General features: G+C 42.5%; 113 protein-coding genes, 1 tRNA gene and 17 pseudogenes (2 of these 131 cut by a window edge). 74 read left to right on the forward strand and 57 right to left on the reverse strand.

The features are described 5' to 3' along the window. The 16 genes from WDV74_RS11960 to WDV74_RS12035 form a co-directional block, all read left to right on the forward strand. A protein-coding gene (locus WDV74_RS11960; RefSeq protein ID WP_338883007.1) for an RHS repeat-associated core domain-containing protein crosses the window boundary here: on the forward strand, window positions 1-580 show its 3' portion. The gene continues 350 nt to the left of window position 1, outside the view; 580 of the gene's 930 nt are visible here — the last part of the coding sequence; the start codon falls outside the window, past its left edge; it ends in the stop codon at window positions 578-580. Continuing rightward, complete coding sequence (locus tag WDV74_RS11965) at window positions 577-1,431, forward strand: hypothetical protein (protein ID WP_338883008.1); 855 nt, start codon at window positions 577-579, stop codon at window positions 1,429-1,431. Before WDV74_RS11960 ends, WDV74_RS11965 begins: the two co-directional genes overlap by 4 nt. 385 nt (window positions 1,432-1,816) lie before the next feature. Then, a complete protein-coding gene (locus WDV74_RS11970) occupies window positions 1,817-2,734 on the forward strand; it encodes an RHS repeat-associated core domain-containing protein (RefSeq protein WP_338883009.1) in 918 nt (305 codons plus the stop codon). After that, window positions 2,731-3,141 (forward strand): hypothetical protein, encoded by a 411-nt coding sequence (locus WDV74_RS11975; RefSeq protein ID WP_338883010.1) that lies wholly within the window; start codon window positions 2,731-2,733, stop codon window positions 3,139-3,141. Before WDV74_RS11970 ends, WDV74_RS11975 begins: the two co-directional genes overlap by 4 nt. A 191-nt stretch (window positions 3,142-3,332) precedes the next feature. Further along, window positions 3,333-3,755, forward strand: a complete 423-nt coding sequence (locus WDV74_RS11980) for an RHS repeat-associated core domain-containing protein (protein WP_338883011.1) — start codon at window positions 3,333-3,335, stop codon at window positions 3,753-3,755. A gap of 85 nt (window positions 3,756-3,840) precedes the next feature. Then, window positions 3,841-4,266 carry a hypothetical protein gene (locus tag WDV74_RS11985; RefSeq protein WP_338883012.1) on the forward strand — a complete coding sequence of 142 codons (426 nt, stop codon included), beginning with the start codon at window positions 3,841-3,843 and terminating at the stop codon, window positions 4,264-4,266. 234 nt (window positions 4,267-4,500) lie between these two features. Further along, complete coding sequence (locus WDV74_RS11990; protein ID WP_338883013.1) at window positions 4,501-5,004, forward strand: polymorphic toxin type 37 domain-containing protein; 504 nt, start codon at window positions 4,501-4,503, stop codon at window positions 5,002-5,004. A 6-nt stretch (window positions 5,005-5,010) separates the two neighbouring features. Further along, window positions 5,011-5,436, forward strand: coding sequence for a hypothetical protein (locus WDV74_RS11995; protein ID WP_338883014.1), 426 nt, complete (start codon window positions 5,011-5,013; stop codon window positions 5,434-5,436). 233 nt (window positions 5,437-5,669) lie between these two features. Beyond that, window positions 5,670-6,170, forward strand: coding sequence for an RHS repeat-associated core domain-containing protein (locus WDV74_RS12000; RefSeq protein ID WP_338883015.1), 501 nt, complete (start codon window positions 5,670-5,672; stop codon window positions 6,168-6,170). 32 nt (window positions 6,171-6,202) lie between these two features. Continuing rightward, entirely contained in the window at window positions 6,203-6,613 is a 411-nt protein-coding gene (locus tag WDV74_RS12005; protein WP_047686686.1) for a hypothetical protein, read from the forward strand. A gap of 191 nt (window positions 6,614-6,804) precedes the next feature. After that, window positions 6,805-7,338, forward strand: a complete 534-nt coding sequence (locus WDV74_RS12010; protein WP_338883017.1) for a hypothetical protein — start codon at window positions 6,805-6,807, stop codon at window positions 7,336-7,338. Continuing rightward, the gene (locus WDV74_RS12015; protein WP_338883018.1) at window positions 7,338-7,748 is read left to right on the forward strand and encodes a hypothetical protein; all 411 of its coding nucleotides are present in this window, start codon (window positions 7,338-7,340) and stop codon (window positions 7,746-7,748) included. The genes WDV74_RS12010 and WDV74_RS12015 overlap by 1 nt, the downstream gene beginning before the upstream one ends. Window positions 7,749-8,023: 275 nt before the next feature. Next, a complete protein-coding gene (locus tag WDV74_RS12020) occupies window positions 8,024-8,878 on the forward strand; it encodes a hypothetical protein (RefSeq protein ID WP_338883019.1) in 855 nt (284 codons plus the stop codon). 686 nt (window positions 8,879-9,564) lie between these two features. Next, a complete protein-coding gene (locus WDV74_RS12025; RefSeq protein ID WP_338883020.1) occupies window positions 9,565-9,765 on the forward strand; it encodes a hypothetical protein in 201 nt (66 codons plus the stop codon). Between the two features lie 96 nt (window positions 9,766-9,861). Further along, window positions 9,862-11,256 carry a ShlB/FhaC/HecB family hemolysin secretion/activation protein gene (locus tag WDV74_RS12030; protein ID WP_338885606.1) on the forward strand — a complete coding sequence of 465 codons (1,395 nt, stop codon included), beginning with the start codon at window positions 9,862-9,864 and terminating at the stop codon, window positions 11,254-11,256. 21 nt (window positions 11,257-11,277) lie between these two features. Next, window positions 11,278-12,027 carry a filamentous hemagglutinin N-terminal domain-containing protein gene (locus tag WDV74_RS12035; protein WP_338883022.1) on the forward strand — a complete coding sequence of 250 codons (750 nt, stop codon included), beginning with the start codon at window positions 11,278-11,280 and terminating at the stop codon, window positions 12,025-12,027. On the opposite strand, the gene WDV74_RS12040 is transcribed toward WDV74_RS12035, so the two are convergent. Together WDV74_RS12040 and fadE are read right to left on the reverse strand one after the other, a co-directional pair. Continuing rightward, window positions 12,022-13,062 (reverse strand): IS630 family transposase, encoded by a 1,041-nt coding sequence (locus WDV74_RS12040; RefSeq protein ID WP_338883023.1) that lies wholly within the window; start codon window positions 13,060-13,062, stop codon window positions 12,022-12,024. The two genes, WDV74_RS12035 and WDV74_RS12040, sit on opposite strands and share 6 nt — an antisense overlap. 698 nt (window positions 13,063-13,760) lie before the next feature. Then, window positions 13,761-16,208 carry an acyl-CoA dehydrogenase FadE gene (gene fadE, locus WDV74_RS12045; RefSeq protein WP_338883025.1) on the reverse strand — a complete coding sequence of 816 codons (2,448 nt, stop codon included), beginning with the start codon at window positions 16,206-16,208 and terminating at the stop codon, window positions 13,761-13,763. A 255-nt stretch (window positions 16,209-16,463) separates the two neighbouring features. Here fadE and lpcA point away from each other — a divergent pair, with 255 nt between their 5' ends. Both lpcA and WDV74_RS12055 read left to right on the forward strand, forming a co-directional pair. Next, entirely contained in the window at window positions 16,464-17,045 is a 582-nt protein-coding gene (lpcA, locus tag WDV74_RS12050) for a D-sedoheptulose 7-phosphate isomerase (RefSeq protein WP_074020173.1), read from the forward strand. 36 nt (window positions 17,046-17,081) lie between these two features. Continuing rightward, window positions 17,082-17,849 (forward strand): class II glutamine amidotransferase, encoded by a 768-nt coding sequence (locus WDV74_RS12055; protein ID WP_338883026.1) that lies wholly within the window; start codon window positions 17,082-17,084, stop codon window positions 17,847-17,849. A gap of 155 nt (window positions 17,850-18,004) precedes the next feature. On the opposite strand, the gene WDV74_RS12060 is transcribed toward WDV74_RS12055, so the two are convergent. Beyond that, entirely contained in the window at window positions 18,005-18,232 is a 228-nt protein-coding gene (locus WDV74_RS12060; RefSeq protein ID WP_338883027.1) for a hypothetical protein, read from the reverse strand. 107 nt (window positions 18,233-18,339) lie between these two features. Here WDV74_RS12060 and WDV74_RS12065 point away from each other — a divergent pair, with 107 nt between their 5' ends. The 8 genes from WDV74_RS12065 to nqrM all read left to right on the forward strand — a co-directional run bounded on the left by WDV74_RS12065 (window position 18,340) and on the right by nqrM (window position 25,564). After that, window positions 18,340-19,683 (forward strand): Na(+)-translocating NADH-quinone reductase subunit A, encoded by a 1,344-nt coding sequence (locus tag WDV74_RS12065; protein ID WP_273558913.1) that lies wholly within the window; start codon window positions 18,340-18,342, stop codon window positions 19,681-19,683. A gap of 3 nt (window positions 19,684-19,686) precedes the next feature. Beyond that, window positions 19,687-20,925, forward strand: a complete 1,239-nt coding sequence (locus WDV74_RS12070) for an NADH:ubiquinone reductase (Na(+)-transporting) subunit B (protein WP_273558915.1) — start codon at window positions 19,687-19,689, stop codon at window positions 20,923-20,925. Further along, window positions 20,918-21,712, forward strand: a complete 795-nt coding sequence (locus WDV74_RS12075; protein ID WP_273558917.1) for a Na(+)-translocating NADH-quinone reductase subunit C — start codon at window positions 20,918-20,920, stop codon at window positions 21,710-21,712. Before WDV74_RS12070 ends, WDV74_RS12075 begins: the two co-directional genes overlap by 8 nt. Beyond that, entirely contained in the window at window positions 21,705-22,334 is a 630-nt protein-coding gene (locus WDV74_RS12080; RefSeq protein WP_047769693.1) for an NADH:ubiquinone reductase (Na(+)-transporting) subunit D, read from the forward strand. The genes WDV74_RS12075 and WDV74_RS12080 overlap by 8 nt, the downstream gene beginning before the upstream one ends. Before the next feature lie 8 nt (window positions 22,335-22,342). Further along, entirely contained in the window at window positions 22,343-22,939 is a 597-nt protein-coding gene (gene nqrE, locus WDV74_RS12085) for an NADH:ubiquinone reductase (Na(+)-transporting) subunit E (protein ID WP_189758046.1), read from the forward strand. A gap of 15 nt (window positions 22,940-22,954) precedes the next feature. After that, a complete protein-coding gene (gene nqrF, locus WDV74_RS12090) occupies window positions 22,955-24,181 on the forward strand; it encodes an NADH:ubiquinone reductase (Na(+)-transporting) subunit F (protein WP_273558922.1) in 1,227 nt (408 codons plus the stop codon). Window positions 24,182-24,293: 112 nt separating this feature from the next. Next, the gene (locus WDV74_RS12095) at window positions 24,294-25,322 is read left to right on the forward strand and encodes an FAD:protein FMN transferase (protein WP_338883028.1); all 1,029 of its coding nucleotides are present in this window, start codon (window positions 24,294-24,296) and stop codon (window positions 25,320-25,322) included. 17 nt (window positions 25,323-25,339) lie between these two features. Next, window positions 25,340-25,564, forward strand: a complete 225-nt coding sequence (gene nqrM, locus WDV74_RS12100; RefSeq protein WP_074020165.1) for a (Na+)-NQR maturation NqrM — start codon at window positions 25,340-25,342, stop codon at window positions 25,562-25,564. A gap of 270 nt (window positions 25,565-25,834) precedes the next feature. On the opposite strand, the pseudogene WDV74_RS12105 reads toward nqrM, so the two are convergent. Next, window positions 25,835-26,040: pseudogene (locus WDV74_RS12105) on the reverse strand (DDE-type integrase/transposase/recombinase); the annotation flags it as partial. A 99-nt stretch (window positions 26,041-26,139) separates the two neighbouring features. Here WDV74_RS12105 and WDV74_RS12110 point away from each other — a divergent pair. Further along, window positions 26,140-27,180: an IS630 family transposase gene (locus WDV74_RS12110; RefSeq protein WP_338883023.1), complete on the forward strand. Its 1,041-nt coding sequence runs from the start codon at window positions 26,140-26,142 to the stop codon at window positions 27,178-27,180. Window positions 27,181-27,184: 4 nt separating this feature from the next. On the opposite strand, the gene WDV74_RS12115 is transcribed toward WDV74_RS12110, so the two are convergent. Both WDV74_RS12115 and lysA read right to left on the reverse strand, forming a co-directional pair. Further along, window positions 27,185-28,276 (reverse strand): multidrug effflux MFS transporter, encoded by a 1,092-nt coding sequence (locus tag WDV74_RS12115; protein ID WP_338883029.1) that lies wholly within the window; start codon window positions 28,274-28,276, stop codon window positions 27,185-27,187. A gap of 773 nt (window positions 28,277-29,049) precedes the next feature. After that, window positions 29,050-30,327 carry a diaminopimelate decarboxylase gene (lysA, locus tag WDV74_RS12120; protein ID WP_338883030.1) on the reverse strand — a complete coding sequence of 426 codons (1,278 nt, stop codon included), beginning with the start codon at window positions 30,325-30,327 and terminating at the stop codon, window positions 29,050-29,052. 135 nt (window positions 30,328-30,462) lie between these two features. Between lysA and WDV74_RS12125 the strand changes: the two genes are divergently transcribed. After that, window positions 30,463-31,392, forward strand: coding sequence for a LysR family transcriptional regulator (locus tag WDV74_RS12125; protein ID WP_338883031.1), 930 nt, complete (start codon window positions 30,463-30,465; stop codon window positions 31,390-31,392). On the opposite strand, the gene WDV74_RS12130 is transcribed toward WDV74_RS12125, so the two are convergent. Continuing rightward, complete coding sequence (locus WDV74_RS12130; protein WP_338883032.1) at window positions 31,375-32,289, reverse strand: LysR family transcriptional regulator; 915 nt, start codon at window positions 32,287-32,289, stop codon at window positions 31,375-31,377. The genes WDV74_RS12125 and WDV74_RS12130 overlap by 18 nt on opposite strands. 140 nt (window positions 32,290-32,429) lie before the next feature. Here WDV74_RS12130 and WDV74_RS12135 point away from each other — a divergent pair, with 140 nt between their 5' ends. Beyond that, complete coding sequence (locus WDV74_RS12135) at window positions 32,430-33,314, forward strand: MBL fold metallo-hydrolase (protein ID WP_273558899.1); 885 nt, start codon at window positions 32,430-32,432, stop codon at window positions 33,312-33,314. Between the two features lie 702 nt (window positions 33,315-34,016). Here WDV74_RS12135 and WDV74_RS12140 read toward each other — a convergent pair. Beyond that, the gene (locus WDV74_RS12140; RefSeq protein WP_273558897.1) at window positions 34,017-34,451 is read right to left on the reverse strand and encodes an A24 family peptidase; all 435 of its coding nucleotides are present in this window, start codon (window positions 34,449-34,451) and stop codon (window positions 34,017-34,019) included. Window positions 34,452-34,901: 450 nt separating this feature from the next. Between WDV74_RS12140 and rsmE the strand changes: the two genes are divergently transcribed. From rsmE to ruvX, 4 genes are all read left to right on the forward strand, one after another. Next, window positions 34,902-35,633, forward strand: a complete 732-nt coding sequence (rsmE, locus tag WDV74_RS12145; RefSeq protein ID WP_338883033.1) for a 16S rRNA (uracil(1498)-N(3))-methyltransferase — start codon at window positions 34,902-34,904, stop codon at window positions 35,631-35,633. Window positions 35,634-35,642: 9 nt separating this feature from the next. After that, a complete protein-coding gene (gshB, locus tag WDV74_RS12150) occupies window positions 35,643-36,602 on the forward strand; it encodes a glutathione synthase (protein WP_338883034.1) in 960 nt (319 codons plus the stop codon). A gap of 107 nt (window positions 36,603-36,709) precedes the next feature. Next, entirely contained in the window at window positions 36,710-37,273 is a 564-nt protein-coding gene (locus WDV74_RS12155; protein ID WP_338883036.1) for a YqgE/AlgH family protein, read from the forward strand. After that, a complete protein-coding gene (gene ruvX, locus WDV74_RS12160; RefSeq protein ID WP_189758030.1) occupies window positions 37,273-37,692 on the forward strand; it encodes a Holliday junction resolvase RuvX in 420 nt (139 codons plus the stop codon). The genes WDV74_RS12155 and ruvX overlap by 1 nt, the downstream gene beginning before the upstream one ends. A gap of 60 nt (window positions 37,693-37,752) precedes the next feature. On the opposite strand, the gene WDV74_RS12165 is transcribed toward ruvX, so the two are convergent. Beyond that, window positions 37,753-38,751, reverse strand: coding sequence for a type IV pilus twitching motility protein PilT (locus tag WDV74_RS12165; protein ID WP_338883037.1), 999 nt, complete (start codon window positions 38,749-38,751; stop codon window positions 37,753-37,755). Window positions 38,752-38,773: 22 nt separating this feature from the next. Between WDV74_RS12165 and WDV74_RS12170 the strand changes: the two genes are divergently transcribed. The 5 genes from WDV74_RS12170 to hemW all read left to right on the forward strand — a co-directional run bounded on the left by WDV74_RS12170 (window position 38,774) and on the right by hemW (window position 42,708). Next, window positions 38,774-39,469, forward strand: coding sequence for a YggS family pyridoxal phosphate-dependent enzyme (locus WDV74_RS12170; protein ID WP_338883038.1), 696 nt, complete (start codon window positions 38,774-38,776; stop codon window positions 39,467-39,469). A gap of 39 nt (window positions 39,470-39,508) precedes the next feature. Next, a complete protein-coding gene (gene proC / locus WDV74_RS12175) occupies window positions 39,509-40,330 on the forward strand; it encodes a pyrroline-5-carboxylate reductase (protein ID WP_273558884.1) in 822 nt (273 codons plus the stop codon). A gap of 32 nt (window positions 40,331-40,362) precedes the next feature. Beyond that, a complete protein-coding gene (locus WDV74_RS12180; protein ID WP_273558882.1) occupies window positions 40,363-40,926 on the forward strand; it encodes a YggT family protein in 564 nt (187 codons plus the stop codon). Between the two features lie 65 nt (window positions 40,927-40,991). Then, a complete protein-coding gene (locus WDV74_RS12185; RefSeq protein WP_193851076.1) occupies window positions 40,992-41,585 on the forward strand; it encodes an XTP/dITP diphosphatase in 594 nt (197 codons plus the stop codon). Beyond that, a complete protein-coding gene (gene hemW / locus WDV74_RS12190; RefSeq protein WP_338883039.1) occupies window positions 41,578-42,708 on the forward strand; it encodes a radical SAM family heme chaperone HemW in 1,131 nt (376 codons plus the stop codon). The genes WDV74_RS12185 and hemW overlap by 8 nt, the downstream gene beginning before the upstream one ends. Window positions 42,709-42,751: 43 nt before the next feature. Here the strand turns inward: hemW and WDV74_RS12195 are convergent, their stop codons facing one another. Both WDV74_RS12195 and WDV74_RS12200 read right to left on the reverse strand, forming a co-directional pair. Then, complete coding sequence (locus WDV74_RS12195; protein WP_273558878.1) at window positions 42,752-43,303, reverse strand: 3-isopropylmalate dehydratase; 552 nt, start codon at window positions 43,301-43,303, stop codon at window positions 42,752-42,754. Beyond that, window positions 43,300-44,598, reverse strand: a complete 1,299-nt coding sequence (locus tag WDV74_RS12200; protein WP_338803358.1) for an aconitase/3-isopropylmalate dehydratase large subunit family protein — start codon at window positions 44,596-44,598, stop codon at window positions 43,300-43,302. The genes WDV74_RS12195 and WDV74_RS12200 overlap by 4 nt, the downstream gene beginning before the upstream one ends. A gap of 223 nt (window positions 44,599-44,821) precedes the next feature. On the opposite strand from WDV74_RS12200, the gene WDV74_RS12205 reads away from it, so the two are divergent. After that, a complete protein-coding gene (locus tag WDV74_RS12205; RefSeq protein ID WP_338883041.1) occupies window positions 44,822-45,739 on the forward strand; it encodes a LysR family transcriptional regulator in 918 nt (305 codons plus the stop codon). Between the two features lie 62 nt (window positions 45,740-45,801). On the opposite strand, the gene WDV74_RS12210 is transcribed toward WDV74_RS12205, so the two are convergent. From WDV74_RS12210 to trmB, 7 genes are all read right to left on the reverse strand, one after another. Beyond that, window positions 45,802-46,581, reverse strand: a complete 780-nt coding sequence (locus tag WDV74_RS12210; protein WP_189758021.1) for a Sua5/YciO/YrdC/YwlC family protein — start codon at window positions 46,579-46,581, stop codon at window positions 45,802-45,804. A gap of 40 nt (window positions 46,582-46,621) precedes the next feature. After that, a complete protein-coding gene (locus tag WDV74_RS12215; RefSeq protein ID WP_338883043.1) occupies window positions 46,622-47,110 on the reverse strand; it encodes a YbhB/YbcL family Raf kinase inhibitor-like protein in 489 nt (162 codons plus the stop codon). Between the two features lie 201 nt (window positions 47,111-47,311). Next, entirely contained in the window at window positions 47,312-48,256 is a 945-nt protein-coding gene (locus WDV74_RS12220; RefSeq protein WP_338883044.1) for a siderophore ABC transporter substrate-binding protein, read from the reverse strand. Window positions 48,257-48,383: 127 nt separating this feature from the next. Further along, window positions 48,384-49,121, reverse strand: coding sequence for a DUF2884 family protein (locus tag WDV74_RS12225; RefSeq protein ID WP_338803362.1), 738 nt, complete (start codon window positions 49,119-49,121; stop codon window positions 48,384-48,386). A 37-nt stretch (window positions 49,122-49,158) separates the two neighbouring features. After that, the gene (gene glsB / locus WDV74_RS12230) at window positions 49,159-50,130 is read right to left on the reverse strand and encodes a glutaminase B (RefSeq protein WP_338883045.1); all 972 of its coding nucleotides are present in this window, start codon (window positions 50,128-50,130) and stop codon (window positions 49,159-49,161) included. 47 nt (window positions 50,131-50,177) lie between these two features. Continuing rightward, window positions 50,178-50,504, reverse strand: coding sequence for a YggL family protein (locus WDV74_RS12235; RefSeq protein WP_338803363.1), 327 nt, complete (start codon window positions 50,502-50,504; stop codon window positions 50,178-50,180). Further along, window positions 50,504-51,223, reverse strand: coding sequence for a tRNA (guanosine(46)-N7)-methyltransferase TrmB (gene trmB / locus WDV74_RS12240; protein WP_193851004.1), 720 nt, complete (start codon window positions 51,221-51,223; stop codon window positions 50,504-50,506). Before trmB ends, WDV74_RS12235 begins: the two co-directional genes overlap by 1 nt. 564 nt (window positions 51,224-51,787) lie before the next feature. On the opposite strand from trmB, the gene mutY reads away from it, so the two are divergent. The 16 genes from mutY (at window position 51,788) to WDV74_RS12320 (ending at window position 68,888) form a co-directional block, all read left to right on the forward strand. Next, window positions 51,788-52,828, forward strand: a complete 1,041-nt coding sequence (gene mutY / locus WDV74_RS12245) for an A/G-specific adenine glycosylase (protein WP_338883046.1) — start codon at window positions 51,788-51,790, stop codon at window positions 52,826-52,828. A gap of 26 nt (window positions 52,829-52,854) precedes the next feature. Beyond that, window positions 52,855-53,127, forward strand: a complete 273-nt coding sequence (locus tag WDV74_RS12250; protein WP_338803365.1) for an oxidative damage protection protein — start codon at window positions 52,855-52,857, stop codon at window positions 53,125-53,127. Between the two features lie 111 nt (window positions 53,128-53,238). Beyond that, complete coding sequence (mltC, locus tag WDV74_RS12255; RefSeq protein WP_273558860.1) at window positions 53,239-54,312, forward strand: membrane-bound lytic murein transglycosylase MltC; 1,074 nt, start codon at window positions 53,239-53,241, stop codon at window positions 54,310-54,312. Between the two features lie 165 nt (window positions 54,313-54,477). Further along, window positions 54,478-54,553 (forward strand) — tRNA-Phe (locus tag WDV74_RS12260). A gap of 165 nt (window positions 54,554-54,718) precedes the next feature. Beyond that, on the forward strand, window positions 54,719-55,990 hold the full coding sequence (locus WDV74_RS12265) for an integrase arm-type DNA-binding domain-containing protein (RefSeq protein WP_338883047.1): 1,272 nt from the start codon (window positions 54,719-54,721) through the stop codon (window positions 55,988-55,990). Between the two features lie 140 nt (window positions 55,991-56,130). Then, window positions 56,131-56,337, forward strand: coding sequence for an AlpA family transcriptional regulator (locus tag WDV74_RS12270; protein ID WP_338883048.1), 207 nt, complete (start codon window positions 56,131-56,133; stop codon window positions 56,335-56,337). Between the two features lie 107 nt (window positions 56,338-56,444). Beyond that, window positions 56,445-58,883, forward strand: a complete 2,439-nt coding sequence (locus WDV74_RS12275; RefSeq protein WP_338883049.1) for a phage/plasmid primase, P4 family — start codon at window positions 56,445-56,447, stop codon at window positions 58,881-58,883. Window positions 58,884-59,181: 298 nt separating this feature from the next. Further along, a complete protein-coding gene (locus WDV74_RS12280) occupies window positions 59,182-59,346 on the forward strand; it encodes a hypothetical protein (protein ID WP_338883050.1) in 165 nt (54 codons plus the stop codon). A 312-nt stretch (window positions 59,347-59,658) separates the two neighbouring features. After that, window positions 59,659-60,359, forward strand: a protein-coding gene (locus tag WDV74_RS12285) for an IS5 family transposase (protein ID WP_338883051.1) whose coding sequence is annotated in 2 segments (ribosomal slippage) — window positions 59,659-59,686 and window positions 59,686-60,359 — 702 coding nt in all. Because the reading frame shifts where the segments join, the coding sequence is not laid out codon by codon here. 396 nt (window positions 60,360-60,755) lie between these two features. After that, window positions 60,756-61,124, forward strand: coding sequence for a helix-turn-helix domain-containing protein (locus tag WDV74_RS12290; protein WP_338883053.1), 369 nt, complete (start codon window positions 60,756-60,758; stop codon window positions 61,122-61,124). Then, a complete protein-coding gene (locus WDV74_RS12295) occupies window positions 61,118-61,726 on the forward strand; it encodes an IS630 family transposase (protein ID WP_338883055.1) in 609 nt (202 codons plus the stop codon). The genes WDV74_RS12290 and WDV74_RS12295 overlap by 7 nt, the downstream gene beginning before the upstream one ends. Before the next feature lie 32 nt (window positions 61,727-61,758). Further along, entirely contained in the window at window positions 61,759-63,855 is a 2,097-nt protein-coding gene (locus tag WDV74_RS12300; RefSeq protein WP_338883056.1) for a type I secretion system permease/ATPase, read from the forward strand. A gap of 16 nt (window positions 63,856-63,871) precedes the next feature. Further along, the gene (locus WDV74_RS12305; RefSeq protein ID WP_338883057.1) at window positions 63,872-65,341 is read left to right on the forward strand and encodes an HlyD family type I secretion periplasmic adaptor subunit; all 1,470 of its coding nucleotides are present in this window, start codon (window positions 63,872-63,874) and stop codon (window positions 65,339-65,341) included. 26 nt (window positions 65,342-65,367) lie between these two features. Continuing rightward, window positions 65,368-65,823 carry a tetratricopeptide repeat protein gene (locus WDV74_RS12310; RefSeq protein ID WP_338883058.1) on the forward strand — a complete coding sequence of 152 codons (456 nt, stop codon included), beginning with the start codon at window positions 65,368-65,370 and terminating at the stop codon, window positions 65,821-65,823. A 25-nt stretch (window positions 65,824-65,848) separates the two neighbouring features. Continuing rightward, a complete protein-coding gene (locus WDV74_RS12315) occupies window positions 65,849-67,087 on the forward strand; it encodes a hypothetical protein (RefSeq protein WP_338883059.1) in 1,239 nt (412 codons plus the stop codon). 1,531 nt (window positions 67,088-68,618) lie between these two features. After that, a complete protein-coding gene (locus WDV74_RS12320) occupies window positions 68,619-68,888 on the forward strand; it encodes a helix-turn-helix transcriptional regulator (RefSeq protein ID WP_338803372.1) in 270 nt (89 codons plus the stop codon). A 631-nt stretch (window positions 68,889-69,519) separates the two neighbouring features. Here WDV74_RS12320 and WDV74_RS12325 read toward each other — a convergent pair. The 9 genes from WDV74_RS12325 to WDV74_RS12365 form a co-directional block, all read right to left on the reverse strand. Then, a complete protein-coding gene (locus WDV74_RS12325) occupies window positions 69,520-70,527 on the reverse strand; it encodes a site-specific integrase (RefSeq protein WP_338885607.1) in 1,008 nt (335 codons plus the stop codon). Window positions 70,528-70,681: 154 nt separating this feature from the next. Beyond that, the gene (locus WDV74_RS12330) at window positions 70,682-71,620 is read right to left on the reverse strand and encodes a TraI domain-containing protein (protein ID WP_338883060.1); all 939 of its coding nucleotides are present in this window, start codon (window positions 71,618-71,620) and stop codon (window positions 70,682-70,684) included. A gap of 227 nt (window positions 71,621-71,847) precedes the next feature. Next, window positions 71,848-72,537: an N-6 DNA methylase gene (locus tag WDV74_RS12335; RefSeq protein ID WP_338883062.1), complete on the reverse strand. Its 690-nt coding sequence runs from the start codon at window positions 72,535-72,537 to the stop codon at window positions 71,848-71,850. A 116-nt stretch (window positions 72,538-72,653) separates the two neighbouring features. Continuing rightward, window positions 72,654-73,577 (reverse strand): DUF1281 domain-containing protein, encoded by a 924-nt coding sequence (locus WDV74_RS12340; protein WP_338883064.1) that lies wholly within the window; start codon window positions 73,575-73,577, stop codon window positions 72,654-72,656. Between the two features lie 90 nt (window positions 73,578-73,667). After that, window positions 73,668-73,976 (reverse strand): TA system toxin CbtA family protein, encoded by a 309-nt coding sequence (locus tag WDV74_RS12345; protein ID WP_273570501.1) that lies wholly within the window; start codon window positions 73,974-73,976, stop codon window positions 73,668-73,670. Between the two features lie 9 nt (window positions 73,977-73,985). After that, window positions 73,986-74,534: a hypothetical protein gene (locus tag WDV74_RS12350; protein WP_338883065.1), complete on the reverse strand. Its 549-nt coding sequence runs from the start codon at window positions 74,532-74,534 to the stop codon at window positions 73,986-73,988. A 119-nt stretch (window positions 74,535-74,653) separates the two neighbouring features. After that, a complete protein-coding gene (locus WDV74_RS12355) occupies window positions 74,654-75,112 on the reverse strand; it encodes an antirestriction protein (protein ID WP_338883066.1) in 459 nt (152 codons plus the stop codon). An 11-nt stretch (window positions 75,113-75,123) separates the two neighbouring features. Further along, entirely contained in the window at window positions 75,124-75,267 is a 144-nt protein-coding gene (locus WDV74_RS12360) for a hypothetical protein (protein WP_338883067.1), read from the reverse strand. A gap of 153 nt (window positions 75,268-75,420) precedes the next feature. Then, window positions 75,421-76,338 carry an integrase domain-containing protein gene (locus WDV74_RS12365; RefSeq protein WP_338883068.1) on the reverse strand — a complete coding sequence of 306 codons (918 nt, stop codon included), beginning with the start codon at window positions 76,336-76,338 and terminating at the stop codon, window positions 75,421-75,423. Between the two features lie 644 nt (window positions 76,339-76,982). Here WDV74_RS12365 and WDV74_RS12370 point away from each other — a divergent pair. Continuing rightward, window positions 76,983-77,159: a hypothetical protein gene (locus WDV74_RS12370; RefSeq protein ID WP_338883069.1), complete on the forward strand. Its 177-nt coding sequence runs from the start codon at window positions 76,983-76,985 to the stop codon at window positions 77,157-77,159. A gap of 319 nt (window positions 77,160-77,478) precedes the next feature. Here WDV74_RS12370 and WDV74_RS12375 read toward each other — a convergent pair. Next, window positions 77,479-77,986: pseudogene (locus tag WDV74_RS12375) on the reverse strand (IS110 family transposase); the annotation flags it as partial. Window positions 77,987-78,255: 269 nt separating this feature from the next. Here WDV74_RS12375 and WDV74_RS12380 point away from each other — a divergent pair. After that, window positions 78,256-78,966 (forward strand): annotated as a pseudogene (locus WDV74_RS12380) (IS3 family transposase); the annotation flags it as partial. 377 nt (window positions 78,967-79,343) lie between these two features. Here WDV74_RS12380 and WDV74_RS12385 read toward each other — a convergent pair. The 7 genes and pseudogenes from WDV74_RS12385 to WDV74_RS12415 all read right to left on the reverse strand — a co-directional run. Beyond that, window positions 79,344-80,531 (reverse strand): hypothetical protein, encoded by a 1,188-nt coding sequence (locus WDV74_RS12385; RefSeq protein WP_338883070.1) that lies wholly within the window; start codon window positions 80,529-80,531, stop codon window positions 79,344-79,346. 208 nt (window positions 80,532-80,739) lie between these two features. Further along, window positions 80,740-82,144 (reverse strand): annotated as a pseudogene (locus tag WDV74_RS12390) (conjugal transfer protein TraG N-terminal domain-containing protein). Further along, window positions 82,141-82,437, reverse strand: coding sequence for a hypothetical protein (locus WDV74_RS12395; protein ID WP_338883071.1), 297 nt, complete (start codon window positions 82,435-82,437; stop codon window positions 82,141-82,143). The pseudogene WDV74_RS12390 and the gene WDV74_RS12395 overlap by 4 nt, the downstream one beginning before the upstream one ends. Before the next feature lie 45 nt (window positions 82,438-82,482). Next, window positions 82,483-83,454 (reverse strand): annotated as a pseudogene (locus WDV74_RS12400) (integrating conjugative element protein); the annotation flags it as partial. A gap of 41 nt (window positions 83,455-83,495) precedes the next feature. After that, a pseudogene (locus WDV74_RS12405) lies at window positions 83,496-84,311 on the reverse strand (TraU family protein). Next, window positions 84,308-84,716 (reverse strand): annotated as a pseudogene (locus WDV74_RS12410) (TIGR03757 family integrating conjugative element protein). Before WDV74_RS12410 ends, WDV74_RS12405 begins: the two co-directional pseudogenes overlap by 4 nt. A 196-nt stretch (window positions 84,717-84,912) precedes the next feature. Then, window positions 84,913-86,085, reverse strand: a pseudogene (locus WDV74_RS12415) (PTS transporter subunit EIIC); the annotation flags it as partial. Between the two features lie 492 nt (window positions 86,086-86,577). Between WDV74_RS12415 and WDV74_RS12420 the strand changes: the two are divergent. Then, complete coding sequence (locus WDV74_RS12420; RefSeq protein WP_338883023.1) at window positions 86,578-87,618, forward strand: IS630 family transposase; 1,041 nt, start codon at window positions 86,578-86,580, stop codon at window positions 87,616-87,618. 4 nt (window positions 87,619-87,622) lie between these two features. On the opposite strand, the gene WDV74_RS12425 is transcribed toward WDV74_RS12420, so the two are convergent. From WDV74_RS12425 to WDV74_RS12435, 3 genes are read right to left on the reverse strand one after another with little or no spacing between them, the layout of a single operon-like run. Next, on the reverse strand, window positions 87,623-87,955 hold the full coding sequence (locus tag WDV74_RS12425; RefSeq protein WP_338883072.1) for an HAD hydrolase-like protein: 333 nt from the start codon (window positions 87,953-87,955) through the stop codon (window positions 87,623-87,625). Beyond that, window positions 87,945-88,184: a hypothetical protein gene (locus WDV74_RS12430; RefSeq protein WP_338883073.1), complete on the reverse strand. Its 240-nt coding sequence runs from the start codon at window positions 88,182-88,184 to the stop codon at window positions 87,945-87,947. Before WDV74_RS12430 ends, WDV74_RS12425 begins: the two co-directional genes overlap by 11 nt. Beyond that, the gene (locus WDV74_RS12435; RefSeq protein WP_338883074.1) at window positions 88,177-89,904 is read right to left on the reverse strand and encodes a carbamoyltransferase C-terminal domain-containing protein; all 1,728 of its coding nucleotides are present in this window, start codon (window positions 89,902-89,904) and stop codon (window positions 88,177-88,179) included. Before WDV74_RS12435 ends, WDV74_RS12430 begins: the two co-directional genes overlap by 8 nt. 141 nt (window positions 89,905-90,045) lie before the next feature. On the opposite strand from WDV74_RS12435, the gene WDV74_RS12440 reads away from it, so the two are divergent. Continuing rightward, the gene (locus tag WDV74_RS12440) at window positions 90,046-90,912 is read left to right on the forward strand and encodes a LysR family transcriptional regulator (protein ID WP_338883075.1); all 867 of its coding nucleotides are present in this window, start codon (window positions 90,046-90,048) and stop codon (window positions 90,910-90,912) included. 73 nt (window positions 90,913-90,985) lie between these two features. Here WDV74_RS12440 and WDV74_RS12445 read toward each other — a convergent pair. The 5 genes and pseudogenes from WDV74_RS12445 to WDV74_RS12465 all read right to left on the reverse strand — a co-directional run. Beyond that, window positions 90,986-91,258: pseudogene (locus tag WDV74_RS12445) on the reverse strand (transposase); the annotation flags it as partial. Between the two features lie 8 nt (window positions 91,259-91,266). Next, a pseudogene (locus WDV74_RS12450) lies at window positions 91,267-92,421 on the reverse strand (IS3 family transposase). A gap of 24 nt (window positions 92,422-92,445) precedes the next feature. After that, window positions 92,446-93,192: a site-specific integrase gene (locus tag WDV74_RS12455; RefSeq protein WP_338883077.1), complete on the reverse strand. Its 747-nt coding sequence runs from the start codon at window positions 93,190-93,192 to the stop codon at window positions 92,446-92,448. 109 nt (window positions 93,193-93,301) lie between these two features. Beyond that, the gene (locus tag WDV74_RS12460) at window positions 93,302-93,985 is read right to left on the reverse strand and encodes a TraI domain-containing protein (RefSeq protein WP_338883079.1); all 684 of its coding nucleotides are present in this window, start codon (window positions 93,983-93,985) and stop codon (window positions 93,302-93,304) included. A gap of 47 nt (window positions 93,986-94,032) precedes the next feature. Continuing rightward, window positions 94,033-94,236, reverse strand: a complete 204-nt coding sequence (locus WDV74_RS12465) for a hypothetical protein (protein ID WP_338883081.1) — start codon at window positions 94,234-94,236, stop codon at window positions 94,033-94,035. Between the two features lie 373 nt (window positions 94,237-94,609). On the opposite strand from WDV74_RS12465, the gene WDV74_RS12470 reads away from it, so the two are divergent. Then, on the forward strand, window positions 94,610-95,182 hold the full coding sequence (locus WDV74_RS12470; RefSeq protein ID WP_338883083.1) for an Ail/Lom family outer membrane beta-barrel protein: 573 nt from the start codon (window positions 94,610-94,612) through the stop codon (window positions 95,180-95,182). Between the two features lie 276 nt (window positions 95,183-95,458). Here WDV74_RS12470 and WDV74_RS12475 read toward each other — a convergent pair. Beyond that, a pseudogene (locus WDV74_RS12475) lies at window positions 95,459-95,808 on the reverse strand (DUF1281 domain-containing protein); the annotation flags it as partial. Window positions 95,809-96,038: 230 nt separating this feature from the next. Continuing rightward, window positions 96,039-96,356: pseudogene (locus WDV74_RS12480) on the reverse strand (DDE-type integrase/transposase/recombinase); the annotation flags it as partial. Window positions 96,357-96,562: 206 nt separating this feature from the next. Here WDV74_RS12480 and WDV74_RS12485 point away from each other — a divergent pair. Genes WDV74_RS12485 through WDV74_RS12495 form a run of 3 tightly spaced genes read left to right on the forward strand, consistent with a single transcriptional unit; the run spans window position 96,563 to window position 97,766 of the window. Beyond that, window positions 96,563-96,805 carry an AMP-binding protein gene (locus tag WDV74_RS12485; RefSeq protein WP_338883085.1) on the forward strand — a complete coding sequence of 81 codons (243 nt, stop codon included), beginning with the start codon at window positions 96,563-96,565 and terminating at the stop codon, window positions 96,803-96,805. A 45-nt stretch (window positions 96,806-96,850) separates the two neighbouring features. Then, window positions 96,851-97,138 carry a hypothetical protein gene (locus WDV74_RS12490; RefSeq protein ID WP_338883087.1) on the forward strand — a complete coding sequence of 96 codons (288 nt, stop codon included), beginning with the start codon at window positions 96,851-96,853 and terminating at the stop codon, window positions 97,136-97,138. A gap of 4 nt (window positions 97,139-97,142) precedes the next feature. After that, entirely contained in the window at window positions 97,143-97,766 is a 624-nt protein-coding gene (locus tag WDV74_RS12495) for a hypothetical protein (RefSeq protein ID WP_338883089.1), read from the forward strand. A 23-nt stretch (window positions 97,767-97,789) separates the two neighbouring features. On the opposite strand, the gene WDV74_RS12500 is transcribed toward WDV74_RS12495, so the two are convergent. After that, window positions 97,790-98,182, reverse strand: a complete 393-nt coding sequence (locus WDV74_RS12500; RefSeq protein ID WP_338883091.1) for a hypothetical protein — start codon at window positions 98,180-98,182, stop codon at window positions 97,790-97,792. Between the two features lie 193 nt (window positions 98,183-98,375). After that, window positions 98,376-98,609 (reverse strand): annotated as a pseudogene (locus WDV74_RS12505) (hypothetical protein); the annotation flags it as partial. A gap of 612 nt (window positions 98,610-99,221) precedes the next feature. Here WDV74_RS12505 and WDV74_RS12510 point away from each other — a divergent pair. Both WDV74_RS12510 and WDV74_RS12515 read left to right on the forward strand, forming a co-directional pair. Further along, on the forward strand, window positions 99,222-99,767 hold the full coding sequence (locus WDV74_RS12510) for a hypothetical protein (RefSeq protein WP_338883093.1): 546 nt from the start codon (window positions 99,222-99,224) through the stop codon (window positions 99,765-99,767). A 400-nt stretch (window positions 99,768-100,167) separates the two neighbouring features. After that, a pseudogene (locus WDV74_RS12515) lies at window positions 100,168-100,300 on the forward strand (IS3 family transposase); the annotation flags it as partial. Window positions 100,301-100,433: 133 nt separating this feature from the next. Here WDV74_RS12515 and WDV74_RS12520 read toward each other — a convergent pair. Then, on the reverse strand, window positions 100,434-100,634 hold the full coding sequence (locus WDV74_RS12520) for a hypothetical protein (protein ID WP_338883094.1): 201 nt from the start codon (window positions 100,632-100,634) through the stop codon (window positions 100,434-100,436). A gap of 151 nt (window positions 100,635-100,785) precedes the next feature. Between WDV74_RS12520 and WDV74_RS12525 the strand changes: the two genes are divergently transcribed. Then, window positions 100,786-101,592: an IS630 family transposase gene (locus WDV74_RS12525; protein WP_338883096.1), complete on the forward strand. Its 807-nt coding sequence runs from the start codon at window positions 100,786-100,788 to the stop codon at window positions 101,590-101,592. 272 nt (window positions 101,593-101,864) lie between these two features. After that, complete coding sequence (locus tag WDV74_RS12530; RefSeq protein ID WP_338883097.1) at window positions 101,865-102,200, forward strand: hypothetical protein; 336 nt, start codon at window positions 101,865-101,867, stop codon at window positions 102,198-102,200. A gap of 480 nt (window positions 102,201-102,680) precedes the next feature. On the opposite strand, the pseudogene WDV74_RS12535 reads toward WDV74_RS12530, so the two are convergent. Both WDV74_RS12535 and WDV74_RS12540 read right to left on the reverse strand, forming a co-directional pair. Beyond that, window positions 102,681-103,481, reverse strand: a pseudogene (locus WDV74_RS12535) (IS481 family transposase); the annotation flags it as partial. A 97-nt stretch (window positions 103,482-103,578) separates the two neighbouring features. Then, the gene (locus tag WDV74_RS12540) at window positions 103,579-103,863 is read right to left on the reverse strand and encodes a hypothetical protein (RefSeq protein WP_338883098.1); all 285 of its coding nucleotides are present in this window, start codon (window positions 103,861-103,863) and stop codon (window positions 103,579-103,581) included. 15 nt (window positions 103,864-103,878) lie between these two features. Here WDV74_RS12540 and WDV74_RS12545 point away from each other — a divergent pair, with 15 nt between their 5' ends. After that, on the forward strand, window positions 103,879-104,370 hold the full coding sequence (locus tag WDV74_RS12545) for a tyrosine-type recombinase/integrase (protein ID WP_338883099.1): 492 nt from the start codon (window positions 103,879-103,881) through the stop codon (window positions 104,368-104,370). Here WDV74_RS12545 and WDV74_RS12550 read toward each other — a convergent pair. Beyond that, the gene (locus WDV74_RS12550; protein WP_338883100.1) at window positions 104,367-104,699 is read right to left on the reverse strand and encodes a hypothetical protein; all 333 of its coding nucleotides are present in this window, start codon (window positions 104,697-104,699) and stop codon (window positions 104,367-104,369) included. The genes WDV74_RS12545 and WDV74_RS12550 overlap by 4 nt on opposite strands. 196 nt (window positions 104,700-104,895) lie before the next feature. Here WDV74_RS12550 and WDV74_RS12555 point away from each other — a divergent pair, with 196 nt between their 5' ends. Then, window positions 104,896-105,165 (forward strand): LysR substrate-binding domain-containing protein, encoded by a 270-nt coding sequence (locus WDV74_RS12555; protein WP_338883102.1) that lies wholly within the window; start codon window positions 104,896-104,898, stop codon window positions 105,163-105,165. Window positions 105,166-105,525: 360 nt separating this feature from the next. On the opposite strand, the gene WDV74_RS12560 is transcribed toward WDV74_RS12555, so the two are convergent. From WDV74_RS12560 to WDV74_RS12570, 3 genes are all read right to left on the reverse strand, one after another. Then, window positions 105,526-105,918 carry a hypothetical protein gene (locus WDV74_RS12560; protein ID WP_338883104.1) on the reverse strand — a complete coding sequence of 131 codons (393 nt, stop codon included), beginning with the start codon at window positions 105,916-105,918 and terminating at the stop codon, window positions 105,526-105,528. Window positions 105,919-106,106: 188 nt separating this feature from the next. Continuing rightward, window positions 106,107-107,609, reverse strand: coding sequence for a hypothetical protein (locus WDV74_RS12565; RefSeq protein ID WP_338883105.1), 1,503 nt, complete (start codon window positions 107,607-107,609; stop codon window positions 106,107-106,109). Between the two features lie 20 nt (window positions 107,610-107,629). After that, window positions 107,630-108,061 (reverse strand): hypothetical protein, encoded by a 432-nt coding sequence (locus tag WDV74_RS12570; protein ID WP_338883106.1) that lies wholly within the window; start codon window positions 108,059-108,061, stop codon window positions 107,630-107,632. 560 nt (window positions 108,062-108,621) lie between these two features. Here WDV74_RS12570 and WDV74_RS12575 point away from each other — a divergent pair. After that, window positions 108,622-109,017 carry a hypothetical protein gene (locus tag WDV74_RS12575; RefSeq protein WP_338883107.1) on the forward strand — a complete coding sequence of 132 codons (396 nt, stop codon included), beginning with the start codon at window positions 108,622-108,624 and terminating at the stop codon, window positions 109,015-109,017. Window positions 109,018-109,047: 30 nt separating this feature from the next. Next, window positions 109,048-109,153 (forward strand): annotated as a pseudogene (locus WDV74_RS12580) (nucleoside triphosphatase NudI); the annotation flags it as partial. A 200-nt stretch (window positions 109,154-109,353) separates the two neighbouring features. On the opposite strand, the gene WDV74_RS12585 reads toward WDV74_RS12580, so the two are convergent. Beyond that, window positions 109,354-109,800 (reverse strand): NUDIX domain-containing protein, encoded by a 447-nt coding sequence (locus tag WDV74_RS12585; protein ID WP_338883109.1) that lies wholly within the window; start codon window positions 109,798-109,800, stop codon window positions 109,354-109,356. 149 nt (window positions 109,801-109,949) lie between these two features. Between WDV74_RS12585 and WDV74_RS12590 the strand changes: the two are divergent. Then, window positions 109,950-110,159: pseudogene (locus WDV74_RS12590) on the forward strand (IS1 family transposase); the annotation flags it as partial. Window positions 110,160-110,576: 417 nt separating this feature from the next. Further along, a complete protein-coding gene (locus WDV74_RS12595) occupies window positions 110,577-110,894 on the forward strand; it encodes a hypothetical protein (protein ID WP_338883110.1) in 318 nt (105 codons plus the stop codon). 134 nt (window positions 110,895-111,028) lie between these two features. On the opposite strand, the gene WDV74_RS12600 is transcribed toward WDV74_RS12595, so the two are convergent. Next, entirely contained in the window at window positions 111,029-112,285 is a 1,257-nt protein-coding gene (locus WDV74_RS12600; protein WP_338883111.1) for an MFS transporter, read from the reverse strand. Between the two features lie 1,096 nt (window positions 112,286-113,381). On the opposite strand from WDV74_RS12600, the gene WDV74_RS12605 reads away from it, so the two are divergent. Continuing rightward, window positions 113,382-113,588 (forward strand): isochorismatase family protein, encoded by a 207-nt coding sequence (locus tag WDV74_RS12605; protein WP_338883112.1) that lies wholly within the window; start codon window positions 113,382-113,384, stop codon window positions 113,586-113,588. Window positions 113,589-113,642: 54 nt separating this feature from the next. Here the strand turns inward: WDV74_RS12605 and WDV74_RS12610 are convergent, their stop codons facing one another. Then, window positions 113,643-115,343: the 3' end of a TcdA/TcdB pore-forming domain-containing protein gene (locus WDV74_RS12610; RefSeq protein WP_338883113.1), read on the reverse strand. 4,581 nt of this gene lie beyond the right edge of the window; only the last 1,701 of its 6,282 coding nucleotides appear in the window; its start codon lies off the right edge, out of view; its stop codon occupies window positions 113,643-113,645.

The following is a 115,343-nucleotide window of genomic DNA, read 5'->3' on the forward strand; positions in this document are numbered from 1 at the left end:
CTATTACTCTCCCGCTCTGGGCCGCTTTTTGCAGACTGACCCCGCCGGAACAGAGGATGGCCTGAACCTCTATGCCTATACCGGCAACGACCCCGTTAACCTCGTTGACCCGACAGGACAATGGGGGGAGACTGCAAGTACAGTTCTGGATTACATACCTATTGTTGGTGGAGCTAAAGGGATCTACGAAGCCTACCAAGACCCGACATGGACAAATATTGCGGCGGCAGGTGCTGGAATTTTCGGGCCTCCCGGAAAAGCGCTTGGAAAAGGCGGGAAGGCGATAGTAAGCTCACCAATCGTTGAACGTGGAACGCAGGGTATCTACGAGTTTATTGGTAAATCTGGTAAAAAATATGTCGGCCAGTCATCCAATATTCCAAAACGTCTTGAGCAGCATTTACGTTCCGGTAAGCTACCGGCTGGCACCCCAGTTACAACAACGCCTGTTTCAGGAGGAAAACTGCAAAGGGAGATTGCAGAACAGTCAAGAATAAAGGAGCTTGGTGGTATTAAGAGTGGAAATCTTGAGAATAAGGTCAATCCAATTGGTCCAAAGAGGGAGCATCTTCTTCCATGATAAAATCTGATGTTAAATATGAAGACGGTAACTATGGCACTTTAGCCGTAGTTCGCTCAGAATGGAATAAAACAATAGAAGAGGACATATTAAGAAAAGGCTGCACCGAGATTGAGTTTAATTCTGCAAAAGGATGGCAGGGGAGTGAACTCCCCCCGCTGGATGCATTTCCTGATCTGCTTGGAATAGATATCCTAGGATTTAATATCAAATCGATTGATTCAATCCATGTTTTGAAACGATTAAGGTCTCTAGGTATCGACACCTATTGTAATACACCGATACGGTTTGAAAATTTTCCTGATCTTGAAATATGTGGCCTTGAATGGCGAAAAAAATCAGACTCCCTGTTTGAATGCCGAAAATTAAAAGATCTTTTTATTAATAAATACCCTTATGATAATTTCAAACCGCTACAATTATTAACTAATCTTAAAACATTGAGGATTTATAACTCCAAGCTTAAATCACTGAATGGAATAGATCACCTTAAAAACATGACATACCTAAGTCTAGCAAACTTAAGGGGATTGACTTCTCTTGATGGTATTGAACATTTATCAAAATTGGAAAACCTAGATATCAATACGTGCAGAAAGATTACCCATATCAATCAACTGGAAACGCTTGAAAACCTGAAAGAGGTTTTTATCAATAACTGCAATGAGATTGAATCCCTCAAGCCTTTAAGAAACCTAAAAAAGCTTGAAAAGGTTCTCTTTTATGAATCCACCAATATTGTTGACGGTGACTTATCACCATTGCTGGATCGTAATCCCCCTTTGACTGCGGTCGCATTTATGAAACGCAAGCATTATTCCCATAGTTGGGATGATTTTAAATGTAACTGATTGGGTTACGATTTTGCCCGCTATTAACGCTGAGAGAATCTCATAAGTCAGTGCTAATAGCGGGCTTTTTATATATGTACTAATGAATTAATAATTCCAGCTAAACATCGGTTATCAGTACAACGCTGATCGCCAGAAAACACACGTAAGCCTGTCAGATAAAATCTTTGCCCCCGCGGCATTACCCGACTCAAGTCAAACCTATAAGAGTAACAATCTTAACCAATATACGGCTGTCAATGACTCCGCGCTTGAATATGATAAGCGTGGCAATCTGATCAACGATGGGGTTTGGGGTTATCGATATGACACGGAAAACAGGCTGGTTAGTGCTGAAAAAGCCGATATAAAGATTGGGTTTGGTTATGATGCACTGAGCCGGCGTGTGATTAAAAAGGTCCTCAAAGATAATGTCGTCACCACTTATGTTTATCTCAGTATCGGTGATCAGGAAATGGCGGTGTTCAGTGGTACCGGCACACCCGATTTTAGCGGTGCCTATATCTATGGTGCCGGGCTTGATGAAGTGGTTGCTGATATTACAGCGCGTGGCCATAATTTTTATTTTCAGGATGCGTTAGGCTCGACCATTGCCCTTACCAATGCGCAAGGTGAGGTAATAGAAAAACACGGCTATACTGCTTATGGGTTAGAGAGTGATCCCGGTAATGCGGCTTTCCGCTTTGCCGGTCGGCGTATTGATCCTGAAACCGGCCTGTCTTACAACCGGGCACGCTATTACTCTCCCGCTCTGGGCCGCTTTTTGCAGACTGACCCCGCCGGAACAGAGGATGGCCTGAACCTCTATGCCTATACCGGCAACGACCCCGTTAACCTCGTTGACCCGACAGGACAATGGGGAGAAGTGGTCAATACCGCACTGGATTACACCCCTATCGTTGGTGGAGTTAAAGGGTTCTATGAAGCCTACCAAGACCCGACATGGACAAATATTGCGGCGGCAGGTGCAGGAATTTTCGGGCCTCCCGGAAAAGCGCTTGGAAAAAGCGGGAAGGCGGCTGTAAAAGCCATTCATGGCAACTCAAAACACTCACCAAAACCAGCTTATCTTTATGAATTGACCTCAAAGAGTGATGGTGAGCTTTTAAAATACGGGATTTCACAAAACCCCAGTAAACGATATACAAAGAAATATATGAAAGATAAAAAGATAAACGTTATTCATTCCGGTTCTCGTGCTGATATGCTGAAAAAGGAACGTGAGCTGGTTACCCAAAATCCGGGGCCTCTTAATAAGGAACCCTGGGCCAAAGCCACCAGAAAAGCAAAAGGTGAAGAATGATAACTATAGGAGAGCAATTTGGTGGGCCAAATCTCAATGGTTCGCTAATTGAACAAGCATTAGACATTACATCAATGACTGCGATTGAAGAAAGGGATAAAGATTATGATATCGGAAAAGAGGCTTTTATTAACCCCATATTTATTGTTCCTGGCTCTATATTAGGCGTGGACTTTGAAGGCTATAAATATGGCTATTTCTCCAAAAAAGAAAAAGGGGTGGTAATACAAATTGCCGTACCACAAAGTGTGGCTGATGGCGAAGGTATCCGTGAATTTATTGTGGGGGCATTGCGCGAAGCTGTGCGCATGGCAGCGGAGAAATTTGCCAAACATGCTATTCCTTTTTCATCACTCAAGGCTGAAAAAATTATTCTGGCCATTGAGAAAAAACTGCAAGACTTTTGAACAACCTTAAAAAAACAAATTTGGCTCGCTTATCGGCGAGCCTTTTTTATATGAATTATACTCTTATACGATTAATTCCAATGGGAATACCTTCTAACTGATTCTGATATCGCTTATGAAGAAGAACCGTATGGTACGTCGTAGTCCGGTCTAAGCTGACACGCTATTATTCTCCCATTCTGGGGCGCTTTTTGCAGACTGATCCCGCCGGAACAGAGGATGGCCTCAATCTCTACGCCTATACCGGCAACGACCCCGTTAACCTCGTTGACCCGACAGGACAATGGGGGGAGACTGCAAGTACAGTTCTGGATTACATACCTATTGTTGGTGGAGCTAAAGGGATCTACGAAGCCTACCAAGACCCGACATGGACAAATATTGCGGCGGCAGGTGCTGGAATTTTCGGGTCTCCCGGAAAAGCGCTTGGAAAAGGTGGGAAGGCGGCTGTAAAAGGGTTAGAGAACCCCTTCAAGGACAAGACTGCTAAAGAAATTGATGCTATGTTTAGAAAAAAAGGATTTGAGCCAAAAGGTCGAGATCCCGCAGGAGGTTATGGCAGATATGTAAATCCTAAAAATGATCGTTCATACCATATCATGGGGAAACTATAGAGAACCCAACCATGTTGACGTAAATAGACCTAAGGGTAGTATTCTCCCTAAAAAGAAATATCCGTATAAGGAGGATTAATAGCATATGAATACTCACATATCTTCAGAAGATATTTTTATTACCCTGTCAAGATTTAGAAACTTTTTAAATCGAGCCTGGCCTGCTATAGATGAAATACTCTATGACCACGATTGGGATGATGATCAAGAGTTTATTGACGAATGGCTAAGGGAAAATTGGTCCTTATTGGTAGGTCGGCGGCTCTTTGGCAGAGATAGCGAAATTCAACCCTATTCCTTAGGTACAATTTATATGTTAAAAAATAACTATAACAGAATCATTGTTACAATTGATAACAAAAAATATATTTTCTCTGGATTCGTCACGTCAAAAGATGAGTTAACTACTGAACCACCGTTTGATATGATGAAAATTGTATCATTGGAAGGAAATATCAGAGCAGCCCCGTTTAAAAGGGAACACTTAACTTTAGAATATAGTAATCAGTAGAGTTTATTATTTAATTAGTTTACATTTTTTTTGATAATATTAATAAATCTTAAAAAATAATTATTGGCTCGCTTATCGGCGAGCCTTTTTTATATGAATTATACTCTTATACGATTAATTCCAATGGGAATACCTTCTAACTGATTCTGATATCGCTTATGAAGAAGAACCGTATGGTACGTCGTAGTCCGGCCTAAGCTGACACGCTATTATTCTCCCATTCTGAGGCGCTTTTTGCAGACTGATCCCGCCGGAACAGAGGATGGCCTGAACCTCTATGCCTATACCGGCAACGACCTCGTTGACCCGACAGGACAATGGGGAGAAGTGGCCAATACCGCACTGGATTACACCCCTATCGTTGGTGGAGTTAAAGGGTTCTACGAAGCCTACCAAGACCCGACATGGACAAATATTGCGGCGGCAGGTGCAGGAATTTTCGGGCCTCCCGGAAAAGCGCTTGGAAAAGGTGGGAAGGCGGCTGTAAAAGGGTTAAGGAACCCCTTCAAGGACAAGACTGCTAAAGAAATTGATGCTATGTTTAGAAAAAAAGGGGTTAAACCTCGTGGTGAAGATCCAGCGGGAGGTACAGGAGGATATGTAAATCCCAAAACTAAACGTTCATATCATATCGATCCCAAAGAATGGGGAAACTATAGAGAACCCAATCATGTTGACGTAAATAGACCTAAGGGTAGTTCTCTCCCTAAAAAGAAATATCCGTATAAGGAGGATTAATAGCATATGAATACTCACATATCTTCAGAAGATATTTTTATTACCCTGTCAAGATTTAGAATGTTTTTAAATCATTCCTGGCCTGCTATAGATGAAATACTCTATGACCATGATTGGGATAATGATCAGGAATTTATCGATGAATGGATGAATGCAAACTGGTCTTTATTGGTAGGACGTCGGCTCTTTGGCAAAGATAGCGAAATTCAACCCTATGCCTTAGGAACTATATACATGTTGAAAAATAGCTACAACAGAATCATTGTTACAATTGATAACAAAAAATATATTTTCTCTGAATTTTCCTCGTCGGAGGATGGACTAACCACTGCACCACCTTTTGATATGATGAGAATTGTATCATTGGAAGGAAATATCAGAGCAGTCCCGTTTAAAAGAGAACATTTAACTTTAGAATATAGTAATCAGTAGAGTTTATTATTTAATTAGTTTACATTTTTTTGAAAATATTAATAAATCTTAAAAAATAATTATTGGCTCGCTTATCGGCGAGCCTTTTTTATATGAATTATACTCTTATACGATTAATTCCAATGGGAATACCTTCTAACTGATTCTGATATCGCTTATGAAGAAGAACCGTATGGTACGTCGTAGTCCGGCCTAAACTGACACGCTATTATTCTCCCATTCTGGGGCGCTTTTTGCAGACTGACCCCGCCGGAACAGAAGATGGCCTGAACCTCTATGCCTATACCGGCAACGACCCCGTTAACCTCGTTGACCCGACAGGACAATGGGGGGAGACTGCAAGTACGGTTCTGGATTACATACCTATTGTTGGTGGAGCTAAAGGGTTCTATGAAGCCTACCAAGACCCGACATGGACAAATATTGCAGCGGCAGGTGCAGGAATTTTCGGGCCTCCCGGAAAAGCGCTTGGAAAAGGCGGGAAGGCGGCTGTAAAAGCCATTCATGGCAATTCAAAACACTCACCAAAACCAGCTTATCTTTATGAGCTGTCAACAGATAAAGGCGAATTTCTAAAATATGGAATTTCACAAAATCCCAGTAAACGATATACAAAGAACTATATGAAAAATAAAGACATCAGAGAAATTGATTCTGGCACCCGTGCTGATATGCTGAAAAAGGAACGTGAGCTGGTTACCCAAAATCCGGGGCCTCTTAATAAGGAACCTTGAGCCAAAGCCACCAGAAAAGCAAGAGGTGAATAATGATAACGATTGGAAATCATTACAAAGGACCAGAACTCGATGGTTCCTCAATTCAACTGGCATTACGCATTACATCAGGTGTTGCAACAGAAGAAAGGGATGAGGAATATGATAGCGGCAAAGAGGCTTTTATCAATCCCGTCTTTATCGTACCCGGTTCAATATCAAAACCTGACTTTGAAGGTTTTAAATATGGCTATTTCTCCAAAAAAGAAAAAGGGGTGGTAATACAAATTGCCGTACCACAAAGAGTGGCTGATGGCGAAGGTATCCGTGAGTTTATTGTGGGGGCATTGCGCGAAGCTGTGCGCATGGCAGCGGAGAAATTTGCCAAACATGCTATTCCTTTTTCATCACTCAAGGCTGAAAAAATTATTCTGGCCATTGAGAAAAAACTGCAAGACTTTTGAACAACCTTAAAAAAACAAATTTGGCTCGCTTATCGGCGAGCCTTTTTTATATGAATTATACTCTTATACGATTAATTCCAATGGGAATACCTTCTAACTGATTCTGATATCGCTTATGAAGAAGAACCGTATGGTACGTTGTAGCCCGACCTGAACCGACATACTATTATTCTCCCATTCTGAACCACTTTTTGCAGACTGGCTCCGCTGGAACAGAGGATGGCCTGAACCTCTATGCCTATACCGGCAACGACCCCGTTAACTTAGTTAACCCAACAGGCCAGTGGGGAGAAGTGGCCAATACCGCACTGGATTACACCCCTATCGTTGGTGGAGTTAAAGGGTTCTATGAAGCCTACCAAGACCCGACATGGACAAATATTGCGGCGGCAGGTGCAGGAATTTTCGGGCCTCCCGGAAAAGCGCTTGGAAAAGGCGGGAAGGCGGCTGTAAAAGCCATTCATGGCAACTCAAAACACTCACCAAAACCAGCTTATCTTTATGAGCTGTCAACAGATAAAGGCGAATTTCTAAAATATGGAATTTCACAAAATCCCAGTAAACGATATACAAATAAGTATATGACAGATAAAGAAATAAACGTTATTCATTCCGGTTCTCGAACTGATATGCTAAAGTTAGAAAGAGAACTTGTGACTAAGAATCCTGGACCGCTCAATCGAGAACCTTGGGCTAAAGCTACTAAAAAAGCAAAAGGTGAATAATGATAACAATTGGAAATCAATTTGGTGGGCCAAACCTTGATGGCTCACCAATTAAGTTAGCTTTACGCACTACATCAATTACAGCGGCAAAAGAAAGAGATGAAGGTTATGATAGTGGAAAAGAAGCCTTTATTAACCCCATATTTATTGTTCCTGGGTCTATATTAGGTGTGGACTTTGAAGGTCTTAAATATGGCTACTTTTCCAAAAAACGAAAAGGGGTGGTAATACAAATTGCCGTACCACAAAGTGTGGCTGATGGCGAAGGTATCCGTGAGTTTATTGTGGGGGCATTGCGCGAAGCTGTGCGCATGGCAGCGGAGAAATTTGCCAAACATGCTATTCCTTTTTCATCACTCAAGGCTGAGAAAATTATTCTGGCCATTGAGAAAAAACTGCAAGACTTTTGAACAACCTTAAAAAAACAAATTTGGCTCGCTTATCGGCGAGCCTTTTTTATATGAATTATACTCTTATACGATTAATTCCAATGGGAATACCTTCTAACTGATTCTGATATCGCTTATGAAGAAGAACCGTATGGTACGTTGTAGCCCGACCTGAACCGACATACTATTATTCTCCCATTCTGAACCACTTTTTGCAGACTGGCTCCGCTGGAACAAAGGATGTTAGCCATCTGGGAAATAAGGTTAACCCGATTGGTCCAAACAGAAGGCATCTAATGAATAAGTCAAACGTCATCTATGAAGAAGGGCGATATGGTGTTTTGGCCGTTGTGCGCTCAGAATGGAATAAAACAATAGAAGAGGACATATTAAGAAAAGGCTGCACCGAGATTGAGTTTAATTCTGCAAAAGGATGGCAGGGGAGTGAACTCCCCCCGCTGGATGCATTTCCTGATCTGCTTGGAATAGATATCCTAGGATTTAATATCAAATCGATTGATTCAATCCATGTTTTGAAACGATTAAAGTCTCTAGGTATCGACACCTATTGTAATACACCGATACGGTTTGAAAATTTTCCTGATCTTGAAAGATGTGGCCTTGAATGGCGAAAAAAATCAGACTCCCTGTTTGAATGCCGAAAATTAAAAGATCTTTTTATTAATAAATACCCTTATGATGATTTAAAGCCACTGCAATTATTAACCAAACTTGAAATACTGGGTTTGCTGAACTCAAGGCTGAAATCTTTTGAAGGAATGGAATATCTAAAAAACATCAGGAGATTACGCATTGCCAATTTAAGGGGTTTAACGTCATTGGATGGTATAGAGCACCTATCAAAACTGGAACAGTTGGATATAAACACATGTAGAAAGATTACCCATATCAATCAACTGGAAACGCTTGAAAACCTGAAAGAGGTTTTTATCAATAACTGCAATGAGATTGAATCCCTCAAGCCTTTAAGAAACCTAAAAAAGCTTGAAAAGGTTCTCTTTTATGAATCCACCAATATTGTTGACGGTGACTTATCGCCATTGCTGGATCGTAGTCCCCCTTTGACTGCGGTCGCATTTATGAAACGCAAGCATTATTCCCATAGTTGGGATGATTTTAAATGTAACTGATTGGGTTACGATTTTGCCCGCTATTAACACTGAGAGAATCTCATAAGTCAGTGCTAATAGCGGGCTTTTTATATATGTACTAATGAATTAATAATTCCAGCTAAACATCGGTTATCAGTACAACGCTGATCGCCAGAAAACGCACGTAAGCCTGTCAGATAAAAGCTTTGCCCCCACAGCACTACCCGACTCACGTCAAACTTATAAGAGTATTGTGTTTTAATAAATTCGGACAATTTGATGGACCGTTTTGGCAACTGTTCACTTATTACTGGCAGAAAACTCAGGAATATTGATAATTACCGACAGTCTAAAAAATATTTTTACGGTGATATCATCAGTACATTCTTCTGTAAAAAAAATCTAACATAGTGTAAAAAACAACAGGATATTAACTTATTATTAATTTTTAATTATTTATATAAATATACATAAAATGTGTTACTTTACCATTAAATAATCTATATTGACTTCTATTCTTATTTAAAATATTAATTATTTTCTGACTATCAGTGATAATATTTTCATTAAAAAATATTAAGAGGAATGTAGCAATGAAAATTAATACGAACGTAATTGTATAATTATAATGTTATTTACTATTCGTGACCATACTTTTAATGCCAAGTCACTTATTTTTATGTAATTAATATTTTTAATAAGGATTAGTTTAACACTCTAATAATATGAAAATTAAAACATACGTTAACATTTCCCTCTGTTTGTTTTTGTTAATATCAGGAAAAACCTTATCTTTTCCTGATAACTTACCCAGTATAAGTCCTGCAGATCAAGAAATTATCAAACAAAAACAGAAAGATATTTTAGAAGAATCTCAAAAACAACAAGATTTAGGATTAGATATTAAAGTAGATAAACCAAAATAATTATCTACCTTAGATGATAAATTACTTTGTCAAGTAATTAACACTATCTCCATAGAAAACGCTATACACTATCCAAAATCCAATCAAGAAAAACTAATAAAGGAAAATATTTCTAAATGTATGACAAATAAAGATATTGATTCTTTAATCAATACCATATCTGTTTATTACATGGAAAAAGGTTATATTACTTCTAGAGCTTTTTTGAGACAACAAGATGCACAGAGTATATTTAAAGGTAATCTTATTATTACTGTTATTGAAGGGAAAATTGATAATTTAAATATTGATGGTGGAGACTTATTAGCATTAAAAATGATTTTTCCTAATATGAAAGGAAAAATACTTAACCTAAGAGATATAGAACAAGGATTAGAACAATTAAATAGGTTGCACTCTAACCAAGTTAAAATTGATATTCAACCTTCTGCTAAAGTAGGATACTCTGATGTTATTTTAAAAATAAATCCTTTTAAATTACCTCTAAGCATAAATTTAATTTATGATAATAATGGGCAAAAAAGTAAAGGCGAAAATCAAGTTAATACCTTTTTGCAATTGGATAATGTGTTTCGTTTAGCTGATTCTTGGACAATTTTTGCCAGTAAAGATACCGATTTTAAAAATAGTCACAGAAATTGGTATATTAACTCAGGGGTAAGTATACCTTACGGCTATTGGTTGTTTAGTTACCAATATTCAAAAAATGAATCGTTCCAAAGTATTCCTATTAATTATTTTGGAACGATTCGTTATACAAGCAGAGGTAACTCTCATTCTATATTAGCAAATAGAGTTTTATATAGAGATGGAAAACAAAAGTTAGGTTTAAATGTGAGTTTTACATCTCGTAAAACTGAAAACATCTTAGGGGATTATAAAATATCCAGCAGTTCAAATTTAAGCACAGTAAATTTAGGCCTTAATTATAGCTCCATGTTATTCGGAGGTTATTTTAGATTTAACCCTACAATAACAAAAGGATTAGCTATTTTTGGAGCAACTAAAGATGACAACCTTGAACATTCTCCAAAAAGTAACTTTTACAAAGTTAGTGTTAATTCCAGCTATTTTAAACCTATAACTAATAATATTTATTATTTAACTTCTGCTTATGCTCAAACTAGTCCAAATAGTCTTTACTCTAGCGAAAAATTATCCATAGGGGGGCTTTATTCTGTCAGAGGTTTTAAAGATAAATTTATTACTGGAAATTTAGGAGGTTATTGGAGAAATGAGATTAATTGGAAATTGGTAAACATTCCAAAGTTTGGGGAGCTTTCTTTTAATGGCTCATTAGATACTGGTTGGATTAAAGGAGAACTGGCTAGATCTTCAGATGGAGGTAACTTAACAGGAACGTCACTTGGATTAAACTTAAACAATAAAATAAGTAACATTTCCTTTAGTGTAGGTAAACCTTTAAATTATCCTAATTATTTAAAACCAGATAATCTAGTTATTTATTGGTCTACTTCATTTAACCTTTAATTATAACGGAAGGATTTTTCTATGAAAACAAATATCAAACTTGCTTTATTTTTTGCTGGATTATGTTCTCTAAATTCATCTTTTGCCAATCCAATAATTTCAGATAATTCTGGAACACAAGTTCAAAACATTAATAATATACCTGTTGTTAATATATCTACTCCAGATAATCGTGGTATTTCTTATAATACTTATAAAGATTTCAATGTAGATACTCAAGGTGCGGTTTTAAATAATTCATTAAACCAAATTAGATCTCAATTAGCCGGCCAAATAAATAAAAACCCTAATTTAAACAATCCAGCTAAACTTATCATCAATGAAGTGACTAGTGGAAATCAATCTCAATTAAATGGATTATTAGAAATAGCTGGTAAAAAGGCTGATGTTTTAATATCTAATCCAAATGGTATTACAGCTAACGGTGGAAGTTTTAGTAATGCCGTTAATATAACTATAACTACGGGTAAGCCTGCTTTAGATCCTAATGGACAACTTATGTCTATAGTGGAGACTGGTAAAATTACTATTGGAGAAAAAGGGTTAGATGGATATAATGGCGGAGATAGTGTTGCTATTGTAAGTAAGGCTCTGGAGTTAAATGGCAAAATTCGTGGTAAAGATCTTTTTGTATTACAAGGTAGTAATGATGATATAAATAAACCAGCTCTGGCAATAGACACTAAAGCTCTAGGTGGAATGTATGCTAACAATATTGTTATAGTATCTAGTAAAGCCGGGGTAGGTGTTAACCTAAATAAACTTTCATAATAACGATACACTCATTTTTTTCATTCCCGGTTGTTGCCCGAATGAAAATGCAATCATAAATTCTTCAACGCACGCTAAGAGTTGCCACATATACTGACAGCAATGATTTCGGGTGACGGTTTCATGCAAGGATTGCCACAAGCGTTCAATCTTATTTAGCCATGGCGAATAGACCGGTAAAAATAACAGGTTAAATTGAGGATTTTGTTTTAGCCATTCCCTGACCTTATGGCTTTTGTGAATACCATAATTATCCAAAATCAACGTGATACTTTTGGCTTGACGATACTGACGATTAATTTTCTCTAACATATTGATAAATAAATCAGCGTTTTTCTTTATACCACCGACATAAGTCACTTGACCTGTTCGGACATCAAGGCAGCCTGCAAGGTAGTGCTTTTGGTTTTTCCCCGGTGTCATCACGCGTTTTTGTTGTCCTTTTAGACACCAGTCTGCCCCGATTTTAGGATTCAGATCGATATCGACTTCATCTTCATAAAAAACAAGATGTTGCTCTGATGCGTTGGCTAAGGCTTCGGTGATTTTTGCCATTTTTTCGTCATACTCCGGATCAGGCTTTTTGACAGTAGGCGCCGCTCTTCGCCAGACAATACCCACCTGACAAAAGTAACGATAAAGCGTACTTTTCGACAGTGATACCCCTAATAATTCATTGATTATCTGAGTGATAAGTTCAATACTCCAGCGTGAACGCAAACAGTCAAAATCCTGCGGGGAGTGTGATAATAAGAACGACAACAAGCTAAAAATCGGGGCTAAATTCCATCGAGTAGGCCTTCCTCTCGGTAAGCTTTTTAATCCTTCCAGCCCATATAACGTTAACCAATTTATCCAACGATGGACGGAAGAACGTGAACAATGAAGGGTTCTGGCGATGTAAGAAACGGTCTGACCTTCATGTAACATCAAGAGTGCCATGAGTCGGCGGGCGTAATCTTTATCCCGGGTTTTATGAATAAATTTTTTCATCTGACGTCGTTCATTTCGGGGTATTGGTGCTATGATTCGCATCACTCAGTCCATTTTGGGATTTTTTTGATTTGGCGATTAATCAGATCGCAAAAATTGGACTGAGTTCCCTTCAAGTGATCTACTATTTTGAAAGCTTATTTATATCTCACCATGATCCAATGAAAGTAGCAATTATTATCACTATTATTGTTCTTGTCGGCAGCTCAATTTATTTAATCGGTGATAAAGACACAAAAATTAGAAAGTAAATTAAGAAAGAATAAAATGGTTAACCATATAGAGGTAATATTACGTGATGGTGGATACCTAAATAATTTTAATTTTACAAAATAATACGCGATAAATCATATCACCGTTTTCCTCACTTTTAACGCATATATACAAAAAGGGGATGAACACAAATTCTGAGTACAACGTGATATATTTTTTATTTATTGGTTTTTCACCATATGAAGCAAAACACATAATCTCAGTAGATTCTTCAAAGGCTAACACCTTAAAAGATAATAGTACCAACAAAAAGAGTTTTTTTAACCATTTCAATTTCTTTTTAGATTAATAATTCTTCTGTTTATATAGGAAAGAACATCAGAATAGTATATTCCATATACTTTATTCATAACTAAATACCTACAGAGTAGGTGGTATTTTATGAATAAAAACGGGGCGTTGTTGCCCCGTTGCCCCGTTTTTTATCCCATATTTGTATAAATCAGGTTTTCTGGTCAGCATCAGCATCAGGCGGCTTTATCTTGACGCTGACTTTCAGGCTTTTTTGCTGCATGGGGTACAGCAAATGCATCCGGCTCAAATTCATCGACATTGATTGAACGCAATCGGCTGATTTCGGCACGTTTCAGGATCTCTGCTTCTTCCTGAGTGATTTTGTTTTCAGCCAGAGCCTGTTCAGCTAATTTATCCAGACGGGTGAAGCTCAGTGTCTTACCTGCTTCGCGGCTCAAGCGAACATGGATTGGCTCTGCGGCGATGATATCGTGCAATGCTTCTTCCAGTAACCCGTGAGGGTTATGTTTACTTGGTGTCAGATATTGCCCACGTCCAATCCGGCTACGAGTTGCGGAAGGAGTCTGTAATATCTGAGCCAGTTTGTGATCCAATTTATCGGATGGTGCAGTATGTACACGTCCCAATGGGAAAATAATCAATCGCATCAAACCTGCAACCAAACGATTAGGGAAATTGCGTAGCAAGTCATTCATAGCATGTTCAGCCTGATTCAGGCTATCTTCTACTGCCCATTGCACCAATGGGAAATCTTCTTTCTGGCGTCCTTCGTCTTCATAGCGTTTCAACGTGGCAGAAGCCAGGAAGATTTGACTCAGAATGTCCCCCAAACGTGCTGAAATGCGTTCACGGCGTTTCAGGCTGCCTCCCAATACGCCCATTGAAACATCAGAGAGCAGGGCAAGGTTGGCGCTTAAGCGGTTGATTTGTTGGTAGTAACGGCGAGTTGCATCATTGACTGGTGAACGGCTGGTTCTGCCTTTGGTGATACCAAGCCACAGGCTGCGCAGCGTGTTACTGGCAACATGGCCTAAGTGACCAAACAGCGCTTTGTCAAAGTGTTTCACATTGTTGCTTTCTGCGGCGGCAATTTCAGCCAGTACATAAGGATGGCAACGGATTGCACCCTGACCAAAGATGATCATGCTGCGGGTCAGGATATTCGCACCTTCAACGGTGATAGCAATGGGTGCCCCTTGATAACCGCGAGCAAGGAAGTTAGAGGGTCCAAGACAGATACCTTTGCCGCCAGCGATATCCATCGCATCAATAATGGAACGTTGGCCTCTGTGCGTACAATGGTATTTCACGATAGCAGACAGAACTGAAGGTTTTTCGCCCAACATGATACCACTGGTGATCATGGTTGCAGCCGCATCCATCACGTAAGCATTACCTGCGATACGTGCCAATGGTTCTTCGATACCTTCCATTTTACCGATAGGCAACTTGAATTGACGGCGAATATAGGAATAAGCACCGATTGCCATAGCTGCGCTTTTTAATCCCCCTGTTGCGTTGGATGGCAAGGTAATGCCACGACCAACAGACAGACATTCAACCAGCATACGCCAGCCTTGGCCTGCCATTTTTGGCCCACCAATGATGTAGTCGATAGGAACAAAAATATCTTTACCCCGCGTTGGGCCATTCTGGAATGGGATATTCAGAGGGAAATGGCGGTGACCAATTTCAACGCCCGGTGTATTGGTTGGGATTAAGGCACAGGTAATGCCTAATGATTCGGTATCACCCAACAGATGATCAGGATCATACAGTTTAAATGCTAATCCCAGCACGGTGGCGATAGGAGCAAGGGTGATGTAACGCTTATTCCAGTTCAGGCGCATACCAAGCACTTGCTCGCCTTGCCATTCTCCCATACAGACAACACCCGTATCAGGAATAGCTCCTGCATCTGAACCGGCTTCTGGGCTGGTCAAAGCAAAGCAGGGAATTTCTTCACCACGGGCTAGGCCAGGCAAATAACGTTTTTTCTGTTCGTCTGTGCCATAGTGTTGCAGCAATTCACCCGGCCCCAGAGAGTTAGGTACGCCAACAGTAATTGCCAGAATACCTGATACGCCAGCCAGTTTTTGCAATACCTGAGATTGGGCGTAAGCGGAAAATTCCAGACCACCATATTCTTTCTTGATGATCATGGCAAAGAAACGATGTTCTTTCAGGTAGGCCCAAAGCTCTGGTGGTAAGTCAGCCAGTTCGTGGGTGATTTGGAAATCATTTGCCATGCGGCAGGCTTCTTCTACCGGACCATCAATAAATGCTTGTTCCTCAGCAGTTAACTGTGGCTTTGGATAGTTATGCAGTTTTTGCCAGTCAGGGTTACCACGGAATAGATCGCCTTCCCACCATGTCGTTCCTGCATCAATGGCTTCTTTCTCTGTTTTGGACATGCTTGGCATAACCCTACGGAAGGCTTTTAGGCCAGGTGCAGAGAATAAAGATATACGTACAGGTGTAAAGACAAGAGGGAATAGGACGATGACCAGTGGTAACAACAACCAATAACTCCAAAGGCCAGTTATACTCATAACGAACGTATAGGCAACAAGCAGCAAGCTGCTAAGCGTCATGCTGACTTTGTGGTAACAAAGTCCGCCAATCAAGACTAAAAATAAGATAATGCTGAAAGCGGTCATAGTAAAACTCCTGTAAATCTCAGGTTGAGTTGTCAGAGGTCTGACCTGTTGTGATGTTCTTCTTTTTTAGATGAGGAAAGCGCATTTATCAATATATTTACATCTTAATTACAATCTAGCTCACAAAGTCGTGTTGGTTTTGCAAACGATAATTTTTTCAAGCTGTGATGATATCTTCTTTCAGATAGGGGAATCCGTTACACTTGTTGGCTGACATTATATTAATCCCGAAGACTTTTCAGGAGAATGAGTTCCATGTATCAAGAACTGATCCGCAGTGAATTATCCGAAGCCGCAGATACGTTGGCTAACTTCCTCAATGATGATGCAAATATCGACGCCATTCAAAAAGCGGCGGTTTTGCTAGCTGATTCATTCAAGGCAGGAGGAAAAGTGCTTTCCTGTGGTAATGGTGGCTCACATTGTGATGCTATGCATTTTGCGGAAGAATTGACAGGCCGCTACCGTGAAAATCGTCCGGGATACCCGGCCATTGCCATTTCTGATCCTAGCCACTTATCTTGCGTAAGCAATGACTTTGGTTATGACTATGTATTTTCCCGTTATGTTGAAGCGGTCGGTCAGAAAGGCGATGTCCTGCTGGGTATTTCAACTTCTGGAAACTCTGGCAACATCATTAAAGCCGTTGAAGCCGCCCGTGCCAAAGGTATGAAAGTCATTACACTGACTGGCAAGGATGGCGGAAAAATGGCAGGAACAGCAGATGTTGAAATTCGAGTACCACATTTTGGTTATGCCGATCGTATTCAGGAGATCCACATCAAAGTCATTCATATCTTGATTCAATTGATTGAAAAAGAAATGGTAAAAGCCTGATTGCTTTTCGTTAGGAATCGGCGTTAGGGGTAGGCAATGTGTGAATTACTTGGCATGAGTGCCAACGTGCCAACAGATATCGTATTCAGTTTGAGTGGACTCATTCAGCGTGGCGGACATACCGGTCCACATAAGGATGGTTGGGGAGTTACCTTCTATGAGGGATTGGGATACCGGACGTTTAAAGATCACCAATCCAGTTGTTATTCACCTGTAGCTCGATTTGTACAAGGCTATCCTATCAAATCAGAAGTGATTGTCGCCCATATTCGTCAGGCAAACAGTGGTAATGTTTCCCTGGTTAATACTCATCCCTTTACCCGTGAACTGTGGGGAAGGTATTGGACTTACGCCCACAATGGTCAACTTAAGGGATACAGTAAGTTGAAAACGGGTAATTACCGGCCGGTGGGTGAGACAGACAGTGAATGGGCATTTTGCTGGATATTGCATCAACTATCGTTGAAATATCCTAAGCGACCTTCCAATTGGCCTGCGGTGTTTAAATTTATTGCTTCCCTGGCGAACCAACTGAGAAAGCAAGGTGTTTTCAATATGCTGTTGTCAGACGGGCAGTTCGTTATGGCTTACTGTTCGACGCAATTGCATTGGATTACTCGTCGTGCTCCTTTCGGCAGGGCTAAATTACTCGATCAGGATGTTGAAATTGATTTCCAGCAGCACACCCAGCCAGGGGATGTCGTATCTGTGATTGCCACCCAACCTTTAACCGGAAATGAAGTTTGGCATCGTATTGAATCAGGTGACTATGCGCTATTTCATCTTGGAGAGAGAGTAATTTGATTCGCGGTTCCAAAAGGGTGATTGGTTTTCTGTTTTTACATTAATAACATATTGTCCGCCTATTACGTTAACTGTGGCAGTAATGCTATTTACGCATAGGCGGGCCGTAATTTTTTCCAAAACAAGTCATTGTCATTATTTTTCTGCTGCTTTCGTTAAATTTCTACCGCAATATTTGAATGAAAATCGTCCTGACGTAGAGAAAAGTGATAGAAGCGTTCGTCTTTATCGAGTGGTTGACGGTTTAGCAGAGAAATTATTTTGATTTGCTTGAACTGTGTCACTTGATTAATCAGACAGTCAGTAGGGGAGGTGTTAGAATTACCCCGGCGAAAATTAAGAGAAACTTTGTAACGATTATCGGAGTGAATAACTTGAGACATATATTGCTCAAGGTTTTTTGTATTATTAGAGTCGCTGCATTACCTAACGGCAATACCGCAAGGTAATCTGTAGTATATGATTTAACTGATAAACTTGTGCAAATCTTATGATTAAAATTAAAAAAGGACTCGACCTCCCAATAGCAGGAGCGCCTGCCCAAGTTATAGAAGATGGTCCGGCAATTCGCCATGTTGCTTTACTCGGTGAAGAATATGTTGGAATGCGTCCTTCTATGCTGGTTAAGGAAGGTGAGCATGTCAAAAAAGGGCAAATTCTTTTTGAAGACAAGAAGAATCCAGGGGTTGTTTTCACTAGTCCCGCAAGCGGGAGAGTGGTCACTATTGGACGTGGTGAACGTCGTGTTTTGCAATCCGTTGTTATTGAAGTGAATGGCGATGAGAAAGTCACATTTGATCGCTATGAACGTGCTGAACTTACTGGCTTAAGCCGTGAACAAGTAGAGAAAAATCTGCTGGCGTCAGGATTATGGACAGCGTTGCGTACACGTCCTTTCAGCCGTACCCCGGTTCCCGGTTCCACACCAAAGGCAATCTTTATTACGGCAATGGACACCCAGCCACTGGCTGCTGATCCACTCGTCGTTATTGCAACTCAGGAAGAGGCTTTTGTTGATGGTCTGAATGTTCTGTCAAGATTGACAGAGGGGAAAATCCACGTTTGCCACGGCGCTGGAAATATTCCAACAGTGGGAAATAACGCTCAAATCACCTATAACCAGTTTTCTGGCCCCCATCCAGCGGGTTTGGCAGGTACGCATATTCATTTCATTGAACCTGTTAGTGCTCAAAAAACGGTTTGGCATCTGGGTTATCAGGATGTCATTGCTATCGGCAAATTGTTTACCACGGGTGAGCTTTATACTGATCGTGTGGTATCCCTGGCAGGGCCACAAGTTAAATCACCGCGCTTGATACGTACTCGATTGGGGGCTGATTTGCTGGAATTGACGCAAAATCAGTTGCAAGAGGGCGAAAACCGTATTGTTTCTGGTTCCGTGCTCTATGGTACAAAATCCGATGACGTTCGCCATTATCTTGGCCGCTTCCATACGTTAGTTTCTGTACTTGCTGAAGGGCGGGAAAAGGAGCTGTTTGGTTGGATTGCGCCGGGCGCGAATAAGTTCTCGATTACCCGTACCACAATCGGCCACTTCCTGAAAAAGAAACGTTTTGCTTTCTCAACCACAACAAACGGTGGAGAACGTTCTATGGTGCCCATTGGCAACTATGAGCGTGTCATGCCACTGGATATCATGGCAACTCATCTGCTGCGTGATTTGCTTGCAGGTGATACTGATAGCGCTCAGGCGCTGGGTTGTCTGGAGCTGGATGAAGAAGATTTGGCATTGTGTACCTATGTTTGTCCAGGCAAATATGAGTACGGTCCAGTACTGCGTGAAGTGCTGACTAAGATTGAGCTGGAAGGGTAATTCATGGGCCTGAAAAATTTATTTGAAAAAGTAGAGCACCACTTTGAGGCCGGTGGCAAACTGGAGAAGTATTATCCTCTCTATGAGGCAGTAAGCACCGTTTTCTATACGCCGGGCACCGTGACAAAAGGGAATGCCCATGTCCGTGATGCCATCGATCTCAAACGCATGATGATCTTGGTGTGGCTGTCAGTTTTCCCTGCGATGTTTTGGGGCATGTATAACGTCGGAAATCAGGCAATACCTGCTCTGACTCATTTATATAACGGCGATGCCTTACAGCAGGTTTTGGCTTCTGATTGGCATTACATGCTGGCTCAGTATCTTGGTGCGTCATTAACACCAGATGCAGGATGGGGCAGTAAAATGCTATTGGGAGCGGCTTACTTCCTGCCAATTTATGCGGTTGTGTTTGTCGTAGGTGGTTTCTGGGAAGTTTTGTTTGCCATTATCCGCAAACATGAAATCAATGAAGGTTTCTTTGTTAGCTCCATTCTGTTCGCATTGATTGTGCCACCAACACTGCCATTGTGGCAGGCGGCTTTGGGGATTACTTTCGGTGTGGTGATTGCGAAAGAGATCTTTGGTGGTACGGGGCGTAACTTCCTGAACCCAGCCTTGGCGGGACGTGCTTTCCTGTTCTTTGCTTATCCGGCACAGATTTCAGGTGATTTGGTTTGGACTGCGGCTGATGGTTTTTCTGGCGCAACGCCGTTATCCCAATGGGCTACTGCGGGTAGTCACGGCCTGATCAATACCATTACCGGACAGCCAATCACCTGGATGGATGCTTTCCTGGGTAACATTCCTGGTTCAATCGGTGAAGTATCCACTTTGATGATTTTTATTGGTGGTGCCATCATCCTGTTTGCCCGTATTGCTTCATGGCGCATTGTTGCTGGTGTGATGCTCGGTATGATCGCGACGTCTTATCTGTTTAATGCAATTGGTTCTGGCACTAACCCCATGTTCGCTATGCCGTGGTACTGGCATATGGTTCTGGGAGGCTTCGCTTTCGGTATGATCTTTATGGCGACTGATCCTGTCTCCGCAGCGTTTACGGATAAAGGCAAATGGGCCTATGGCATTCTGATCGGGGCTATGTGTATTTTGATCAGGGTGGTAAACCCAGCGTACCCAGAAGGAATGATGTTGGCGATTTTGTTCGCTAACCTGTTCGCGCCACTGTTCGATTATCTGGTCGTACAGGCCAATATTAAGCGGAGAAAAGCCCGTGGCTAATGATAAACCAAAAAATAATGATAGCATCGGCAGAACATTCCTCGTTGTTTTTGTGCTGTGCCTTGTTTGTTCGATTGTGGTTGCCGGTTCAGCTGTAGGGTTGAAAGCGCAGCAGCAGGAGCAAAAGCTGCTGGATAAGCAGCGTAATATTCTGGATGTCGCGGGCTTGCTAAAACCGGACATGACAGCGGCGGAAATCAAAGCAATCTATAACAGCCGCATTCAGCCTGAATTGCTCGATTTGAAAACAGCAACGTTGCAAGAAAGCGCGGGTAATTTTGACCTGAATAATGCCTTGCGCAGTGACGAAACCAGTGTTGCTTTGTTACCAGAACAAGATCTGGCGAAGATCCGCCGCCGCGCCAATATGGCCGAAATCTATCTGGTTAAGGATGAGAGCGGTAAAACGACGGAGCTGGTTTTGCCAATATACGGCTCTGGCCTGTGGTCAATGATGTATGCCTTTATTTCCATTGATATCGATGGTGTCACATCTCACGGCATCACTTACTACTCTCATGGTGAAACCCCTGGTTTGGGTGGTGAAGTTGATAACCCACAGTGGCGCAAGCAGTGGGTAGGTAAAAAACTCTATAACCCGCAAGGTATGCCGGCACTTAAGATCGTCCGTGGTGGTGCCGGTGATAACCCTTACGGTGTAGATGGGCTGTCCGGAGCAACCCTGACTTCTAACGGTGTTCAGCATATGTTTGATTTCTGGTTGGGTGATAACGGTTTTGGCCCGTTCCTGAAAAAAGTACGTGAGGGAGCCTTGAAAGATGGCTGATAGTAAAGAAATAAAACGAGTCCTGCTTGGGCCGTTGTTTGATAATAACCCCATTGCATTGCAGGTTTTGGGGGTGTGTTCAGCGCTGGCTGTGACTACCAAATTGGAAACTGCGTTAGTTATGACCATTGCAGTTACCCTGGTAACCGCGTTTTCTAGCTTTTTTATTTCATTAATTCGTAATTATATTCCTGGCAGTGTGCGAATTATCGTACAGATGGCGATCATTGCATCTTTGGTTATCGTCGTAGACCAGATTTTGCGGGCTTATGCCTACGAAATTTCCAAACAGTTATCGGTGTTTGTGGGCCTTATCATCACGAACTGTATTGTTATGGGACGTGCTGAAGCCTATGCCATGAAAGCACCACCGGTTGAAAGTTTTATGGATGGTATCGGCAATGGTTTGGGCTATGGCGTCATTCTGTTGCTGGTTGGTTTCTTGCGTGAACTGTTTGGTTCAGGAAAATTGTTCGGTGTTACGGTGCTGGAATCTGTCAAGAATGGTGGTTGGTATCAACCCAATGGCTTGTTCCTGCTGGCACCGAGCGCATTCTTCATTATTGGTATGCTGATTTGGGGTTTACGGACTCTGAAGCCTGCGCAGGTTGAGAAGGAGTAACAAACAAAATGGAGCATTATATTAGTTTGTTTGTCCGCGCAGTCTTTATCGAGAATATGGCGTTATCTTTCTTTCTCGGTATGTGTACGTTTTTGGCGGTATCAAAGAACGTTAAGACGGCTTTTGGCCTCGGTGTGGCTGTAACCGTCGTATTGGGAATTTCCGTTCCTGCCAATAACCTCGTCTACAATCTGGTTCTCCGTGATGGAGCGCTGATGGATGGGGTGGATTTGAGCTTCCTGAACTTCATTACCTTTATTGGTGTCATTGCTGCACTGGTACAGATCCTGGAAATGATCTTAGACCGTTATGTGCCGACACTCTACAACGCATTGGGAATTTTCCTGCCGTTGATTACGGTGAACTGTGCGATTTTCGGTGGCGTTTCATTTATGGCACAGCGTGACTATAACTTCAGTGAGTCCATCGTATATGGTTTTGGTTCAGGTATGGGCTGGATGCTGGCAATTGTTCTGATGGCTGCTATCCGTGAAAAAATGAAATATGCGGATGTTCCAGCAGGTCTGAAAGGATTGGGGATCACCTTTGTCACCACCGGCTTGATGGCATTGGGCTTCATGTCCTTTTCCGGTGTGCAGCTCTAAAGGCGAGAAGAATTCATGGATATAATTATTCTAGGCGTAGTCATGTTTACCCTGATTGTGTTGGTACTAACGGCCATGATTTTGTTCGCAAAATCTAAGTTAGTGAACACCGGGGATATAAAAGTTGAAATCAATGGTGATGAGGATAAAAGTTTCTCTGCTCCTGCCGGCGATAAATTATTGGGTATGCTTTCCAATCAGGGGATTTTCGTTTCTTCTGCGTGTGGTGGCGGTGGTTCTTGTGGCCAGTGCCGGGTGAAAATTAAGGAAGGCGGTGGTGATATCCTGCCAACGGAACTTTCCCACATCAACAAGCGCGAAGCAAAAGAGGGCTGCCGGTTGGCATGTCAGGTTAATGTTAAACAGGACCTGAAAATCGAACTGCCAGAGGAAATTTTCGGTGTTAAGAAGTGGGAATGTGAAGTTATCTCCAACGATAACAAAGCGACTTTCATTAAAGAATTGAAGCTGAAAATTCCTGATGGGGAAGTGGTGCCATTCCGTGCTGGTGGCTACATTCAGATTGAATGTCCGCCCCATGTTGCCCGTTATGCGGATTATGATGTTCCACAAGAGTATCGTGAAGATTGGGATAAATTTAATCTGTTCCGTTATGTCTCTGAAGTCAAAGAGCCGACGGTTCGTGCATATTCAATGGCGAACTATCCAGAAGAGCATGGCATTATCATGCTGAACGTCCGTATTGCAACGCCTCCACCAAGAAATCCAGATGTTGCTCCGGGTATCATGTCTTCTTATATTTGGTCGCTGAAACCAGGTGATAAGGTGACGATCTCTGGCCCATTTGGTGAATTCTTCGCAAAAGATACTGATGCAGAAATGATCTTCATCGGCGGGGGTGCAGGTATGGCACCAATGCGTTCTCACATCTTCGACCAACTTAACCGTTTAAACTCCAAACGTAAAATCTCCTTCTGGTATGGTGCGCGTTCTAAGCGTGAAATGTTCTATACCGAAGATTTTGATAAGCTGGCAGCGGAGAATGAGAACTTCACATGGCACGTGGCATTGTCAGATGCTCTGCCGGAAGATAATTGGGATGGCTATACGGGTTTTATCCACAATGTTCTGTATGAGAACTACCTGAAAGATCATCCAGCGCCCGAAGACTGTGAATTCTATATGTGTGGACCTCCAGTCATGAACGCTGCGGTCATTAAGATGTTGAAAGATCTTGGCGTAGAAGATGAAAACATCATGTTGGATGATTTCGGCGGCTGATGGTATACCCAATAAATATTGGGTTGCAGCTAACATGATTTAACGACAAGCGCCCACATTTTGTGGGCGCTGCGATTTAGAAACAGCCAAAATAAGCCAGAAAGAGTAAGTTATGCTGAGTAAAAAAATGATCAACTGGGGAGCATTGCTGTTTGCAATGATGATGCTGGCGGCATGTGGTGGCCCTAAACAGCAAAACCTGAATGGGCAGACGATGGGGACTTATTACTCCGTCAAATATGTTGCTGATGCATCGACACCTGCCCCAGAAAACCTGCAAAAAGAGATCGATCGCCTGCTGGAAGAAGTGAACGATCAGATGTCTACTTATCGGCCAAATTCTGAATTGAGTCGTTTTAATCAAAGCCGTGAAGTGAATAAACCATTTCCGGTATCTGCCGCTACAGCAAAAGTTGTCAAGGAAGCTATTCGCATCAATAAACTGACAGAAGGTGCACTGGATGTGACTGTTGGTCCACTGGTAAATCTGTGGGGATTTGGGCCGGAAGGGCGCATTACCAAGGCACCGACGGATGAAGAATTAGCGATGCGCCGCACCTGGACGGGGATCGATAATTTGTCTGTTGAAGGCAATAATTTGGTTAAATCCATCCCTGAGCTTTATGTTGATCTCTCTTCCATCGCCAAAGGTTATGGCGTTGATGTTGTTGCTGAGTATCTGGAATCCCAAAATATCAAAAATTACATGGTTGATATTGGCGGTGAAGTTCGCACATCGGGCAACAATGGCAAAGGAAATCCATGGCGGATAGCGATTGAAAAACCATCGGATAGTGGCATGGCGCAGAGTGCTCAGGAGATTATTGAGCCGGGCAATATGTCTGTGGCAACATCGGGTGATTACCGCAACTATTTTGAACAGAATGGCGTGCGTTATTCTCACACCATTAATCCGAAAACCGGCAAGCCAATAACGCATAATTTGGTTTCAATTACCGTGATAGCACCAACTTGTATGAGCGCTGATGGTTTTTCTACTGGCCTGGATGTATTGGGACCAGAGAAGGGCATGGAAGTGGCTGAGAAGCTGAATATTCCGGTCTTTATGATCGTCAAAACCAAAGACGGCTTTGAAGAGCGTTATAATACCGCCTTTAAGGCATACTTACAGAAGAAATAAGAAAGGGGGAAAAGGCGATGGAAGTCTTTATTGCCACTTTTATCTTTTTCTTGCTGGCTTTTGCTGGCATGGCGCTGGGTTATATTTTTAAGCGCAAAAGCATTCAGGGAAGCTGTGGTGGTTTGGGAAGCATCGGCGTAGAAAAAGTGTGTGATTGTCCTGAACCTTGCGATGCCCGTAAAAAACGCATGGCGAGGGAAACCGCCCGTCAGGCACAGTTAGAGAAGAATCGTATTCTTTGACACTGTTTTTCCGTCAAGTAAATTTGTAGTTAAAACAAGTGCCCTGCTGCCAGATAAACAGCGGGGTTGTTTGTTTAGAGATATGACTGCTCACTGTGTATCAAAAATGACATTCCTTGGTAAACGTCCGGTGATCTCGCCTTGTTCCATCCATTCGGCTCCTGCACGCTACGGCTTCTGATTTTTCATTTGGAAGACCCCCATCATGCGCCATAACCAATACATCCCCGAACCCTGGTTTAATTCGCCCACTGCCGCTTTGTTGGCGCCACTATTACCGTCTGAATCCACCGTCCGATAGGGGTAACGCCATGCCCTTTGATTTTGATAAACGTTTCATCCATGCGCCACCGACGCCCAACGTCAGGCTTGTTTCGCCGATAACGTTTCACGATCAACGGAACCAGGAGATGAACCCAACGAGAGAGCGTAGCGTGATCAACGGCAATTCCCCGTTCAGACATCATTTCCTCTAAATAAGCTTTCAAAATAGTAGATCACTTGAAGGGAACTCAGTCCAATTTTTGCGATCTGATTAATCGCCAAATCAAAAAAATCCCAAAATGGACTGAGTGATGCGAATCATAGCACCAATACCCCGAAATGAACGACGTCAGATGAAAAAATTTATTCATAAAACCCGGGATAAAGATTACGCCCGCCGACTCATGGCACTCTTGATGTTACATGAAGGTCAGACCGTTTCTTACATCGCCAGAACCCTTCATTGTTCACGTTCTTCCGTCCATCGTTGGATAAATTGGTTAACGTTATATGGGCTGGAAGGATTAAAAAGCTTACCGAGAGGAAGGCCTACTCGATGGAATTTAGCCCCGATTTTTAGCTTGTTGTCGTTCTTATTATCACACTCCCCGCAGGATTTTGACTGTTTGCGTTCACGCTGGAGTATTGAACTTATCACTCAGATAATCAATGAATTATTAGGGGTATCACTGTCGAAAAGTACGCTTTATCGTTACTTTTGTCAGGTGGGTATTGTCTGGCGAAGAGCGGCGCCTACTGTCAAAAAGCCTGATCCGGAGTATGACGAAAAAATGGCAAAAATCACCGAAGCCTTAGCCAACGCATCAGAGCAACATCTTGTTTTTTATGAAGATGAAGTCGATATCGATCTGAATCCTAAAATCGGGGCAGACTGGTGTCTAAAAGGACAACAAAAACGCGTGATGACACCGGGGAAAAACCAAAAGCACTACCTTGCAGGCTGCCTTGATGTCCGAACAGGTCAAGTGACTTATGTCGGTGGTATAAAGAAAAACGCTGATTTATTTATCAATATGTTAGAGAAAATTAATCGTCAGTATCGTCAAGCCAAAAGTATCACGTTGATTTTGGATAATTATGGTATTCACAAAAGCCATAAGGTCAGGGAATGGCTAAAACAAAATCCTCAATTTAACCTGTTATTTTTACCGGTCTATTCGCCATGGCTAAATAAGATTGAACGCTTGTGGCAATCCTTGCATGAAACCGTCACCCGAAATCATTGCTGTCAGTATATGTGGCAACTCTTAGCGTGCGTTGAAGAATTTATGATTGCATTTTCATTCGGGCAACAACCGGGAATGAAAAAAATGAGTGTATCGTTATTATGAAAGTTTATTTATAACCGATAAGGAGTGATGCTAATCCTGCACTGCCCAATTGTAATGTTCCCATCACCCCAGAAGCAGTTCCTGCAATTTGTGCATTTGTAGCGATTGCCGATGCCGTACCAAGTGGTAGCAAAAAACCATTGCCGAAAGTCAATATTGCTATTGTTATCACAGAGGTTAACAATGGATAAGGACTTAAAAACATTTGTATTGTGAAAGCAATACCTCCAACGGCAAAGAATATATAGCCACGAGAGATCGTTTTTCGCAAACTTCGTTGATGACTTAATTTCTTAGCTGTCATATTACCCAATACATAACTCAAAGAGAGTGTGATATAAGTGTAGCCAATATATTTCTCTGGTAACCCCATAGTTGTAAGAATAAAAGGTGATTCTATCAAATAAGAAAAATATGCCGCATAAGCAAAACAAGGTATTGCTGCATAATAGAGAAACTCTTTATTTATGAGTAAATAATAAGTATTATTAAATACACTCCTAACATTCAATTTTTGACGTTTTTCTACTGGTAGTGATTCTTTCAATATAAATAAACTTAATATAAGTGTGACTGTTATAAATAAAGTCAGGAATAAGAAACAAGCTTTCCAGCCATAATGTTCATTAAGGACTCCACCGATCATTGGTGCTACTGCTGGTGACATCCCAACAAAAGGAAAGATGATTAGATACAAACTCGCAGCCTCTTCCTTCTCCATTAAATCATTAATGATGGCACGACTTAATGTAATACCGGCACAAGCTCCTATCCCCTGAAATAAACGCAACAACAACAATTCACTGATATGTGTGCTGTAGAAAATACAAACAGTAGAAATCAACCACATCATAATGCCAAAAAGGAGAATTTTCTTCCTTCCTAAACAATCACTCAATGGACCATAAATAAGTTGAGAAAAAGCTATGGAAAATAGAAATATAGCTATCGCACTTTGTATATTAGATTCACTAACGTTGTAATACTCCCCCATTTTACTCAAGGCAGGAAGAAATATATCTGATGAGATCAATCCCCCCATAGAAAGAAAAGCCATTAACACAATGAACAATATAGAGTAAAATTTATTTTTCATAGAAAGTTAATCAGTTGATATAGAATGCATGTATGTTAGAGCCAAATAATCATAGAAAAAATAAACAGTCATTCAACGAAAATAAAACACATGATAAATAGAATAATATTCTATATTTTTTAAAAAAAGTCATCACAATAACATAATTTTAATTTTAAGGTTGAATTCGATTTTTCATGATGAATAATCACAATTAGAACAACAACATTTATACAAGTGAAAATAATTCAATCTTAAAATAATAAAAATTAAAATTCATTTTTATATACCAATCTAACTTCAAGATGCGTGTGATATCTCCCCGCTTCGCGGGGAAATATTAGGTTTCATATAATGTTGTCAATGCCAACTCGAAGTTTAATGCGTATAAATACTTAAACAAGTAAGAACATAAGGGATTTTTCAAATATGCAATATGGTGTATCACATGGACTAAGATGAAAAATTGGTCGCTAGATAGAAAGGGGTTCTTGTTCATGGGACAATAATCACTATCCGCAGGTGTTTTGAGTGATTACACCATAGATTGCCCTATATGATTGGCTAAAGAGGCGGTGAAATTGATGAGACATTTTGTTCGTCGGCTGTCGCCTAGATTTGCTCGATTAAACGTTTCATAGGGTCACTGTTCTGCGTTAGTTTGAAACATTTTACCGTACCAATGCAATATTGATTATTGAGATCAGAAAAGTGGATAAAAACTCAAAAAATCCCCTGATTTTTCTCAGGGGGTTTGTATATGAAAGATAGGACTATGCCAAAGGATACTTATTTTAAATGGCTTCCAGCAATAATAGCTCTTCGATTGTCTGGCGACGGCGGATCAAACGCGCCTCTCCCTGAGTAAACAAAATTTCAGGGATCAAAGGGCGGCTATTATAATTTGAAGACATAGAAGCACCATAAGCGCCGGTATGGTGAAAAATCAGATAATCCCCAACACTAACAGGGGGCAACATGCGTGATACAACCTCTCCACCTTCCAACTGTGTAAACACATCGCCTGATTCACATAACGGTCCCGCAACGATGGTTTCTAACAAGGTAGTTTCTAACGATGTGGTTTCCGACAGCGCGTTTACCGACAATACAGAAATAGGGTGATAACTGCCATACATTGCCGGACGCATTAAGTCATTGAAACCCGCATCCACCAGCACATAACGCCGATTGCCCATAGATTTAACTGCCCGTACTTCCGCCATCAAGATCCCAGATTCCGCCACCAGAAAACGACCAGGTTCAATTTCCAGCTCAATGTGATGCCCTAGATGCTGCTCAATACGTTGGCGAGCCTCATGCCACAAGCTGTAATAGTGTTCGGTATCGACTGATTCTTCACCCTCCTGATAGGGAATGGATAAACCACCGCCTGCGGAAATGGCTTGAATATCCTCCCCGCATAGCATGACCTGCTCTACCATAGCATTACAGACATTGGCAAGATGCTGATAATCCACCCCTGAACCAATGTGCATATGCAGTCCCACTAATTTCAAACCATATTGATGAATTTTTGCAATTGCCAGAGGAAGATCCTGAAACCAGATCCCATGTTTGCTATTTTCGCCGCCAGTATTGGTCTTTTGGCTATGCCCATGCCCAAATCCGGGATTAATGCGTAACCAAACCGGATGTCCAGACTGACGTTCACCTATCTGTGCCAGCATATCAATAGAACCGGCATTGACCGGAATATCCAGCTCAATAACACGCGACAAGGTTGCCTCATCGATCACATCCGCAGTGAATACAATTTCTGATTTATCGCGACCAGGCTGAAAACCGGCATAGAGCGCCCGCTCGATTTCTCCCAATGACACTGCATCAACTTTCACGCCCTGCTCTCTTATCAAGCGTAAAATATGGGTATTGGAACACGCTTTCTGTGCGAACCGAATAACATCAAACGGTTTTAATTTTTTGATTTGCTTGATGATGTTATCGCCATCATAAACCCACAATGGTGTTCCATACTGCATAGGTAAACGGAGTAAATTATCAGGGGTAAAATGTCCCTCTGAGTCATAAGTGAAAGTCGATATAGTCATTGCAGTGTCGTCTCATAAAATCAGCAGATCCTTCATTATTGGCAATAATCGGGCAGGAAGAAAAATATCCATTTAGCCATAATCTATTCATTTGTGATATGGTAATGACTATTTTTTACCCAAAGAGACAAATCTATGCATTCCTGTTCATGGCGACATATTGAAATTTTCCATGCTGTAATGACCACTAACAACCTGACTGATGCAGCATTACTACTGAGAACCTCCCAACCCACCGTCAGCCGTGAACTTGCACGCCTTGAACAATTACTGAAACTGAAATTGTTTGATCGCATCAAAGGGCGTCTGTTTCCCACCGCGCAAGGATTACGTCTATTCGAAGAGGTGCAACGCTCTTATTATGGACTGGAAAGAATAATTAATGCGGCTGACAGTATCCGACAATTTGAACAGGCGCAGTTATCCATCGCTTGCCTGCCAATGTTCTCCCAATCTCTGCTGCCAAAAGCCTGTTGCAGTTTTATCGAACACTATCCTGAAGCCAGGTTGACCATCGTTCCACAAGAATCTCCCCTTTTGGAAGAATGGCTTTCAGCACAACGCCATGATATTGGCTTAACCGAACATTTACAGACGCCGGCAGGTACTGAACGAGAAACGTTGATCACCCTAAATGAAGTTTGTGTCTTACCCATTAATCATCCGCTCAGTCAAAAATCACAACTAACGCCAGCAGATTTTCACAATCAAAAATTTATCAGCCTCTCGATCACAGACAGTTACAGGCAACTGATTGATACAATCTTTACGGAGCATCAAATCAACCGCAAGATAGTAATGGAAACCCATAGCGCAGCTTCAATTTGTGCCATGATTAACGAAGGTATTGGCCTGTCTATCGTAAACCCGCTCACTGCATTGGATTATTTAGATAACAGCGCAAAGATTTGCATTCGGCCATTCAGTATCGACATTCCATTTACAGTCAGTTTAATCAGACCCATACATCGCCCCTCCTCAGAGCCTGTAGAGGCTTTCATTACACATCTAAAACAACAGGCTGCTCTATTTGCCGAAAAACTGGCATTAGCGTTTCAACATTAATTGCTGCCAATGGGGTGATGTAGCAAACCAATCCACCAGAAAATCTAACAGTGCACGCAAAGTCGCTGGCATATTCTGGCGGCTGGTATAAATGCCATAGATCCCCATAGCCTGGGGTTGGTAATCAGGTAGCAACTCAACTAATTGCCCTGACACCAAATAAGAAGAAACAGAATAGTAAGGCTGCATTGTAATTCCAGCTCCCTGCAAAGCAGCTTCCATTAATACAGTAGATTCATTGGCACTTAGCGTACCACTGACAGGGACTGAATAGTGCTCATGCTGTTTTTCAAATACCCATATACTCTTGCCGAAAAAGTTATAGTTCAGGCAGTTATGTGCTGTTAAATCCATAGGATTGTTGGGAATAGATTTTCCTGCTAAATAAGACGGCGCAGCACAAACAATGGAATGGCAAGTCGATAGTGGGCGAGCGATCAGATTTGGCTCCAAATTATTGGTAATACGGATCGCCAAATCAATGCGTTCTTCTATTAAATTGACGGCTTTATTATCCATTTGCAGATTGACGGCAATGTGCGGATATACCCGCATAAATTCAGGAATAGCAACTGCCAGCGCACTAACGCCCAACGATTGGGAACAACTCACTCGCAACAATCCCTTCAAGGTTTGTGTTTCCAAAGATTGCTGTACAGGTATTCCTTCCGTCAATTCCATTAATTTAAGGCTACGTTGATAAACACTCTCACCTGCCGAAGTCAGGCCAATTTTACGTGTTGTACGATGTAATAAGCGAACTCCTGCCCACTTTTCCATTTCAGCCAAATATCGCGATACCATTGCCCTCGACATATCCAACCGTTCCGCTGCTGCAATCAGGCTACCCTGTTCAACAATCGCAATAAACACTTGTGTTGCGGTGATCCTATCCATTTCGGTCAACCTGTTTTTTGCCCTAATTAGCTCGATTTATGCAACAAATAGTTGCTAGTTATGGGGTTTTTAAATCGAAATATGCAACTTATTATACACGCCATTCAAGCATATAAACTTTTTGCTATAGGAATTCGACGATGGCTCGCAAAACAACATTCAACATCGCTCTGGCAGCGACACTCTCCTTGGGGATGGCATCACTGGCTCAAGCAACCGATCTAAAATTGGATATCTACAACCCAGGTGAAAGAGGCGTCTTTCCTGTTTCTTCCGAAATTATCAGTGGTGATCATGAAGTTGTCCTGATTGATGCCCAATTTAAGAAAAATGATGCACAAGAGCTGGTAAAAATGATCCAGCAAACAGGCAAAAAATTGACAACGATCTATATCAGCCAATCCGATCCTGATTTTTATTTTGGCCTTGATGTGATCACCGAAGCATTCCCTGATGCCAAAGTTATTGCATCACCAGAAACCATCAAAGCGATCAATGAAACCAAAGATGGTAAGCTGGCTTATTGGGGTGGAATTCTTGCAGATCAGGCTCCCAAAAAGATCGTCGTACCAGAACCACTGGAAGGAAACACCTTCACTGTCGATGGTGAAAAACTGATTGTTGAAGGTTTAGATGGTCCAGCCGCAGATCGTACTTTTGTCTGGGTTCCTAAATTAAAAGCCGTTGTGGGTGGTGTGACTGTTTCTGACAATATCCATGTATGGATTGCAGATACCCAGACCAAAGCATCACGCCAGCATTGGCAACAAACATTGGATCGCATCAAGAGCCTGCAACCTAAAACTGTTGTACCAGGCCACTATTTAGGGAATTCATCAATGACATTGGACTCAGTGACTTTTACCCAGAATTATCTGACCACACTGGAAAAAGAGTTACCGAAAGCAAAAGATTCCAATGCGCTAATTGCAGCCATGAAAAAACACTATCCAGATTTGGCTGATGAATCCAGCCTTGAACTCAGTGCCAAGGTATTAAAAGGCGAAATGAAGTGGCCTCAGTAAGTTAAAAATCATCATGGGCGTTGCGAATAGTAACGCCCGTATAACAATATTTAAAATATTACCATAATTCTCCCCCAATCTAATTTTAATGAATCAAAAACGCCAAATAAAAAACAAAACACCAGCTCCAACTATTAATAAATTAAGTATCAAAATTCATTTTGATACATTATATTTACCCATATAAAACCAATAAGAAATTAATTTTTAAAATGAAAAAACCCATTAAATAAACACAATTCTTTTTAAATTGATGTGATATTTAGCACTTTTTAATAATTTGAAATAACTGATAAACTTAAGTTGTGATTAATAATCCATAATCCAATAAATCAGCTTGAATAAAAATCTCACTTTTTTTAAATTTGCAGTCAGCGGAGAGATAAGCCAGCAGCCTACAGCTAACCAGATGCTTCCAACATCTAGAACATGCAAGGCAAGCAGCTTAAAGCCAACTAGATGCTTCTAACGTCTAGCGCATACAGGATAAACAGCCTAAACCAACTAGATGCTTTTAACATCTAACTACACAGGATGCGCTGCTCAAGCTAACAGATGCTTCCAACGTCTGGCATATGCAGAAAAGCAGCTTAAACCAACTAGATGCTTTTAACATCTAGCCTGTACAGAATGTGTATCGTCGGTTAGGTTCCGGTTCTCTCCGCCACTTTTTATCTATTTTCCCCACTTTGCAAATGGATACTATACTCTGCCAATACCATACCCCAGCAATACTATCGCAGATAAACATAAATAAGGCCCAAATGCGATAAACTCAGGAAAAGATTTTCTTTTCATGCCAATTATTACAAATCCAAATATCCCCAATAATGAAGCCATTAGCATCAATATTGGTATCATTTCCACACCCAACCAGGCACCGATTGCTGCGGTTAATTTAAGATCACCATAACCAATTCCTTCCTTATTTAAGGTATATCGACACAACCAATACAAAAACCATAAAAAAAGATACCCTGATATGGCGCCGTATATTGCACTCTTTATCGAAACCAAGTTACCATCAATATTAACCAAAAGACCTAACCATAATAAAGGAAGAGTGATAATATCAGGCAAGCAATATGTTTTTATATCGATAACAGCCAATAACAATAAGGTACTACAGAAAAACATAATTATTATATAATCCACATTAATTAAAATAGCACCCTTCCTTTTATCACCGATGAAAAATTAAAATCTATTTATACCCATCTCACTTCAAGATGCGTGTAATTTCTTCCCGCTTCGCGGGGAGAAATCGTGTTATAAATTGCAACTTAAAGTTTAATGCGTATATAAATAACATCCCTGTTATTGCCTTCTTTCCTTATTTCCTGACTACAATCAGAACAAGATGAATATTAATTTTTCACCCCAGATATTGGCAATAAAAATTTAGCCGAAAAAGCCATTATAAAATAAATATGCGAACCCGATCGCAAGGAAATATCTTGTATTCCTTAAACCAAGAGATAACTTGATCACGCAAACAACGCTCATTTATCATGACGATGAATCAATTTTGTCATATGGCTGTTTGCGCCATACCGGAAGAATCCGGAAAAAGAAGGAAAGAAGAATATGCGAATTCCCCGCATCTATCACCCTGAACTGCTCTCAACAGGAGTGGAAATTTATTTGAGTGACGATGCTGCCAATCACGTTGGTCGCGTGCTTAGAATGAGTAACGGGCAAGCGTTGCAACTCTTTGATGGCAGCAATCAGGTTTTTGATGCAATCATCACGGAAGCCAGTAAAAAAACGGTTAAAGTGTCTATCCTTGATGGCAAATTATCTGATCATGAATCCCCATTAAACCTGCATCTGGGGCAGGTCATGTCCCGTGGTGAAAAAATGGAATTTACAATCCAAAAATCGGTTGAATTGGGCGTCAATACGATTACCCCCCTCTTGTCTGAACGTTGTGGCGTCAAACTGGATATAGAAAGGTTGGAGAAGAAATTACAACAATGGAAAAAAATTGCCATTTCTGCCTGTGAACAGTGCGGACGTAACCGAATCCCTGAAATCCGCCCTGTTATGTCACTGGAAACCTGGTGTGCAGAAAACGATGGCAGCCTAAAATTGAATCTACATCCTCGTGCCAGCCATAGCATTAATACCCTCCCACTTCCTGTGGAAAAAGTGCGCCTGCTGATTGGCCCTGAAGGGGGATTGTCTGCCGAAGAAATAGAAATGACAGCAAAATATCAATTTACTGATATCCTGTTAGGGCCTCGCGTCTTGAGGACAGAAACGACGGCACTTACCGCAATTACCGCATTGCAAGTACGTTTTGGTGATCTGGGTTAAGGAGAAAAAATGATCAAGCTCGGTATTGTGATGGATCCTATTTCATCCATCAACATCAAGAAAGACACTAGTTTTGCCATGCTGTTGGAAGCACAAAAACGCGGGTGGGAAATCCATTATATGGAAATGCATGATCTCTACCTGCATCAAGGGGAGGCTCGCGCCCACACACGTTTGCTCACAGTAGAAGAAAATCCACAACAGTGGTATCAGTTTGGCAGTGAGCAAGAAATCGCTCTCGATACTTTGCACGTTATCTTGATGCGCAAAGATCCTCCTTTTGATACTGAGTACATCTATGCGACCTATATTCTGGAAAGGGCTGAAGCCAAAGGCAGCCTGATCGTTAATAAGCCCCAAAGCCTGCGCGACTGTAATGAAAAACTATTTACTGCCTGGTTCCCAGAATGGACACCCGATACACTCGTCACCCGCAGTGCCAAAAAACTACGCGAATTCCACCAAAAACATGGCGATGTTATCTTTAAGCCTTTAGATGGTATGGGAGGCGCTTCCATTTTCCGTCTGAAACAAGATGACGCCAATGTCGGCGTTATTATTGAAACACTGACTGAACATGGCAATCGTTATTGCATGGCACAAAATTTTCTGCCGGCCATTAAAGATGGAGATAAACGCGTACTGGTTGTTGATGGTGAACCTGTACCTTATTGTCTTGCCCGTATCCCTGCTCAAGGGGAAACCCGTGGTAATCTGGCGGCAGGTGGTCGTGGAGAAGCACGCCCATTGTCAGAAAGCGATTGGGCAATTGCCCGTGCAGTTGCACCAGTGTTAAAGGAGAAAGGATTAATTTTTGTTGGGTTGGATATCATTGGCGATCGTTTAACTGAAATCAACGTAACCAGCCCAACTTGTGTACGTGAAATAGAAGCGGCATTCCCAGATATCACCATTACTGGCATGTTGATGGATGCTATCGAAAAACGATTGGAAAAACAGATAGCATAACAGGCTAAACAACGTTCGTTTCCTGACAATATTTGCCATTTATAATAGGAGCCCACATACTGTGGGCCAGTCATTCTTACATTGCCAAAATAATTATCAGAAAACACATGAATCTACAGCATCATTTTCTTATTGCCATGCCTTCGCTCTCTGATCCTTATTTCAATCGTTCTGTAGTTTATATCTGCGAACATGATCAAAACGGAGCGATGGGCTTAATTATCAATAAGCCAATAGCCAAAGTTTCTATCCAAAGTATCTTACAAAAATTAGATATCACCCCTAAGGATAGAGACAGTACGATCAATCTCAACCAGCCAGTGATGGCGGGTGGTCCTCTGTCTGAAGAGCACGGTTTTATTTTGCATACGCCACAGTCAGGTTTCAGTTCCAGTATTCAAATCTCTGAACACACCATGATCACAACATCCAAAGATATGCTGGAAGCGCTGGGTACATCACGCCAACCGAAAAATGTTTTAATGACACTTGGATACTCAAGCTGGGAAGCCGGTCAGTTAGAAAGGGAAATTATGGAAAACAGTTGGCTTACTGTCAGCGCTAAACCTTCCATTATTTTTGATACCCCTATCGCTACCCGCTGGCATGAGGCAGCTTCTTTACTGGGAGTTAATATTTACAATCTCTCCTCACAAGCAGGACATGCCTGATGAAAAACCGTACAATCATCGCTTTTGATTTTGGAACTCGCAGTATTGGCGCTGCCATCGGGCAAGAGATCACAGGTACAGCCAGGGCATTGACCTCTTTTAAAGCTAACGAAGGTTCCCCTAATTGGGAACTTATTGAGAAACTACTTAAAGAGTGGCAACCCGATCTGGTTATTGTTGGCCTGCCACTCAATATGGATGGCACAGAACAACCTGTCACCGCACAAGCCCGTAAGTTTGCCAATCGCATACATGGCCGTTTTGGGGTACAAGTTGAACTGCATGATGAACGATTAACCACCGTGGAAGCACGCTCTCACCTTTTTGATCACGGTGGCTACAAGGCACTGAATAAAAGTAAGGTTGATGCCACTTCCGCTGTTATTATTCTGGAAAGCTGGTTTGAACAGCAGTATTAGTAATAGCACTATTCGTAATAGCCATACTCATCATTAAGCATGGCTGTTACCGCAAGCGGTTTATTCCAGCAAACCCAACAACTTACGTTGTTGTTGGCTTTGCGCATAAGTCTGCATACCGCAAGCAGCGCCTGTCTGCATTAATGATGTTATTTGATGATTTTTGCCTTCCCTTATCAAATGACTAACCGCCTGATTGATCACCAAAACTTCGTAAATAGCCACCCTGCCTCCCCCTTTAGCAGGAAGCAGTTGCTGAGAAATAACGGCCTTTAAACTTCCAGACAACTGACTACAAATCCACCCTTTTTCTTCTGCGGAAAAAACATCAACCAGGCGATCTATCGCCTGAATGGCGCCACGAGTATGCAGCGTCGATAACACCAAATGCCCCGTTTCAGCCGCAGTCAGAGCCAACCTGATCGTCTCCTTATCCCGTAATTCTCCTAGCAGGATCACATCAGGATCTTGGCGTAATGTTCCTTTCAGTGCGGTTTGATAATCCGTGGCATCCTTACCAATCTGCCTTTGCTGTATCAAGCAATTTCGGCTTTGGTGAACAAATTCTATGGGATCTTCCAGTGTGATGATGTGCTTACAAACATGGCTATTCAACGCATTAATCATAGCTGACAGCGTCGTGGATTTACCGCTTCCCGTCGCACCTGTCACTAATATTAATCCACTCATCTCCTGCAAGGTAAGGTGCTGGATGATGTCAGGCGCATAAAGTTGTTCCAATGTCGGGCACTTATTCTCAATCAGTCGCAATACTAATGATAAATGAGATTGTTGATAGAATAGATTTCCCCTGAATCGCCGTTTATCTGGCATAGTCACCACAAAATCGACATGACCGTGCTGATGTAACTGCTGTTTCTGCGTATCCGATAATATTTCTTCACTCCACGTGATAAGAGTATTAGGTTGAATTTCCTCACATTGTCTCTGTGGGTATAACACACCATTGATACGCAAAACCGGCACTTGCCCGACACAAAGATGCAGATCGGAAGCATTATGCTTTACACTAAGGGACACCCATTTTTCCATATTCATTTTTTTATCTCCTGAGTCAACTATGAACAATATCGAACAAAATCTTCACGATGTCAGGAACCGCATGACACTTGCAGCGCAAAAATGCGGACGTTCTCCAGAAGAAATTACCTTGCTTGCAGTCAGTAAAACCAAACCTGTGGATGCCATCGCAGAAGCCATCGCCAATGGCCAGCGGGAATTTGGTGAGAATTACGTCCAGGAAGGGGTTGAAAAGATCCAATACTTTAATAACCATGACGATTTAGTGTGGCACTTTATTGGCCCATTACAATCTAACAAGAGCCGTCTGGTTGCAGAAAATTTTGATTGGTGTCATACCGTTGACAGGGCAAAAATTGCCCAACGTTTAAACGAACAACGTCCTGAAAATAGGTCGCCTCTTAATGTCCTGATCCAGATTAATATTAGTAGAGAAGAGAGCAAGTCAGGCATTTTACTGGAAGAGTTAACCGAATTGGCTGCAACTATTGATGGGTTACCTAATTTGGTATTGCGCGGCTTGATGGCAATACCGGCACCGGAAAGCAACTTTGAACGCCAAATAGCCATTTTTCGCCAAATGGAAAAAGCCTTGATTGAACTAAAAGCGCAATATCCCCAAGTTGATACACTATCAATGGGCATGACGGATGATATGGAAGCCGCTATTACTTGTGGTTCTACACTGGTTCGGATTGGAACGGCAATATTCGGTGCCCGTCAGTACAAGTCTTAACGTACCTGAAATTAACTGATTAATAGACGAGATTATCTAGTGGAAAATCGTAAAATCACCTTTATTGGCGCAGGTAATATGGCTCACGCCATCATTGCCGGGTTAGTCAGAAAAGATTATCCTGCCGAACTCATCACTGTCTGTTCTCCAACAACCACCCGCCGTGATGTACTGGCAAAAGAATATGGCATTAATAGTCAAGGCGATAATATTCGTTACGCACAAGAAGCCGATGTCATCGTCTTGGCGGTTAAACCGCAAATGATGGCCGAAGTTTGTGGATCACTGCATTCATACGTCGATTTCAGTGGAAAACTGGTTATTTCTATTGCTGCTGGTATTCCAGTGTCCCGTTTTTATACCTTTTTGCAGGATAATCTTAATATTATCCGCATCATGCCAAATACCCCTTCGCTTGTAGGACAAGGGATGAGTGGATTGTTCGCACCTGAGTATGTCGGGCAAGCTGATCGCGACTTTGCAGCATCGCTAATGCGCAGTGTCGGGAAAGTCTGCTGGGTAAATGATGAAAACGGTATCAACGATATTATCGCCATCGCAGGCAGTGCTCCTGCTTATTTCTTCCTGTTCATGGAGTCGATGCAACAAGAAGCGGAACGTCTGGGATTTGACAGTGAAACAGCCAGGGAACTTGTTCTGCAAGCAGCCACAGGTTCAGCTAAACTTGCTGAAACGCAAAAAGATCTTCCTTTTGCTATCCTGCGAGAGCAGGTAACATCTAAAGGCGGTACAACGGCTGAAGCATTGCGCATTTTTTATGAAGGCAAGCTGCCTGAAATGGTGTCCAATGCCATGCAAGGAGCCATCCGCCGAGCACAGGAAATGGAAAAATTATTTTAATTCAATTGGTTTAATTCAATCAGGGCTGCTACATGCAATTCTTAAATTTCGTCTTTTTCACCGTTCTGGATTTATATATTGCCGTTTTACTGCTGCGTGTCTGGATGCAGTGGGCACGTTGCGATTTTTATAATCCATTCTCACAATTTATTGTTAAAATCACCCAACCTGTGGTGCGCCCATTACGCAGATTCATTCCTGCCATTGGTCCCATTGATACCGCGTCTGTGCTTTTCTCCTATCTGCTGATTCTCATCAAGATCTTGTTGCCTATATGGTTAGCCACAGGGCAATTTCTCGTTCCTTCTGGCGCCATATTCTTGTTTGGTGTGATTGAATTACTGACCGCTGCCGGAAAACTCATATTCTGGTTAGTGATTGCTCGCGCGTTATTAAGCTGGATCAGCCAGGGACGCAACCCTGTAGATTATGTCCTGATTCAATTAACTGAACCACTTATGGCACCTATCCGCCGCATTATCCCTTCGATGGGCGGTCTTGATTTCTCTGCCATGATTGTCATTCTTATTCTCTACGCACTAAATGCCCTGCGCTACGATGTAATGGGGTGGCTGGCTGCCATGTTTGCAGGCTAATGAGATAGACAGATCAATAAGATACGTAAATTAATTGGACATACAGGTTAATTAAATAAATGGCAATGCAAAAAGTTGTTCTCGCCACGGGAAATGCAGGTAAAGTACGTGAATTGGCTGATTTATTAGCTGATTTTGGCTTAGATATCGTGGCCCAAACCGAATTAGGTGTGGAGCCAGCCGATGAAACAGGCCTTACTTTTATTGAAAACGCCATCATCAAAGCCCGCCATGCCGCAGCAGTAACGGGGTTACCTGCAATTGCTGACGATTCAGGGTTATCTGTTGACGCATTAGGTGGCGCGCCAGGCATTTATTCCGCTCGCTACGCAGGCAGTGATGCTTCCGATCAGGAGAATCTGGAAAAATTATTGCAAGCCATGCACGATGTTCCTGATGAACAACGTCAGGCTCAATTCAATTGTGTGCTGGTCTTCTTACGCCACGCAGAAGATCCTACCCCTCTGGTATTTCATGGTCGCTGGTCAGGCATGATTACCCGTGAACCGGCTGGAAAAGGCGGTTTTGGTTATGATCCTATTTTTTATGCCCCTGAATTTAACTGTACAGCTGCCGAGCTAACTCGTGAGCAGAAAAATACCGTTTCACACCGCGGGAAAGCATTAGCAATGTTGTTGGAAGCCATGCGTAATGCTTAAGTTGCCTCCCCTGAGTCTTTATATCCATATTCCGTGGTGCGTGCAAAAATGTCCTTACTGTGACTTTAATTCACATGCTTTAAAAGGGGATGTGCCGCATCAGGAATATGTTGATCATCTATTGGCGGATTTGCATGTAGATCTGCCAATGATTGGTGATCGTGAGGTATCAACGATTTTTATCGGTGGAGGCACGCCGAGCCTGTTAAGCGCTGAAGGTATGCAGCGATTGCTTGATGGTGTCAGGGCTGCACTGCCACTCTCGCCGCAAGCAGAGATTACCATGGAAGCCAATCCGGGAACTGTTGAAACCGATCGTTTCAGTGCTTATCAGCAGGCGGGGATTAATCGCATCTCCATCGGTGTACAAAGTTTCGGGTCAGATAAACTTATCCGTTTGGGACGTATTCACGGTCCAGAAGAGGCTAAACGAGCGGCAAAATTAGCTAACGGGCTTGGATTACGCAGTTTTAATCTGGATTTGATGCATGGCTTACCCAACCAGACACTCAAGGAAGCACTGAATGATTTGCGTCAGGCTATCGAGTTATCTCCCCCCCATCTATCCTGGTATCAACTGACGATTGAACCCAATACCAGTTTTGGCTCCCGCCCTCCGGTTTTACCGGATGATGATGCACTATGGGATATTTTTTCCCAAGGCCATCAATTACTGACAGAAGCGGGTTATCAACAATATGAGACTTCGGCCTATGCCAAGCCAGGTTATCAATGCCAGCATAATCTCAATTACTGGCGTTTCGGTGATTATTTGGGGATTGGTTGTGGTGCACATGGCAAGATTTCGTTTGCGGATGGCCGTATTCTCCGTACCGTGAAAACCAAACATCCACGCGGTTACATGCAGGGGCGTTATCTGGATCAACAAAATCAGGTGGATAATGCAGATCGTCCATTTGAATTTTTTATGAACCGTTTCCGCCTGCTGGAATCGATGCCACGTCAGGATTTCAGTGATTTCACTGGGTTACCAGAAAGTGTCATTCGCCCAAAAATCGACGAAGCCTTGTCGAAAGGCTATATCACTGAAAGCGATACTCACTGGCAAATCACTAAGCACGGAAAACTGTTCCTGAATTCCTTACTGGAGCTATTTCTTTAGGAAAAAAACTGCACCTTAAAATTCAGGGTGCAGTTTTTTCATACTATTTAATTCTTCCCGACGCACGAGCGTAAGAAAATAGCCCTCCGGCAGAGACAATATTAGCAAGTTCACCAATAGGATCGGTTTGATATTTTTCACCCTCTTTCAGCAAAGTAACGGTCTGGTTTTCAATATCAATCTCAATACTGTCACCTGTGACTAATTTTTCACACAAGCGCTCCTGGGCTGCAACAGGCAATAACTCTCCGGTTGAGACACAATTTCGGAAGAATATACGGGCATAAGATTGAGCAAGAACCGCTTTCACACCTGAAGCACCTAATGCGGCAACCGCATGTTCACGCGAAGATCCACAACCAAAATTCTGCCCTGCCACAATGATCGGATATTTCGCTTTTCCTTTACTTTCATCAATAAAAGGCAGCGAACCTTCCGGCAGTCCACACATCGCCAGCGAAGCCAGCTGAGCATACCCTTCAGGAGTGGAAGGGTTGACCTTGAGATACTCGGCTGAGAGGATTTGGTCTGTATCAATATTATCGGTCAAGACATACACCTCACCCCGAATGATATTTTCCTTTAACTCACTCATAAAAACTCCTCAGGATTTGTTATTTGACCAGTAATCGCTGCCGCGGCAACAGAATAAGGAGAAGCCAGATAAATGTTGGCACGTTTATGCCCCATTCTGCCGACAAAATTACGATTGGTGGTGGATATCACTGATATTGGATCATTGACACGGCCAAACGTGTCTGGCGGGCCACCACAACAAGCTGCACACCCTGATTCAGAAGAAAGTTTTACGCCTGCATCGCTTAAAATTTGGTAGACAGAAACGCCATCGATTTGGGTAGTAATCGTCCTATGGAAAACTTCTTTTGTTGCAGGCACGGCATAAGTCGGAATAGTTACCTTATGCCCTTTGATAACCCGCGCTGCCGCAACAAAATCCTCCAGCTTGCCCCCCGTACAAGAACCAATATATGCCTGAGAAATGGCGACATTGGCTACCTGGTCAATGGAAACGACATTATCTGGCGAATGGGGTTTGGCAATCTTTGGTTGCATCGTGGAAACATCTATATTTAACACGCGGCTATATTGTGCATCTTCGTCAGGGTAGACAATTTCAAACGGGAGATTATTGCGTTCTGCCAAATAATCCAACGTCGCCTGATTGGGAACCATAATGCCGTTTTTAGCGCCGCACTCAACGACCATATTGCAAATCGTCATGCGTTCTTCTACCGATAACTCATCAATGACGTTACCACCAAACTCAATGGCCTGATAGGTCGCTCCATCAACCGTCAACTCTGACAATACGGATAAAATCATGTCCTTCGCCAAAACATGGGCTGGCTTGGTTCCGGTAAAATTGACCCGAATGGTTGTTGGCACCTTAAGAGGAATTTCTCCCGTACCTAACGCATAAGCGGCGTCAGTAATACCTAACCCAATGGCAAATGCCCCAAAAGCACCCGCGGTCACAGTATGAGAATCTGTGCCCAGTAATACCTCGCCAGGGCGAATATGCCCCCCTTCTGCGAGCCCTATATGGCACACACCCTTATAATTAGGTGTCCCGACATCATAAAAATATTTTATGTTCTGCTCAGCGGCAAATTCACGCATGACCCGAATATTTTGGTTAGCCTGTGGATCCGCTGAATAGACAAAATGGTCTGGAATTAAAATAAAGCGTTCAGGATCCCATATCTTCGCATCTTGCCCGAACTCCTTTTTAAATACACTGGCTACACCCGGTGTGCAGGGATCGTGAGACATCAGAATATCCACTTTCGCCCAAACCACTTCACCCGGAGTGACTTGTGCACGCCCACTTGCCCGTGCAAGAATTTTTTGTGTAATAGTTTGGCTCATCTCACATTGCCCTCTGAAAGATAAAAACAGACTCAATAGATTGTCATCCTAACAAGATTACGCTGCCTTAACGTAGGGAAATACCATCGTATGGTTCACTGTTTCCAGTATGGGACAGTTGTTCACAAAATGGGAAATTCTTACCCATTGAATCTGACCTATCACTACAGGATATGTGATATGTTATAGGGCAGTTCCCACGCGTAAATCATCAGGTTATTGCATGAATAATATTGAAAATCTTACCTCTATGGTGATCTTTGCCCGTGTGGTAGAGACGCTGAGTTTTACCGAAGCAGCAAAATCATTAAGGCTATCCAAATCTTCCGTCAGCCGCGAGATTGCACAATTAGAAGTAAGATTAGGTACTCAATTACTCAACCGCACTACACGTAAAATTCAAGTCACCGAAGTTGGGATGAGTTATTACCAATACTGCCAGCGGCTCCTTACCGAAGCCCAAAACGCTGAACATTTTATACGTAATTTCCATGAACAACCGATGGGAAGTTTACGCTTGATTGCTCCAGTATCTTTTGGCAGCCAATGTATTGTCCCCGCCCTGAATCACTTTGTCGCCGGAAATATTCATATCAGCGTTGATCTGGAACTGACCGACAGAACCATTAATATGGAAGAAGATCAATGTGATATTGCCATCATCATAGGGCGTGAAACGCCACAATATCCACTTGTCATGCCTTTAATTGATATCACTTGGGGACTTTATGCAACCCCAGACTATATCAACCAATTTTCGCCAATAGAGAAACCCGAAGATCTTCCTCGTTACGATTACCTGTTATTTCGTGGTCCTGCGCATACTATTTCCCTGCCATTCCGTAAGGAAAGAAATAAGCTGGATATTGAAGTGCGTAGCCGATTTCGCATCAACAACAGTGTGGCGCTAATGAATTCCGCTCTGGCTGGGGCTGGCATTGCCTATCTACCCGACTATGTTACCCATGAAGCTGTGGCAGAAGGGAAATTAGTACGGCTTCTCCCAGAATGGGACATGGATATTTATCAAGCATGGATACTGTTTAAATCAGAGGATACGCTATCTTCGCGTGTACAACAGTTTGCAAACTCTTTACAACGCAAGCTCAGGCAAGATTTGGAGAGAGGAAAAAAAGCGTAACGACAGATATCAATGCGGGCACAACAGCACCCGCCAAAGATATTATCTGTAAGAGGTATTAATCAATAGTAATTGCCGTGGCGGTAATCCCAGGTAGTGAAAATATCGGACATCATCGCCATGATTTTATGTACATCCAATCCCTTGCGGATTAATACCGGACACGGGGTAATATCACGTTGCCCTTGTTGCAGTGGAACTAATTGACCATTTTCATCGACCATTGAAACCATAACACCTTGTTCATAACGAGTTTGCTCAGTTTCATTTGGCTGAATAGATTTAACATAGTCATTGGCGCAAATAATCAGATCGGCCCGCTCTTCTATCCTCTCACCGATACATTCAACCAAACCGCGATTTCCCTTACCTGATGGATTAGCTGAGCTGGCAAAAGAGAACTTGCCATATTTTTCCCACAATTCTTTTGCCAGGATTTCGCCAGGCTTGCCAAATTTAATCACGAAACAGCTCGTACCACGCTGATCCATCATCAGTTCTTTAGAACCATCATCTGGGATACGGGCTATCGCTTCTTCTTTCCACGGCAAAATACAACCTAACAGGACGTCTTCATCCCAATGTCTTTGATAAAGTTCTTCAATTTCCGCGTTAAGTTGGGCCAGCTCTTTCAACTGTTCCAAAGAACCACATAATACAACACCCGGCTTGTTACGATTACGCTGTTTAGCCTCAAATTTACGTTCCAGACCTTGCGCATCGGATGTCATGATAATGTAGCCAACTTTGGTTGGGCAGACGATCATGCCTCCATTATTAGAAAGGATCTCTACCGCTTCCGGCTGTAATCCATAGTTCCATTGAATTTTTTTGCTGCTCATATTGATACCCCTTACTGGAAACGGAAGAATGATTAATCAGTTAACGCTGGTAGTAGCCGGTAATAGATGCTGTTGCCAGGGTATTGGCCTGGATCATAAAACGCGCAACGGCATTTGTTGTTTCAGCATCAACGCCCGGTAGTTTCTCTACCGATAAAGCATGTACGGTGAAAATATAGCGATGGGCTTTATCCCCCACAGGTGGGCAACAACCACCAAAACCAGACAGACCATAATCATTTCTGCTCTGAGTTGTACCGATTGGTAATTGGCTACCATCACTTCGCCCTGCATTTGCAGGTAAGGATTGTGTTTCAACGGGAATATTGAAAGCGACCCAATGCCAGAAACCACTACCCGTTGGTGCATCAGGATCATAGACAGTTATCGCAAAACTTTGGGTTCCGGCTGGTGCGTCCGCCCAGGAAAGTTCGGGGGAACGGTTATCACCATTGCCATCAAATTGATTAAATTCATGCTCTTTTTTCAAGAAATCATTATTCTTAAATTCAGTTGAACTAATAATCATGTTTATATCCCCTATTGGATGCCTTTTGAAATATCCTAACGTAGATTTTCTGTGTCGCAAGGATAAGTCATGATTTAGCTTGATTGTTTCAATTTAGGAACAATATCAGTTTAGGAATAATAAGTGAGTCGAGTTTACCCTAAAACCTCACTCTTCAGATTTCAGGATAAATTCAGAGAAAAAGGATTTTAATTTACGAAATTACAAGGCATCAGCAACGGCATTGATTTGTCGCGTCATGCTATCCAAACCGCCACCAGACAAGTACCAAAGATCAGGCTGTAAATACACTATCTTGCCGTTTTTATAGGCATTAGTTGATTTGACTTGATCATTTTCAAACTGAGCTTTTTCTAACTTACCGGCACCAATTGCTTCACTACGGTCGATAATAAAAATCACATCAGGATCCGCTTGTACAATCATATCCGCCGTCACGCTCCTGCTTTTGTCTTTATCCGATTTAACCGGCAAGACAGCACGAGGTACTTTAATCACGTTGTAAACAATAGCCTGATTATTGGGATATAATTCCCCTGCATTATGCAGTAATACCAATACCTTGCTGTTCGCTGCTTGCGCTTTTACCTGAGCGGCTGCAAGCGTTTTTTCCAAATCAGCAAATTGCGCTTTCACGATATCCTGCTTATTAAATAACTCACCCAACAATTTAAGATTACTATCAACGGATGACAGATAATTTTTATTGTCCGTGCTTAAATTAATGGTTGGTGCTATTTGTGACAGGCTTTCATAGAAAGCACCTTGACGGCCAGTAATGACAATCAAATCAGGTTTGATTTCCGCTAATTTTTCCAGATTCGGCTCTTTCATTCCGCCGGCATTGTGCATAGTTGCAGGCACACCATTACGCACATATTCAGGTAAATTATTGATGGGTAATGCAATCACTCGATCAGACAATCCTAGTTTTACCATCGAATCGTACGTTCCAAAATCGAACAAAACCACCCGTTTTGGATTCTTTTTAACCTGAGTTTCACCGGAAAGATGTTTTACCGTGGCATAATCACCAGACTGGGCTGTTACTGAATTTGGCATAAATAATTCTGGTGATTGGCTAAATGCAGAGTAACTGGTAGCAGAAAGCAGTGATGCAATAACAATTGGCAGGATTTTTTTCATTAGTGACACCCAAATTAAGTCTATTAATAAAAGGTGACTTGCATTCTAGGTGGCAACGTTAACATGTCAACAAAATAAGAATCAATTTCATATTGATTCTTATTTTCCTGTAGGGTGAAAACCTGTTTCATTTAATCGCATTCATAAGACTAATGCGCTGTTGTTCTAATTGGCTGGCTTTACTACATACTTCCATTTTTAAGCGTTTTAATTCTTGTTCCTGCTTTTTCCATTCTGCATCAAAACCATTTTGCATACCGCCTAACCCGCCAAGAAGAGACATTAGCATCTGTTTGCCATCACCATTTTGCTCGCTATTTTTCCGGCTCATTTCATTAATGCTATCTTGCAAGATACCGCCAAGGCTCTGTTCAATCAGTTTTTTGCCTTCAGGTTCTACCTGCTTGACTGCCTGAGCATTAAAAGCAAAACCATTAGCACGGGTTTCAATCACTTTATCAACTTGTTTACTGAGGCCAGATTCCAATTGAGATAGACGGTTACGGATATTACTTTCCTTACCCATTGTTTCGACCACCACTTTATCCAGTGATTGTCGTGCATTCGCCAAATGACTTAACGCTTCTTTCTTAACCCAAGGTAAATCCTGACGGATCGTCTGTTGATATTGTTGAGCTTTACTACGTTGTCCTGTATCCAGCGATAACGCCTTACCATCTCTGGTTATGGAACCATCAGGCAATATCTTTAAGTTCCCACTCGCCCCTGTGATCTGGACAGAATTTGGCGTGACAATAATGTCATCATTAAGCGTCGCATGACATTCAGAATTCGCCTGTGCCTGAGTAACAATGGCTTGAGACACAAATATCAATGTTGCAGCAATCGTGATCCTGCGTAACATACCTTCTCCTGATTTCTAAAGTTAAAACACTGACAGGTTAAAAGATAGAGCGTCCAATACGCCCGGCTAATTTTTCCAGTGCTGCACAACCTGCCAATGAGTTACCGGATTTATCCAGCTCAGGCGACCATACTGCAACCGTAAATTCTCCCGGCACCACACAGATAATGCCGCCACCCACACCCGATTTCCCTGGCATACCGATCCTGAAAGCAAACTCGCCAGAACCATCGTACATACCACATGTCAACATAAGCGCATTAATCTGGCGAGTTTGTCGAAGACTCAAAATTTGTTGGCCAGAACCCAGCATTCGCCCCTGGTTGGCTAAATAAATAAAACATTGAGCCAATTCAACACAATTCATCTTCAAGGCACAGTATTGGAAATATGTTTGCAAAACGGTAATAACATCGTTCTCAAAATTACCGAATGATTTCATCAGGTAAGCTATCGCGGCATTGCGGTTGGAATGCTCCATCTCTGAGCGGGCAACGATATCGTCATAGCAAATCCTTTTTTGCCCTGTGAGGCTACGGACAAACTCCAGCATTCTATGCTTAGGGGCACTTAAGCGAGATTGCAGCATATCGCAAATAATCAAGGCTCCGGCATTAATAAAAGGGTTACGGGGAATACCCTTTTCCAATTCCAACTGTACCAATGAGTTAAACGGCTGCCCCGAAGGTTCCGTACCCACCCGTTGCCAGATATCCTCTTCCTTATAACGTGTCATTGCTAATGTTAAGCTCAACACTTTAGAAATGGATTGGATGGAGAAGCGTTTTTCTGCATCTCCCGCTTTAAAAATTTGCCCATCGACCGTACAAATGGCCATTGCCAAATTGTCTGCCGGAACTTCTGCCAGAGCAGGAATATAATCCGCGACTCTTCCTTGACCAATCAAAGGGCGCACTTCTTCTAAGATATCCGCCAACAACGAATTAGAGAACCTTACCTTCACCACGTTTTCTCCAGACAAACAGGGGCCCCTAAAGAGCCCCTGCATACAGCGCTATTTTTACGTAATACGCTTTTTCTTAATGCAACAGCGAATCAATCCCACCACACATCAAACAGTTCTGATGTGATAACGTCTTCCATACCGCGATCTTTCAGCCACTTCTCAACCAACTGGCGATGTTCTTCCGTACATTTGCCGATTTTTTGCAGACAGACAATACCTTCCCATTGCAAATAACCGCTGGCATCCAGAGCAAGGCCATTTGGCTCGATCAGTTCTTCAATCAAGGCATCAACCGTGCTATCAACAACCTCAACGGAGGTATCAGCCGGAAAATTCCACTTTATTGAAAAACCCAATTCCTGAAACTCATCAATACGCAATTTTTTACGCAGACGACGACTACGGTTTTTAGCCATTATTTTACCCTCTCAAACATTAGATCCCATACGCCATGACCTAACCGCTGACCACGCGTCTCAAATTTTGTGACCGGGCGCGACTCAGGACGTGGCACATAATCACCGTTTTCCGATAAGTTGCGATACCCTTCTGCTGCGCTCATCACCTCCAGCATATGCTCTGCATATGGCTGCCAGTCGGTCGCCATATGGAAAACACCACCGATTTCCAGCTTACTTCTCACTAATTGAGCGAATTCAGGCTGCACAATTCTACGCTTGTTATGACGAGCTTTATGCCACGGATCAGGGAAGAAAAGCTGAACCATTGCCAGGCTCTGATCTGGGATCATGTTGTTCAATACTTCGATAGCATCATGGCACATCACTCGCAGATTACTGAGATTTTCATCTTCTGCGGATGCCAAACACGCTCCAACTCCCGGCGCATGAACTTCGATTCCCCAAAAGTTTTTATCTGGATTTTCGCTTGCCATTGTGACCAATGATGCGCCCATACCAAAACCGATTTCCAGCACAACAGGGGCTTTACGGCCAAAGATCTCTTCCATATTGGACAATTCTGCCTGATAGTCCACGCCCATCTCTGGCCACACATTATCAAGCGCTTGCTGCTGGCGACTCGTTAACCGCCCCTGCCGACGCACAAAACTGCGGACACGGCGCAACGCCCTGCCATTTTCATTATATTCCGGTGAAATTACGTTATTTATCATGGTACTTTCTGTCAGTTTTAAAGACATTTTTTTCAGGCGTCCGGGACTTTATATACCGCAGGAGCGCCCAAAGAGAGCGCAATTATGCAAAGATGGCTGAGTTTATCAAGTTCAGTGTCTATAAGCACAACTTTAATGCTATGTTTGCGTAAGATATAGAATTACTTACTTAACCTATTGATATTAAATATTTCTACTGTTTTTGATTCTACACAAACTCCTATACAACTTACTTTGTGCTAACAAAAAAATTTTCTTTTTCATACATTGCATTCCCCTGTCAGCTTCTCTACCAATATTGTGTAAAAAATTTATAGGCGGTTTCTATACAAAAAACTATGCAATAAATTGCATGGATTTAGAAAGATAATACTGGACTGCTAGAGAATACAATGGCGTGATTCACTTGATTTTAATGTGATTAATGGGTTTTTATAGACGGTGAGATAAGTATGTTGACAGTTTGCGTACTACTTTGAAACAAAGTTCGGGTTTACACTGAGGTTACACTATGTTGCAATCCCGTTCACGAAACAATTACCAAATATAAAGACAATTATTCTAATGATGGAAGCTGAGCAATTTTCACAAGTGGTACTTGAGTGGTATCACCGCTACGGCCGCAAAACTCTGCCGTGGCAGTTAGAAAAAACATCCTATCATGTCTGGCTTTCAGAGGTGATGCTGCAACAAACCCAAGTTGCGACGGTCATTCCCTATTTCCAAAAATTTATTTCACGTTTTCCCAATGTTGCCTCTTTGGCCGCAGCCCCCCTGGACGAAGTTCTCCATTTGTGGACTGGCCTGGGATATTACGCCCGCGCCCGCAATTTACATAAAGCCGCACAACAAATTGTGACATTGCACAATGGCAAATTTCCGACCACCTTTGACGATGTTGTTGCACTGCCTGGTGTAGGGCGTTCAACTGCCGGAGCCATTCTCTCATTGTCCCAAGGCAAGCATTTCCCGATCCTTGATGGTAACGTGAAACGTGTTTTGGCTCGCTGCTACGCGGTTGATGGCTGGCCGGGGAAAAAAGAAGTCGAAAACCAGTTATGGGATATCAGCACGCGCGTAACTCCCAAGCAAGGTGTCGAATATTTCAATCAGGCGATGATGGATTTGGGTGCGATAGTCTGTACCCGCAGCAAACCAAAATGTGAAATTTGTCCACTTAATACGGGTTGTATCGCTTACGCCAATCACAGTTGGGCAAACTATCCGGGGAAAAAACCGAAACAAAGCATTCCTGAAAAAACAGCCTATTTTTTATTAATGCAACATGGCGATATGGTTTGGCTGGAGCAACGCCCACTTTCTGGTATTTGGGGTGGTTTGTTTGCTTTCCCCCAATTTGCTGATCAAGTATCACTGGAACAATGGCTGAACAACTCAGGTATCTCGCACAGCAAACTTGAACAACTGACAGCATTTCGCCACACATTCAGTCATTTTCATTTAGATATCGTTCCTATTAAAATCGATATTTTAACTTTTGATTCTTGCATGGATGAAAGTAAGGGACTTTGGTATAACTTACGTCAGCCAGCAACCATTGGATTGGCAGCTCCCGTTGAGTACCTTTTGCAACAATTGGGTTAAGTTGCCCACTATTTTGAGGATTAATTATGAGCAGAACTATTTTTTGTACTTTTTTACAACGAGAAGCGGAAGGCCAAGATTTTCAGCTCTATCCAGGGGAATTGGGCAAGCGTATTTTCAATGAGATTTCAAAAGAAGCATGGCAACAATGGATGACTAAACAAACCATGCTGATTAATGAAAAAAAACTCAATACCATGAATCCAGAAGATCGCAAACTGCTTGAACAAGAGATGGTGAAATTCCTGTTTGAAGGACATGATATTAAAATCGACGGTTATACACCTCCGGAACAATAATATTACTATTCGATTAATATCGATTGGCAAAATAAGAGCCATTTTGTATGGCTCTAAACATTGATTGAAACCTCAATATCCAACAGTATTAATATCCAACGGCATTGTAAAATGAAAAGACTGCTGGCCCTGATCCTCCTTGCTCCACTTTTAATTTCCTGTTCTAGCAAAAAAGACGCTGAATACAACGAAGAATATATAAAAGACACCAATGGATTCGATATTTTGATGGGGCAATTCGCCCACGATATTGAAAATATTTGGGGTTTGCAAGAAGTGTTAATCGCAGGCCCAAAAGATTACGTTAAATATACAGATCACTATAAGACCCGCAGCCATATTAATTTTGAGACGGGAAACATTACGATTGAAACCATTTCCCCCATTGAACCCGCTGAACATTTACGCAAAGCGATCGTTACAACTTTGCTGATGGGAGATGATCCAGGAACTATCGATCTTTATTCCGACGCCAACGATATTCAGATCAGCAAAGAACCCTTTCTATATGGGCAGGTTTTAGATAACACTGGTGAGCCCATTCGCTGGGAGTGGCGCGCACGTCATTTTGCCAATTATCTGATCCAAAATAAATTGCAAAAACGTCAATCGGGGTTACACATCATTTGGTCAGTTACCATACAGTTGGTGCCTAACCATTTGGACAAACGTGCCCATAAATACCTTCCTATCGTTCGCAAAGCATCCATAAAATATGGCGTTGATGAATCTCTCATCCTTGCCATCATGCAGACTGAATCCAGTTTTAACCCTTATGCCGTCAGCCGCTCTGATGCCTTGGGGCTTATGCAGGTAATGCAACACACTGCCGGACGAGATGTTTTCAAGATGCAAGGAAAATCAGGCCAGCCTAGCCGCAATTATCTCTTCGATCCTGAGAACAACATCGATGCCGGCACTGCTTATTTGTCGATATTGCAAAATACCTATTTAGGGGAAATCAAAAACGCGACCTCACGCCGATATTCCGTTATCACAGCTTACAATGGCGGTGCTGGCAGTGTATTGCGCGTATTCGCCATCGATAAAAAGAAAGCGATTCAAATCATCAACTCAATGGAACCTGGTGAAGTTTATTCAACCCTGACCAATAAACACCCTTCTGCTGAATCACGTCGCTATTTGATGAAAGTGAACAATGCACAGAAAAGTTATCGCAGATAGTTGATAATCAATGAGCGGATAGTAGGGAAATAACAAATGGAGAGGCGATTGTTTCTCCATTTTGTTTAGATTTATAGCTTATTGTGTGAATTAAAAGCATATAAATAAATTTATGTAGAAAGTGTTTGACGGATTGGGCTGAATACGGTTTAATGCGCCCCGTTAGCCCGGATAGCTCAGTCGGTAGAGCAGGGGATTGAAAATCCCCGTGTCGGTGGTTCGATTCCGCCTCCGGGCACCACTTCAACTTCCTGTGAAGTCCAGCCCAGTCAAACAATTTCTCTCGAACCCAGCAAAATCAACACTCTTTCTTATTTTTAGGTCTAGTTTCGTCTGTTGCAATCAAGAGGCAGCGAAGGGCATAATTCGGGGCACTTACCATTCGATTACCGGAATGCCCTTAATAATGAAACTAAACGCACGACAAATCGAAACTGCAAAACCCAAAGAAAAAACCTACAAACTCGCCGATGGCGGTGGTCTCTATTTAGAAGTCACTGCTCGCGGCTCAAAATACTGGCGTATGAAGTATTACCGCCCCACCGATAAGAAAGAAGACCGTCTGGCATTTGGTGTTTATCCCGCCGTATCATTAGCCAATGCCCGCGCTAAACGCGATGAAGCCAAAAAGTTGATGGCTCAGGGGATCGATCCCAAAGCTGAGAAAAAAGGCACACCATCGCCCACCACAGTCAACACCTTTGAACAAGTCGCCCGTGCATGGCACGCCAGCAACAAACGCTGGGGCGACAACCACCGTCAAAAAGTCCTGCGCAGTCTTGAACAGTACATCTTCCCCCATATCGGCGCCCGCGATATTACCACATTACGTACCAGCCAGCTTTTAGCGCCGGTCAAAGCCATTGATGAGCAGGGCAAACATGATATTGCTCAACGTCTACGGCAGCGCACCACAGCTATCATGCGCTATGCAGTTCAGAATGATATTCTGGAGTCCAACCCAGCTAATGATATGGCCGGAGCACTCACCACCACAAAATCCCGTCACCATCCCGCACTACCCCATGAAGACTTGCCTGACTTTTTAGCTCGCTTATCTGCCTATCGTGGTCGCCTGCTGACCAAGATTGCGGTAGAACTGGCGCTGCTGACATTTGTCCGTTCCAGTGAGTTGAGATTTGCCCGCTGGCAGGAAATCGATTTTGAAAACGCGGTCTGGAAAATTCCCGCCACACGAAAACCCATCAAAGGCGTTCGTTTTTCTGAGCGCGGCATGAAAATGAAAACGGAGCATATTGTGCCCCTGAGCCGTCAAGCGGTCTCGTTATTCAAAGACTTGCACGTACTAAGTGGCAACTACGAAGTGGTGTTTCCCTGCGATCACGATTCCGCAAAAGTCATGAGTGAAAACACCGTCAATAGTGCGTTACGCAATATGGGCTACGACACCCAAACCGATATCTGCGGGCATGGCTTCCGCACAATGGCGCGCGGTGCAATGGGCGAATCCGGCTTGTGGAGTGATGACGCCATCGAGCGCCAGCTCAGTCATATCGAACGCAACAACGTTAGAGCGGCGTATATTCATACCTCCAAACATCTGGACGAACGGCGGCTGATGGTGCAGTGGTGGGCAGATTATCTGGATGCGAACCGGGAAAAATATATCGCACCGTATGACTTTGCAAAGCCCCTTCGTGACAGAAAAAACCGCTAGTACAATTTGCAACCCATTAATTCTCATCGGGAGAAAAACAATTAACGCTGTTCATTAAGTCTTGCTTTTTGGAATAATCCGCCTGTCATCAAACAACGTCCACGATGAGCGCTCAGGGACTCGGTAACAGGAGAATTAACATGACAATGACAGCATTGAAAGTAAGCCTGATCCGCCTGCCGGAAGTGCAACGCAGAACAGGTTACAGCAAGGCGTGGATCTACAAACTGATTAGCGACGGAGCATTCCCAAAACAGGTCAAAATCGGCCCACGCTCAGTCGCCTTTATCGAAGCAGAAATTGATCACTGGATCGCACAACGTATCGCCGAATCACGGGCGGCATAACACAGAAAAGACTATGACATAAGAAACGTAACATAAAACACAACGCCCCAGCGTGCTGCAACACATCTGAGGCGTTTAACCAATAACCATTCGTAAGGTAAAAAATGATGGCTGATACACAGCATACCCAAACTCGCCCTGAATTTACAGTTCAAAAAACAACTGTCAACCAAAAACCCCTTGATCTAATCCAGACCGTAAAAACCTCTGCCATGTATTCCTGGGCAAATCTGCTGCCTGCGTGTGGTATTGATATTCCGGCAAAGGGTAAACATGGTGCTTGCCCTATTTGCGGTGGTACTGACCGTTTCCACTTTATTGACGATCATCATCACGGCAACTGGCACTGCCGCCAGTGTGATGCCCCGAACTATGGTGACGGGCTGGATTTAGTGGCAAGAACCAAAGGGATCTCGATTACGGAAGCGGCTAAAGTGGTTGCAGATGCGCTGGCATTACCTTTGCCCGAACCCAAGCCCGCCAAAGAAACCCATTATCCCACACAGCCGATTGCTGAAAGAGTGGCGGCACTGATGGCGCAAACTGTCGCCGGGCAATCGCCCTATCTGACTGTAAAAAGATTGCAATACCCTAATCAGCGATTATTAGAAGATGGTTCGTTGCTATTGCCGCTGATAACACTGGATAAAAAAATCACGGGTGCACAGATTATCAACCCCGATGGCGAGAAAAAATTGCTGTCCGGCAGCCAGAAAAAAGGGGCGTTTATTGCATTGTCAGCGCTGAACGAGAATCCCGACATGCTGGTTATTACCGAGGGTTATGCTACAGCGCTCACTGTTTACCAGTTCTATTATGGTGCAGTTCTGGCAGCCTTGGATGCGGGTAATTTGCTTTCTGTTGCTCAATCAGTTCGCGAACACTGGCCTGATACGAAAATTATTATTGCCGCAGATAACGACTGGCATCACGCCGACGAACTGGATAAAATCGGCAAGCCAAAAACGAATGTCGGCAAGGTTTCGGCAGAGAAAGCCGCTCTTGCAGTGAATGGCTGGGTTACGTTGCCACCAACTGAGTGCAAAGCTGATTGGGACGATTATCGCCAGAATCACGGTATCGAGGCAGCAAAACAGGCTTTTGGTGAGGGGCTTTATCAACCGACATTGATCAAGAAAAAAGCAGTCACGCAACCCAATGATACCGAATCTTCAAAACTGACATTATGCCAGATGGGAGCCAGCCAGCGCGGAGAGGTGTTGTTGGCGCGTTATGACGGTGATTTGGCGCTGGATGGCGCTTCGGAAACCGTTCATCACTATGACGGCATTGTCTGGCGTCCGGTCAGTGACCGCGATTTAAAACGGGAAATGGTGGCGGCCTTTATGGAAGAAAAGCTGCCGTACTCCCCGCATGGTATTAGCTCTGCCGTGGATGCCCTGAAATTACAGCTTCCTATGATGTTTCCGCCAGAGCGTCATTTAATTGGGTTCAGTAACGGCGTGTTTGACCTGAAAACGTGCCAGTTCCGGCCTCATCGTAAAAATGATTGGCTATTGCTTGCCAACGATGTTGAATTCAATTCCCCTGTTTCGGGGGAAACCCTGAAAAATCATGCACCGCAGTTCTGGCAATGGCTTAACCGAGCAACAGCCAACTGTGGGAACAAATTTGATCGGGTACTGGCAGCGTTATTTATGGTGCTGGCGAACCGTTATGACTGGCAGCTTTTTCTGGAAATCACCGGCGCCGGAGGCAGTGGCAAAAGTATCTTTGCTGAAATTTGTTCCATGCTGGCAGGTAAAGGCAACACGGTTTCCGCGAGCATGGCCGCACTGGAAAACCCACGGGAACGGGCGCTGATTGTTGGCTATTCGCTGATTATCCTGCCAGACCAGACTCGCTATGTGGGCGATGGCTCCGGCATCAAAGCGATTACAGGTGGGGATGAAGTGGCTATCGATCCGAAGCATAAGCAACCCTATTCAACCCGTATTCCTGCCGTGGTGTTGGCGGTAAACAATAATGCCATGAGTTTCAGTGATCGCAGTGGTGGTGTCTCGCGGCGTAGAGTGATTTTCAACTTTGCCGAAGTGGTGCCGGAAAATGAACGTGATCCGCAGCTAAGGGATAAAATCGCAGCGGAATTGCCCGTGATTATTCGGCATCTCCTGCATCGGTTCGCTGAACCACAAGCCGCAAGGCGTTTACTGGCAGAGCAGCAGAAATCAGAAGAAGCATTAGATATCAAACGCGGCACCGATCCACTGGTCGATTTCTGCGGCTACCTGATTGCGTCTAATGAAACTGACGGCCTGTTAATCGGCAATGCGGAGATTATGCCGTTCAATCCCCGTAAGTATCTTTATCATGCCTATCTTGCCTATATGAAAGGCAATAACCTGAATAGACCCGTTTCCGTAACCCGCTTCGGGATGGATATGCCGGGCGCACTGGCAGAGTACGGACAGCATTACCTGCGCAAGAAAAGCAAATACGGCATTCGCAGTAACCTGAGCCTCGATATTGATACCGCCATCGAATGGCTGCCAAAACTGATAAGGGATAACCTGCCAGAAGAATAATTTTTTCTTTATTACAGATATTTTTCGAAGAAAAATAAAAAGTGTTCACCACTGTTCACTCTATAATTTAAAACAGATATATCAAGATATTATGGGGTGAATAGTTATTTTTAAACTGTTCACAAGTCTTCATCACTATTCACCTTTTCCTGATTTGAAGGTGAACTGTGGGTGAAGAGTGGTGATGAGTCTGATTTCAACTCATCATCATTTAACAATATGAATTTAAATGAAAATAATCAAAGGTGAATAGGGTGAACAGTTTTATTACTAATTCTTTAATAGGGTAGGGCAGGCTGTGAAAATGTTTTTTCTGGCTGGCAGAGTGTTTTCAGACTCTCTGGTTTGTCAGGTTAATGTATTAGCCGGACAAATCAGAGAAGACAAGCGCAGCGCGTCAGTCACGTTTAACCAAGCCAAAATGATTATCCGTTTTATTAAACGAGAAGCTCTTTTAAGATAACAAATAATTTTGTTCCACACATTGCGTACATCTCCCCTGATTTGAAGATCTTCTGGTTTCCTACAACTTCCCCTTTGGCAATAAAGCCATTTCGCTATTCCAGCTGCGATGAGGACAATATGCAAACATCCCATTCAGTTTTTATAAATCAAATATTTTCAGTAATGTATTAGGGGCTGCTGACGTTTTTCGAGGGATTATTAGACAGCATGATGATTTGGTATAATTACTTTCGCCAAAAAACAACCAGACCTCACCATCATGCCACGAGTTATGTTAACAGATCTCTATTGGAATAAGTTATAGGCATTAATGCAACATACCGGTTGGGTTTATGACAACCTGAACACCGTTTGACTTTGGAAGGAATTCTTTACCGAATGAGAACGGGCATCCCTTGGCGCGATCTCCCTCTCGAATTTGGTCAATGGAATAGCGTATTTAAACGCTTCAATGCGTGGTCAAAAAAGGGTGTATTACAGCTTATTTTCAAATGGTTATCTTGCATTTCTGATCCGGAATGGTTGTTTATTGATGGCAGTGTTGTCCGTGCGCATCAGCACAGTTCGGGGGCAGTGACACGGGACGATGAGACTATCGGAAAAAGTTGTGGGGGACGCTCAACCAAAATTCATTTAGCTGTAGATAGTCATGGCTTACCCGTGCATTTTGAGCTGTCGGGCGGTCAAATTCATGACATCACCCATGCTGAAAGCCTCGTGATAAACGCCCCTGATCCAGATTTTGTCATTGCTGATAAGGGCTACGATAGCGAACATTTCAGGGAAATTGTCAAACAAGTAGGTGCAACTCCCGGTATTCCTTACCGGAGAAACAGCCGAAAATCAGATAAACAGATAGATAACTGTTTATATCGTTATCGTCATTTAGTGGAAAATGCATTCGCCAGAATGAAACATTATCGAGCAATAGCAACGCGATACGACAAGCTTGAACGGAATTACGCCAGCATGTTGACACTGGCATGTATCATTATCTGGTTACCCATGTAGGTTGGATGAATTATGACCTTAAAAAGTCAACAGGCCCTAATTTCATCACAAATAAATTTGATTTCATTGGTTGTATTTTAAATTAATGAATATTTCATGCGTTAATATTGCAGGGTATATTATCCTTTAAATCTTATGTGAATCTATATAGTTTATATCTATACAATTTCGAACCATTGGATATATTTACTTGTATTCACATGATTTATATAATTAATAAGTTAATCAGATAAATTATCTGCATTACTGTTATAATCAATAATCCGATAACCCTATTTTCCACCTATTCTTATGAAATCGAAGATAACACTTTCTGAGCCTGAACGAATTACATTGCAACAACTGGCCTTGAATCACCCACACCGGGACATCCGTACGCGAGGAACGGGTTTGCTCATGCTTGCCAGAGGCGTCAAGCCGTCCCAGATCACCGCTGAGATAGGATGCAGTCTCCGGGTTATCTACAACTGGGTTCACACCTGGCACAATTGCGGGATAGCGGGATTATTAGGGGGGCATGCTGGAGGCCGGTATCTCGCCATGACGCCTGAAATGATTGCCACGGCGGTCGAAGCGGCCAGCGCAGAGTCCCTAACGCTCGCCCGAATAGCCCAGTGCGTTGAGGCAAAACATGGTTCCCTGCCCTGTACGCTTGAAACGCTGGCGAATACCCTGAAAAAGCAGGGGCCCACCTATAAACGAACCCGCCTGTCGCTTAAAAAAAGCGAAACGAAACGGAGTTTGCGAAAAAATCCGCCTTGCTGAGCAAAATTAAGGCCGGAGCACAGTCAGGCCATTACCGTCTGGTCTATTTTGATGAGGCCGGTTTTGCCGCGTCTCCTCCGGTGCAATATGGATGGAGCCCACGGGGTAAACCCCATGAGACGGAACCTCAAGACCATGACAGACGGTCAGTTCTGGGGGCGTTAAATTACACGGACAATACGCTGTTTTACCAGACAATATCAGGCAGTGTGACGCGAGCTGATGTGATTGAATTTTTAGAGCAGGTCGCCAAACAAGGGGACAACCGCCTGACATTTTTAGTGTTGGATAATGCGCGTATCCACCATGGGATCGAGGAAAAAATCAGAACTCGCTGGTTACGAGAACATAACCTGCTTTTACTTTATCTTCCTGCCTACAGCCCAGAGCTGAACCTGATTGAAATCGTCTGGAAACAAGCCAAATATCACTGGCGACGTTTTATCACCTGGACTCAGGATACAATGGAGTATGAGCTAAATACGTTATTGGAAGGTTATGGTGATCAATTTGCAATTAATTTTTCTTTAGCACTTAAATTAAGCTCTCTTTACTTAACTTATATATTGACAAAGATATTTTTCTTTATGTACCATTTTTAAAAATCACGATCAGTTATGAAAAAGGTGTTGGATTGTCTCAATCGCTAATAACAAGTCTTGTTCTAATCGCAGGATATCATGGTATTAATTTAGATAGCTCTGCAATAAAACATCAATTTTCTGATAAAAATGGCTACTTTGGTATAACTCAATGGATACTGGCAGCCAGAAATAATTTACTTCATGCTAAATTAGTGAAGAAAAAAGCAGACAGACTTAAATTTGTTTCTTTTCCTGCCATGATTTTAAATGACGAAGATAAATCATTTATTTTATTGAAGGCTGAAAATAATAAATATCTCATCTATGACATAGAAGAAAAAAACAACATAGTTCTTGATGAAAGTGAGTTTAATAAAATTTACTCTGGTCAAATCATTCTAGTTTCTTCAAAAAGATCTATCAGTGATAAATTACAGAAATTTGATTTCACATGGTTTATTCCTTCCGTCGTCAAATATCGACATATATTTATTGAAATCCTGTTATTATCTATTTTCATTCAAATTATATCATTAGTTACACCATTTTTCTTTCAGATAGTAATGGATAAAGTTCTTGTTCATCAAAGTTACAATACCTTAGATGTTATTGCATTTGCTTTTATAGTTGTTGTTTTATTTGATGTTATTTTAACCGGATTAAGAACGTATCTTTTTTCTCATACCACAAATAGAATAGATATTGAATTAGGTTCAAAATTATTAAATCACATAATAAATCTACCAATTCGTTATTTTGAAATCAGAAGAGTTGGAGATACCATTGCCAGAGTTAAAGAGCAGGAAAACATTCGACAATTTTTAACTGGACAAGCATTTACGTCTCTTTTAGATGTAATGTTTTCTTTCCTATTTATTATAGTAATGTGGTATTACTGTCCTACATTGACACTAATTGTTTTAGCATCTCTTCCACTTTACATTGCTTTATCTGCGATTATTAGTCCTATACTAAGAAGACGTTTAAATAGTCAGTTCTCTAGAAATGCTGATAACCAAGCCTTCTTAGTTGAAACGGTAAACACGATCTCAACATTGAAGTCATTAGCTGCTGAACGCCAAATTATAAACCGATGGCATGAATTATTGCCTGCGTATGTTTGTTCAGCTATGAAAGTCACTCGTTTAGCAATTTTAGGCCAGCAAAGCGTCCAATTAATCCAAAAAGTAGTATCCATTCTAATTTTATGGCTTGGTGCACATTTAGTAATTAAAAATGAAATAACGGTTGGTCAGCTTATTGCTTTTAATATGTTATCTTCTCAGGTAACAACTCCCATTATTCGATTAGCTCAATTGTGGCAAGATTTTCAGCAAACAGGCATTTCCGTTGCACGTTTAGGAGATATTTTGAACACGCCTGTAGAACATAATCAAGGTAGTTTAAATTTATCTTCATTACGTGGAGAAATTACATTTGAAGATGTTTTTTTTCGTTACCAAACTGATGGAAAATGGAATGTAAATAATTTATCTTTTAATATTAAAGCGGGAGAAATTATTGGTATAGTTGGTCGTTCTGGTTCGGGAAAAAGTACATTAACTAAGCTAATTCAACGTTTTTATTCTCCTGAAAAAGGCAGAATAATGATTGATGAATTGGATATTGCATTAGCTGAGCCAACTTGGCTACGAAGTAACATTGGCGTTGTTCAACAAGAAAATGTATTACTCAATAAAACAATAAAAGAAAATATATCACTCACTCATCCATCAGCCTCTTTAGAACTTATTATTCATGTATGTAAACAAGCTGGCGCCCATAATTTCATTATGCAATTACCTAAAGGATATGATACAAAAATAGGTGAACAGGGAGTGGGTTTATCGGGTGGCCAAAGACAGCGTATCGCTTTAGCTAGGGTTTTATTAAATAATCCCAAAATACTTATTCTTGATGAAGCAACAAGTGCACTTGATTACGAATCCGAAAAAGCTATTTTGATGAATATGCCATTGATCTGCAAAAATAGAACTGTGATTATTATTGCTCACCGGTTATCTACAATAAAAAACTCAGATCGCATTATTGTGATGGATGAAGGAGGAATTGTAGAACTGGGAACACACAATCAATTAATGAACATAGAAGATGGTATTTATAAAAAGATGTCTCAGCTAGTATAAATTTCATGAGGTTTTTGTGAAAATATTGATTTGGTTAAAAGGCATTATTGATTTTTTTCAACGTTATAAGCTGGCCTTCTTCTCTGCATGGAAAGAACGTCATCAATTGACCTCACCAAAACGTTTGAAGGATGAATATGAATTTTTACCTGATAATTTACTGTTAACTGAAACACCAGCATCACCTATAGCTAAATGGACAGCTCGTTGTATTATTATTTTATCTGTGCTAGTAATTTCTTGGTCATATTTTGGTCAGCTAGATATAGATGTAGTTAGCCAAGGTAAAATAGTAAGCCATGGGAGAAATAAGGTTATACAACCATTAGAAACAGGACAAATAAAAAATATTCTGGTTAAAGAAGGACAATACGTTCATCAAGGGGATGCTTTAGTTGCAATAGATGTTCTGGGGGCAGAAGAACAATATCAGCAGAATATATTGACTTTAAATACGGCATGGCTAAATTATCAGATTGGTAATTCTATATTAATATCAATTTATGAACAAAAAACAGAATTGGATTGGAACACTTCATGGCCTGACGATGATAAAAATCGTATAGAAGTTTTTATTAATTCAATTGATGAAGAAAAAAAACAACAAGCAAAAAAAATAGCATCTTCTTTATATGAAACATGGGTAAACAAGAATAAACAGTTTACAGAAAAAAAGAATCAGTACCAGTTAGAGTCTAAATCAACAAAAGAAGAGATTGCATCTTTGAACACTTCAATTGAAATTGAATCACAAAGAATGGAATCTTATGAAAGTTTATACAAAAATAAATATCTATCACGCCTTGAGTGGTTAAATCAGAAAGAAAAAATATCCAGATTAAAACATCAACGTGAGATTATTCAAAATAAGCATATGGAGCTAGCACATAAAGTAAATGAATTAGAACGTGAGAAAAAAATAAACACCCAAACGATAATAAAAGAAACTACTGAGATGAAAAGAAAAGCGTATGATGATATTGAACGATTATTGATTGAGGTTAATAAATCTAAAAAACGAACTCAGACAACTATACTACACAGTCCTGTAGATGGAAGAGTTCAACAATTGGCTTTTCATACAATAAATGGGGTTGTTTCATCTGCTCAGCCGATGATGGTTATTGTTCCTGATGAAGAACCACAGGAAGTAGAGATAAGAATCGAAAATAAAGATATGGGATTTATTCATGAGGGACAATTAGTTGTAATAAAAATAGACTCTTTTCCTTATACAAAATATGGTTATTTGACAGGTAAAATTAAAAACGTGAGTTATGATTCAGTAGAAGATGAAAAAAAAGGTTTTGTATTTCCCGCAATTATTGAATTAGATACCAATAAAATTAAAATTAATGAAAATTTAATTTCATTAAAATCGGGAATGACAGTAACTGCGGAAATAAAAACAGGAAAACGTAGAGTGATTGATTATATACTCAGCCCTCTACAAAAAAAGATAGATGAAAGCTTTTGGGAAAGATAAATTAGCTCATAATAAAAAGGGTCGACATGAAAAGAACATTCAGTATATTTGTTTTTTCTATAACTATATTGTTAAGCGCTTGCACTAGCGATAAAGATCATCTCACCTTAAATGAAGATGATTTACTTAATTTTGCTATTAAATTAGAAGAAAAAGGAAATTATAAAAACGCTTTTAAATATTATTTACTAGCGGCTAAAAAAGGGAACTCAACTGCTTTAAATAATATCGGATTTTTTTATGAATTTGGTCAAGGAGTCGATAAAGACTATTCTAAAGCTTTAAAATATTATAATAAATCAATTAGGATAGATAATAACTCAACAGCTTTACATAATTTATCCAGATTATATTTATTAGGGTTGGGAGTTAAAAAAGATAGAAAAAAGGCATTATTTTTCCTTAATAAATCTGCTGAGTTAGGTAATAAACATGCTTTAAATGATGTATATTGGCTAACACATCCTAAATCAGGAAGTTAAACTAAAAATGAATAAGTGAGAATATATGAGCCATATAATAAAACCACTAACACCAAATGGGGAACTTGACCAAAATTTTGTTAAAGTCAATATAGTTCCACGAGGAACAAAAATAACATATCCTAATGGCAGAACTACTCATTCTACTACTGGACATGTTTGGATGACAGTTGAAATAGCAAGAAGAGAACCACTAGATGTTGGATGGTCAACGGGTGATTCTTTAAAAGAGGGAGGATATAATAACATCACCCATGATGATGGAATAATATATGATAGAAACGTAATAAAAAGCTATGAAATACAAATGAGATATGAAAATGCGGAAAGACTAGTCGAATTTATAAATAAAGCTCCCTTAGGAGAAATAAAGGGTTTTTCGAAAAACTATAATCTTTTTACTAACAACTGCATTGATTTTGTACAGCGCGCCTTGAATTATTCTAACTCTAATTCTGGTAATAAATTATTACCTTATTATACCCCTAATGGTAACTATGATAACTTCGGAGAGATGTTAGAAAAAAATTATGAAACTGCTGATAAATGGGGTGAGGAATGGGCTGAGGAAAATAATGAAGTATTACCATCCCCATTGATTATTGACTTAAATGGAGATGGTGTTGGTACGATATCTGAAGGTGAAGTGTACTTCGACATTACTAATGATGGAAAAAAAGAGTTTACAGGATGGGTTGATAAAAATGATGGTTTTCTTGTTTTAGATAAACATGAAGATGGTAAAATAGAATCCGGAGCAGAACTTTTTGGCGATCATAGTGTGATTAATGGAAAAACTAATTTTAAAAATGGATTTAATGCGTTATCAGAACTGGATACCAATAATGATTCCATTATTTCAAAAGATGATAATGAATGGCATAAATTAAAAATCTGGAAAGATGAAAATAGCAATGCTATTGTTGATGAAAATGAATTAGTAAGTTTATCAGATATGGGAATAAAGGAAATAAATCTAACATATGAAAATAAATTTCATATAGATGAATCTGGAAACAGGCATAAAGAAACTGCCACTGTTACATGGGATAATGGTAATGTAACAGATATTGTTGATGTCTGGTTCAAAATTAACTCTAAATCGACAAAGGAAAACATTAATGCATCAACTCAGCAAGAGATTCATAAGATAATTAATTCTATGGCCGAATTTTCTATTGAAAATACAGGATCATCAATTAATCATATAGCTCCACGTCAAGATAATCCAGTTGCTGTATTGAGCACACCACTCATAAGTTAATAGAAGATAGAATTAATTTAACAAAGATAGAAATGAGCCGCTCATCTACTTGTTATATAGAGTAGGTGATCGTGCTCGTTTGTTCAGTCGTGCTAGAACATGAGTATTTTGTTACTAAAATTCAGTTTGTTACCTACAGAATATTTTACGAGCATGCTCATATTAATCCACATGATATTTAGATCGGAATTTATGTATTAAGCCGGTTTAAAATAAACATACTTTTGTTAATTCAAATCGCAATGTGTTAATTATCTGATTGATTTAAAATCAATTTATTTATATTGTTAAAATTCAATCAGTGGTAAAAGCATACCGAGTTAATAGCTACAATCAGCATAAAATCTGGATTATATGACGAAATAAACTGCCGCTGGATTAATATTGTAATTATTGTGTTCCTTCACAAACTATCGAAAAAATTTGACCCTGCTAAACTCAATCGATACAGTAATAAGCTTGGAATTACCAATGATCCATCGCCTGTCAGGATCACCTTCGGGTGGCGAAACAAAACTCCCGTAGCCTGAAAGGGAGAGCAAGCATTGCGGTACATCTGCGCACTTTTGGAAGCAGATATCGTCGGATAAATAACCAATGTATCGACGATGAAAGTTTCCCGGTTTCTTTATGCACCGGCTTATCACACACATAGAGCAGTAACCTTGCCACGTTCACCTTAACCATTTTACCTTGCACGATCTTTACCCACGATTTAATTTACGCACGAAAAACGTCCCGAAAACTACGCGGCGTCACTTGCGTTAAAGCGCAGCGATTACCAAGTGACGCTGCCAAGCGTCAACGTCCAGAGTACGTCCGGTCTCCCCGCATTACTCAAAGTCACCCGTTATTACGGGCATTTTTCTGCTTCTCATTCACTTTATTCGTTTGTTTTTAACCCCACGCCTGACAACAGGCTGATGCTGTAAAAAAGGAGAAATTACACCACGTCACGAATAATGAGGCGTTCATCCTGACTGAGATCAGGCGCTGAACGGGGAGTACACCACCGCCGTGCTGAGCACGTAGCGAACTCCTGCAAAAACTTACCGAAACCCTCGCCCTGTATACACATTATCTGACGTACCACGGAACGGTGAACCTAACCGACACGCAGGGAAAATGTTTCAAAATGAGTAAAATTAGTCTGAAAAACACAGGGGAAATACGGATAGCAAAGCGATCACGAACGAGAACAAACAACAAAGATTGATTTAGTCGTCCGTATTCTTCCCTGAGTTTGTGTGCTCTTGAGAGGAATTATAGCCGTTAAACTTAGTCGTCCGGTTATTGAGTTAGATAAAACAATCAGTTAAAGTATTCCCGCCATTAGCCAAATCTAATGGTCGAGGTTTAGCAGCCTTGTGCGCTTATACACTGGTAAGAATCTTTACCAGTGTGCCTGCATACGCCTTTTCTATGGTGGTTCAGGCAGGGGAGACTCACGTCTCGCCGGAGTAAGCGCCGGTCTGCTAACCCTGCTTTGAATCACCACCATCAATATTAATTAATGGAAGGGGTAGCAGGAATGAATAATAACAATGTTCAAAATGACTGGCATCAGGCCGATATCATCGCAGCATTACGTAAACGTGGTACAACCTTAGCGGCGCTCTCCCGTGAGATGGGACTCAGTTCATCAACATTGGCAAATGCACTCAGCAGACAGTGGCCTAAAGGTGAATGGATTATCGCGAACTATCTTGAAATCCACCCTTCAGAGATCTGGCCTAGTCGCTATTTTGATAAGCAGGGTCGGTTAATTGAGCGTAAGATTCGCAGTAAACCACAGGAATAACCCGCTATAATTTGTGATCGATGTCGTAAAAATGATAATTTTTTATCTCAAGCCCTGAGCGTAAAATGACAGTCAGATTTGACCATTTTTAACCCTCACGGCTTTTTTGCTTTAAGATGATTAAAAAGAACGCAATAAGTAAGATAAATAATTAAAATCAGTAAGATAGGAAAGAAAAAGCAAGGAAAAAAACTTAGGGGCATTAAAAGGGGCATAAACTGAATGAAAGGTAATAAAATTTAACTATTCAACAAGTTATAATGTTTTTCGATTCCGCCTCCGGCACCAAGATTTTAAAGCTAATTTGTTGAATATTATCAGATAATTAACAAATAAGTTAAAATTTATGGCTGTTAAGAAAATGTTAAACAATTGGTATCCTGATTTGCATACCCAATGTTTAAAAAGCCAAATAAAGAATACAGGGTGCCTGCGTTTGCAAGCACTCTTTTTTCGTTAGAGGTAATGATTTCAGTAATTGATTCTGATGTCAAGTGAGGTGTAAACTTCGCGGGATGCCAATCCGGTATCCATTATCTTTTTATACCATCTATGTTGATGCAGGGCAAACCCATTCCATCCTCCTAAACCCTGATTGAAACGCGCCCTGTTTTTTTCCTGATGCCCTGCTTTACACTGACAGATCCAGATATATCGCCAGCTCGCTTTCCAGCGTTTTACCCGCGATTTCCATATCAATGTCAATGTATTCCATCGTGGTCGCCAGACTGCGGTGCCCCAACAGGCTTCTGACCAATTGCAGGTTACGGTCGGGGGCTTTCATCAGCTCCGTTGCCAGGGTATGACGAAAACGGTGGGGGGAGACGGCAAAACCACACTCTTTCGACAAGCGATTGAAGAAAGAACGGATATGCTGCCTTTCTTTATCGTGATCATACTGGTAACAGGTCATCCGCCCGTGATAACGAAAGCCCAGGCGGGTTAAATCAAACAGCGGATCATCCTCTTTCGCCCCACAGGCTTTCGCTTGTTCAAGGAGCTGCGCCAGGCGGGGCTTGAGTAACGGGATCATCGGAACCCGCCACTCACTGTGATTTTTACTGCCTTCCGTACGCAATTCAATAAAGTTGCCTGCCAGATTGATATCCCGCAGCCGCAGGTGTAACAACTGGTTCTGGCGCATGCCTGTTAACCGGAATGTATCCAGCACGGTCAACCAGTACCCGGTAGGATATAACGCACAGCGCCCTCCGCGGGGGTTCACCCGGGCTTTTTCTTCCTGCTCATACTGCTGCATGACCAGGTAAATTCGGGTCAGCTGGGGTTTGCTCAGGATTTTCTTCTTTTTCTTCCCTTTTTTGACTGCCGCATCCAGAAACGGATTTTTTGTCTGGGGTAATAATTTTTGCGCTATCCCAAAATTAAAAATAGCCCGGAGATGTGTCACCTTATTATTCCAGGTATGGCAGGATTGTTTTTTTTCATTCAGTAAACAACGCCGCCAACGGAGCACATCCCGCCCGGTGACGCTTTCCGGCCGTACCTCTTCGCCTAAAAATTGAGAAAAACCCCGGGTCACTTTCTTATAACTCCATTCTGATGCCGGCCGTAATACATGCGAGAAAAAGTATTCCTCCAGTAATTCATCCCAGCCCCATTTTTCTTCTGTTCCGTGCATCATCTCTTTCCTGTTATCAACAACATGACAATACGGCTTACTGATCTGGTAAGCCGCCAATAAATCCCCAGAAAACCCGTCACCTATCGAAATTATTTCACTGTTAATATCATGACGACTGACTCCCGGTGGGCGCAACCCTTTCTGGCTGTCTTCACGAATGTTTGTGTAATTTCACATCGTTATTGTTCTCATTGGCATCCATTAACAATGCAACTTCATCATTGGATTGAAATAATGACAATAATGTCTGGGTGTCATCAGATGTGGGTTGCTCAACGGATGATAAAGCCGCTGATACGGGAAGCGGTGCCCCCCCCTCAGAAGCCGTTGGTGGTTCAGAAGGCGCCGCCGGTTTCAGTAACGGAGACTGCACTTGTGTGGCGGCCTCCTGAAGCAGCGAATCCACTGACGGCACGGTAGATGGGTGCCCACCCAGTTGTAAGGCCAGGCAGTGCCAGGCTTCCGGAACCAGAAATAACCAGCTCACCGCTTCCTCCGGCAGTAAGCGGGCAGCGATCATGGCCACCTGTGGTACAGGCAGCACAGGATGAGGCGATCTGAACCGGAAACGGAAACGACGCGCGGGCATCCACAGCCCCGGTTGCCAACAATGCCCGTCTTCCAGTTCCCCTTCGAGCTGCCGCAACAACGGCAGGTGGTAAAACAGCGCCGCCCAGAACACCACCGCCTGCCATAACAGGCTCTGGGCGGCCTGCGTTTCCGGTGCCGCGCCCGGCGGGAACAAATGCCCTTTTGCCAGCCGCACGGCACAGGTGGTAAATTGCAGTGTCAGGTCAGCAAATCCCCCCAACCTGGACCATTCACCCGCCGGAACTGCGGGAATTTGCTGCACACTGCCCAGCAATTGCTTCACCGGCGCAAGATAAAAACGCTGATACAGCCCTTCCGGCAAAGCGCTGTTTTGCCATAATTGCTGAAGACACTGACGGCGCAGGGAGGTGGCCAGTAACTTATCCACTGATTGCGGCCGGAAATACCCCCCGCTGTCACGCATGGCTTCCGGTAGTGCGGATGATTGTTGCGGTGTGGCAGACTGGCGGACAAAATGCGATTTAAAACGCTGAAACATGGCTTTTCCTCTTTGGGTTCAAATTGAGCCCAGTGTCAGTGAATCCCAGCCTGAAACAAGGAAAAACTCTTTACGCGAAAATGAAAATTAAACTGACTCGATTCATTCATAAATTCATTTATCGGATCACCTTAATGTTAATTATAAATCAATGCATTAACACCCCTCAAAAATAAGAAAGCGCCCCGAAAGGCGCATGAGAACAAGAGAATAGAAGCTGAAAAAATTCAGGTTGCCGGGGACTGTTGATGCGCCCGTAAACGGCTCGCCCAATTACCCAGATAATGGGCTGGTGTATAACGTGTCCGTTTGCTGCCGTCATTATCCAGCGCATTGCCGATAGTGACCGCGGCCGGAATGCCGGTCAGGGCAAGCTGGATGTAGGCCATCACCGCGGCCAGCGGGTCAATATCAATCGCTGACACCCACAGGCTGCATAACGGGTCATGCCCCAGCTCTCTCAAAACGTCGGCAGCGGCCAGTGTCATACAGCCCGCCCCACAAGCCGGCTCGTACAGGGTCACAAAGGGTTGCGCCTGCAAACGTGCAGAGATATCCTGCAACTGCATCTCCGCCATCATTCTGGCCACGCTCCAGGGGGTAAAAAACTGGTTAAGGGCTTTATCGCCCAATCCCAGCTGCATAAACACACTGCCGAGAAAATCACAGGGTTCCTGCGCCAGTCCAAGCACAGTATAGGAAAACAGCTGCACAATCCGGTCAACATCTTCCCGTTCGTACTTGTTGAGGGTTTTCAGGTAATACTGCTCCAGCGCCTCACTGTAACAATACCGGTTATGTATTGCTGCCATCGTGCAATTGCAAAAATCCTGAAAAACCTGATAACGACCGTGGTAACGCGCCGTCTGGTTAAACAGGGAAATAAAGGCTTTCTGGTGATTGGGTTGTGATGCCATCACGTGTTTTCCTTGCAAAAAATAAAAAGAAAACACGTTCCGAAAGGGGAACCTGTTTTCCCCTTTCGGTTGAAGTGAAGATAAGACAATCAATGAATGATGGGTTAAATAACGCGTTATTGCCCGACCGCGATGGCCGGCACCGGCAGGTTTATATCCCGCTGTTCCTCGTTGACCAGATAAAGCGCCGGCCGGTTTTCCCGTCCTGACAGTCCATTACCGCTGTCCACATGCTCGCCCTGGTCATAGCAATCGTAACCGATGACCTGACCCGATAGTGCGCTGTACCCGTGGCGGATTTCACAGTCAAACACCAGTGACAGTTCCCCCATCAGTTCAGCTGAAGGCGGAACCCAGGGAGAATCAAAGCGCACAGTTAAGCCGCTGACATGGCGGCGCTCCCAGCGGACATGGTGACCCAACGGCCATTCCATACCGTATTGCGCGTCGTAAAACTGCGCCGCCGTCGCAATCCCTTTTAGTAAGCCACTGTTACCGTTAATCTCCGTCGCCAGCCGGGTTGGCATTATCATCAGCATATCGCAGGGCTGCGCCGACTCTGGATAAACGTTCAGCTTATCCCAGCACGCGCCGATATCGGGTGTCTCAGACCAGCCCACCATCCCAAACCAGTCGGCATACTGGCGGGTCAGGAGACGGGTGATAATATCACGCGCCGGCGCCGGGATGTTTTCCCAACGCACCAGGCTCAGACTGGACTGGCGATACAAGTTATCTATCCGTTTAATGTTGTCGCTGTTTAGCGGCACATTATCCTGCAACAATGTCAGCCACTGGTCAAAAGCCAGGTTCTGCGCTGTCGGTGCCGCTGTCCCACGCACTAACGCCGGATACGGTGTATAGGTTTGTGGTTTGGTGGGTTTCAGTATCCCCGCACAGCCGGCCAGAAATAACCGCAGGCTTTGCAGCACGGCCTGACGGTAGCGGGGAATTTCTTCACCGCAGACCCATTGTTGCATCACGTCAATACACACCGACTTGCCGGTGATGTCCAGTTGATTGGTATACCATTCTGCCATGGTCAGGCTCCTCATTGGATTGATAAACATAAACCGGAGGAAGCGCGCCATCAGGGCACGGTTCCCCCGATGGGTGGTTGAAAAATGGGTTTATTCGGACGGTGTCTCGTTGTCCTGGCTGAGCAGTGCCTCGGTAATCCCGCAGTCGAAAAGCACCCTCAGCTCATCATAAATCCCCAGGTACGGTGTACTGCCCTGCATACCCTGCGCATTCAGCCGGGTTAAATCGTATTTATCCACTAACGCGTTGATAGCTTCAAAAGGCTGAACGCCACGGGCCATCAGTTCCGCCACCGTGTCCGCTTCACACAGGGCCGTATCAGCCAGGTTCAGGCCAAAATGCCGCTTCAGCAACAGACCGGCAATCACCTGCCAAGCGGTTAAACGTAAAGGTGCCATCGTCATACCTCACGCATTAACGCTGACTGTCGTGCCATGCCGGAGAATATCCTGCACTTCACGGCACTGTTGATAACCGGGTGAAACCACATGCAGCGACAGTAAGTGCGCTTCATGCCACAATACCCAGGCCGCCTGCGTATTCTGCCAGCCCTGCTCAAGTGCGGCTGACTGGCATAACTGCTGCTGTCGCTTTTCCAGTGACAGGCATTCTGAGGCCAGCGTCACCGGCTGCGCCCAGACAATCTCGTCATAAAACCGGCCACCGAGCACTTTTTCATCCCGGGCGTCATAAATCATGACGGTCAGTGGGAAAAAAATGCCCTTCGTTTGATGAGATAACGTTTCCGGCACCGGCCAGTCGCCCAGCAAATGGATAACTTTCAGGCGCTGCACCGCTTCGGTGACCGAAGCCGCTTCGCACACGGCCAGGGTTTCTTCCCGCAGGGACAATGGCCTTTGTGGGTGCTGCATCAGGCCGGTGACCTGAACAGTAAAAATGTCTTCACGTAATTCAACACCGGTGTTATCCGGTGCCGGTAAAAAAATGGGGTTCATTTGTATTTCCTTGATTTGAGGTCAAATAAAGAAAACACCCGCCCGAGACCGGGCAGGTGTTTTCGGCTCCCTGGTCAGGCGCTTAAGAAAAGGGTTAACAGCAACATGGGCTGGTAACGTCAGTGGGCGTGATTATTTTGATTTTCGATTAATGACGGGCTGATAAAGTCCTCGTGGGATCCCAATGTCATGACTGCCCCTATCAGACCGTTTTCCGGATGTTGCTTCGCATATTCCCGCAATTCGCAAAACCGACAGGCATCCCGTTCATTCAGCGCGGCGATACGGGCAAGCACGATTGACGTCACCGCCAGCCCGAAGGCATCGGCCGACAGCGTGAGGGTTAACGCACTGTCCGGCAAATAAACAGAATACGTGGCGGCGGATGTCGGCACCAGATAAGTCAGCTGTTCAGAAACATCCCGCTTGTCCCAATATTCATACTGATATTCACCACATAACTGTGAGGCAGTATTGGCAATCAGAAACCCCAGAAACAACCGCTCCAGCGGTTTTTTGCCGGGAAACGCCGCAGACAGCGCGGGACTGTCCAGCAAGATAAGTTCACTTCTTTGCATGTGTTCTCCTGTCAATAAAAAAGACGGAGAACACCCTGCCCGACGGGAAGCATGTTCCCCGTCCGGGTGACTGGCATCGTGCCAGGGTGGATTAAATAACCTTCATCATCAACAACGATGATATCTGCTTCCAAAGGTGCGCAGATGTACCACACAGTGTGTACTCCCTTGCAGGCTACGGGAGTGTGGGTGTCGCTGCCCGAAGGTGATCCTCACAAGCGACCGGATCATCAATAAACTTTTCTACGCTAATCCATCGAAATCATCAGGTCAATGGGGAATTTATTTTCTCTCGGCGGAAAATAACGCTATTCCGTTTCCCCGTTCTGATAGTAGATCTGTTTGATATAACGCCCGCGCCCGTCACCGTGCCCCAAATCCATCGCGACCAGCGCCAGCACCTCTCGAGTGCTGAACCCCTGCGTTTTGTAATGTTCGCCGGATTGTTGGGCAAAGTGGTAGCGCATACTGTGTGGCGCTTTATTGCCGTTCAGCCCTGCACGTCTGACAACATACCGGTAACGATCGATGGCCTGCGTGATCGTCGGTTTATCGATCAGTTTGCCGCTGCGTGGATTCATTTCGCGTTCAGCGTAGGCAATGGCGTGTTGCAGCGCGGCCCGATCCAGTATCACCGTTAGCCTCGGATGCCCGCCTTTGGTGCCAAACACCACTCGTACAGACTCATGACCCTTTGCCAGCGCTTTTTTCCAGGTGGCTAAAGATTTATAGGCTTCCACCGCTTCTTTGGTCCGCAACCCCAACACGTACGCCAACTGCATGACCGCCGCGACACTACGATCTTTTTGTTCGATCTGCTGAAAGATTTCTCTGAATTCTACCGGAGTCAGTGCTATTTTCGTTCCCTTACGGCTGCTACCCGCAATGCCCAGCGCCCGGTTGTTCAACCGCACATTGTCGGTGGAGGCCAGCTTGTGTTTTCCGGCCCGTGCCAAAATCATGCGCAGTGCCGACATCTCATTTTGCAAAGTCCGGTGACTGATATGACGGGTTTTACGTTCAGCAATATAGCGCTCAATATGCTGAGTTTTCAGGCTGTCCATCTGCCGGAGCCTGATGCCATTGTCTTTCAGAAAGTTAAGAAACTGTCGGGCAATCCGCTCACGATCGGCCACCGTGGCAAAACTCCCGCCCGCTTTCCGGGCGTGGGTAATAAATTCTTTTCTGAACCGTTCAATTTTCGAACGTGCTGATTTCTGCGCCATGCCCGCCTCTCCTGCTAATTTGCCTGTTTTTCATATTTTTTAAAACAAATCCCTGCATGTCGGTTCAGGTTCACCGTTCCGTGGTGCGTCAGACAATGTGTAGCAGAGCGAGGGTGATGTTAAGTTTTTGCAGGAGTTCGCTACGTGCTCAGCACGGCGGTGGAATACTCCCCGTTCAGGGCCTGATCAATCAGGATGAACGCCTCATTATCGTGACGTGGTGTGATTTCTCCTTTTTTACGGCATCAGCCTGTTATCAGGCAATGGGTTAAAAAACAAACGAAACAAATCGATTTCGGCAAGAAAATGTCGGTGAAAAGCAGTGACTTTGAGTAATGCGGGGTTCAAATCGGTCGTGAAGGCAGACCAGACGTGTTCTGGACGTTGGTCGCCTGGCGGCGTCACTTGGTAATCGCTGCGCTTTAACGCAAGTGACGCCGCGCCGTTTTCGGGACGTTTATCGTGATAAATGCAACATGTAAGTGAATGTTGTACCGGTTAAAACGGTATCGATTAGTGTGAGGCAGAACATGTTCTGCCTTGTTATGTAGGTAGCCGGTGAAATAACACCGGGAAACTTTCATCATCGAAACTGGGTTATGTGTCCAATGATACCTGCTTCCAAAAGTGCGCAGATGTACCGCATGAAATGCACTCCCTTTCAGGCTACGGGAGTTTTTACTTCGCCGCTCAATGCTGATCCTTACAGGCAATGGATCATTGGTAACAGAAATACTTTACCGATTGGGTTGGGCGAGGTCAAATTTTTGTTTGATGACGAAATGTGGGGAAAATATCATTATTTTTTTGATAAACAATGATATTTTTCTCTGTTTATACGTAGACAGGCTTGTGAGATGCCCGTAATTAGAAAGTATAAAATCTATGGTCGCCCTCGTTTTTGCAACACTCATTTTGATGAATTTTGGGCTTGCTTAAATCTATCCGGCGTCATTATAGGCAAGGAGCCTGCGCCTCGATGAGTTCCGCGCCTGATGAACCTTAAAAGTGTGCCGGCTTCAAGGAGCCAATTTTTATGCTAGGTTTCTCATCAGGCCGGTAGGCCGTTCATGTCATCAATTATCAGTCTTCGCAAAACCAGTGGGGTCTCGTTTCAAATTTGTTCACAACAGGCTTGATTTAGGCTTCAAATACCGTGTGTTGTGTCGTCATAGCCCACGCTATCCGGGCGAGTTTATTCGCTAACGCACAGGCCACAATATTAGAATGCTTTCGTTCAAGTTGCCGTTTAACCCAGTCAGCCAGTTTGCCCTTTCTATGCTCAATATGCATTATGAACGTTCGGGCACATAGCACCAACAGTTGCCGGAGTGTCTTATTACCCCGTTTACTGATCCCTAATAAGGTTGTCTTCCGGTACTGTATTGGCGGGGAACCAATCCCGTCGAGGCTGCAAAATCCCGGCTGTGTGCGTATTGCTTCCCATCGCCCAGTTGTGAGGAAAGCACACTCGCCGTGATGGGGCCAATGCCGGGGATCGTCATCAGCCGTTGTCCGGTATCATCCTGAGCAATCTCCTGTGACAGGGCAGTTTCAATCTCGGTGATTTGTTCAACCAAATAGTGATAATGCGCCTGTAACCGCAGTAATACACCAGATAAGGGGGAAGTTCATGTTCAACCAACACAGTGGTTTGCCGAGATCGATGCCAATCAGTGCGATAGTATTCATGATGGTAGCCTCTTAAAAAATAAATCACACGCTGTCAATATATCGCTAACAGGGTGAGGGCGGCCATCTCATTAGTGTGGGGCACTTTGTTCAATCGGCGATAGAATGAGCAATTCAGCATATTTTTATCAGACACCTCACCATGAAAATTAATTTGTACCCTGAATCCCAGCATGTGTTCGACTGGTTTCATATCACGATGCGCCTGACTGTCAAGCCACCGCGCTGTTTAAAGAAAGCCGGGAAAGCTTAGGCTATCGGGTATTGGCGAAAAAATTACGCAAAGAAGGCTTTACTATCAGTGATTATCGAACCCGAAAGCTGATGAAACAGCTCGGCTTATCCGTCAGGCAGCGTAAAAGCTACCGGGCTCCACGCAAAGGGAAAGCTGTATCAACGGCCTGTAACCTGCTTAACCGGAACTTTAATCCGTTGGCCCCGAATGAAGTCTGGGCAGGCGATATTACCTATCTCAAAACGCCTGAAAGCTGGTTATACCTGGCCATCGTGATGGATTTATACTCGCGGCGTATCGTGGGATGGCAGATGTCAACGGAGATAGATACGACCCTGATCAGCCAGGCCTTAACGAAAGCGTATCACTTACGCCAGCCGTCAAAAGGCTGTGTTTTTCACAGTGATAGAGGCAGCCAATATACAAGCCAGCCATATCGGAATCTGCTCGACAGTTATGATATGAGAGCGAGTCAGGGGGATGTGGGGGCCTGTTGGGATAATGCAGTCGTTGAACGTTTCTTTGGCAGTTTAAAACATGATTGGCTCTTCAAAATTCATCATGAAAATCAGGCGGAGATGAAAAAAGATGGGCTGGATTATCTGCATTATTACAATTTAACGCGATTACACACGGCTAATAATGATTTAACTCCTGTGGAATATGAAATGGCCTTCGTAAAAATGCCCGATTTTTCTTGAGCAGAACAGTAGCCGGTGGGGAATAACACCGGAAAACTTTCATCCTCAGACGGAGGGTTAGGTGTCTGGGGATATCTGCTTCCCAAAGTGCGCAGATGTACTGCAATGCTTGCACTCCCTTTCAGGCTACGGGAGTTTTTTTGCCCCTTAGAGGTGATGGGCACTTTGATAATTACTAATGGAGATGCTAACAGTTATACATGAAACGAGCAAATTTTTGCTCTATCATACTCATCTCACGAATTTTCTTCTGAACAAATCGACTAAGGCTCATGATATTAGTCTTCAAATGAAAAAACTATTGCACACATAAGCCAGACCATGGAAATAAGAGCTATTGTAGTGTCGAATAATGTTCCATTTTTTCACTATCAAAATTATCTATCTGTTGCTGAATTAATTTCCTGATAACTAATAGGTACGTTCCATCTTTTTATATCTTCTTTATTGAAGGCAATACACCATTCAGCGTCTTCCTGAAGCGCTTTCCTAACCTTATTATCATAATCAGTATTGCCCGGAATAAATTTCCAACTCTCTTTATATGCTTTAGTAATTTCTGAAGGACACATAAGCTGAAACTCACCAAATGAAAATATAGAAACCGCTCTGATAGCAATTTTCCCTGTATCCTCAACTTTCCAACTTATCCATACACCTTTATCAAAAAGGTTCTGAGGATATTGTTTTTCATCTACCAAATAAGTATGAGGTGTAAAATCACTGATCCCTGAAAGTTTCATTACAGAGTGAACAAACATAACCGGGATAACAGTAATAAAGTATGACATCACTAACATTATGGCAAATGCCAGCGCGATCGGAACAGTAACTTTCTTGACTAATTTTTCACCATTGTTCATTCGTATAAAAACAACCCCAGGAAACATAGTAACTATATAAAAAGCATAAGAAATAGCCACAAACCCAATAACTTGATAAGTATCTCCCATTAAATCAGAAAATTTCATTGAATCAGAAAACAATGATATAGGAATAATTTGACTATAAGATAAAACAGAAATAAAAAAAGGAATCAATAAATAAATTCTAAATTTATATTTGTTTTTTATGGTATTTGATTTGATTCTTAGCTCTTGATTTAATATTTCTTTATTCATAAAGTAAGACACAATTGATATACTAACTACCAAAATAAAAAATGAAGAAAGAATAATTATGTGAAAAACACTACTAGGATCATCAAAGATAAATACACTCAATGCAATAATTATTGGAATGAAAAACCCACTTACCATAAGTATCGTTATGAGATTATTTTTTATATTATCATAATAAATAAAGTGTTTATTTTCTGCCGGTATGAAAAGAGATAATAGCCAAGACCCCATGAAGAAAATAATCAAAAAAAACGCCATGTTAATAATAAAAGAAAACACAAGAATATTAAACATATTTTTGAAACTGACAGATTCGTTAAATATGTCCAAACGTCCCATCCTATTAAGGAAAAACCAAATAATAACTATTGATATGATAGAGGAAATTGATGACATTGGTAAAACTGAGATGCCAATTTTTTTTAGAAGTTTATTACATTCCATAATTTAAAATCCAATAGTGTGAAACGACTCACAATGCGTTAAAAGTAATAAGTAAATTTATTAGATTAATATAACATAAAACACAATAATATTAGTTGATATTGTTATTCATTCCAAACAAGATGATTTTATAAAAGACATGATAGCCCCAGTGAAATATAAATATTCTCGAAAAAATATTCCTGCTCCAGATACAGAAAAAACGGCCTCACAATTTTATTTTCCTTTGGATATCATCTTCTGCATCACCAGCTGCCCGAACATCCCGGCTGATTGCCTGACCTGCCCCCTGACTCATCATGCCGGCCACATCCCCCATTCGCACCCCAGCCCACGCTAATGCGCCCTGCCAGACCATCGGCAGCACAATAAACAGTGTCCCCATCACCAGCCCCATGATTAAATCATCCGAGGTGTTCTGAATACCCACCAGATTAAACAGGCTGTGGGTATCTGAGCCGTACAGCACTTCCAGTAAATGGCTGTCCAGCCAGCGCGCCAGCTCCCACCAGAAGGTCAAAAAATTCAATGCGAAAATCACAAATGTCAGCGTAAAGATGGTCTTAAATTCATAGGCCGCAAACAGCACAATCAAGGGGATGAGGATATACAACGCCATCAGAATCACCGCCTGCATCATCGGCAACGCCTGACGTACCGCATCGAACATCGGCATACTGAGTAATCCACCCAATAAAGCCCCTGCGGAAGTGCCGATTCGATTAGCGCCATCCAACAAGGTGGGATCGGCATTACCGCCATAGCCTGCGTAGACATAGCCCTCCTGAGAAATCGTCAGATTCACCGGGCTGACCAGACGGCGGATCACCGCTTCCTGATAAGCCGGCGTGTTTTTACCCAGTATTTTCAGTGTCGCTGACAAACGCAACCACAACCCCGGGTCGGCCTGCGCCAGTACCCGGTCTTTCAGACCGGGGGAGGCGGGATTGCAGCGTCCGGTAATCCCCGGCTAAAAACGTCCGGCTGCCCAGCCAGCCGATATCATTCAGGATAATCGGGTCAGTCGTGTGTTCCCGATCGCGTTGTTTCCATTGATAAAAGCAATCGTGGGTAAAATCCTGCAATTCTGCGGCCAGAGCCGGGTGACTGATGCGGGTGTGTTGCACGTCAAAGCGCAGTTGCCGCAAATCCGGCCGGCAGGGAATGGACGCCACCGCCGCCTGTGTCAGTCCCTTAGATAACCGGTGCACCACCGCCCACCAAAGGGGCACAGCCGCGGTCTGATTGTTCAGGCTGGACATCACCGGCGCATAACCACTGTTATCCGGCATTGTCGGGGTCCAGGTGCCACAGCTTTTGGCACGGGAAGTATCGTACTGAAGGGTGGTCAGGCTGACATTGACCAGCGGCACACAACACACCACCATCATGAAGAACGCGCCATACAGGGTGTTTTCAATCCGGGCCAGCGACTGTAACCCGGCCTGTCCGTCTTCTTCGCCACACTCCCTGACTTTCAGCCAGACCGCAATCACTTTTACCACTAACGGCAGCGTAAACAGTCCGGTCGCAATCAGGATGTGCCACAGGCCATTGTTGATGACCCAGCCGAGTAATGTCAGAAAATATTCCAGATAGCTGTTGGCTGTCATCGTATCTCCTCAATAGTGCCTGACAAGGCATACTCACCCAGCAGGATAAACAGCAGGCTGGCCACCATCATTCGTATCAACATTGCGCGGTATTCCGGCAGATGTTTCACCCTTTGCCAGATTTTCTGACCTCCCCAGCTCAGTACCGCATACAGGCCTAACCGCCAGACTAACCAGACTCCCCCGGTTTCGGTCACCCAGTGGTGAATGTGGTGAAGTTTTTCTGCTTGATGCCCCCCTATCCAACTGGTCGCTACTGTGATGACCATCACCAACACGTTTTGCGGATGCATGTTGATGCGCTGGGTATCCCGGTCCAGTGCGGCAATCCGGCGTTACCCTTCGGCCAGCGCTTCTGACTGTGCTGCCGCATTGGGTTCGGACATGCCGGTGATAAGCATGCGCCGCATCAGTAACGCCGTTTCCACGGTTTCCGCCATCGCCAGCTCCCCCGCTAAACGTCCCGTCAGGGCAGCTTTGTCCGGGTCTCGCTGCAACGCCTGAATGACACCTTTGGTTACCGTCAGACTGCCGGTTTTCAGTTTCGCCAGATTGACCATCGTCGGTTTTTCCGTACCGCTGACCGACGACTGGCTCAGCACCGGCAACTGATTCATCATATTAAAACCCGCACTGGCTAAATCCCGGGTCGGGCGAATGGCATGTTGTCCCTTACCGCCCTGCCGCTGGCCGCCAATCCACGGATGTCAGCCGGCACCGGTGGCTTTGCTGCCGGCGTTATTGACACGCACCGCATCCCCATCCCCGCCGTTAACCAGACTTTTGTACTCCTGCAAAGCAGCCGACTGTGTCCATTTATTATTCTGCGCAAAATCCATCATTTTATTGGCCATCGCCTGACAGTTGAACTGGGCTTTGTCGAACGCCACATTGGCCTGTAACACCCCGTTGGTCAGCATGTCATACAGCCCCGGATTGGCCCGCTGGATAATCATCGCCGGCAGGCTGGCCACGGCACCGGTTGCCCCCTGAATCACATCGCTCATCAGGTTCTTGAACCCGGCCGTAATCCCGTTCAACTGATTGCTGACCGTGGCTTTCAGGTCAAAATTGCCGCACATCAAATCCGAACGCCAGCCCAGCTCCAACCCGCCAAGTATGGCAGAGCCACTGCGACTGGCCGGTTCAGAAATCACCGAGCCGCCTCCCAGGGTATAGAACAGAGTATCAGACACTGCACCACTGGCGTCTGCCCCATAACCCAGTGCACTGCGGTTCACCTGCGGTAATATCAGGGATAATCCTGTGGCGTTAGCTTGCGCAGACGCGATGACCAGTCCACCGACCATCAGCCATAACATGTTTATTTTCATCATGATTTATCCCTTTTTCAGATATCCGTACTGCTGAGAAAACGCTGTCCACGCCGCTGGCAACAACTGTAGGGCTGCCACAGGGCATACTCCTGATTGCCATTACTTGCAGCAGAGTGTTCACCGTCCGGAAACACCGCACAGGACTGACTTAACGTCGGTGATAACCGCTGCCATTGATGATTTTTGATGCCGGTATTTTCGGTGACCGATTCGGGTGGCCAATAGCCATCGGTGCGGGTGCCTTTCAGGGTCTGATAAACATGGGGTTGCCCGACACGGGTAATAATATCTGCGACCCGGAGCGCCACGCTACCGAATCCAGTGTGCTGAGAAAATAAGGCATCAACGGGGTGACGGCACTGCGACAGGAATAACCGGGGATTTGTCCGCCTATCAGGTTAGTTGCGGGATGCCCGATGGCATCGGCATATTTGAAACGCAGACTGGTACGCCGTTGCCCGGCAATCTGGACATTGTGATCCCCCCCCACCGGCATTCAGGTGAGAGAACGCGCCGGTCACGGTATTTTCCACGCCACCAGAGAGTTGACTGACCTGCGCCATTTCTGTCCACGGATTACCCCCAGAGGCGTGATAGGTAGACACCACCACTTCGGAGAGATAATGGGTCACCTTCACCGAGGTTTTCACGGTACAACCGTGCAGGCCACAGAGCAGCCAGTAACAGATGCCACTGACCCGCCACTGAATACAGGAGGGCAAAAGACTGCCGGCGACAATCTGGGCTGTATTGATTGAGGCCTGTATCACCGGGGAAAATGCCGTTATCAGGGTAATGAGCACAGGAAACGTCACACGTTGAAGACTCATGGTTGATGTTGCTCCCTGAGTGCGCAGGCTTTTGCCACATCCGCGGTGCCATACACCACCTCCCTATCATCAAAGACCACGGCCGGATACTTCTGCACACCTGATTGCCATGCCTGCACCACAGCGCGATACGCGATAAGCCTTGATGAGTTGTTGTTCCTGCTGATGCCAGTGGGATGATTGGAGTATTGCTTGTGCCTGAATCAAGGCTTGCTGCGGATCGAAGGAAAGCTGAGCGAAGAGTGGCTTTTGATGCTGCTCAACAGCATCCAGCCAGACTATCTGTGTTTCAGAAGAAAGGTTAATGGGTGGATGTTGGCTGTCGGTATAAACTACCGTTCTCGCATTGGTAGCGGATGCTGCCATCCATACTAGCCAAAATAATAATGTATTGCGTTTTCTCATCACCACCTTCCCGTCTCTGAACATCAACGGGAAGCGTGCGGGAAAAAAACAAAGAAGTCAGCTGATAACTCATTTTTGCAAAATACAAAAAACGGCATAAATTGCAAACGTCAGAAAATAACCATCCTACTATCAGTAAGAGTTTATCCAGATTCCAAGATAGGCTGGTACAAATTTCCTCCAATACGAATAATTAGCGTCCCAATGTCCTCAGGTTTAACTTTTTGATAATAAAACGAAATACAACGTAGTATATGCAGAAAAAGGCCAAACCTTGTAAGAGCAACATATGCCATTGTACTGCCAATGGATTCTGAGAAGAGAAAAACATATCTATAAAGCCAGCGCTAAATCCAAACCCTGCAATCCAGTGCATTGATGCCGCAATATAGACAGAAATTCCCGTCAAGATAGCATGTAGAACATAAAGCACAGGCGCAACAAACATAAAAGACAATTCAAGCGGTTCAGTGATCCCAGTAAAGAAAGCCGCAAATGCACCAGCTAACATGACCCCACCAACCATTGCCCTGTTTTCAGGATGAGCACAATGATAAATCGCCAGTGCTGCCCCCGGCAAACCAAACATCACTATAGGGAAAAAACCCGCCTGATAACGCCCAGTGATCCCGGGGATTGCCGTACCTGTATCAATCGCTTGTTGCCCCGCCAAAAAATTGGGAATGTCATTAATTCCCGCCACATCAAACCAAAATACTGAGCTTAAGGCATGGTGTAAGCCAAGTGGTATTAATAGACGATTAAAGAAGGCATAGATACCTGCACCTGCCGAACCGAGACTAGTAATACTCTCTCCAAATGTCACCAACCAACCGTAAATAATGGGCCAAATAAACATCAGAACAAAAGAAACCACAATCATCAGAAAAGAGCTAAGGATAGGAGCTAAACGCTGTCCACTAAAAAAACTCAATGCCTGCGGCAATTCTACTCTGCTATAGCGGTTATACAACTCCGCAGACAATACACCGACTAATATGCCGACAAATTGGGTATCAATTTTCTTAAATGCTACCGGAACATCATCAACCGAAATCCCTTTGATCACTGCAACAACTTCAGGAGAACACAACTTGATCACAACAAGATATCCGACTAATCCTGTCAATGCCGCTGCACCATTTTTGTCTTTCGACATACCATAAGCAACCCCAACTGCGAATAACATGGCCATTTGGGAGAGAATTACATTACCAGAAGTCGACAACAATGTGACTACCGCATTCCCCGAACCTCCAACGGAGCTAATCCAATATCCTACCCCTACCAATATTGCCGCTGCTGGCAATATCGCTACAGCCACCATCAGTGCTTGCCCAATCCGTTGTAAGTAACCAAGAATACTCACTTGCTCCCCTCAAGTTCCATTACTGAAATCTTTTAATTAAGTTAATTTTCGATAGCATAAATGATCTATTTCTTGAATTTTACTTAAACATAGCTGGCATTTTTGTATAGTCTTCGTAGACAGCGTATACAGTTATACTTTCACCTTCTGGGATCTCTGACATACCAATTCCGATACATTTTGCTCCGCTTCGATTAGCGGCTAATATACCGCTTATGGAATCTTCGAAAATTAGGCAATCTGATGGAGCGACTCCCAACCTCCTAGCGCATAAAATAAATCCTTCTGGGTTTGGTTTTCCATGCTCGACGTCATCTCTACAAATAACTTGCTCGAAATACTGATGTAACTGATGTAATTTGAATATATACTCGATCCGTGAAGGCCAACTAAATAAGCTTTCAAAATAGTAGATCACTTGAAGGGAACTCAGTCCAATTTTTGCGATCTGATTAATCGCCAAATCAAAAAAATCCCAAAATGGACTGAGTGATGCGAATCATAGCACCAATACCCCGAAATGAACGACGTCAGATGAAAAAATTTATTCATAAAACCCGGGATAAAGATTACGCCCGCCGACTCATGGCACTCTTGATGTTACATGAAGGTCAGACCGTTTCTTACATCGCCAGAACCCTTCATTGTTCACGTTCTTCCGTCCATCGTTGGATAAATTGGTTAACGTTATATGGGCTGGAAGGATTAAAAAGCTTACCGAGAGGAAGGCCTACTCGATGGAATTTAGCCCCGATTTTTAGCTTGTTGTCGTTCTTATTATCACACTCCCCGCAGGATTTTGACTGTTTGCGTTCACGCTGGAGTATTGAACTTATCACTCAGATAATCAATGAATTATTAGGGGTATCACTGTCGAAAAGTACGCTTTATCGTTACTTTTGTCAGGTGGGTATTGTCTGGCGAAGAGCGGCGCCTACTGTCAAAAAGCCTGATCCGGAGTATGACGAAAAAATGGCAAAAATCACCGAAGCCTTAGCCAACGCATCAGAGCAACATCTTGTTTTTTATGAAGATGAAGTCGATATCGATCTGAATCCTAAAATCGGGGCAGACTGGTGTCTAAAAGGACAACAAAAACGCGTGATGACACCGGGGAAAAACCAAAAGCACTACCTTGCAGGCTGCCTTGATGTCCGAACAGGTCAAGTGACTTATGTCGGTGGTATAAAGAAAAACGCTGATTTATTTATCAATATGTTAGAGAAAATTAATCGTCAGTATCGTCAAGCCAAAAGTATCACGTTGATTTTGGATAATTATGGTATTCACAAAAGCCATAAGGTCAGGGAATGGCTAAAACAAAATCCTCAATTTAACCTGTTATTTTTACCGGTCTATTCGCCATGGCTAAATAAGATTGAACGCTTGTGGCAATCCTTGCATGAAACCGTCACCCGAAATCATTGCTGTCAGTATATGTGGCAACTCTTAGCGTGCGTTGAAGAATTTATGATTGCATTTTCATTCGGGCAACAACCGGGAATGAAAAAAATGAGTGTATCGTTATTATGAAAGTTTATTTAGCGGTAACTAAACCAACTTTTATTCCGCTTTGCTTTAATGTTTGCAATACCTCTAAAGCACCAGGCAATAAGTCTGTATCAGATCTCTCTTCAATATCATCGACACGAGATTTGATCACATTGCGTTCTTCTAATGAGAATTTACCGAATAAGTGATTGAGTGTGTAAGAACCACTTCGTCCATGGATGTGGAGTTCTATGTCTTCTGATGAAAGTTCTATCCCATATTCTATTGCAACTGTACACCATGCCTTTTCTATGATTGGCTTTGAATCGATTAATGTACCATCCATATCAAAAAGTACTGCTTTATACTTATGAAACATGAGTTGACTCCTTTCTCCCCATTAACTCTAAGATTTCCGAGTTACCTTCCACTTTTTCTTTGTAGATTTCCATAGCTCTTTTGCTATTAGGGGCAGAACACGTCACTGGGAGAATAATAGCTTTTTGTTTTAACGTACTGGACAAGACAGTACCAGCTTCACAGCTATCAAGATCCTGAGCAACAATTACTCCAGAACAAGAGATAAATGCAAACGTAGAATTAGCCATGCAATAACTCCCCTAATTGAACATTTTTACTATTCCATACCAATAAGTCTTCGTTAAACACTAAGATATCAACAACACCACGATCAAGATTCGCAAGTGCATGATGCATGTTATTGATAATCGGCTCTTCATGTATGTTGAATGATGTATTGATTAAACTAGGTTCTCCAGAGCTTGCTTCCCATTCGACCAATATTTTGAACATAAATGGATCTGAGTGTTGTGTAATTACTTGAGGTCTCGCAGTGCGGTCTATATGAGTTACTGCTGGGCATCGTAAAGCAAAATACTCAGTACAATCATATGTAACAGTCATGAAATGAGATGCGATATGTTCACTTTTCCATCCGACAAAGCAATCGGATGCAAACACATCTGCTGTGATTGGTGCAAATGGCATAAACTCGGTCCGATTCATCCGCTCATTTAGCCATTTGTTAATTGTTACATCTTTAGCACTACATACGATACTACGACTGCATAGTGCTCTTGGACCAAATTCCATGCGTCCTTTAGCAAATCCTAAAACTTTATTATTTTTTAAAGCATTAATAATTTTTACAATCGTATGAGCCTGATCCGATTTAATACAGGCATATTGGGAATTAGACTCTATTTGGGTTATAATTTCCTCTGAGGTTTCAATATTTGGGCCAATCTTCATAGAAGGTGTTTTTACTCGCAGCCCTGTCCGGTTATAAAGCGCACAAACTGCAGATCCCAGTGGCAATCCATCATCACCCATTGAAGGCAGTACATAGATATTTTTTACTCCATCAAGCTCACGCAAGCGCTGGTTAAGCTTTACATTACCAAATACTCCTCCAGCCAAACAAAGATTTTGAGGATTTTTATTGCTCACATATTGTTTAACGATTGCAGTAAGAATATTTTCAAGGTGTTGCTGTGCTGCTGCTGCAATATCTTCTGGCTTTTCGTTTGCGAAACGGGCTTGTAGTACATCATAATCATTATGATATGAAGGAAGATACCCTGTTCCAAATTTAGCTCGGATCCGCCCTTCTTCGTTTATATCGATGAACTCAGCCATTAATGGAAGTAGTTTTTTGGGATCACCATAAGATGCTAGGCCTGTTATCTTACCCTCATGTCTATTGGGCTTAAACCCTAGTAATTTGGTAATTCGTCCATAAAAATAACCGAGGCTATCAAAAGTTGTTTCACGGTGAAGTACGTTGAACTGACCATTAGTATACTCACTTACAGTAAGTGACTGGAAATCACCTCGCCCATCGCATGAAATGGTAATTCCATTACTAAAAGGTGAGCACAAAAAAGCAGCATTAGCGTGCGCTTCGTGGTGATCGATATAGACAACTTTGGAACCAAGTGCATTATCTTGAATATACCTATCAAACTCTTGTCGTTTTTCCGTATCGTTGTGTATTTCATCGTATAAACGATGTCGAAGGTAGGGAAGACTTTGAGGCTCTCTGATACTAGCTTCAGCGATGCGATCAAAATATAGTTCTAAGTGTTTGTACTCATTAAAACCCGCTTTCCATCCGTATGCAATTAGATCTATATCGTCCAATTTCAAGTTGTTTTCCGATAGCACATAATCAATTGCTTGTTGTGGAAAGGTACTGTGGGCTTTAATCCTAGTAAATCGTTCCTCATGAGCAGCAGAAACTATTATACCATCAATGATTAAACAAACACCTGCGTAGTCATTATTTGAAAGACCTAAAACGATCATGCTTCATTCCCTATAGTATTATTTTTTAATCAGAAAAGACTAAAAGATATCGCCAAGTCAATTGGTTAATTTTTTTATACTTTAAAGAACATAATTGATTTCATATAATGAAAATAATTCAGTATCAGATGAGAGATTGGAATGGATATTGACTTGCTAAGGGCATTTTGTGAACTGGCAGTTAAAGGAAATTATGGCGCTGCTGCAGATAAATTATTTATGACTCAGTCTGCCTTAACAAAAAAAATTCAACGGTTGGAAAATAGTATCGGATGCAGTCTTTTTACCCGATCACGCACTGGAACTAAGTTGACTCAAGTTGGAAAAACTTTATTCCCAGAAGCCAAGCGACTAGTCGCGAGATTTAATGAATTCGAACTACTTTGCTCTCATGTTATCGACGGAACGGTAGGATATCTAAAAATAGGTTATGGAATTTCTTCTTATAAACTTGCACCTGAGTGTATTGCTGCATTTAAAACTAAATGCCCAAATATTCATGTCACTCTAAATGACATACCATCATATAAACAATTTGATCTCTTGAGGCAAGATGAGTTGCAATTGAGCTTCAATCGATTACCTGTCTCTTTACCACTCAAAGGTATTCGAGTTATGAGTGATAATTTGGTGATTGCCGTTCATAATTTAGTTGAAATCGATGAGGACAACATTTTTGAAAGTTTGACCAACATTGATTATATGCGTTTAAATCCGAAACGGGGTCCTGGTGTATCGAGTTTAATAGAACGTTATTGCATTCAATCGGGCACTATTTTAAATCCTGCTCGCGAAGCGAATGACATATTAACCTTACTCTCAATGGTATCCTCAAATTTGGGCTATACAGTGCTCCCAGCTAGTTCAAGTTGCTTAGGGCATCACCAAATTCGCTATTTACCGTTACCAAGTGTAGATACATCATGGGATGTAGGGGTGATTTGGAATGATTCAACCGCAGATCCACTTCGGGATCAGTTTATACAGTTCGCAGTGAGTTTTATCTAGATTATTGGGCAATGGATTGTGCAAAGCCAACAACTCTGCCACTAGGGGCTATAATGAGCAACTGTCTTTCGCTTTAAACCGTGTGGAAAGATTCATCCCACGGTTTATTTGTTTTTATCATTGCATTGAGAATGACCAATAACTTACGCATACAAGCAACGATAGCGACTTTATTTGTCTTGCCTGCTTCGGTTAACCTCTTGTAGAAAGCGCAGAGAACGGGGTTAAATCTAATGGCTGTTAACGTAGCCATATAAAGCATTCGACGCACCATTGCTCTTCCTCCAAAAATTGTTCGTTTTCCCCGGAAGAACCCAGAATCCCGATTAAACGGTGCAACGCCAACTGTTCTGCTCAAGAAAAATCGGACATTTTTACGAAGGCCATTTCATATTCCACAGGAGTTAAATCATTATTAGCCGTGTGTAATCGCGTTAAATTGTAATAATGCAGATAATCCAGCCCATCTTTTTTCATCTCCGCCTGATTTTCATGATGAATTTTGAAGAGCCAATCATGTTTTAAACTGCCAAAGAAACGTTCAACGACTGCATTATCCCAACAGGCCCCCACATCCCCCTGACTCGCTCTCATATCATAACTGTCGAGCAGATTCCGATATGGCTGGCTTGTATATTGGCTGCCTCTATCACTGTGAAAAACACAGCCTTTTGACGGCTGGCGTAAGTGATACGCTTTCGTTAAGGCCTGGCTGATCAGGGTCGTATCTATCTCCGTTGACATCTGCCATCCCACGATACGCCGCGAGTATAAATCCATCACGATGGCCAGGTATAACCAGCTTTCAGGCGTTTTGAGATAGGTAATATCGCCTGCCCAGACTTCATTCGGGGCCAACGGATTAAAGTTCCGGTTAAGCAGGTTACAGGCCGTTGATACAGCTTTCCCTTTGCGTGGAGCCCGGTAGCTTTTACGCTGCCTGACGGATAAGCCGAGCTGTTTCATCAGCTTTCGGGTTCGATAATCACTGATAGTAAAGCCTTCTTTGCGTAATTTTTTCGCCAATACCCGATAGCCTAAGCTTTCCCGGCTTTCTTTAAACAGCGCGGTGGCTTTTTGGTGCAATGCGCGTTGCTCATCGGAAAACAGCCGAACGGGTTTTGCCTGCCAGGCATAAAACGTGGAATGACTGACTTTCATCACGCGACATCACTGGCAAATGGGAAATTGCTCTGCATGTTCTTTGATGAACCAACACCTTACAGCAGTTCTCTCGCAAAGAAGGCGCTCGCCTTTTTTAAGATCTCTTTCTCCATTTTTAGCGGTTTGTTTTCTTTACGAAGCTGCAATAACTCCTGTCGTTCCTCAGGGGTTAACGCTCCGGGTTTGGCTTGCTCCACAGCCTGCTTTCGCCATGTATACAGGAGTTTTGTTGAAATACCCAAAGTTTCAGCCGCCAGTGGGACTGGTATAACCCTGTTCAACAACCAGATTGACAGCTTCTCTTTTAAAGTTATCAGTAAATTTTTGGGGTGATTTTCGTTTCATAAAGACACCTTAATTAAAGTCATTCTATTCCTTTACCAAAATGTCCGAATTTATTAAAGCACAACATAACCGACTGAGATCGAAAATCGGATCGTTGCCTTCTGCCCCGGCAGCCACCGCCCTTGCCACGAGTTGTGCCAACCGGGGTTTGAGTTGCGGGATAATCGGTATATCCCATTCGCTGTGGTTTTTACTGCCTTCCAGTCCCAGTTCAATATAATTGCTTTCCAGATTAATATCCCGCAGCCGCAGGTGCAATAACTGGTTCTGGTGCATCCCCGTAAAGCGCAATGTCGCCAGCACTGTTGACCAATACCAGGTCGGATACAGGGCACAACGCCCTCCCCGTGGCATCACCCCAGTCCGTTCTTCTTCAGCAAACTTTCCCATCAACAGATTAATCCGGGTTATCTGCAATTGACTCAAAATCTTCTTCTTTTTCTTCTCCTTTTTAACCACCGCATTGTTAAACGGGTTTTCAGTGTGGGGCAGCAGTTTTTGCTCCATACCGAAATTAAAGATCGCCTGCAGGTGAGCCACCTTATTATTCCAGGTGTGGCTCGACTGTTTTTTCTCCACCAGAAGATGGCGCCGCCACCGCAGCACATCCCGGTGAATAACCTGCGCCGGTGAGGCCGCTTCCCCCATAAACCGGATAAAACCCCGTGTGACCTTACGATAACTCCATTCGGTATCCGGTCTCAGGATATGTGAAAAAAAGTATTCTTCTAATAGCCCTTCCCAACTGAGGGTTTCTTCTGTTCCGTGCATCAGTTTTTTCCTGTTATCAACAACACAACCCAGCGGCTTTTCAATAGAAAAAGCCGTTAATCATTCCGTTAAAAATCAATCACAAATTGAAATTATTTCATTATTAATATCATGGCAACGTCTCCCCGGCAGGAACCCTATTTTCTGGCAGCCTGCCTGTGCGTTTGCTTGTTTTTAAATCGTTATCATTCTCATTTGTATTAACAGACAATGAAAATTCACCATTTGATTGAAATAATGACAATAACATCCGGGTATCGTCGGCTGTCGATGGAGAGGAACTTTTCATTTTATTTGCGGCAGCAGCCGATTGGGTTTCCGGCCTTGTGCTGGCTTCGGAAACCAGAGCCGTTTCGGCTGCCGTTGGCAAACCCACTTGTTTCACCCACGGGGAATGCACCTGCCCGGCAGCGTCCTGAAGCAACGCGTCAATCAGGGGGACGGAGGAGGGGCAACCATTGAGGTGCAACATCAGGCAGTGCCAGGCTTCCGGTACGGAAATCAGCCACATAATGGCTTTTTCCGGTAATAAACTGGCAGCCAGCAGCACTTCCTGCGGAATCGACGGTATGTTCTCCGGTGTGCGAAAACGGAAACGAAACGGTTTGTCGGGAATACCAATACCCGGTTGCCAGACATGCCCGTCTTCCAGCTCCACTTCGAGCTGCCGCAACAACGGCAGGTGGTAAAACAACGCCGCCCAGAACACCACCGCCTGCCATAACAGGCTCTGTGCTGCCTGCGTTTCCGGTGCCATACCAGGCGGTAATAAATGCCCTTTCGCTAACCGCACGGCACAGGTGGTAAATTGCAGTGTCAGGTCAGCAAATCCACCACTCCCTAACCACTTCCCTTCTGGTAAGGCACTGTTTTACCATAATTGTTGCAGGTACTGACGATGCAACGAGGAGGCCAGCAATTCATCCGCCGATTGCGGCTGGAAATAGCCCGACGATCACACATGGCTTCCGGTTTTTGTCCGGACGATTTTTGCAGTGTGGCAGACTGGGGAGCAAAATGGGATTTAAAACGTGCAAACATCATTTTTCCTCTTTCGGTCCAAATTGGGTTCAGCGTCAGTGAATCCCAATCTGGAACAAGGAAAAACTCTTTATGCGATGAGGAAAATTCATCTGACTCGATTCACTCCTTATTTCACTTACTGAAAAGACTTATTTTTATAATTATATCAAAATGTTAATTCAATTTTATGGGAAGGTTTATGATTCTCTTTATCCACACAATCATACAGGGTGGTTCAGTTGATATTTCTTGCAAGAAATAAAAAAATCAAGTCAATCATAACTGCTCATAATTACTTCAATTAAACTAATTTATATTAGTTATTTTTTCCATTGTTTTTTTTCGGAATTTATATATATTGCTGCACGATTTATACAATAAAGAGATAATTATCATGAAAAAAGTGCTATTGACCTCAGCGATTGTTGCTGGATTATCTATTGCTTCATTCACAGCAAATGCAAGTGGCAAACACACCATTTCAGTAGGCTATGCCCAAAGTGATGTGAAAATGAAACTTGAAGGCGATAAACTGGATAAAGATCCAAGAGGTGTCAACCTGAAATATCGTTATGAATTTAATGATAATTGGGGCGTGATAGGCTCGTTCACACTGACCAGAGAAGGCGAAAACCAAACCCTAAGTTCCCCTACCTATGGCCATCTGGGAAAACTTACCAGAGATATTACTTACAGGTCATGGATGGTAGGTCCAACCTATCGCTTTAATGAATATGTCAGCACTTATGCTTTGATTGGTACAGCTAATATTGACGATCATCAAACTGGATCTGGTCTAGGAGTATTTACGATACATAACGAAAATAAATCTGCTGTTGCCTACGCTGCAGGATTACAATTTAATCCGATCTCAAATATAGCTGTCGATGTTACTTACGAATATTCTGATTTAGGTGATAAAGCTAAAGTAGGAACATTTGTAGTTGGCGTTGGCTACCGTTTTTGATTTGATTCATTAAATAGCTATCCCAAAACTTCACCCTGAATATCAAACTAATGTACGAATGTTTAGGGTGTTATTCTATCTATACCCTAAGCTTTTAGGATATCAAACAGATTGTTCAATCATATTCCTGTTTACGATACCATGTAATTACCATATGACAGTTTATGCCATATCTTTAAACCTGTATGGTATTGCTCCACTAAAAGCGCCCCGAAAGACGCCAAAGTGAAAAGGGAATTTATGCCGCTTGTAGCTAATGATGGGGTAAACAACGCGTTATTGCCCAACAGCGATGGCCGGCACGGGCCGGTTCATATCCTGCTTTTCCTCGTTGACCAGATAAAGTGCCGGCTAGCTCTCCCAGCGGACATGGTGACCCAACGGCCATTCCATACCGTATTGCGCGTCGTAAAACTGCGCCGCAGTTGCAATCCCTTTTAGTAAGCCACTGTTACCGTTAATTTCCGTCGCCAGCCGGGTTGGCATTATCATCAGCATATCGCAGGCTGCGCCGACTCTGGATAAACATTCAGCTTATCCCAGCACGCGCCAATATCGGGTGTCTCAGACCAGCTCACCATCCTAAACCAGTCGGTATACTGGCGGGTCAGGAGACGGAATACCAATCGGCTGATTACAGTAAGCTGTTTTTTGTAAAGCCAGACTGAATAATGTCAACAATGTAATAAATGGCGTGACATTATTTTGTTGAGAAAAAACTGATGTTTTATAGCGATAATCGTCACAGGCTTCATCCGTGATTTTGATATGAATTTGGCGACGATTATCAGATCACAAATGAAGCCTTTTTTCTATCTAAAATATACAGTTAATGTTTAAGATCCTGTCTATGATGACCAGCTAACCGAGTCTGAACTCGTCGGAAATTTTGCAGGCCCAGCATGGGAACCGTCCGAAGTTTAACATTAAAGTGATCCTGTCCAATCAGGTTATTGAAATATTTACCTTGCCGGATAAAAACAATTATATCTTTTATTTTCAATAAGTTAATTCAATAACCCCCGCTTTATTAGCCCCACTTTTACCCATCATGACGATATCCGGTTGGCCATGTTGACCCATCGATTTTTTAAAGAAATGCAAGGGCAGCTGTCTTATCTCTATGCGAGGTAAACACACAATCAACGATGTTGCTGTCTGAGTCTACAGCCCGATTTTTTCCTGTATTCTGTTCGTCAAACTCAAGATAAGAGCAACCTACATGAGTAGACAACTGGAATGAAAAAAACTTACGTGAGTGACATCAGTCAAAAAGTATTTCAGGAGATTTAACTTTTGTTACTCATCAGCAGAAAGAGCACTCGCCCCGGATTATTCTGTGCGTTGTTATATATTATCTTAGAATGAAGGAAACCGGTTATGAAATCGGAAAAGACAATTCATGCGCAATTTATGGCGCAGAAAATGAAAACACTTCACGCCGTAGCGTTGAGAATTGATAATTCATCAATAAATTATGAGGAGTTGGACAATCGCTTAACAGCTCTGGCTGGTTATTTAATTAAACAAGGTGTCAATCCGGGCGATAAAATTGGCGTATATTTCCATAAAGGTGTTGCACTAATTGTCAGTCTATTAGGAATAGCAGGAGGATTTGCCTGATAGGATACGGCTATTCTTTCCACCCTCTACGTTAATCATGCGTGGATGCATGCCAAACAGATCCAATCGACGATAACTTCCGATAGCGATACGTTTAATCGCTACGTGGATAGCGTCAAAGCGCTTTTGATCCATCACGGTGGCTCGCTAAATAACCTCAATGTTCAACAGACCGCCTATGCAATATTAATTAAAGACATTAAGTTGCAGGCTCAAATCATCGCGTTTAATGACATCTTTTATGTGATGGGCGGGATGATGATGGCCACAGCGATCATGGCATTGCTCGCAACAAAGAATTTCCGGTTATTCCAGTCCTCACAGGAGAAATAATAAAATGAGCCAGAATACCCCTTTTACTTTTCTGCATTACCTGCGCTCTCGTACAGCGTTACTGAACATCATCATTCCGTTAGCACTTTATTATAGTGCGCTGTACTTATTTGGCATTGGTACGGCGTTGCTGGTCAGCGCGGTTTGGGCCGCATTTCTCGCGCTACAAAGCAAAAATCGTCAGGCGACGCTGGCCGTTGTGCTGATGATCCTGCTTTCCGGTCTATGCCACTATTTATTCCTGCGTCATCCCGCGTGGCTGCCCGTTCAACGGGAGGATGTTTTTCTGTCGCTAAGTGGCGCATTAACGGTTGCGGTGGTTTTCCTTTTTTATTCGCTGCGCGGTGAGTCCGTTATCCAGATCTTAGCCGAACAGGCAAGACCACAACTTAGGACACTGAACATATACGGCTCACCCGCCTATTTTCGCGTCTGGCGAGAAATATCACTGACGTGGATAATCGTTTATCTGTGCAAAGCAATCCTAGTCTACCTACTGTATCACTTACACAGCCCATTATTGAATACATTCCTGCTAGTGGTTGGCTGGCCGCTAACGTTGGCGATGATATGTTTTAGTGTTCGCTGGCCACGTTATCGCTGGCAGGCAAAAACGAAGCAGTCTTGAGCTTTTGCCTGACACCGAGAGAGTCACCCATAACCTACTAGTTTAAAGGTAAGCAGATCATGACACATTACGAAAACAAAGCCATCGTACTGGCTAGTCACCCTGAGACCCCATTCAACCAACTGATTTACAACGATAATTATGTAATCTTCGTTATTGAGTTTCGGGATATAAGGCTGGACGTAATAATCATCAAGGTATCTTTCGTTTTGCCGAACCCAAGCAGACAGTTCCTGATATGAATTGAGCTTGAAAAGGCCGCGCCCGCAGGCTCCATTAACAGGTTTGGCTACGAGGGGAAAACCGATACTTTCCATTTCTCCTTCAGCAGGCAAAGAGGGGAATTTGAAATAAGGCAGGTGCCTGACGCCTTTTGCTGCGTTCAGCATTGCCGAGGAAAGATCTTTATTTTGCACGCAGAACAATGTGTTTCCGTGACGTTCCTGAAAGATTTCTACCTACGCAAAAAACGACGTATGACATAACGACTGGATAAATTATGCCGAGCGTCATTCCGTATGGTATTGCTCCACTAAAAGCGCCCCGAAAGACGCCAAAGTGAAAAGGGAATTTATGCCGCTTGTAGCTAATGATGGGGTAAACAACTCGTTATTGCCCAACAGCGATGGCCGGCACGGGCAGGTTCATATCCTGCTTTTCCTCGTTGACCAGATAAAGCGCCGGCTAGCTCTCCCAGCGGACATGGTGACCCAACAGCCATTCCATACCGTATTGCGCGTCGTAAAACTGCGCCGATCCCGGGTAAGTATTCAGCTTATCCCAGCACACACCGATATCGGGCGTCTCAGACCAGTCGGTATACTGGCGGGTCAGGAGACGGGAGTGTGGGTGTCGCTACCCGAAGGTGATCCTGACAAGCGACTGGATCATCAATAAACTTTTCTACGCTAATCAATCGAAATAATAAGGTTAATGCGTCATTCATTTTCCGAGACAAAGAAATAATGTCAGAAGCGTGATGGTATTATTTGCATTGATTCGGATGCAATCTACCCGTTCCAATTTTATGGTGTGACCAAATCAGGTAACTTGCTCTAACTCACTTCTGGATAAAAACGAGTTAGTTGTACCTACTAAAACTCGATCTGACACTATTGATGATTTGATCGAGACCTAATCAAACAGTCGGCTTTGTGCCAGATATAGTCATTTACACCACGGTGACAGGGAGCAAGCCAGCGGTATTGATACTTAGAAAAAACATAGTGAATAGCTTCAACTCAAAAGTGTCTGAACTCCCCGTAGCAATTCAGGTTTCTTTTTAATAAAGTCAACTTGAAACTATATTTATAAAACAGAATGCATTGTTTATCGCAAATACCAATAAAAATAATCGATTAGTCCCATAACTTACATGGAAGCAATAATGGATTTGAAGTAATCTGGTTTTGAATTTACTGATTTTATTAATAATTTTTTACAAGGAGCCCAGAAATGCCTCTTCCGGAACGCATGAGACCTACTAAAGTTAGTCGTAAAAAGATAAAAGAGCTGGCAGAAAAAGCTGAGGATATTCTTTCAAGAATTGATGAAGGTATAAGTGAAGAAGACGACACATTAAAAACGATGATTTCGGAATGGAACAGTCAGGTTGTATGCCCCTGTAAGTTTTCAGATTTTAGGGACTACTCTTCCTGGACCAGCGCTAAGGAATTTACTCGAATGGCTTTCAACCAAGAAAAATTCTATAAAGATTTTACCTGGGAAGAGCTTGTTCAAACGATCAATTGTTTGTATAACGCGGAAGGGAAAGAATCAGAACAAAATTTTGCTCTTGCACTCCTTGAAAAAAATTTCGATGGCAATCCATCAGATCTTATCTTTTGGCCAGACGAGTGGTTCCAGGACCCTAATATGTTTCATGTCGAGCTGACAGCTGAAGAAATCGCTGGGTATTTAATGGTTAGATCAGGCAGGCAACTGGCTGATGCACCGGAGATAGAGCTGAAATACCCAATCCCCGTAACTGATCCTGAGTAATAGAGGGCATTATACTGTCTCAAAATATTGTTCCATTCTTTCTCCCCTCACCCTGTCTCTCCCCAAAGGGACGAGGGGATCGGTACAGTGCGGCCTTTGGTCTTCCAGGTCGGGTTAGCACAACGCCACCCGCCATTGTAACATGCTGAGCGGAATACCTTTTACCAATAATTCAGTGCAGGAAGTCCTTCTTTTCAGTGAAAGATTTAAGAGGCTCTAGCACCCTGCACTGCGGCAAGCCTGCATTATACACTGTAAAATTATCGTAGCCTGTTTGAGGATAAAGATTACTGCTGAGCAAAATAACACCTACGCACACAACAAATTCAGTTGTAGTGGCTAACACTTAACCTGGTAGTCGGTTTGCCAGAAACGGACAGCCAGCCAGACCACCGCAATGAATCTGGCGCTGACGTTCAGCCATGACTAATGAGCAGCATCCGCACAGCACACTGGGATACCGTTCGCCACGGGAATACCTGTTGCGTCGAACCAGTAATAGGGTAAGTAATAAAAGGTGTATGTCAATATAGGGGCAAATCCATTTCGATTCAGCCAGACATGGCTGAATCATTTTTGTACCAAACTGTCGTGAGATTAACAAACAATGATTATCTGGCTAGATGTTAACACATTGTATTTTTAATAGTTTCCTATAACGTCGTTTTATTCATGTGTACGCAGTATGCGGGGAAGTCTTCTTTCAAACTTCAAGCTAGATAGCGAACTAACATCAAACTGCTCAAAATCGAACTCCTCATATAACTGAGTAACAATTTTCTTTCCTTGTTCATCATTACCAGTAAAAGGTAAAGCTCGTCGATTATTTTCACCCCTAGGTAAACCATCTTGCTCTAATTGCGTCATCGGAATAGCATTAAATGCCTTTGTTATATGTGAAGTTGGTATTAACCAGGCGGCTATTTATATCTGATATACTGTGTCAATGAAAATAGATGCACGCAAGCTCACGATTGAGCAACAAGAACTCCTCAGACAGTAAGTTATCCGGCTTCGTTTGGAAAAGAAAACCTTTCGCGAAATCGGTCAACTACTGAGTCTTCATCCCGATACTGCCGGGCGCTTGTACAAACGTTATCTGGTTAAAGGCCATGCTGCCATTGTCGCCAAAAAACGCGGCCCCAAAAATAAAGTGGGGCGCCTGAATGCCATTCAGCAACAGAAAGTCATTGAGGCCATCCGAGATCATATGCCGGAGCACTATCACCTGGGCTTTTCCCTTTGGACACGCCGTGCGGTTGGGGCTTTGATCAAGCTGTTCTGGCGCCTCGATATTCCCGTTCGCACGCTGGGCGATTATCTGAAACGCGGGGGATTTACCCCGCAAAAACCGTTGAAAAAGGCATGGGAACAAGACCCGGTTCGAGTGCAAATGTGGCTGAAGGAGGAATACCCTCGCATTCAGGAACGGGCTAAAAAGAAAAAGGCACACATTTTTTGGGGCGATGAAACCGGTATCCGAAATACAGAGCAACATGGCCGGAGCTATGCGCCAAAAGGCAAAACACCAACTCAGCCCATCCCCGTTAAACGCCATAGCCTGAACATGATATCCGCCCTCTCTCATCAGGGAACAGTTCGCTTTATGCTGTATGAAACCCCGCTGACGGCAGACACCTTGCTGAAATTTATGCGGGCACTGCTCGCGTCCAGCGAGGGTAAGACCTTTTTAATTCTGGATAATCTGCGGGTTCATCATGCCCAAAAAGTTAAAGACTGGCTGGAACAAGCGTCAGTGAAGCATTGCCTGGAAGTCTTTTATCTTCCCGCTTATTCGCCGGAACTGAATCCAGACGAATTGTAATATCAAAGGGATGATACATAACGGCCCGGCCATGCGCAGTGTCGAAGAGATAAAAAAAGAACACGTTCTTGTATGTGAAAATTACAACGTCGACCAGAGTATTTCAAATCACGGTTTATTAAATATGCATAACAGATGTATTTTTCCACCGGGTTAATAGATATTTCTTACAAAGATAATGGTGTTAGACCAGACCGTTTTTCGGTAACCTATCAGATAGGCAATGAAAAGCCGATAAGAGAAAGATTTGAGAATACACCAGGAGGTAAATAATGGTGAGTGATGATGAACTTTATTCAGAAATTGGTCGTATATTGTATGAATCTGCGCCTGATAATGCACAGAAAATTTTACTGGATGTAGAATTATCTCCTGAAAATGATCATGCTAAGTTTTTATATGACTATATTGATGAAGACGGAAGTAAAAAATGGTTTTTACCCCCATCTCCAAAAACATATGATGATGTTATCGAAAATTTAATTATGCTGCGTAAATACTACGCAGAAAATAATCTGACCAATGGTCAACCTGTATGGTATGGATGCCTAGTCACTGTTGATCTTGAAAAAATGAAAATCAATATAGACTTCAAGTACGAAGAATAGCAATAAAACGATCCCATCCCAGCCATAGCACTGGGATCTCCCGTCTTTATTACCAGTTCTCAATGATATGAATTATCATTTAGTTACGCTTATAGTATGACGTTCCAAAGAAGTCAGTTGTACTAGTCGCGACTTGATCTGATGAGATGGACGTCCCGTATGGCGTCAATTGTACCAAAATGAAATAAGCATATTCATTTTATGGGAGCGTCCATCATGTATCATAAAATTCTCGGTATTGATCTCGCTAAATCTGTTTTTCAGCTTTGTTTGCTTAACGATAATCACATTATATTTAATAAAAAAATGACCCGAAGTCGATTACTGGATGCTGTTAGACAAATGGAATCCGGGACTTTGATTGCTATGGAGGCTTGTAGTACCGCCCACTATTGGGCACGAACGATTGAAAATCTAGGTTTTAAAGTTTGCCTTATTCCCCCTCAGCATGTGAAAGCTTTCGTTAAACACCATAAAAATGATGCCATTGGTTTGCGGTGACATCGCCTTTGTCTTGGTATGGTCGATATCATTGACAGCCAGATACAGTTGGTAATCATGGTGCTCAACACGCCCGCAATATTCGGTGCCTCTGTCTGTCAGAATACGTAACATCGGCAACCTATGAGCGCTGAAGAACGGCAGCACACGGTCATTCAGTAAATCCGCCGCCGTAATGGGCGTTTTACTCGTATAGAGTTTCGCGAAAGCCACTTTACTGTAAGTATCGACGAAAGTTTGTTGGTACAAGCGTCCCACGCCTTTAAGATTACCGACATAAAAGGTATCTTGCGACCCTAAATAGCCAGGATGAGCGGTTTCAATTTCGCCACAAGCTTCGTCATCATGCTGCTTACGTTCAAGGGCGGCAACCTGCTCGTCAGTCAGGATAATGCCTTCGTCAGCCACTTTCTTTTCAAGGGCTGCTAGACGCTTTTTGAAGTTCTCAAGATGATGTCTGAGCCAGATAGAACGGACACCACTGGCAGACACAAAGATGCCTGCTTTTCTGAGTTCATTACTTGTTCTGGCTTGCCCATAGGCCGGGAATTCGATGGCCGAGTTGATAACGGCGTGTTCAGTCTCCGCATCCACACGGTTCTTCAAATTAGGGGTTTTTCTGCTTTGGTTGATTAACGCATCAATCCCGCCTGTTTCAACGAGTTCCTGATAACGATAAAACGTATCTCTGGATACCCCCATCACTTTACAGGCTCTTGAGACATTACTGAGTTCTTCAGCCGCCTTGTGTTTGATGATTGGATTGCTAGTATAAAGCATGAGAGTTACCTCTTAGTCTTTGATTATGGATTCATCACCTTTAATCAAAGTCGGTAACTCTCTTCTTTTCAAACCGAAGTGTCAGATCTAGTCTGAACTAATACAATTTAAATGTTTGATATTTAAAACGCTGCTCTGTTTCTTGTTGTGGTGCTTTTGAGGTTTCTTTTTTTAATTTTGATTTCAACTTAGCTTTAAATCTATTTTCATACTCAACTGTATAATCTGTTTTTTTCTTTATGACGTCATGAGTAATCTTTTCTTTGTTCTTAGAGGCTATGATTGGTTTCTTTATTTCTAATCGTTTTCTTATCTCTTCGATCTTAGCTGCTCTACTATTGATGCTGCTACGGTCTTTGAATCTAAATTTATTGGTTGCCATTTTAGCTGTTTCTGCATGATCAAGTATCCTACCAACGGACGCTTTCTGACCAAGATCACGGTAGAGTTGGCATTGCTAACGTTTGTTCGCTCCAGTGAACTACGTTTTGCCCGCTGGCAGGAAATCGACCTTGAAAATGCCGTCTGGAAAATACCTGCCACACGGAAACCCCTCAAAGGTGTTTGCTTCTCTGAACGGAGCATGAAAATGAAAACCGATCATATTGTGCCCCCTGAGCCGTCAGGCTGTTCAGCTTATCAATGCGTTACACAAACTGGGCGAGAACTGCGAAGTGATGTTCCCCAACGATCATTCTCACCTCAACAGTTCGGTTATGAGCTCTCTCACTGGAGCCTTGAGCTGTTTATGATACAACTCAAAGAGTTAACTCAGATAAAAACTTCGAGTTATATCAAGACATACCATGAAAAATGGTTAGTGGTTCATGTGTACCTGGTCGTGCTTTTATATAAGGAGGACGAATTAGTTGTTCTTCAACGCAATTAAACATGTTTGAATACTCCATTGTTACGGTGGAATGATGAAAGTACTAAACCTAATAGGCTAGAGAATATACAAAATGCGCATAGACCACCCCATCCAAAGTTAGCCCATACAAAACTTCCAATAGCCGCGCCAACAGCCATGCCACACATAGCTCCGGTCATTAGCAACCCATTAAGTCTGCTACGAGCATTAGGTTCAACAGTATTAACGATATATTGGTGGGATACCAAGGCAGCCATAACGCCTAAGTCAAATGTCATCGCTCCTATAGCAAGGGTGATTAATGAACTTGGTAAAAGCCACATATATATAAATGAAATAGCTACCAAAACACACCCTAACCGTATGATTAGCAATGGGCCTTTTTTATCAGCAAACCGTGGTATGTGCGAGTCCACAATATTTAAAAAAATATGGCTATCCTCGCGTCGTAGATGATTTGGCAAAACATCAATGTATCACGTTTGGAAATAGGGGCATGTCCTTCCTTGGTATTTTATTGATGAAAAAGGTGAAAGCAAACCTATGTACGTTCAAGGAAATATTAATTCTAACCACAGTGAAACCATATTAGATATGGTGCTACGTGGTCATGGAATAGCTTTGTTATCAGATTGGTTAATTTCTAAATATGTAAAAGATGGCAAATTAGTAAAATTACTCCCTGATATCAAAACACAAGGATTTCCTATATATGCGATATGGCCTCAAAACAAACACTTGTCTCCAAAAGTACGCGTGGTAGTAGATGCATTAGTTTACAATTTCACATCACAATCTCCTTGGGATGAATAAAACTAGATGTGCATGAGATGATTTACATTCACTCTTTTGGGGTGTATATGGGCAAGGTAATGACGTGAGTATTTTATGAACTCTGGTTATATGTAATGTACACATGCCATAAACAAAAACACGATCAACTTAACCTTATTTATGTTTTGAAAAGTTTTTTTATCTGAACTAATTGTTCAAAATACAACCTTTCACACTTTCGCCCTATGTATATGGAAATATGTTTTTTGTTTAGACGAAACTATTACTATGTAATATTTTTCATAACGCAGTGTTTCGTCATAACATATCAGGGCACAGTCATCTAAGTATTCTAATGCTTTATCCTCGGGCTTTCTTCACTAATGCGACAGAACCGAATCACCACGCATCCGGCCCAACCCACAGAGATGTAATATAGTGATTATTATCACATTCGGCATAAATTTTTTGGCCACTAGAAGCAGCAAAAATGGCTGTTGAAAGCAAGGATTTTCCTGCATCAGTATTGTTTAGATGAGCTGCCCAGAACCAGTTCTGACCACTTTTATTTTTAACTGTAAAGGCCAACCAATTTTTATTTCCCCTATACCCTGTGGAAACGGAAATAATATAGCCTGTAATAGATCCATTGCAGTTTATTTCATCATTCCTACCTGTAGAAATGGCGATATTTGGCTTCAATTGGCTGCCAGTTATCTTGTCTCCATTCCCCTCTGCTGACACACTGCAAGCAAAAAAACAAAATAATACGAACAAATAAATTGATTTCATAGCAATTCATTCCTTTTTAATTAATGTGTATTCACATACAGAAAAATAAATAAGAAATATAAGAGTTCCACTATTATGAAAAACTTTTTAAAACAGTCAATTCGTCTAACCAACTCTTGATACAAAGTATTCTCGGATCCTGAAAATTTCTAGCTGTAATTATTATGTTATTGCCAGTTTTAGTTAATTTATTCATATGTAATGTATTCAATTTTCCAGCTTATTATTTTGGGTTGTGATGTACAGCCACTAAAAAAACCATTATTAGTTTCTACGGTAAACGCACGATCAAGATCTGGTTTAATTTCCATGAAAGAGGGACCCGTACTATAGTAACATCTTGAATCAACATATGAAATTTTGGCTATTCCACTACCTTTATTTTCAAATTTCATATTATTAGTTGATGAGAAGTTTATTATTCTTAACATTGCATCGTTTTTTTCTGCGCCTCTAGCACTTATAGTGAGCTTCTCGTCATTGATTAATTGGTCATCATATATGATTAATTGGAATTTATTATGTGACGAATAGTCTCCGCTGGAACAGGCGCTTTCACTGCCATCGCATTTTAAACTCAGATTGACCTGACATCCACCCTTTCGGGTAAAGGTGGTATACCACTGACTATAAAAGAGAAGCTCTATCTCGTCTGTGGTCTTAAGTTCAACTGTACAAATCTTAACTTTGGGTTTTGGCTTAGGTGTGGAATTACTCAGCAATATATTGACAATGGGCACCATTGTTTTTGCTAATGGGTAAACAATATTATAATCACAGTCTGCATTATTTGAACGATCACAAAATCCAGAAACCTGATTGAATAACAATCTTCTTTCATGTTCTGATATAGCAATATTATTAATATTTAATGGCCTATTAAGCTGTTGATGCAAAGTTAGTAAAAAAGCAATTGGATATTCAAGCATTACTGGTGCTTGTGGAACACTACTCTCTAAGTCTCTGTATACAGCTAAATTATCTAACCTACTAAACATCGGGTGAACATCTGTACTCGTAAGATTTACCCCTTGGAGTACATTATCAGGATGACCCAACCCTAAAGCATGACCTATCTCATGAAGTACAAGCGCATATGTATAAATTTCTGCATACCTACTTAAATCAAGATCATCCCCCATTATGGTTTCCCAAGTGTCGTAAAGCCTGTCAGATACAGCAATGGTAGGCACAAAAAATATTCCTGGTGACGTAATGCCATAGTTAAATCTCATCTCATCATATTCATATTGAATAGGCATAACAGTTATTGCATCTAAATCTCCAAGATAGTAATCAGGCCTGGTTCTATCTAGCATAGTAGGCAACATAGTTTGTAGAATAAAATTAGGTTGTTCTCCCGCTTGAAATTCCCTGATAGTAAAATAAGGATTCAGCACATTATTCCAATATGCTGCAGCACGACGCATAAGTGGAGCGATCCGAATATTAACTCGGAAACCGTCATATTTATATTGTATCGATAAATTTGGGTCGGCCAGTCTATATCTTATTGTATTTCCGTAAACCATTATGGGATTATAAACATTACCTTCTGTATCAAAAAAGAAACCGACAACCGAACGCCTTGGATCACCTTCGGGTAATGGCTGGCCAAATGCCATGAAAATAGATAGTAAAAATGATAACATTGCAATTATGGCAATAAATCTTTTCTTTATTAAGTTCATAATATGCTCCCATTATCCTTCTACCAAGCATCTGGTCCGACCCATAAGGAGTTAATATTTTGGTGATCTCCGACCGCCTCGCACTCAGCAAGAATTTTTTGCCCACTAGCGGCAGCATATGACGCCAGAGCTTGTATAGATTTACCTGCATCTGTATTAGCATCATACTGTGACCAGTACCATTCGGGATTTTTCCTATTTTTATCAACTACGGTAATAGCAATATAATTTTTTATCTTCGGGTCTTTGTTATACCCACCATACCCAATAGCAACAGAGACAACATAACCGAGGTAGGAAGACTGAGCGGTACATTTTTTTCCTTGCGCAAGTTGAGATGATTTTTCGTTGGCGTGAGATTTTATTTTATAAGTTTGGGTATATGTTGCTGAAAAAAAACTTAGGGTGAATAAAATAAAAACGCCTGACAGTACTTTTTTCATGATATTCATAAATAAGTCTCCGTTTTAATTTTATTAAAAATTTGTGTTATTGGCTTCACCTCATGGTCTTTGTAAAAACTGGAACGGAGCAAGTGACAAGTGAAATACGAGCGTTACCATATTTTGTATATTCAATATAATTGAGTAAACCCCGAAGATAATTCGGACTATATTTGTGCGAACTGCCAAGGTGAGACAAAGGTGTCGAACGAACCTGTAATTCGTGTAATTCCTGCCTCCAGGTGTGAACCGATAGTTGCATTTGACACCTCTTCTTATGTTGAGGAAGAAAAGAAACCTATCATAAAACATAAATACGAATAAATATTGAATGTTTTTTAATGTATATATAATGAAGAGTGAATCACTAAACTGGCTCAATTTTCCCATTGTGTTTAAAAACAGGTTCTGTTGCATTAAAACAATTATCTGAAGTGGTCAGTTGAAAGTGGTCACTACATTCACGTTTTTCTAGAATCGTTATAACGCCCTCGCCCATCCCCCAAATCCATCGACACCAGTGCCAGCACTTCCCACTCACTGAACCCCTGTACTTTGTAATCAACTTAGTGACGGAACGTTCCTATCTTGAAGATTACATATTTACTAACTTCATGTTGAAAGCAGGTTATATTAGTAAATCACTTCATACGGCATATATGAATCTATGGGAGGAAATAAATTACATTATTCCTGTGCCGGATATCATCGTTTTTATTGATTATCCCGTAGAATACTCTCTGCAACACCTGCATTATGATGAAATTCGCGGAATTCGTCCTGAGGAATTCCCTAATGAAGCTACAAAAATTAAATGGATAAAAGGCTGGTATGATGAGTATCAGTGTCTTCTTAATAAACTTCCCGAAAATATCCGTGACAAAGTTTTGATTTGTCAGAATCCGGATAAAATTAATACATTTTTTGACACAGTGATCAAAAAAATAAACATGCCACGGAGATGATATGCGTTAAAGAATAATTGTCTGTCCTGTAATGAGGAATTTCAGGAAATTACTTGGGTGTCAACCTGAGACCATGAAAGGTATGGATTTGAATGAGGCAACACGGGTTACTTTTGCCCAGAAAGGAATATTTTGACAAATTTTATCAACCTATCCCTGCTGTTTATTGGTAGGGGTAGAGCTTGTTGAATATAGAAGGATTATTTTTGGAAAGACTCGATCCTGTTTCTTATTTTTTACTTCCAAATTTACCTCGCTATTTTCTAAACTTTAATCTGGATTAACTCTGTATTTTTTTATGCTTTTCTAGCACTGCCGGCAAAGTTTGCTTTTTAATCAAAAACATTGCAAAGATATTATTTTTGTAATATCAGAAGGGTATATTATTTCCTGTGTTTGAATCAGCTCTTTAAGCCCCCACCAATGGTAGCGACGGATAACTGATTTTTCGTTATCAGTCCACCCACTAGTATTGATCTCGTCCTCATCGGATAAAACTATAAAAAAACGCTCTTTTGCCAGAACTATTTCTCCACTAGGGAGCTTCATTTCGAAAGTTCTCTGTGCAACATATTGCCCGACATCATCCCGAAGAATGCCAGTTTCTTCTTTCAGCTCTCTGACAGCAGCCTGTTCAAAAGACTCACCATGTTCAACACCACCACCGGGGGTAGCCCAGTAAGACTTACCCGCCAACGCATCGTTTGTGTGAACAAAACGAAACAACAATACTTGCCTAGATGGGTTGACGATAAGCAACCTGGCTGAACACCGAACATGCATACCTTACTACCATATTCCAACGAAGAGAAATATTTAGTTTAAACAAATAATTATGAATGTGAAGTAATATTTACCTGCATCCACCAATGATTCATACCTAAGAAAACTATGGATATTTCAACTCATTATCGCATTTTAAAGCTGTTTTTTGGTGTACCGATAAATTCAAGGTTTACAACTTATTGTCCACAGATAAACACCTCATCGGAAAAAGTTTTACGCAGTGTATTGAATGTGAAAACCTCCCCCTTAGAAATCGAATTAAGCGACTGAATCGTAAAACATTAGGTTATTCAAAATCACCGGGAATACATGACAAAGTCATCGGGACTTTTATCGAAAGAGAATATTCTATTTAAAACCAATCAACATGTTGAATGCGTGACCCAAGTTGCAATTTACAACACTATATGAAACCTGATTTTTCCCCGCTTAGCGGAAATAAATCACACGCATTTTGAAATTAGATTAGTATATTACCCAAATTCAAAGAGTTCAAACCGTAAAGAAAAGATGAAATTATACCCAAAAAATAATAATTTTTTCCTAAACTTTCAATAAGATGAGTTATTTTTCCAGCCATTATATATAATGGAGAAGCTAATCTCAGAAAGACGGCAAGCAGTTTATGTTAAAACTGTACCTGTTTACAAAAGTAAAGGTGAGAGTAAACTTCCTAAAAGCTTTAACGTAACATATTCTATTGATGGTGGTAAACCAATAGTGAAAGATATTAACAATGCTCCTGGAGATAATGGAAAATGAAGGAATTAGATATGCTTCATAATAGAATTGGCCAATTACTTGTTGATACAGGGCCAGAAGATGCGCAGAAAATACTAGTACGTGCAACATTATCCCCAGAAGGTGATACTTGTGAATATGAATACGATTATATAGATAACGAAGGGCACGAAGACTGGTTTCTCCCTGATGCCCACACCAGTTATGACCTTAGATTACTATTAGTAGAATTAAGGAAGTATTACGTGGAAAACAATTTGACTAACGATCATCCCACATGGAATGGCTGTTTGCTCACTGTTGATCTTGAAAAGATGAAAATTAATATAGAATTCAAGTACGAAGATTAACCTGAATGAGATCTCAGCCATCGTGCCAGGATCTTTTTTCAACCACTACCCCATCAATTCCATTTTTCTTCAGCCTACACGCCAGCAGCAGACAAGGCTGGCTCCCACAATTAATACTTGTTGATAATGGCTTTTCATTGGAGTTCTTCATACTCACTCACCGCTTTGCGATTCATGACTCTCAGGCGCGCCACAAAAAGTATCCAGCTAATTAACAGCAATAATCCGCCCCCCACCACTGTCACCCGGATATTAGTGGTATCAAGGAAACCACCCACTAACATAACCAACAGCGTGGCCAGCGCCTGTATGGAACTGATAGAACCCATAATTTCACCCTGCTCATTCTCCGGCGCAAGATTTGAAATGCTGCTTATCAGGCCGGGCAATGCAAAGCCCATAGAGGTGACAAAAAGAGTAATTAATATATGCAGATAAATAACATTACTAACTATTGGAATTGCTATGACAGCAAATGATGACACCACAAGTGAATATCGCACCATATTTTCAGGTTTAGCGAATTTGGCAACATGTCTAACTACGAGATATTGGAATAATGCGTAGGTTGCCCCCATTGACGCGAGGAATGTACCAATCTGAAACGAACTGAAACGGTAAATATCCAGCAGGTAAGCGGGCAGGAAAGATTCAAACAGCCACCAACCCGCAACGAAAATCGTCCAGATAGCAAATGCTGTTCTTAGTTCAGTGTGGCTGTAGGCTTTCGCAATTTGTACCAGACCAGAAAAGACATTTATTTTTTCCTGAGTATGCTTTTCCAAAGTATCGGGGTACGCAACCAACGTGTAAATAAATAACAGAGTAAAGATGGCAGCCATAATAACAAACGGCGTCATATATCCACTGAATGACCCCAGAGAGAAATTGGTTAGCCAACCTCCGGTCGGTGGTCCTATTACCCAGGCCAGGCCCAATGCAGTCTGGATCATGGTGAGGTTTTTAGTTTTATTGCCCGGTGCACTGATATCAGCCATGCTTGCCTGTGCAATCGCTACGTTACCCGCCATCATCCCGGCTAGCAAACGGCTAAGCAACAGTAGCCCTGCCGAGGTTTCAATAACCGCATAAGCACTGATGGCAAAGGCTATTGCAGTGCCCGCCACCGTCATTAGCATCATTTTTCTGCGGCCATAAATGTCCGACATTTTACCCAGTATGGAGGCACCAAAAAATTGGCCAAGGGGATAGATTGCAAGGAACACTCCCAACATAATCACCTTTTTTTGATGATCCCAACCGTCCGGGAATAGTGAAGCCGCATCGGAAATCATCATGTGTGGAAATATCGCCACCACCATTCCTAAACCGATAAAATCAAGTAGCGCAACCAACACCAAATACCAAATAAGTCCCGGTTTTTCTCTCATTTTTGTACTCCTCAAATTTACTGGTTCAATGCAGATGGCTGAGCAATTTTGCTGCCATCTGTTCTGAGATATCCTCTGTTAATTGCGCTAAAGTTAACGGTAACGCACAGACATACAGTGCTGTTCTACATTACTGTGATAATACATTCAGCGGTAAATCCCTTTTAATCCTCGGCGAAAATGCCTGATAGTCATTTCCATACTTGATAAAACTGGATTTCAATGGAGGATGTCCATGTAAGACCTTTCGTGAAGTCATATAAAATATTAAATCCATTTCATATGTCTATATAGGATATGGCATTATTCCACTCTATATTAAAATCAAACATTAATTGGAGATACAAGTTTGTGGACTCTTATTTTTCACGATAACTCATTGATAATGGAATAAATTAATGAAGTGTCATCAATTGATGTCAACTATATAAAAACCCTATAAATAAAGTTTTTATTTCCAAAGGGTTACTTAATAGACCATAAATAAGTTGAGAAAATCCATAGAAAATAAAAACATAACTATTGCACTTTGTACGTTAGGTTCACTAACATTTTAATAACTCTTTATTTTATTCAAATCGGGAAAAAATACATTAACACTATGAATAATACAGAATAAAATTTATTTTTCATAGAAAGTTAACCAGTTGATATAGAATGCACGTATGTTATAGCCAAAAGATCATAAAAAAAATAAACAGTCACTCAATGGAAATAAACATCCCACCCCGCAATTTGGGTTATTGATGATTAATTTTCTTCAAACTGGAGGAATTCGCATTATTTTTTTCATTGGATACCGCTTTCTGCCAACATAATTGAGAAATACGCAAGGCATTCCTGCATCAATGCTTCATTTTCTGCTATTTGACCATCTTACTGAATGCAAAAGCAACATTGGTGGACTGTAATTTTGGACTAAGGCGTAATCTAGCTGTAAAACCGTATCCAACGCTAAATATACTGGATATAGTTTCATATATTTATCAATGCATTAATATTTTCCTAAATTTAATATCTTCGATAAAAAAATAACACTATTCTCATATTCGGCAGCTTAAAAAAGCACCTGATGCCTCAATACATAAACAATGTTATGAGCCATATGTGTGTTACTGCTACAGCTATCAAAGCATTAGAGTTGGGGTATGAAAACTTTGTTTGTGCTGATGCTTGCACCAGCCGTGACTTGAAATATATTGACGGTTCATTAATTGATGCAGATTCCGTACATAAAGCGGCGATGGCTGCTTTAAATGATCGATATGCAACGCTGATCAATTGTTCTGATGTGATCAGCTAAAGACACTGATAGAAGACAGGAGAGGCTAAATACCTCTCCTGTTATTTCTCGTTCTTATCCTATGACAGAGTTGGAGTTAGGCAACAAAAGTGGTTGTTCGGCCTTAGCCGGTTGTATATTTTGCCGTAAATGCTCGTAAGCCCCTCCCATATCAGGGAATGAAGCCATAGCTTCGCTCAACTTCACCAGACTCGGGCTTTCTATCGCTGAAACAGTAGTGACGGCATGAGCGGCAATATTGGGTTGCCTGCTGGCCCAGGATAGCTCCATCAACATATCTCCTTGCTTACTCATGTTCTCGACTAGATGGGCCACATTAATCGCCGACGAAGTTCCCTCCAAATTAATATGCAAATGTTGATGAGATTTGGCCTGATTACCAAATACCTGACGTACCACCAATGCTGTTCCTGTGCCAGAGTCGGTCAACATCAAGTCATCATCATGTCGGTTCACAAGAACACTTTTCAGATTGGCTATCGGTAAGATCAGACGATCTAAAGACTGTCTCGGATCGTTATTGTCGATGATCACTGTACGGTAGTGAGTCCACATCTCTTTACTGAATCGATAGGTATCGTGATTGGCTCCACCATACAGCACCAGACTATCGACACCATCGATGATCGGCAGCATTAGATTATCACTGGATTCGCCTCCTTGAAGTAATAAGGATGACTGGATCCGCTCCATTCCAATGGATTTATTGAGTATTTTTACCCCACTGCTATCGCTCTGGTATAACTCCTGCGTCACCTGGTTATACACATATGCCGCCTTATTTTTGGCATTGATTCCCAGAAAGCGCAGATTGCCTGAAACGGGAATGCCATTACCTGAAAAGACCTGACCGCTGCCAATATCAAACCAGTCTTGCATATTGTTATTTTGCAAGGTCAGTACCCCTTTGGCGTGCCATTGGATAGCAAGTTCAGTGAGTGCCTGTGATAAATTAGCCGCATTGTTCTGGTGCCAATCTTTATCAACGCCAACTAACCGCAATTCACCCGTATTAGCTCGTACCAGGATCTCACCCTTGGCTGTGATCAGACGTATTCCCGTATCAACTTGTTGTGCCGCCTTAAGAGACAACTCAGGTGTCAATTCGCTAGCAACGGGAAGTTGTGCCGAAGCATTAAGTACAAGATCAGAACCAAAGGCAGTAGCCAATGCATTCGTGGCCATAGCGGGTTGGCGATATAATTTACCACTTTCAGGTGCAAAGAGCCGCGCAGAGGTGCCATCAGCTTCGAATCCCAGGAATTGCAGCGGCTTATCCTGTAGTGTTGCTGAAGCCACGACCACTTGTCCATTGTGATACCACACGGGCAACACGCTTTTGCCATCGCTGCCCTTGACGCCAAATACCGCCAGAGTGGTTCCCCCATTTGTGACACTCGCCAGATCCTGCCACCAGTGGGTACGCCCCTTGAGCCAATGCTCGTTAACTGCTTCGTAGTTAAGCTGCCCCAATGCATCAAGTTGCGCTACGCGCCCATCCTCAGTGATGGCAAGCAGGCTACCATTCAGGTTGACTACATTGACTAACGGTGGTGTGTTGATACGCAAGGCGGTGGGTTGATTAGCGTCAAGAACAGCCTGACCAGGGCCTTCCTGACGGAACAAAGCATTCTGCTCTTTACTGTAGAAGAAGAACACTTCCGTACCAGCGGGACGGGAAATGCTTCCCGCTAGTACAAGGTCAGCCGGGAGCTGCCAGGCACTGCGGATCTGTTCGTCCTCGTTAAAGTGTGA

The organism is Xenorhabdus sp. TH1 (assembly GCF_037260955.1).
Lineage (GTDB): Bacteria > Pseudomonadota > Gammaproteobacteria > Enterobacterales > Enterobacteriaceae > Xenorhabdus > Xenorhabdus griffiniae.

Bases quoted from the DNA above. Each gene is read 5' to 3' on its own strand.
- WDV74_RS12485 (WP_338883085.1), top strand. From the start codon at position 96,563: ATGAAATCGGAAAAGACAATTCATGCGCAATTTATGGCGCAGAAAATG.
- WDV74_RS12310 (WP_338883058.1), top strand. From the start codon at position 65,368: ATGAAAAGAACATTCAGTATATTTGTTTTTTCTATAACTATATTGTTA.
- WDV74_RS12420 (WP_338883023.1), top strand. From the start codon at position 86,578: ATGCGAATCATAGCACCAATACCCCGAAATGAACGACGTCAGATGAAA.
- WDV74_RS12510 (WP_338883093.1), top strand. From the start codon at position 99,222: ATGCCTCTTCCGGAACGCATGAGACCTACTAAAGTTAGTCGTAAAAAG.
- WDV74_RS12370 (WP_338883069.1), top strand. From the start codon at position 76,983: ATGAAATGCACTCCCTTTCAGGCTACGGGAGTTTTTACTTCGCCGCTC.
- WDV74_RS12395 (WP_338883071.1), bottom strand. From the start codon at position 82,437: ATGCATCCGCAAAACGTGTTGGTGATGGTCATCACAGTAGCGACCAGT.
- WDV74_RS12080 (WP_047769693.1), top strand. From the start codon at position 21,705: ATGGCTGATAGTAAAGAAATAAAACGAGTCCTGCTTGGGCCGTTGTTT.
- WDV74_RS12340 (WP_338883064.1), bottom strand. From the start codon at position 73,577: ATGGCAGAATGGTATACCAATCAACTGGACATCACCGGCAAGTCGGTG.
- WDV74_RS12195 (WP_273558878.1), bottom strand. From the start codon at position 43,303: ATGAGTGAGTTAAAGGAAAATATCATTCGGGGTGAGGTGTATGTCTTG.
- WDV74_RS12495 (WP_338883089.1), top strand. From the start codon at position 97,143: ATGAGCCAGAATACCCCTTTTACTTTTCTGCATTACCTGCGCTCTCGT.
- WDV74_RS12250 (WP_338803365.1), top strand. From the start codon at position 52,855: ATGAGCAGAACTATTTTTTGTACTTTTTTACAACGAGAAGCGGAAGGC.
- WDV74_RS12585 (WP_338883109.1), bottom strand. From the start codon at position 109,800: ATGCATGTTCGGTGTTCAGCCAGGTTGCTTATCGTCAACCCATCTAGG.
- WDV74_RS12430 (WP_338883073.1), bottom strand. From the start codon at position 88,184: ATGGCTAATTCTACGTTTGCATTTATCTCTTGTTCTGGAGTAATTGTT.
- WDV74_RS12465 (WP_338883081.1), bottom strand. From the start codon at position 94,236: ATGATGTTTGCACGTTTTAAATCCCATTTTGCTCCCCAGTCTGCCACA.
- WDV74_RS12220 (WP_338883044.1), bottom strand. From the start codon at position 48,256: ATGAAAAAAATCCTGCCAATTGTTATTGCATCACTGCTTTCTGCTACC.
- WDV74_RS12325 (WP_338885607.1), bottom strand. From the start codon at position 70,527: ATGCACGGAACAGAAGAAAAATGGGGCTGGGATGAATTACTGGAGGAA.
- WDV74_RS11985 (WP_338883012.1), top strand. From the start codon at position 3,841: ATGAATACTCACATATCTTCAGAAGATATTTTTATTACCCTGTCAAGA.
- WDV74_RS12605 (WP_338883112.1), top strand. From the start codon at position 113,382: ATGAGCCATATGTGTGTTACTGCTACAGCTATCAAAGCATTAGAGTTG.
- WDV74_RS12110 (WP_338883023.1), top strand. From the start codon at position 26,140: ATGCGAATCATAGCACCAATACCCCGAAATGAACGACGTCAGATGAAA.
- WDV74_RS11965 (WP_338883008.1), top strand. From the start codon at position 577: ATGATAAAATCTGATGTTAAATATGAAGACGGTAACTATGGCACTTTA.
- WDV74_RS12315 (WP_338883059.1), top strand. From the start codon at position 65,849: ATGAGCCATATAATAAAACCACTAACACCAAATGGGGAACTTGACCAA.
- WDV74_RS12560 (WP_338883104.1), bottom strand. From the start codon at position 105,918: ATGAAATCAATTTATTTGTTCGTATTATTTTGTTTTTTTGCTTGCAGT.
- WDV74_RS12565 (WP_338883105.1), bottom strand. From the start codon at position 107,609: ATGAACTTAATAAAGAAAAGATTTATTGCCATAATTGCAATGTTATCA.
- WDV74_RS12490 (WP_338883087.1), top strand. From the start codon at position 96,851: ATGCATGCCAAACAGATCCAATCGACGATAACTTCCGATAGCGATACG.
- WDV74_RS12200 (WP_338803358.1), bottom strand. From the start codon at position 44,598: ATGAGCCAAACTATTACACAAAAAATTCTTGCACGGGCAAGTGGGCGT.
- trmB (WP_193851004.1), bottom strand. From the start codon at position 51,223: ATGATAAATAACGTAATTTCACCGGAATATAATGAAAATGGCAGGGCG.
- WDV74_RS12600 (WP_338883111.1), bottom strand. From the start codon at position 112,285: ATGAGAGAAAAACCGGGACTTATTTGGTATTTGGTGTTGGTTGCGCTA.
- WDV74_RS12345 (WP_273570501.1), bottom strand. From the start codon at position 73,976: ATGGCACCTTTACGTTTAACCGCTTGGCAGGTGATTGCCGGTCTGTTG.
- WDV74_RS12020 (WP_338883019.1), top strand. From the start codon at position 8,024: ATGAATAAGTCAAACGTCATCTATGAAGAAGGGCGATATGGTGTTTTG.
- WDV74_RS12225 (WP_338803362.1), bottom strand. From the start codon at position 49,121: ATGTTACGCAGGATCACGATTGCTGCAACATTGATATTTGTGTCTCAA.
- nqrM (WP_074020165.1), top strand. From the start codon at position 25,340: ATGGAAGTCTTTATTGCCACTTTTATCTTTTTCTTGCTGGCTTTTGCT.
- WDV74_RS12130 (WP_338883032.1), bottom strand. From the start codon at position 32,289: ATGGATAGGATCACCGCAACACAAGTGTTTATTGCGATTGTTGAACAG.
- WDV74_RS12155 (WP_338883036.1), top strand. From the start codon at position 36,710: ATGAATCTACAGCATCATTTTCTTATTGCCATGCCTTCGCTCTCTGAT.
- WDV74_RS12435 (WP_338883074.1), bottom strand. From the start codon at position 89,904: ATGATCGTTTTAGGTCTTTCAAATAATGACTACGCAGGTGTTTGTTTA.
- WDV74_RS12060 (WP_338883027.1), bottom strand. From the start codon at position 18,232: ATGTCTCAAGTTATTCACTCCGATAATCGTTACAAAGTTTCTCTTAAT.
- WDV74_RS12205 (WP_338883041.1), top strand. From the start codon at position 44,822: ATGAATAATATTGAAAATCTTACCTCTATGGTGATCTTTGCCCGTGTG.
- WDV74_RS12365 (WP_338883068.1), bottom strand. From the start codon at position 76,338: ATGGCGCAGAAATCAGCACGTTCGAAAATTGAACGGTTCAGAAAAGAA.
- hemW (WP_338883039.1), top strand. From the start codon at position 41,578: ATGCTTAAGTTGCCTCCCCTGAGTCTTTATATCCATATTCCGTGGTGC.
- nqrE (WP_189758046.1), top strand. From the start codon at position 22,343: ATGGAGCATTATATTAGTTTGTTTGTCCGCGCAGTCTTTATCGAGAAT.
- WDV74_RS12180 (WP_273558882.1), top strand. From the start codon at position 40,363: ATGCAATTCTTAAATTTCGTCTTTTTCACCGTTCTGGATTTATATATT.
- WDV74_RS12545 (WP_338883099.1), top strand. From the start codon at position 103,879: ATGATCAAGTATCCTACCAACGGACGCTTTCTGACCAAGATCACGGTA.
- WDV74_RS12035 (WP_338883022.1), top strand. From the start codon at position 11,278: ATGAAAACAAATATCAAACTTGCTTTATTTTTTGCTGGATTATGTTCT.
- WDV74_RS12135 (WP_273558899.1), top strand. From the start codon at position 32,430: ATGGCTCGCAAAACAACATTCAACATCGCTCTGGCAGCGACACTCTCC.
- WDV74_RS12265 (WP_338883047.1), top strand. From the start codon at position 54,719: ATGAAACTAAACGCACGACAAATCGAAACTGCAAAACCCAAAGAAAAA.
- WDV74_RS12055 (WP_338883026.1), top strand. From the start codon at position 17,082: ATGTGTGAATTACTTGGCATGAGTGCCAACGTGCCAACAGATATCGTA.
- WDV74_RS12065 (WP_273558913.1), top strand. From the start codon at position 18,340: ATGATTAAAATTAAAAAAGGACTCGACCTCCCAATAGCAGGAGCGCCT.
- WDV74_RS12170 (WP_338883038.1), top strand. From the start codon at position 38,774: ATGAACAATATCGAACAAAATCTTCACGATGTCAGGAACCGCATGACA.
- WDV74_RS12210 (WP_189758021.1), bottom strand. From the start codon at position 46,581: ATGAGCAGCAAAAAAATTCAATGGAACTATGGATTACAGCCGGAAGCG.
- lysA (WP_338883030.1), bottom strand. From the start codon at position 30,327: ATGACTATATCGACTTTCACTTATGACTCAGAGGGACATTTTACCCCT.
- rsmE (WP_338883033.1), top strand. From the start codon at position 34,902: ATGCGAATTCCCCGCATCTATCACCCTGAACTGCTCTCAACAGGAGTG.
- WDV74_RS12115 (WP_338883029.1), bottom strand. From the start codon at position 28,276: ATGAAAAATAAATTTTACTCTATATTGTTCATTGTGTTAATGGCTTTT.
- WDV74_RS12040 (WP_338883023.1), bottom strand. From the start codon at position 13,062: ATGCGAATCATAGCACCAATACCCCGAAATGAACGACGTCAGATGAAA.
- WDV74_RS12595 (WP_338883110.1), top strand. From the start codon at position 110,577: ATGCTTCATAATAGAATTGGCCAATTACTTGTTGATACAGGGCCAGAA.
- gshB (WP_338883034.1), top strand. From the start codon at position 35,643: ATGATCAAGCTCGGTATTGTGATGGATCCTATTTCATCCATCAACATC.
- WDV74_RS12165 (WP_338883037.1), bottom strand. From the start codon at position 38,751: ATGAATATGGAAAAATGGGTGTCCCTTAGTGTAAAGCATAATGCTTCC.
- WDV74_RS12290 (WP_338883053.1), top strand. From the start codon at position 60,756: ATGCTTGCCAGAGGCGTCAAGCCGTCCCAGATCACCGCTGAGATAGGA.
- WDV74_RS12070 (WP_273558915.1), top strand. From the start codon at position 19,687: ATGGGCCTGAAAAATTTATTTGAAAAAGTAGAGCACCACTTTGAGGCC.
- WDV74_RS12355 (WP_338883066.1), bottom strand. From the start codon at position 75,112: ATGCAAAGAAGTGAACTTATCTTGCTGGACAGTCCCGCGCTGTCTGCG.
- nqrF (WP_273558922.1), top strand. From the start codon at position 22,955: ATGGATATAATTATTCTAGGCGTAGTCATGTTTACCCTGATTGTGTTG.
- ruvX (WP_189758030.1), top strand. From the start codon at position 37,273: ATGAAAAACCGTACAATCATCGCTTTTGATTTTGGAACTCGCAGTATT.
- WDV74_RS12275 (WP_338883049.1), top strand. From the start codon at position 56,445: ATGGCTGATACACAGCATACCCAAACTCGCCCTGAATTTACAGTTCAA.
- fadE (WP_338883025.1), bottom strand. From the start codon at position 16,208: ATGACCGCTTTCAGCATTATCTTATTTTTAGTCTTGATTGGCGGACTT.
- WDV74_RS12425 (WP_338883072.1), bottom strand. From the start codon at position 87,955: ATGTTTCATAAGTATAAAGCAGTACTTTTTGATATGGATGGTACATTA.
- WDV74_RS12125 (WP_338883031.1), top strand. From the start codon at position 30,463: ATGCATTCCTGTTCATGGCGACATATTGAAATTTTCCATGCTGTAATG.
- WDV74_RS12185 (WP_193851076.1), top strand. From the start codon at position 40,992: ATGCAAAAAGTTGTTCTCGCCACGGGAAATGCAGGTAAAGTACGTGAA.
- mutY (WP_338883046.1), top strand. From the start codon at position 51,788: ATGATGGAAGCTGAGCAATTTTCACAAGTGGTACTTGAGTGGTATCAC.
- WDV74_RS12530 (WP_338883097.1), top strand. From the start codon at position 101,865: ATGGTGAGTGATGATGAACTTTATTCAGAAATTGGTCGTATATTGTAT.
- WDV74_RS12095 (WP_338883028.1), top strand. From the start codon at position 24,294: ATGCTGAGTAAAAAAATGATCAACTGGGGAGCATTGCTGTTTGCAATG.
- WDV74_RS12470 (WP_338883083.1), top strand. From the start codon at position 94,610: ATGAAAAAAGTGCTATTGACCTCAGCGATTGTTGCTGGATTATCTATT.
- WDV74_RS12015 (WP_338883018.1), top strand. From the start codon at position 7,338: ATGATAACAATTGGAAATCAATTTGGTGGGCCAAACCTTGATGGCTCA.
- WDV74_RS12570 (WP_338883106.1), bottom strand. From the start codon at position 108,061: ATGAATATCATGAAAAAAGTACTGTCAGGCGTTTTTATTTTATTCACC.
- WDV74_RS12235 (WP_338803363.1), bottom strand. From the start codon at position 50,504: ATGGCTAAAAACCGTAGTCGTCGTCTGCGTAAAAAATTGCGTATTGAT.
- WDV74_RS12555 (WP_338883102.1), top strand. From the start codon at position 104,896: ATGTACGTTCAAGGAAATATTAATTCTAACCACAGTGAAACCATATTA.
- WDV74_RS12270 (WP_338883048.1), top strand. From the start codon at position 56,131: ATGACAATGACAGCATTGAAAGTAAGCCTGATCCGCCTGCCGGAAGTG.
- WDV74_RS12320 (WP_338803372.1), top strand. From the start codon at position 68,619: ATGAATAATAACAATGTTCAAAATGACTGGCATCAGGCCGATATCATC.
- WDV74_RS12025 (WP_338883020.1), top strand. From the start codon at position 9,565: ATGAAAATTAAAACATACGTTAACATTTCCCTCTGTTTGTTTTTGTTA.
- WDV74_RS12335 (WP_338883062.1), bottom strand. From the start codon at position 72,537: ATGGCATCACAACCCAATCACCAGAAAGCCTTTATTTCCCTGTTTAAC.
- WDV74_RS12540 (WP_338883098.1), bottom strand. From the start codon at position 103,863: ATGGCAACCAATAAATTTAGATTCAAAGACCGTAGCAGCATCAATAGT.
- WDV74_RS12440 (WP_338883075.1), top strand. From the start codon at position 90,046: ATGGATATTGACTTGCTAAGGGCATTTTGTGAACTGGCAGTTAAAGGA.
- WDV74_RS11995 (WP_338883014.1), top strand. From the start codon at position 5,011: ATGAATACTCACATATCTTCAGAAGATATTTTTATTACCCTGTCAAGA.
- WDV74_RS12455 (WP_338883077.1), bottom strand. From the start codon at position 93,192: ATGCACGGAACAGAAGAAACCCTCAGTTGGGAAGGGCTATTAGAAGAA.
- lpcA (WP_074020173.1), top strand. From the start codon at position 16,464: ATGTATCAAGAACTGATCCGCAGTGAATTATCCGAAGCCGCAGATACG.
- WDV74_RS11975 (WP_338883010.1), top strand. From the start codon at position 2,731: ATGATAACTATAGGAGAGCAATTTGGTGGGCCAAATCTCAATGGTTCG.
- WDV74_RS12520 (WP_338883094.1), bottom strand. From the start codon at position 100,634: ATGACGCAATTAGAGCAAGATGGTTTACCTAGGGGTGAAAATAATCGA.
- WDV74_RS12005 (WP_047686686.1), top strand. From the start codon at position 6,203: ATGATAACGATTGGAAATCATTACAAAGGACCAGAACTCGATGGTTCC.
- WDV74_RS12140 (WP_273558897.1), bottom strand. From the start codon at position 34,451: ATGTTTTTCTGTAGTACCTTATTGTTATTGGCTGTTATCGATATAAAA.
- WDV74_RS12330 (WP_338883060.1), bottom strand. From the start codon at position 71,620: ATGTTTCAGCGTTTTAAATCGCATTTTGTCCGCCAGTCTGCCACACCG.
- WDV74_RS12215 (WP_338883043.1), bottom strand. From the start codon at position 47,110: ATGATTATTAGTTCAACTGAATTTAAGAATAATGATTTCTTGAAAAAA.
- WDV74_RS12350 (WP_338883065.1), bottom strand. From the start codon at position 74,534: ATGAACCCCATTTTTTTACCGGCACCGGATAACACCGGTGTTGAATTA.
- mltC (WP_273558860.1), top strand. From the start codon at position 53,239: ATGAAAAGACTGCTGGCCCTGATCCTCCTTGCTCCACTTTTAATTTCC.
- glsB (WP_338883045.1), bottom strand. From the start codon at position 50,130: ATGCAGGGGCTCTTTAGGGGCCCCTGTTTGTCTGGAGAAAACGTGGTG.
- WDV74_RS12385 (WP_338883070.1), bottom strand. From the start codon at position 80,531: ATGGAATGTAATAAACTTCTAAAAAAAATTGGCATCTCAGTTTTACCA.